The sequence below is a fragment of the Cupriavidus sp. FW305-F7 genome (genome assembly GCF_058782875.1).
Window position 1 is genome coordinate 54,344 of record NZ_JBYSYC010000011.1, and the last position, 113,171, is coordinate 167,514.

Consider the following 113,171-nt stretch of genomic DNA (forward strand, 5'->3'; position numbering starts at 1 on the left):
CAGGGCCTGTGGGCGGTGGCCGACGGCATGGGCGGCCATGCCGTGGGGGACTTCGCCAGCCAGGCCGTGGTCCAGGCGCTGGCCACGTTGCCGCCGCACCCCCGACTGGAAGACCGGGTCGACGCCACGCGCGCGGCGCTGCAGGGCGTGAACCTGGCACTGGTCGATGAAGCGGCGCGCCTGGGCGTGCGCTGCATCGGCAGCACGGTGGTGGTGCTGCTGGCGGGCGATCGCCGATGCGCCTGCGTGTGGGCCGGCGACAGCCGCCTGTACCGGCTGCGTGGCGGCCAGTTCGCCCGCCTCACGCGCGACCATAACCAGGTCGAGCGCCTACTGGCGCGCGGGCTGATCACCCCGGAAGAGGCGCGCCACCATCCCGCGCAGAACACCATCACACGCGCCGTAGGCGCGGCCCCGACGCTGGCGCCGGAGCAACTGCTGACCGAGGTGGCCGATGGCGACGTCTACCTGCTGTGCAGCGATGGCCTGAGCAACGAGGTCGACGATGACGACATCGCGGCGGTGCTAGCACAGCAGGATGTTGCGCAGGCCGCGCCGACGCTGGTGCAGATGGCGCTTGATGCCGGCGGCCGCGACAACGTGTCGGTGGTGGTGCTGCGTGCGGCGGACCCCTACGGCTCAGACAAGACGCTGGTCAATCCCGAACTGGACGCCTGAAGGCACGACCCCCAGCAGCCTCGGCCCCCCTGCCCCTTGCTACCCCTTGCCGCCTTCGGCCTGCCGGCTGGCGCGGAAGTCCTTCGAGTGGATGCCGTGCTTCTTCAGCAGCATCTGCAGGTGCGAGCGGTTCATGTCGAAGCGCCGCGCCAGTTCGGCGACGGTGCCGCCGACTTCCTGCAAGCCCCGCTCGAGGAAGGCCCGCTCGGCCTCGTCGCTGGCGGCGCGCTTGGCCTCGCTCAGCGACGTCGCCATGGTGATGTCCGCGGCTGCCGTGCCCGCGCCGACCACCGCCAGCGCGGCGGGTTTCGGCCGGATATCCTGCGGCAGATGGGCCAGGTCGGCGGTGTCGCCGGCCAGGCAGCTCAGCCGGTACAGCAGGTTGCGCAGCTCGCGGATATTGCCCGGGTAGTCGTAGTGCAGCAGGAAGTCGCGCAGCCGCGGCGTCAGCTTGAGCGGCCGGCGCTTGAGCATGCCGGCGGCCTCGTCACTGAAGTACGACACCAGCAGCGGGATCTCGTCGCGCCGCTCGCGCAGCGACGGCAGGCTGACGTGGATCACGCTCAGGCGGTAGAACAGGTCCTCGCGGAAGGTGCCGGCCTGGCTCATGCGGCGCAGGTCCTTGTTGGTCGCCGCGACGATGCGCGTATCGACCGAGATCGCCTCGTCCGAACCCACGCGCTGGATCTCGTGCGCTTCCAGCACGCGCAGCAGCTTGACCTGGCCGGTCAGCGGCAGCTCGCCGATCTCGTCCAGGAAGATGGTGCCGGTATGCGCGCTCTCGAACTTGCCGCGGCGGTCGTTGCTGGCGCCGGTGAAGGCGCCCTTCTTGTGGCCGAACAGCTCGGATTCGAGCAGGCTGTCGGGGATGGCGCCGCAATTGACTGAGATAAACGGCTTGTCAGTGCGTGAGCCGTTGGCATGGATCACCTTGGCCATCAGCTCCTTGCCGGTGCCGCTCTCGCCATCGATCAGCACCGGCAGGTCGGTCGGCGCCGCCTTCTCGGCAATCTCCAGCGCCTCCAACAACTTGGGGTTGTCGCCGAAGGTGCCTTCGAAAATAAAGCTGCGCTCCATCAATGCCTGACGGCGCTCGCGCGGCATGCGCTCGACTTCCTCCTGCGGCGGGGCGGCCTCGGCCGACGCCGCCTGCACGAAGCGCTCCTTGTGCGACAGCCCCATCACCTCGTCGCGCAGCGTGGTGGCCTGCTTGAGCAGCTTCTCGATCTCCGGCCGGTCAAGCCGCGACGACCAGCGCAGCGTGGAGCGCAGGATCTCGATCTTCTCGATCAGGCCGGCGAACGACACCGGCGAGGTGGCCGAGGCGGGGGTGGCACCCTGGTTGTATAGCTTCATGCTGCGCTCAGTTGCTTCTGCACCAGTTGGAAATACATGCCCTTGCGCTCGATCAGCTCCTCATGCCGGCCCTGCTCGACGATGGCGCCTTCATACAGCACCAGGATCTTGTCGGCCTGCATGATGGTGCTGAGCCGGTGCGCGATGATGACCGCGGTGCGCCCGCGCAGGATCTCCTGCATATTGGCCAGGATGTTGCTCTCTGACTGCGTGTCGAGCGCCGAGGTGGCCTCGTCGAACACCAGCAGGCGCGGGTCGTGGTACAGCGCGCGGGCGATGCACAGGCGCTGGATCTGCCCGCCGGAAAGCCCGATGCCACGCTCGCCCACCACCTGCTCGTAGCCCAGCGGCAGCTTGCTGATAAAGGCGTGGGCGTCGGCCATGCGCGCCACCTCCTCGATACGGCGCCGGTCTGGGCTGTCGTCGCCGCAGGCGATGTTCTCGGCGATGGTGCCCGAGAACAGCAGGTTGGACTGCATCACGTAGCCCACCTGCGCGCGGTAGAACGCCGCGTCGATCACGTTCAGGTCGTAGCCGTCCACCGACATCGAGCCCTCGGTGGGCTTGTAGAAGCCCACCAGCAACTTGGCCAGCGTGGTCTTGCCGGAGCCGCTGCGCCCGACGATGGCCACCATCTCGCCCGGCCGGATGGCGAAGCTGATGTTCTCCAGCACGTAGGGCGTGTCTTCGCCGCCGTAGCGGAAGTACAGGTCCTTCATCACGATCTCGCCCTGCAGGTCGGGCAGCATCACGCGCGACAGTACGTCCTGCGGCTTCTGCTCGGGCTCCAGGTCGAGCACGTCGCCCAGGCGCTCCATCGCCACGGCGGCATCGTTGAGCTGGCCCCATAACGCCACCAGCCCCATCAGCGGCGCCAGCACGCTGCCCATGAAGGCGTTGAAGGCAATCAGCTGGCCGATGGTGAGCTCACGCTCCAGCACCAGCGTCGCGCCCACCCACAGCACTGCGATGGTGGTGGCGGCGTTGAGCAGCTGGCTCACCAGCCCCACCAGGATATGGAAGGCCTGCGCCCGGTATTGGGCGTCCAGCGCCTTGGCGTACTTGCGCTCCCAGCGCAGCCGCACCGGGCGCTCGATGCCCATGCCCTTGACGGTCTCGGCGCCGCCCAGCGTCTCCATCAGGTAGGCCTTGGCATCGGTCGACGCCGAAAACACCTCGCGCGCATAGGTCTTGACCTTCGGCGTCACCACCACCGTCAGCGCCGCGATCGGGATCACGAAGGCGATCAGCAGCAGCGTCAGCTTGACGTTGTAGAGGAACATGATGGTGAAGTAGATAAACACCATGAGCATGTTCAGCGCCGTGGTCACCGTCGATTCGGTCAGGAAGGCGCGGATGGTCTGGTTCTCCTGGAAGCGCGCGAAGATGTCGCCGGTCTTGCGCTTGGCAAAGAACGACAGCGGCAGCGCCAGCGTGTGCTTGAAGAAGTGCGACATCATGGCGAAGTCCATGTTGCGCACCATGAAGTTGGCGAGATACGCGCGGATGGTCGCCATCAGCTGCGAGAACACGCTGGAGATGATCAGCCCCACAATCAGCAGGTGCAGCAGCCCCACGTTCTGGTGCACCACCACGCCGTCCAGGATGTTCTGGATAATCAGCGGCGGCACCACCCCCAGCATCTGGATCACGAAGGTGGCCAGGAACAGGTGCGCCAGGATCTTCCGGTACGGTGCCAGGTAGCCGATAAAGCGCAGCCACGGCGAGCGCGACACCGACAGCTGGGTCATGCTCTCGCCCGGCCTGAACAGCAGGCAGGTGCCACTCCAGCCGCGTTCGAACTCCTCCGCGCTCATCTTGCGGAAGCCGATGGCCGGGTCGGCCACCCACACCCAGCGCGACGAGATCCCGTACACCACCACGTAGTGGTAGCCCTCCCAGTGCACGATAAAGGGCAGCTCGAAGCCCATCAGCGAATCCCGCGTGCACTGCACCCCGCGCGTGGTGAAGCCGAGCGATTCGCCGGCGCGTGCCAGGCTGTCCAGCGTGGCGCCATGGGTGGTCACGTTGGCCAGCTCGCGCAGCTTGCCCAGCGTCATCGGGATGCCGTAGTGCCGGCAGATCATCGCCAGACAGGCCGCGCCGCAATCCATCTCCTCGGCCTGCTCCACCAGCGCAAAGCGGCGGATCAGCTTCTCGCCCAACTCCGGTTTGGAATGCAGGTCGAGCAGCACCGGGCGCTTGCGCCGTTCGGCCAGCTTCTTCTGCCGATGCAGCTCGCGGTCCAGCACGCGGATGCGCTCTTCCAGCACCTCGCGCAGGCGCGGGTTGCGCTCCAGGATCAGCTGCACCGTCTTCTCGGGAATCACCAGCAGGCGCACGTCGGTCTCGGCGATGGCCGAGGCCAGCTGCTCCTGCCGCATCACGCAGGCGCGCTCGCCGAAGATATCGCCCTGCCCCAGCGTCGCCAGCGGGAACTCGCTGCCCTCCTCGCTGCGCACGATGCGCACCGTGCCCTGGCGCACCACATAGAGGCGGCGGTCCTCGCGCCCATCCTGCTTCAGGATCTCCTTGCCGGCCGCCACGCGCTTGACGCCGACGCTGCGCACGGCGTCTTCCAGCTCCTGCTTGTCGAGCTTGCCGCGCAAGTCGAAGAGCCGCGCGACAAAGCCGCCGGCCGAACTGATCGCGACATAGCTGGTGATAAACGCAAGCGCCGCCGGGTTGCCCGCCACCACGGGCTCGCCCACGCTGCGCGGGATCATCAGCAGCTCGGTCTTGCCCGAGGCGCGCACCGACGACTCATGGCGGTAGTCGCGCAGCAGCGCAATATCGGCAAAGACCTCGCCGGCCTTGCGCACGCCCATGCTGATTTCCTTGCCGTGCTCCTCGTTGAACACGCGCACCGAGCCGGACTTGACGACAAACAAGCCCGGCGCCGCTTCGCCGGCATTGCAGACGGTGTCGCCAAAACCGAAGGTCAGCACCTGCGCGGCTTCCGCCAGGCGTGCCAGCTCCTCCGGCGTCAGCACCGACAGGATCTCGACAGAGGCAAGAAAGGCGACCAGCGCCGATCCTGCCTCCGGCTGGTCCGGGGCAGCCGCCGCGGCGCGATCACCGGCCTGGCCGGACTCGCTAGCGGGCTTCGATGACATGTTCCTGCGCCCTGGCCATCAGCCAGTCTTCGCGCAGCAGGCGGCGCACTTCCACCGCCACCTCACTGTCCAGCGTGGCCGGGTGCTTGCTGCGCACCAGGAAGACCTCGAAGAAGGAACGGTCCGCCGCCGGGAACGGCCCCAGCAGGTCGCCCGGCTCGGCGTTGAAGACCTTGGCCTCGATATCGGTCTTGAGCGAGCCGCGCAGCACCTTGCCGATCTCGCCACCGCGCTCGCGCGTGTCGGCAATGGAATGCTCGCGCGCCATCTCGGCGAAGGCCTCCGGATCATCCTGCAGATACGAGATCAGCTCCTTGGCCTTGCCCTCGCTGTCGACCACGATATGGCTGACCTCGATGCTATCGAAGCGCGGCGAGTTGAGCGCAAAGTACGCCTGCACCGCGGCCTCGCTGCAGACCTGCTCCATCATCCGCTCCTGGTAGAGGCTGTCGGTGACAAAGGCCTCGAACTCATCCAGGCTGATGTTCAGCGCATCCAGGTAGTGGTTCATGTCGGCAGCGCGATGCAGGCCCTGCACGCGGCGGAACTGGTCCGCGCGTTCCTGGATCTCCTCGGGCGTGACCACCATGCCTTGCCGCTTCGCCGCGTGCACCGTCAGCTTGTCGCGCACGATCTGCTCGATCAGCCCTTCGAACTGCCCGGTCAGCTTGAGCAGCCGCACGAACTCCTCGACGCCGAGCACCTCGTCGTCGATACGCACAATGCCAGTCATTTTCTCGGCTCCTTTTGGCGGCCCCACGCGCTTGCGCGCCAGGCTGTCCAGATGTGCTGTGCTTGTGTTCCCCCCGACTGCCCCGGCCACGCTAGCCGGCCACCTCTCGGAACGGGTCCAGCCCCAGGTCGATCAGGCGGCGTTCGCGCACCACGATCTCCGCAGTCGCGGTCATGCCGTAACGCAACGGATACTTGTTGTCGGCCACGGCGTAGTAGTCGCGTGCCAGGCGCACGCGGCCCTCGTAGACCGGCTGCTTGTCGGGCCCGCCCGGCTTGGTGGCGGGCGAGATGAATTCCAGCGTGCCCTCGATGATCCCGTAGCGCTGGTACGGGAAGGCACTGAACTTGAGCTTGACCGGCAGCCCTTCGCGCAGGAAAGCGCGGTCACGCTCGGCGATGACGATCTTCACCACCGGGCGCGCATCCTTGGGCGCAATGCCGCCCAGCGGCGTGTTGGCCTGCACCTTGTCGCCGCGCTGGGTGGAGGTGACATCGGTGATCACGCCCGACACCGGCGCCAGGATCAGCAGGAAGTTGTCCTTGTCGATGTTCTCGAAGCGGATGCGCGCCGCCGCGTCCGCCACCAGGCGGGCGGTCTGCACCTGCAGGCGCAGCTTGTCCTCGGTGTTGGCGATCTCGCGCAGCGCCGCGTCGTACTGCACGCGCAGCCCGGCCAGGTCCTGGCCGCTGCTTTCGAGCTGTGAACTGGCCTGGGTAAGCTCGCGGCCCAGCCGCGCGTCCAGCTCTGCCAGCCGCGACTGCGCCACGCGCAGGTTGTTCTCCGCGTCCTGCGCCGCGGCGCGCTTGGCATCCACCTGCGACTGCGAAACGCCACCGCCACCCGGCAACGCCAGCAGGCGCGCGTAGCGGTCCTGCTCCTGGCGCGCGAACTCACGCGCGCGCCTGGCGTTCTCGAGGTTGCTGCGCGCTTCCTGCAACTGCGCGCGCTGCTGTTCGGCAAGCCGCGTGGTGCCTTCAGCGATACGGGTCTCGTGCTGGCGCGTAGCAACGTCGATCTGCTGCTTGAGCGCCGCCGCACGGCGTTCCATCAGCGCCTTCTTGTCGGGGAACTGCTTCCATTCGCGCTCGGAGTCTTCCAGCTTGAGCTGCGCTTCCAGCGCATTGGCCGCAGCCTCGATCGCGCCGCGCGCGTTCAGGCGCGCCAGCACGTCGTCCTTGGACACGGGTTGCCCTTCGGCCACGTAGAGGTCGGCCAGCTCGCCGTCCACCGGGGCATAGAAGCGGCGCACCTCGGATTCCGGCGCCAGCGTGCCCTGCGCCGTGACAATGACATCGGCATGCCCGACGAAGGACCACACCAGCCCGCACAGCACCAGCGCGAAAGTCGTGACGATGGTCAGCAGTCCCAGGCGCGACGGCTCGGCACTCAACAGGCCAATGCCCTCGGCGCTGTGGTCTTCCAGCGCCTCGGAGAGTGGCTTGAGGCCGCCCTGGCGGGCATCGTCCTTCATGGCTGCCCCGCTTGCTGTGGCGCCGCGGCGGCCGCGGCTGGTTCCGGCGCCTTGCCGGTGTCTTCACCGCCGATCAGTTCCAGCTTGGTCTTGAGCACGGCGGGATCGAGCACGGTGCGCAATTCGCGCAGCGCGTGCCGCTGCTGGTCGGCCTCGGCGCGGATCTCTTCCTCGATCTTGGCGAGTTGCGCCAGGTCGGCGCTTTCCCCCGCGCGCAGTTGCGTGAAGATACGCATGCCCTGGCGCGCGTCTGTCTGCGCCTGCGACAGCAACCGGGCCTGCGCGCGGAATTTGGGCGAGATGCCGGGCTCGAGCCGCTGCTCGCTGCCGATCACGCCATTGCTGCGGTATTGCTTCCATGCGGCGACGGCGCTGCCCATCAGCTCCCGCGCGCGCCGCAGGGCACTGTCGCGCACGCCGTTGACGTCGGCCTCGACCGCCTTGGCGAAATGGCCGTCTTCGTCGGCATCGAGCATGGCGTAGAAGCCCAGCAGCCGGTCCTCATAGTCCTTGCTGCCGCGCGCGGACTGCAACTCGGCGTACTGTGCCGCCACCTTCTGCTTGTGCGACAGGTCGCGCGCGAGGTCGTCGGCCCAGGGGCCGCCGCTGATCTGCTTGATCCCCGCGAGCGCCGCGGCACTGTCGCCCTGCTGCCACGCCCTGGCCGCACTGGCATACTGGCGCACCATTTCCGGCGGCGGCAGGCGCGCGGCCAGGTAGTTGAACTGCGCCTGGAACGGCGGCGTGGCGAAGCGGCTGTCGGCCAGCCGCGCCACCAGCGGCCCGGGCCGGCGCGCGCGCAGTGCCTGCATCAGCGCGGTGTAGCGGTCCAGGTCTGACTGCACGCGGTCCAGCCCGGCCAGGCGCGGATACTTCTCGCGGTACTCGGCGATGACCGGCTGCAACGCCTCCGGGCGGTCGCGGCCGAGTTCGGCAGCGATGGTGGCGTTCAGCCGGTCGATCGCCGCCAGGTAGACCGAGGCATCGTTCTGCAGGCGGCGCACATCACTGAGCGCATCGGCATAGAGATCGCGGAACGCCGGCACATCGGCCGCGATGCGCCCGAGTGCGCGCTGGTGCGCGGTAGTGTCCTGGTTCCAGTACGCCAGCAGTTGCCGGATCGGGGCCTCGTCGGTGTAGAGGCGGATCGGCGCGTCGGCGCCGCGCTGCGCGGTGAAGCGTTCGAGCCGGCCGATCCAGTCGAGCTCGGCCACCAGCGGCCGCGCATCGGCGTTGTGCGCACTGGGCTTGCGCATCCGGGCCAGCGCGGCATCGGCGCCGCTGACATCACCGGCCTTCAGCCTGGCAGCAAAATCGGGCACGTAAGCGCGCATCAGTGCCTCGGTGCCGAGGGCCTGCACCTGGGCATCGTCGGGATGACGCGCCAGGTAGTCGTCGGCGGCCTGCGCCGCGCGGGCGTGATCGCCGGCGGCAAACAAGGCCTGCACTTCGCGCTCCGCCGCACCGCGCCAGTACACGGCCGCACCCGCCACTATTGCGAGCAACAGCAACGCGCCGCCCCATCGCCCCGCGCGCCGCGTGCGTGCGGGATCGTCCAGGCCGAACAGCCTGGCGCCTTCCGCCAGCAGCAGCGCGGCACGTCCGCGCTTGCGGCGTGCCTGCGCGCCGTCGTGCGCCGCCGTGGCCGCCGCGGCCTGTGCCTCGGCCTCGGCGTTGACCTCGTCGTCCTGCTGCGCGGCATAGTCGACGCAGAAAATGTCGAGGAAGGAATCGGCCGCACCGACAAAGGTGGTGCGGTCATCCTCGTCGCGTGCGGCCGGCGGCGGGGAAGCGGCCGGCGTATCCGGTGCCGCGGCGACGGGCTGCAGCATCGAGCGCGTCGCGGTGGCATCGCCATCGCCCGTGCGCTGCACCTGCGCCTGGTAGACAAAATGGTTGCCGCCGAAGGCGATCAGGTCGCCGTCGTCCAGCGGCACGCCGTGGTCTGCCAGGCGCTTGCCGTTGACGAAGGTGCCGTTGGTGCTGCCCAGGTCTTCCACGAACGGCACGCCACCCTTGAGGTACACGTGCGCGTGGCGCCGCGACAGGTAGTTGACCTGCTGCGGATAACTGTCGCGGTAGCGCGCGAAGGCATCGTCGGCCTTGCTGATCAGGTACGGGAAGCCGTCCACGTGCAGCGGCTGCAGTCCGACATCGCCGCGTTCGGGCACCAGCGTCACCGCCACCCGCGGCGGCTCGGGCTGCGGCGCGCGCGGCGACAGCCGGACCCGGAACGACAGCGCAGGCCCGAAGGCCACCTCATCGCCATCGCTGAGCTGCGCCGGCTGGCGCGCCACCGCCGCGCCGTTCACGCGCGTGCCGTTCTTGCTGCCGAGATCCGCCACATATACCGCGCCATGCTCGGCGAAGATGCGCGCATGCCGGCGCGACAGCGGCGCGGCCAGGTCTTCCGGGTAGGCGGCAAACGGCAGTTCGCTGCGGCCGACGGCGAACAGGTCTTCGTCGATGCGGATCTCGCCCAGCTCGGGGCGCGCGACGGGCGTCAGGAATACATCGAATTCCTGTGCCAGATCCTGAGAGAACTCCCGAGCGAATCCCTGGGCCATTTTCACCGGCATTTCCATGATCAGTGCTTCGTCAGGAGCCATGTTTCCAGCGAGCCAACAGCGCGGCTGCCGCGGCGGCAGGCCAGGGGGGTGAAGCGACTAAGAACATAGTAGGCGACGGCTAAGGCTAGTCAATCGGGCGCGGGACGCGCGGTTGGCACGGGAGCGGCACATGCAGCGGGGCAAGCGGCCGAGGCTACGGTCGCGTTGCGCAACGCGTTGCTTACGCCGGCATCACATGAACACCGCCACGGAACCTCTGGCAGCACTTATTGCACTGGATTCGAGGCCGCGTTGCGCACATCGGTATCGGGCCAGCCGCCGCCAAGCGCCTTGTACAGGGTGACGGTGTCGGCCAGGATCTGTTGGTGGACCGCCAACAACTGCAGTTGCGCGGCCAGCAGCGAGCGCTCGGTCTCGAACACTTCCAGCTGCGAGACCACGCCCTCTTTCAGTTGCGCCTCGATCTGCGCGGACACGACGCGCAGTTGCTCAACCTGCTGCTGCAACTCGATGCGCTGCTTCTTGTGCGCGTCGACATTGACCAGTGCGCTCTCCACCTCTTCGAACGCGGTCATCACGGTGCGGCCATATTCGTTTTCCACCACGCCCACCTGCGCCTCGGTGGTCTTCACGCGCGCGCGCACGTTGGGATCGAGCATCGGCAGGTTGATGCTGGGCATCAGGCCGAAGGTGAAGGACTTGAGCAGGGAGTTCAGCGCAATGCTGGCGGCGCCGCCGCTGGCGGTCAGGCTGATGGTGGGCAACTGCGCCAGGCGTGCCTGGCCGACGATGTTGTAGGCCGCCAGCACGCGGTATTCAGCGGCCACCACATCCGGACGGCGCGCCAGCAGCTGCGACGGCAGCCCGGCCGGCACCGCGGGCGGCTGCACGCGGTCCTGCAGGCGCCCTGCCGGAACCTTGAGATTGCCTGCGGGCACGCCGACCAGCGTCGCCAGCGCGTTTTCGGCCACATCGCGCGAACGGCGCAGTTCAAGCAGGTCCTTGTTGAGACGGTTGATTTCCGCCTGTTGCTGCATCACGCGGATCTTGGGCACCAGGCCATTCTGGTACATCGCCTGGAAGGTGGACAGGATCTGCCCGTTCTTGGCGACGGTGCGCGCTTGCTGCTCGATCTGCTCGTCGAACTGCAGGATCTGGAAGTAAGTGGTCGATACATTGGACACCAGCGTCAGGTAGCCGGCACGCCAGTCGGCCTCGGTCGCATTGAATTCGGCGGTCTGCGCCTGCACGCCCTTCTCGACCTTGCCCCAGATATCGATGTCCCAGTTCAGCTGGGCGGCGGCGTTATAGGTCGTGACGGACTTCTGCCCCGAGGTCTTTTGGAAGTTCGCGCTGGCGCCGATACCGATCACGGGCAGCGCTCCCGCGCGGGCCTCGCCGATCTGCGCGTTGGCCACGCGGATTCGCGCCGCCAGCACCTTGATGTCGTAGTTGCCGCCCAGTGCCTGTTCGATCAGCTTGTTGAGGTAGGGATCCTTGAAACCGTGCCACCAGTTGGGCTGCACCGCTTCGGCCGGCGACACCGTGATCGAACCCTGGCGCGTCCATTCGGCCTTGGCCGGGGTTTCCGGGCGCTGGTACACCGGCGGCCGGAAGTCGGCGCAGCCTGCCAGCAGCGCCGTGCAGACAGCCAGCGCGGTCAGCCAGGCAGTACGGTGCGGCGCGGCGGTTGACTTAACCCCGGGGGAGGCAATGATGGATTCGGACACGATGGGTTCCTGCGTGCGACGGCGGCGGGCGGGATGCACTTGAGTTATCCATGGCATGCCGGGGGCCGCGAAGTCTGTCTGTATTGTGGAGCGCGCGGACGCGCGCACCAACCCCGATATGCATGAGGTCAGCGGAAGGTGTTGTCCAGTGGGTTGGTCTCGAGCATCGGGTTGGAAGAGACAACCGCAGGGAGCGTGCCAGCTCCAGTGCCATGCCCGCGCGGATCACGGAAGTGCCTGTAAACACGTGGGTTTTTCATTGCCGTCGGCGCCGGCCGCGGATGCGCGGGGAGCTGCCGTCACGGCGTACTGGCGGGGCGCAGCCAACAGATTGCGCGTCGGTGTTGGATGGCACGCGACACTTGCGGAGCCGGCGAAAAAAACGTCGGCGCACGCGCGCCGCCATCACCGCAAGGTCCAGGTCACTTCACGTAGATCGTGATCTTCTTCGAATAGACCGGCGGGTTGGTGGGAATGTGCTTGTCATCCCCCATCAGCAGCTGCAGCGTATGCTTGCCAGGCGGCAGCTCGATCATGGTCTCGGTCTCCCCCGCCCCGAAATGCAGGTGATTGCGGTCGTTGGGGATTTCCTTGTCCATCGGCGGCAGATCCGCATCGACAAGCAGGTGATGGTGCCCGGTATTGGGATACTTCACGTCCTTCGGCGCCACCCCCATATTGCGCAGCCCGAACCACACCTTGAATGGCTTGCCCGCGGGCATCGTCTGCCCGTCGTTGGGCCAGCCGATATACAGGTAGGCGTTGGGCGGCGCCGGCGTCGAGCCACCCTGCACCACCGCGGACAGCAGCAGGCTGGCGGCGAAGACAGCCGCGGCAAGTAGTCTGGACATGGTGCTCTCCCCTGTTTGCTGATCGGCCTGGTTCGGCATCTGCGGCGCGTGGCACCGCTATTTCACCGTGACCGTGATCTTCTTCGAATAGATCGGCGGCTCGAACGGCACGTGCTTGGCATCGCCCATCAGCAACTGCAGCGTGTGCTTGCCGGGCGGCAGCTCAATGCGCGCATCGGTCTCGCCCGCGCCGAAGTGCAGGTGGTTCTTGTCCGAAGGGATTTCCTTGTCCAGCGGCGGCAGCTCGGCGTCGACCAGCAGGTGGTGGTGCCCGCAGCGCGGCGACTCGACGCCCTTGGGGCAGACGCCCATATTGCGCAGGCCCATGCGCACCCAGAACTTGCCGCCGCTGATGACCGTGCCATCGTGCGGCCAGATGATGTAGGCCTCGGCATTGGGCGGCGCTGCCGTCGACAGCGAAAGCGACGGCGCACCCGCCAGTGTGGCAACCGCCAGCAGGCGGAACAGGAATCGTCTGGACATACGCGGCGCCTCCCGGAAACAGTCCGAAACCCGATCACGTTGTCCCGAAAGCCCATTCTTGTTGCTTGTTGGTCAGCGCTCGGCGATTCGTCATTCAGGTTAGGTCGCAAGCCCGGAAAAAGCGAACCCGGCGCGTCGCGGCGGCATGGCGATGTCCCGCCGGAGACACAAGCGCTGTGCTATCTTGAAGCAAGCCGGTCGACGTCTCGGCAACACCACAATGCGCCCCCGCCGCATGTGCCGGCAGCTACCGGCATGCAGCGGGATCGCCGCGGCTCCAGCGAGGTGTGAAGATGTGGCGCAATCTACCAGTCGTATGCGCGGCCATGGCCGCGATGCTCGCCGCCGCGCCGCTGCCTGCGCAGCCGGCCACCGCTGCCGCTGGCGCGGCCACGGAACCGACGCTGCTCGCCGGCATCATGCCCAAGAACACCGACGAGCAGTACGAACTGAGCTTCTGGGAATCGATCAAGAACAGCAATTACGCCGGCGACTATGAGGCCTACCTGAAGCAGTACCCCAACGGACGTTTCGCGGTGCTGGCCAGGGCGCGCCTGGAGCGGCTGGCGGCATCCGCCTCCGCACCCAAGGCCCAGGCGCCCGCGCCCGCCCCGCCGCCCCGCTCCGGCACCTCTGCCGGGGGCCAGGTCACGCGACCCCCGCCCCCCCCGGCACCCGCCGCGGCAGCGCGTCCGGCATCGCCGCCTGCCACGCCACCTGCCGCGCCACCGGCAACGGCATCCCTGCGCCCGGGCATGGCGGCGGGGGGCACGGTCAGCACCACACTGCGCACCGGCGAGATCCGCGATTGCCCGACCTGCCCGGTGCTGGTCTCCTTGCCGGCGGGCAGCTTCACCATGGGCAGCAGTGCCAGCGATCCCGCCGAGAAGCCCCCGCATCACGTCACCATCGGCCAGCCGTTTGCCATCGGCCGCTATGAGGTCACGGTCGAGCAATGGAATGCCTGCGCCGACGCCGGCGGCTGCCAGCGCGTCCCCACCATCGCCGACAGCCCGAAGACCGCGCCGGCGCGCGACGTCAGCTGGGACGACGCGCAGCAGTACGTGGCCTGGCTCAGCAAGACCACCGGCAAGACCTACCGGCTGCCCACCGAGGCGGAATGGGAATACGCAGCGCGCGGCGGCACCGCCAGTGCCTACTGGTGGGGCGACCAGATGCGCAAGGGCAATGCCAACTGCAAGGACTGCGGCGACCCGTGGAACCAGGATGCGCCGGCCGCGGTCGGGACGTTCGCGGCCAACCCGTACGGCCTGCACGACGTCAACGGCAGCGTGTGGGAATGGGTGGCCGATTGCTGGCACAGCACCTACAAGGGCGCGCCCGCCGACGGGCGCGTGTGGAACGAGAACGCCTGTGGCGCACGCGTGATCCGCGGTGGCTCCTGGCGCGAAGGGGCTAGCTACATGGTGTCGTCCACGCGCTTCAAGTACAGCCCCAGCGTGCGGCAGTCGCAGAACGGCTTTCGCGTGGCGCGCGACCTGAAGTAGCGGCTGGCGGAATTGGCAAGCCAGACAGATGGCGGCAATCAGCGCGCGCGCGTGGAGATCTGCACCAGGTCCGCGCTGATGCGGTCCCGCCCATAGGTGCGTGTCATCTGCGCCAGCGGCTTTTCCAGTGCCTTCAGGTAGTCCTTGTGCGACTCGACCTCGGCGCGCCGGCCCTCGAACAGTGGCACGGGCGTGGTCAGCAACACCACCAGCTCGGTGCCGAAGGGCCTGGCGATGATCCAGTCGCCACCGTCGCCAACCGTGGCGCTGTGGCTGGGCGGCGCCTGGTGGGCGGGCACGCGCGCGCTCGGCACCATGTGCGCCACCTTGCCGTCGGCCGCGAAGTAATCGACATAGACATAAGAGTCGCGCGCCGGCGTGCGCAGATCCAGCACCAGCGGTGACCCCTCGGTCAGCTGGGTGCCCTGGCCGCGCAGCCGCAGCGACGAAGCCGTGCCCCCTTCGCGGTAGCCCGACCAGTACGGCGCGATCAGGGTGGCCACGTCGCATTTGTCGGTGGCCAGCGGCTGGGTGTCGATCGACACGCCCTTCAGCTCCTTGACACCCGGCAACGCGCTGAGCTGCTCGCGCAGCCGCGCGGCGCCCACGCTATCGGCCAGAAAGCCGCGCACGCGCAGGGTCTGCGCCTGCTGGGTGGCGGTGAGCAGCGAGCACGGCACGCCGGCCAGCATCTTCGTGACGTCGGCCATCGACAGTACTGCCGGACGGGCAGCCGGTGCGGTCGGGGTAACCGGCGCCACGGGCACAGGTGTGGCCGGGGCCTCGACGCGCGTGTCGCCGGCCGGCGCTTCGGCCTGGCGCTGCGAATGCCACGCGTAGTAGCCGATCGCCGACACGCCCGCCAGCACGGCCAGCACGCCGCCAGCCATCAGCGGCAAGGGGCGCCGCGTGGACACCACCGGCACCGCGCTCATGCCATGCAGGAAGCGCGCGACGGTGGGTGTGCGCGTTTCGCGGTTGAGCGACAGGGCCTCGCGCAGGGTCTTCCATTGCGTGCGGCTCAACTGCGGCGGCTGCGCCGGCTTGAGCCCGGCGTCGCGCGCCTGGTTGGCCGAGAGCCGCTGGTAGGGATGCTTGCCGGTCAGCAATTCATAGGTCACGCAGGCCAGCGCAAAGATGTCGTCGCGCGGGTCGGGCTCGCAATGGTCGAACATCTCCGGGCTGGCGTAGGCCGGCGTCATGCCGCCCAGCGAGCCGGGATCGAACACGGTCCGGTCGGACTCGTCAGCCGGCGGCAGGAAGCCGCGCGCAATGCCGAAGTCGATCACCTTGACCTCGCCGTTGGCGGTCAGGAAGACGTTGGCGGGCTTGAAGTCGCAGTGCACGAAGCCGCGCTCGTGCGCGTACGCCAGCGCATTGCCCATGCCGTTGACGATCGACATGGCGCGCGCCATCGGCATGCCGGTGAAGCCCGGGGCCTTGAGCACATGGTTGAGCGACGAGCCGGACAGGTATTCCATGGTCAGGAAGACCACCGGCCCGTCGCGGTCGAAGTCATAGACGGTGACGATGTTCCGGTGCGCCAGCGTCTGCGCCTTGCGCGCCTCGCGCTGCAGTGCCATCAGCGACTTGGGGTGCCCGCTGAACTGCAGGTTCAGCACCTTGATGGCGATATAGGGCTTGCGGTCCGAGGCTTCCAGCTTGCGCAGGTCGAGCGCCTTGTAGACCGTGCCCATGCCGCCCACGCCCAGGCATTCTTCCAGCACGAAGCGGCCGTTCAGCGTATCGCCCACGCCCTTGGTATGCGCCGCCTGCGGCAGCGTGCCCGGCTCGGGCGAGGTCGCATACAGCGAGCCCGTCTGCGTGCCGGCCAGGCGCGTGGCTTCGGTGGCGCCTTCGTACTGCGTGGCGCCGCGGCGCTCGATGCGCCGCATGACTTCGGCATAGACCGCGGGCGGGAACGGGAAGCGCGTGTTTTCCTCGATGACCACGCGCGCGGCCTGGCTGGGCGTGGTGGGGTCCTGCGCCAGCGCCGTTTCGAACGACGCAACAAACTCGTCGTCGGAGAGACCGCCGTTCTGGAACTTGCGGATCAGTTCTTTGAGACTGGCCACGGGATGCCCCGACATGGTTGCTGGCACGGCGCATCCCGCGATGCGGATATGCCCTGCCTTCGAGATGGATACTAGTGCGCACCCATGGCATGCGCAAACCATGCGAGGCCGGCGTGCATCACCGCGCGCGGGCGCCCTCTGCCAATCGCGTCACCTGTAGCGCGCCACTGTCGCGGCCGCGCCAACACCAGCACGCCGCCTGTTGGCCGCGGCCCGTCACCCGCGGCAGGCGGCAGGCCCCGCAGCCGGTGCGCGCGAGCCGGCATCGAAAATAAATGCCCCGTGTTTTCAGGCAGTTGCACGTCCCCAGACGAGTCGGCAACGGCGTTGGCACACTCCCTGCGTCAGTCCCTCCCGAGGGCCGGCAATTTCGCCGCCGTCTGAGCGCACCGCGCGGCGGGCCCGCGGGCAAGAACGCGGACCGCCTCACCTATACTGAAGCGTCCCGCGGCCGCATGGCCGTGGCGCCGCTTGACCGGAGACAGCCATGGCAGTGATCGTCATCAAGGATTTGCCCGACAGCATGGATCTCGACCGACAGGCCATGACCGCCATCCTGGGCGGCGGGCGCACCGCCGGCGGCCAGGCATGGCATGGCTTGCGGCGCCAGGGCGCCGCGCGCATCGTCGACTACCCGGGCGGATTGCCGGGCAACCGCTACGTGATGCCGCGGGAACAGCCGCTCGGGCGGCTGCCGCGCAAGGCCGCCGGCAAGGATGCAGACGACTGAGCGGCAACCACAACCGCCCAAATGAAAAGCCCGCCATCGCTGGCGGGCTTTGGATGCGGACGGGCCCGGACCACCTGGGTCACGCGGTCAGCAGTTCGGTCATTCTGTTCCAGGCAGGCTTCCCATGATTCCGCCCATGAAGCATGACGCGGACGCCCATCCGGACCACCCGGATAGTCGCAGGAAGACTGGCGCGTGGAGTCAATGACCGCAGTGCTCGCCGCGAACAGCGGCGCAATGCCGCTGTAGGAGGTCAAGCGGGAGCGTTTTTCGTCCGCCCCGTGCGGGCATCCTGTGAGCTCGCGCCTCCAGTATAGGCGGGGGTTTCAGCCTTGCAACCCGGCCGGGGCCGGGGCGGCGCGGGCCTGCCGGGAAGGTGACTGGCGCCTGACATATCCGGTTACGTTTTCGCAGTGCAACAAAAATTCCGTACTCTGCTATAATCCGCGCCGTGAGTTTCGCAACTGTGAGATCCGCCAAACGCCCGGCTTCCTGCCGCGGCGAATCCGCTGCCCTCCCAAGCTCTGTTTCCTCGCTGCCGGACGCCTAGTCATCACTTCATGGCCCCAGCCGCCCAGCAGAACGCACCGCTCACCTGACGTCGCCTCGTCTCCGATCCTGTTGAACAGCCTGAAACCTGAGCTGTTTGCCTGCCAGGGATACGGCCGGACCGCCTAGCGGGACCAGCCACCACCCTGCCTGCCGCCGTACTGCCAGCTGTGTCTGTCGTAACGGCCTCACCGATTGGCGCCGAAGCCTTTTTAAGACTTTGCACTGCGCCCACCCCATTTTGCTTTGCCGGGGTGCCATGCATTTATTTGACCATTCCGACATGACCCAGCACGACATTCGTGCGGAGCAAGCTATTGCCTCCGCGACCGACGCTTCGATCACTTCCGACGCTGCCCAGAGCCCGCTCGACAAGCTCGACGCCCTGCTCAACCCCAGCCCGGCAGTTGAAGAGGCCCCGGCCGTGGAAAGCGGTTTCGCCACACTTGGCCTCGATGCGGCCATCCTGCGCGCCCTCTCCGAACTGAATTACAACACGCCCACGCCGGTACAGGCCCAGGCCATCCCGGCCTTCCTGGCCGGCCGCGACCTGCTGGTCTCGAGCCAGACCGGCTCGGGCAAGACCGCCGCGTTCATGCTGCCCGCGATCCAGCGCATCAGCGAAATGCCGGCACCGCAGCGCGCGACCGAGCCCGCCAAGCGCATGAAGGGCAAGCGCCCGCGCCCGTCGCCGGCCCAGCCCGCACTGCTGGTGCTGACCCCGACGCGCGAACTGGCGCTGCAGGTGACCGAAGCCGCCGCCAAGTACGGCCGCAACCTGCGCCGCATCGTCTGCGCCAGCATCCTGGGCGGCATGCCCTACCCTAAGCAGCTGGCCGCGCTGGCCAAGATGCCTGACATCCTGGTGGCCACGCCGGGCCGCCTGCTCGACCATATCGACGCTGGCCGCATCGACCTGTCGGCCCTGCAGATGCTGGTGTTCGACGAAGCCGACCGCATGCTGGACATGGGCTTTGCCGACGACATCGACGCCATCGTCAATGCCACGCCGGCTTCGCGCCAGACGCTGATGTTCTCGGCCACGCTGGATGCGCGCATTGCCCAACTGGCCTCGCGCCAGCTGCGCGACCCGCAACGCATCGAGATCGCCGCGGCCCGCGCCGACCAGAGCCATATCGAGCAGCGCCTGCACTTCACCGACGACATGTCGCACAAGGAACGCCTGCTGGACCACCTGCTGCGCGACGCGACGCTCAAGCAAGCCATCGTCTTCACCGCGACCAAGCGCGATGCCGATTCGCTGGCCGAGCGCCTGTCCGACACCGGCTTCTCGGCCGGCGCACTGCACGGCGACATGACCCAGGGCGCGCGCAACCGCACCCTGACCGCGCTGCGCCGCGGCAACCTGCGCGTGCTGGTGGCCACCGACGTGGCCGCGCGCGGCATCGACGTGCCCGATATCACCCACGTGGTCAACTTCGACCTGCCCAAGCAGGCCGAGGACTACGTGCACCGCATCGGCCGTACCGGCCGTGCGGGCCGCTCGGGCACCGCCATCAACCTGGTGAACCACAACGACATGTTCCAGTGGAAGCGCATCGAGCGCTTCACCAACCAGCGCATCGACGCTTCGGTGATCGAAGGCCTGGAGCCGCGCCGTTCGCCCAAGCCGCGTTCCAACTTCGGCGGCAAGCCGGGCGGCGGCCGCGGTGACTTCCGCGGCAATGGCGGCGGCTACCGTGGCGGCGAACGCAGCTTCGGCGACCGCAAGTTCGGCGGCGGCGAGAACCGCACCGGCTTCGGCGAGCGCAAGTTCAGCGGCGAGAGCCGTGGCTTCGGCAACCGCCCGGAAGGCGCGCGCCCGTTCGGTGACGACAACCGCGGCGGCTTCGGCAATCGTGAAGGCGGCTACCGTGGCCAGGGCCAGGGCGGCCAGGGCGCTGGCTACCGCGGCGCCAGCGACGGTGCGCGTGGCTTCGGCAACCGCGAAGGCGGCCGCAGCTTCGGCGACGACAACCGCGGTGGTTTCGGCAACCGCGACGGCGCCGCCCCCCGCAGCTTTGGCGACAATAACCGTGGTGGCTTCGGCGACCGCACCGGCGGCGGCTATCGTGGCAACACCGGTGCCAGCACCGGTGGCAACGGCGAAGGCCGCAGCTTCGGTAACCGTGACGGCAACCGTGACGGCAATCGCAGCTTTGGCGGCGGTTTCGGCGGCAATGGCGGCGGCAACGGCAACCGCAACAGCCGCTCGCGCTACGAGCGTTGATGCGGTGGTGCGCTAAGCGCACCTGCCAGGCAGAAGAAAGGGCACCATCGGGTGCCCTTTTTTTGTTGTCGCCTACAGCCCGCTACAGCGCGCAGGTGCGAAAGCCGATGAAGGAAAGATCATCCTCCGGCAACCGCGCCCACCTTGCCCGCACATGGCGCAGCCGCGCGGGGCTGGCGAACGACACACCGCGCACCGCCTGGTGCGTGCCAAAGCGCCCCACCACCTCGCTGTCGGACGTCGCGGCGGCAAATCCCGCGTACGGCTCATAGGGCGTGGCAGTCCACTCGCGCAGCGCCCCCCACTGCAGGCCGCGGTTCTGCGTCGCGGCGAGTTCCCATTCCGATTCCGCCGGCAGGCGCCGCCCCGCCCACACGCACCACGCCTGCGCCTCGTACAGCGTGACGTGGCGCACCGCCTCGTCCGGATTGAGCGTGCGCAGCGTGCCGAAGCGCTCCACCATCCAGGCGCGCGATTCCGGATGGCGCGACCAGTAGCGCGGTGCCGAGCGTTCCTGCGTCATCAGCCACTGGCGCCCCGCTGCCGACCACCACGCCGGGTGCTCATAGCCGCCGTCCTCGACGAACTCGAGGAATTGCGCGTTGCTGACCGGTGCCATGTCCATTTCAAACGCGGGGACATAGGTGGGCTGCGGCGGCAGTTCATCCGGCCAGGCAAAGCCGTCGGGATCGCTCCAGCCGAGGGTGAAGCGACCGCCCGGGAAATGCAGGGTGCCGCCATGCCCCGCAGGCTGCACCGGACCGGCGCCGATGGCCTCCGTGGGCGCCATGCCCAGCGCCTGCAACAGCGCGGCCACGCCTTCGCCCTGGGCATCCTCATGCAGCAGCGCGCGGCGGTACGGGTACAGGGTCAGGTCGTTGTCGTCGGGCAGCAGCGCAATCCGGCGCAGCACGCCGTCGAGCACGTCGGCGGCATAGCGCTTGACCACTGCGACGTCGGGCAGCGTGATCTCCCAGCGCTCGTCGGGGCCGATGCGGTCCGAGTCGAACCACTCGTCGGCGCCGTCCAGCAGCGATTGTTCGGTCGCCACCGGCACCGGCACGCCGCCGCGGTCCACCTGGCGCACGCCGCGCAGGCACCACCACTCCGCATGCCAGGCCACGTGCCCGAGCGTCCACAACGGCGGATCGGCATCGTACTGATGCGGCACGTCCCAGGCGCGGCGCGTCTGCCCGAACGGTGCCAGCCACGCCAGCGTGCGGTTGCGCGCATCGACCAGCGCCTGCGCCAGCCCTTCGCGCGGCAGCCGGCGCGGGTCGGACCAGGTCGCCTTGCCGCCGGTGAAGTAGAGATCGGGAAGCATGGGAAAGCCGCTCATCGGGAAAGTCCGTGCAGGGAGTGAACAGTGGACAGGCAGTGACCGAAGCAGGCAACTGCTGGCCTGGCGCTCGCACGCCAGGCCGGCTGCGGCCATTATGACACTACCTGCCATCCCTGCCGGACGGTGCCCGCGCGGGCGGATCAGCCGCGCGCGTGGAACACGGCGAACCAGCCGCTCGGGTCGGTCCAGTACACCGGGTCGTCAAACCCGGCGGCTTCCAGCAAGAGCGTGAAGTCCTCCGGGCGGTATTTGTAGGAGTCCTCGGTATGGATCCGTTCGCCGGCGGCAAACTCGCGCGCGCCGCCCTGCCACTGCACGCGCACGTCGCGGCACGCCTGCAGATGCATCTGGATGCGCGATGCCGCGCGGTCGAAGCTCGCCACATGGCGCCAGTCGTCCAGCGAGAAATCCGTGCCGACGATGCGGTTCACGTTGCGCAGCACGTTGCGGTTGAACGCGGCGGTGACGCCCAGCGCATCGTCATAGGCCGACACCAGCGTGGCTTCGTCCTTGTGCAGGTCGACCCCGATCAGCACGCCGTCGCCGCGCCCGGCGGCGCCGCGCATGCGCTGCAGCAATGCCAGGGCCTCGACCGGGGCGAAATTGCCGATGCTCGAGCCCGGATAGAAGAACAGCCGCCTGCCGCGCCTGACGTTGGCGGGCAGATCGAACGGCGCGCACAGGTCGGCGCCCAGGCCCAGCATCGGGATCTCGGGATGCTGCTGCTGCAGCGACGACAGCGTCGCGCGCAGGAACTCCACCGAGATATCCAGCGCCACGTACTGCGCCGGGCGCAGGCTGCCGAAGAGCCTGGCAGCCTTTTCGCAATTGCCCGCTCCCAGGTCCACCAGCACGCAGCCGCTGCCGGCACGCGCGGCGATGGCCGGCGCCGCGCCGGCAAAGATTGCGGCCTCGGTGCGGGTCGGATAGTACTCAGGCAGGTCGGTGATGGCCTCGAACAGGCGCGAGCCCAGCACGTCGTAGAAGAACTTGGGGCTGATGGCGGCCTGCCCGGCGCGCAGCCCGGCCAGCACCTGCTCGCGCAGCGCGCCGCTGTCCTCGCGGTACTGCTGCACGAACTCCGGCTGGGGCGGCGGCCAGTGCGCGCGGCCATTGGCCAGCGCGACCAGGGCGGGCGGTGCGGCCGCATGGCCGTTGTGGTGGTTCAGGGGGGGGAGAGGTGTCTGCGGGGCTTTGTTCTGGAAGGGGGTATTCGGCGGATTCGGGACAGCCGGCATGTCGTTTCCTTGTGTGGTCGCGAATGGTCACTGCTTCACTGCGTATTCCCCAAGGCCGCGCTGTGCATGTCGTGCGCGCCGGTCTCCGCAACACCTCCCTGTGCCGTCCGGGACGCGTCGGGCGAAGCCGAACTTAAAGAATAGGCCCATCCGGGGGATCGCGCACCGCCCGATCCTCCTATGCGCCGCATGCAACACATCAAGAACCTTGAGTCAGTATCTTTCCTGATGAGCCATATCCGTTGCAGTTCGTTTATAATGCGGCCGAACGCGACCCCAACGGGTCGTGTCCCTCAAAGGGGAGTAGCTCCGGGGCCCATGCCCTTAGCACAATCGTCATTCCGGGACCTGTGTCCCCGGTTGTGCTGACCAACGGTGCGCATACCGCGCCTATGGTCGAGCAAGACCTTTGCAACCTGGTTTTCATGGTTTGCAAAGGCGGCCCCAACCCTCCCGTGCTCCAGGAATCCAGGCGAACCCAATACGCGCCCCGCGCGGATTCGTACCCTGAGGAGAGTTCATGGAGTGGTTTACCGATCTGTTCACGATGCAGTTCCTGACGGCACTGCTGTCCATCGTCGTCATTGACCTGGTGCTGGCTGGCGACAATGCCATCGTGATCGCCCTGGCGGCGCGCAACCTGCCCCCCCACCTGCAGAAAAAGGCCATCATCTGGGGTACCGTCGGTGCCGTGGTGGTGCGCTCGGCCATGACGATCGGCGTGGTCTGGCTGCTGAAGATTCCGGGGCTGATGCTGGTTGGCGGCCTGGCGCTGGTGTGGATTGCCTACAAGCTGCTGTCCGATGAAGGCGACGGCGAAGGGCACGGCTCGGGCGCCTCGACCCTGTGGGGCGCAATGAAGACCATCATCATCGCCGACGCGGTGATGGGCGTGGACAACGTGCTGGCCGTGGCCGGTGCCGCGCACGGCAGCTTCCTGCTGGTGGTGCTGGGCCTGCTGATCAGCATCCCCATCGTGGTATGGGGCTCGAGCCTGGTGCTCAAGCTGATGAGCCGCTTCCCGGTCATCATCTACCTGGGCGCGGGCGTGCTGGCGTTCACCGCGGTCAAGATGATCGTGCACGAGCCGATGATCAAGGCGTTCTTCGAAGCCAACCCGGTGGTCAACTGGGGCCTGTACGTGCTGATCGTCGGCGGCGTGCTGGGCGCCGGCTACCTGGTGCAGAAGCGCCGCGTGCAGCAACCGGCCAGCAGCCACTAAGGCGGCAAGCCGTGCCAGGCATGGCCGGGGCGCCCGCTCCTGCCATGCCGGTGAAGGGCCATCCTGAGGGATGGCCCTTTTGCTTTAAAATGCCAGCTTTGCGGGACCAGCGCCCGCGTCACTTCCGATCCCGCCCCGCGCCGATGAAACAGTACCTCGACTTCATGCGCCATGTGTACGAGCATGGCACCGACAAGGCCGACCGCACCGGCACCGGCACGCGCTCGGTGTTCGGCTACCAGATGCGCTTCGACCTGCGCGCAGGCTTCCCGGTGGTGACCACCAAGAAGCTGCACCTGAAGTCCATCATCCTGGAGCTGCTGTGGTTCCTGCAGGGCTCGACCAACGTGCGCTGGCTGCAGGAGCACGGCGTCACCATCTGGGACGAGTGGGCCGACGAGAACGGCGAACTGGGTCCGGTCTACGGCTCGCAGTGGCGCTCGTGGCCGGCCCCGGACGGCCGCCATATCGACCAGATCTCCGACCTGGTGGCGCAGATCCGCGCCAACCCGGATTCGCGCCGCCTGATCGTATCGGCCTGGAACGTGGCCGACATCCCGCGCATGAAGCTGCCGCCCTGCCACGCGTTCTTCCAGTTCTACGTGGCCGATGGCCGGCTGTCGTGCCAGCTCTACCAGCGCAGCGCCGATATCTTCCTGGGCGTGCCGTTCAATATCGCCAGCTATGCGCTGCTGACCCACATGATGGCGCAGCAGACCGGGCTGGAAGTGGGCGACTTCGTCTGGACCGGCGGCGACTGCCATCTGTACAACAACCATTTTGAGCAGGTGCAGACCCAGCTGGCGCGCGAGCCGCTGGCGCTGCCGCAGCTGAAGATCCTGCGCAAGCCCGACAGCATCTTCGACTACCGCTACGAAGACTTTGAACTGGCCGGCTACCAGTCGCACGCCGCCATCAAGGCACCGGTGGCCGTATGACGCTGCTGACACTGGTCGTCGCCCGCGCCCGCAACAACACCATCGGCCGCGACAACACGCTGCCGTGGCGCTTGCCGGAAGACCTGGCGCACTTCAAGCGCACCACCATGGGCGCGCCCGTGATCATGGGCCGCAAGACCTGGGACTCGATAGGCCGCCCGCTGCCGGGGCGCCGCAATATCGTGGTCAGCCGCAACCCGGACCTGCGCATCGAGGGTGCCGAGGTGGCGGCCTCGCTGGAAGACGCCCAGCGCCTGTGCGTCGGCGCGGAGCAGATCTTCCTGATCGGCGGCGCGCAGCTCTACGCCGAGGCCATGCCGTGCGCGGACCGGCTGGTGGTGACCGAGATCGACGCGGACGTGGAAGGCGATGCCTTCTTCCCGGCGATTGACCGCACCCAATGGATTGAAACCGCGCGCGAAACGCATCATTCGGAGGCGAATGGCTTCGACTATGCCTTCGTCACGTATGAGCGGCCGCCGTCGGACGAGTCGTAAGGCGTTGCGCGGGCAATAAAAAGCAGGCCGGCCGGCCTGCTTTTTCTTTGGGCGGCACGCGCCGCTCACGTGCCGGCAATCGTCATCTGCTCAAGCAGGATCGAGCCGGTTTCCTTGGTGCCGCGCACCAGCGCATCCGCGCCGATGGCGACGATCTGCTGGAACATCTCGGCCATATTGCCGGCGATGGTGATCTCCTCCACCGGGTACTGGATCACGCCGTTCTCGACCCAGTAGCCCGAGGCGCCGCGCGAATAGTCGCCGGTCACGTAGTTGACGCCCTGCCCCATCAGTTCGGTCACCAGCAGGCCGGTGCCGAGCTTGCGCAGCATCGCCGGGAAGTCGTCGCCGGGCTCGGTCAGCGAGCTGGTCAGCGTCAGGTTGTGCGAGCCGCCGGCGTTGCCGGTGGTCTGCATGCCGAGCTTGCGCGCGGAATAGGTCGACAGGAAATAGCCCTGCACCACGCCGTCGCGCACCACGTCGCGGGCACGGGTGCGCACGCCTTCCTCGTCGAACGGGGCGCTGCCCATGGCGCCGGGGGTATGCGGCTGCTCGTGGATCTGGATATGCGGCGCAAACACGGCCTGGCCCAGCGAATCGCACAGGAACGTGGATTTGCGGTACAGCGCGCCGCCCGACACCGCCTGCACGAAGGCACCCAGCAGCCCCGCGGCCAGCGGCGCCTCGAACAGCACCGGGCAGCGGCGCGTGGACAACTGGCGCGCCTGCAGCCGCGCCAGCGCGCGCTCGGCGGCGTAGCGGCCGATATCCTCGGGCGCGGCCAGCGCCAGCGGCGAACGCTTGGACGAGTACCAGTCATCGCGCTGCATGCCACTGCCGCTGCCGGCGATCGGCGCGCACGAGATGAAATGGCGCGAATACGGATAGCCGCCCGAGAAGCCGCGCGTGGTCGCCAGCACGAACTGCGAATGCTGCGCCGACACGCTGGCGCCGTCGCTGTTGCGGATGCGCGGCGACACCGCGAAGGCGGCGGCCTCGGCGCGGGTCGCGATGTCGATGGCGCGCTCGGCGTCCAGCGCCCACGGGTGGAACAGTTCCAGGTCCTGTGGCGCGCGTTCCAGCAGTTCTTCCTCGGCCAGGCCGGCGCAATCGTCTTCGGCCGTGAAGCGGGCGATGTTGTAGGCGGCCTCGGCGGTGGCGCGCAGCGCGGCCGGCGAGAAGTCCGAGGTGCTGGCATTGCCGCGGCGCTTGCCGATCATGACCGTGACCCCGACCACCTTGTCGCGGTTCTGCTCGATGGTTTCCACCTGCCCCTTGCGTACCGATACCGACAGGCCGCTGCCTTCGGAGATCTCGGTGGCGGCGTCGGTCGCCCCAAGTTCGCGTGCAACGCGCAGCACATCGGCGGCCATCTCGCTGAGCTGGGCCTGGGTGTAGGTGAAGTGCGCGGTCTGTTCTGCGATCTGGTCCATGCTGGGCGGGTGTCATCAAAAGTCCAAGCGGCAATCATAGCAAGATAAAATGCCGGGCATGACGCGAAATTCCCGTAATCCGAATGGCTCGCGCTTTCCCGGAGGCTTTGCGCCCGAACCGGAAGACGACGAACCGAAAAGCAAGTCGCAGCGCAAGCGCGACATGACCGCCCTGCAGGACCTTGGCGCCGAGCTGGAAGCGCTGGCCAAGGACCGCCTGGCTCGCGTGCCCATGCCCGAAGCGCTGGCCGACGCCATCCACCAGGCCCGCCGCATCAACAGCCACGAAGGCAAGCGCCGCCAGATGCAGTTCGTGGGCAAGATCATGCGCGGCCTCGAGGACGAAGAGGTCGAGGTGATCCGGCAAGCGCTGGAGGGCTTCAAGGGCACCAGCAAGGCCGAAACCGCCCGCATGCACCTGATCGAGCGCTGGCGCGAGCTGCTGCTGGCCGACGACGCGGCGCTGACGCGCTTCCTCGCCGAGCATCCCGGCATCGACGTGCAGGCGCTGCGCAACACCATCCGCAACGCGCGCAAGGAAAAGGAGCAAAGCAAGCCGCCGCGCTATTTCCGCGAGCTGTTCCAGGCGATCAAGACGGCGCTGGACGTGAAGGACGGCAAGGCCGGCGCCGCCGAGGACCAACCCCCTACCCCGGAGCCCGAGGCATGACCCAGACCACGCAGCCGGTAGTCCGCAACCATCCCGACGAACTCGTTGTCGGCTTCGTTTCGATCTCGGACCGCGCCTCGGCCGGTACCTACCAGGACGAAGGCATCCCGGCGCTGCGCGAGTGGTTCGGGCGCACGCTGACCACGCCCTGGCAGGCGGTGGAGCGGCTGATCCCGGACGAGCAGGCGCAGATCTCGCGCACCCTGATCGACCTGGTCGACGTGGCCGGCTGCGACCTGGTGCTGACCACCGGCGGCACCGGCCCGGCGCGCCGCGACGTGACGCCCGAGGCCACGCTGGCCGTGGGTACCAAGGAAATGCCCGGCTTTGGCGAGCAGATGCGCCAGGTCAGCCTGCATTTCGTGCCGACCGCGATCCTGTCGCGCCAGGTGGCGGTGATCCGCGAGACCGCCAGCCGCGCCGCGCTGATCGTCAACCTGCCCGGCCAGCCGCGCGCCATCCGCGAGACCCTGGAAGGCCTGCGCGATGCCGATGGCAAGGCCGTGGTGCAAGGGATCTTTGCTGCGGTGCCGTATTGCATCGACCTGATCGGCGGCCCCTATATGGAAACCGACGAAGCCGTGGTCAAGGCCTGGCGCCCGAAGAACGCCGTGCGGGCCAAGCCCGCGGCGTAATCTCACCAATCTCACCAATCGCCCGCAGGCGCCCGCCTGCGGGCTTCCCCCCTCCCCGCGCCTCAGCGCAAGCCCAGGTACAACCCCACCGGCACGAACACCACCGCGGCGATATTGCCCAGCAGCACGATCGACGCCACCTGGTCCGGCTCCTGCCGGAAATGGTCCGCCACCAGGAAGTTCAGCACCGCCGGCGGCAGCGCGGCAAACACAAAGAGCAGGCCACGCTGCAATTCGGTCAACGGCACCCACTGCGCCAGCAGCAGCGCCACCGCGATGCCCGTCAGCGGGCAGGCCACGGCGCCGACCAGGCCCATGCCCCAGTTGCGCAGGCTGACGTCCTTCATCCGCACGCCCAGCGCGAACAGCATCAGCGGCACGGTGGCGTCGCCCAGCAGCTTGACCGACTGGTAGACCGGGTCCGGCAGCGTGAACCATGGCCGCGCCAGCGCCAGCGCCACGCCCGCCACGGTGGCCAGCACCATGGGGTTGCGCGCGATCTGCGCCATCGACGCATGGCGGTTGACGATCTTCATACCGATGGTGAAGTGCATCAGGTTCGATGCCGCGAACAGCGCCACCGCCGGCGCCAGCCCCGCCGGGCCGAAGGCAAATACCGACAGCGGCAGGCCCATGTTGCCGCAGTTGTTGAACATCATCGGCGGCACAAAGGTGCGCGGATCGGCCTTCAGCAGCCGCGCCAGCGCCCACGCCAGCACGCCCGAGCCCAGCACCACCGCCACCGCGCAGCCCAGCAGCACCAGTTGGTCGGCCAGCACGAAATCCTTGCTGACGAAGGCCGATACCACCAGCAGCGGCGCGATCACGTCCAGCGTGGCGCGGTTGATGCCGGCCATGTCCGGATGGGCCTTGCGCCCGTACAGCCACCCGACCAGGATGATCAGAATGACCGGCGTGATGATGGAGACGATGCGCTCAAGCATGGGCAGGCGGGCGGGACGCGCCCCGGGGCAGCGCGCGGCGCCCGGCGGCGGCAACGTGGCCGCCCGGTGCGGGCGTCCCGTCGCTGGTGGTGGGTTGTTGTTCTGGGAGCCGCTGGCCCCGGTTATTGCGCGGGCGTGTCGGCGGCGGGCGTGTCGGCGGCCGGCGCGTCGGCGGCCGGTGCAGCGCCCGGCGCGGTGTGACGGATAAAGTGCGTGCGGTAGTAGCGCAGTTCTTCGACCGATTCCAGGATGTCGGCCAGCGCCGTATGCAGCTGGCGCTTGATAAAGCCTTTGTGGATGGCCGGCTCCCAGCGCTTGCACAGCTCCTTCAGCGTGGACACGTCCAGGTTGCGGTAGTGGAAGAACGCCTCCAGCTTGGGCATGTAGCGCGCCATGAAGCGGCGGTCCTGGCAGATCGAGTTGCCGCACATCGGCGACTTGTTGGCCGGCACCCAGCGCTTGAGGAAGGCCAGCAGTTCGGCCTCGGCCTGCTCTTCGGTCAGGGTCGATGCCTTGACCTTGTCGATCAGGCCCGAGCGGCCGTGGGTGCCCTTGTTCCAGTTGTCCATGCCGTCGAGCACGGCATCGCTCTGGTGGATCACCAGCACTGGGCCTTCGGCCAGGATATTGAGTTCGGAGTCGGTAACGACGATCGCTATTTCGATGATGCGATCGGTATCCGGCTGCAGGCCGGTCATTTCCATGTCCAGCCAGATCAGGTTATTTTCACTTTTGACGGATTTGGCGGTGGCTTGGCTTGTCATCGGGACTGCGGAAGATAGGGATTTCAGGGAAGCGACCGCGGCGGGGCCGGGCGCGAACAATTTATAATTCTCGCATATCCGTCCGGAATGGCCGTTTGCGCACCTGCGCCGGGGCGTTTTCCGGATATCCCGGACCGCCGCCCGCCCCACCCCGGGCCCGGCGGTCCAACGGACGCCCGCCGCACACAATGCCGGGCGCCCGCACCCACAACAAGGCTCTTGCCGATGTTCACGATTGTCTTTCTCGCCGCCCTGGTGCTGATGGTGCTGACCAGGCTCTGGCTGGCCGCCCGCCAGATCCGGCATGTGGCGCAGCACCGCAATGCGGTGCCGCCGCGCTTTGCCGACACCATCACCCTGGCCTCGCACCAGAAGGCCGCGGACTACACCATCGCCCGCACCCGGCTGTCGATGCTCGAGGTGCTGGCCGGGGCCGCGGTGCTGATCGGCTTCACCATGCTCGGCGGGCTGCAGTGGCTCAACCAGTCCTGGTTGGACACTTTCGGCCCGGGCTATGCCTACGGCGTGGCGCTGGTGGCCAGCGTGGCGCTGATCGGCGGGCTGGTCGACCTGCCGTTCTCGCTGTACGGCCAGTTCGGCATCGAGGAGCGCTTCGGCTTCAACAAGATGACGTTCGGCCTGTGGCTGGCCGACGTGACCAAGATGCTGGTGGTGGCGTGCGCGCTGGGCCTGCCGCTGCTGCTGGCGGTGCTGTGGCTGATGGAGCGCGCCGGCTCGCTATGGTGGGTCTGGACCTGGCTGGTGTGGATGGCCTTCAACCTGTTCCTGCTGGTGGTGTTCCCGACCTTTATCGCGCCGCTGTTCAACAAGTTCGAGCCGCTCACCGATGAATCGCTGCGCCAGCGCATCGAGGCCCTGATGAAGCGCTGCGGCTTTGCCAGCAAGGGCCTGTTCGTGATGGACGGCAGCAAGCGCAGCGCCCACGGCAATGCGTATTTCACCGGCTTCGGCGCGGCCAAGCGCATTGTCTTCTTCGATACGCTGCTGGAGCGCCTGTCGGGCGACGAGATCGAGGCGGTGCTGGCACATGAGCTGGGCCACTTCAAGCGCCGCCACGTGGCCAAGCGCATCGTCGTCACCTTTGCGCTGAGCCTGGTGTTCCTGGCGCTGCTGGGCTGGCTGGCCACGCGCAGCTGGTTCTACACCGGGCTGGGCGTGGTGCCCAACCTCGGCGTGTCCAACAACGCGCTGGCGCTGGTGCTGTTCTTCCTGGCGCTGCCGGTGTTCACCTTCCTGCTGGGGCCGCTGTCGAGCCTTTCGTCGCGCCGCCATGAGTTTGAGGCCGATGCCTTTGCCGCCGACCAGACCGATGCCGGCAACCTGGTGTCGGCGCTGGTGAAGCTGTACAAGGACAACGCCTCGACGCTGACGCCCGATCCTCTCTACAGCGCCTTCTACTACTCGCATCCGCCCGCCGCGCAGCGGATCGACCGTCTGCTGGCGCACGCATGAGCCGCGCCACGCGTCACCGCAACGCCGGCGGCGGCAGCCATGCCGGCAAGACCACCGAATCCGCGCTGATCATCGCCGCCCATGGCCGCCATTATGTGGTCGAGCTGGGCGACGGCACGCGCATGCATGCCTTCCCGCGCGGCAAGAAGAGCGACTGCGCGGTGGGCGACCATGTCAGCGTGGAACGCGCCGCCGCCGACCAGTGCGTGATCACCGCGGCCTCGCCGCGCAAGAACCTGCTGCACCGCTCCGACCAGTTCAAGTCCAAGCTGCTGGCCGCCAATATCGACCAGGTCGTGATCGTGCTGGCAACCGAGCCGGGCTTCTCCGAAGACCTGCTCGGCCGCGCGCTGGTGTCGGCCGAGGCGATGGAGATCCGGCCGCTGATCGTGCTCAACAAGACCGACCTGCCCGACCGGCTGGAAGAAGCGCGTGGGCGCCTGGCGCTGTACCGCGGGCTGGGCTACGACACGCTGGAGCTGTCGGTGCGCGCCGACCCGGCGCAGGCGCTGGCCGCGCTCAAGCCGCGCTTGGCGGGGCTGGCCAGCATCCTGATCGGGCAATCGGGCATGGGCAAGTCGTCGCTGCTGAACCTGCTGATTCCGGGCGTGGATGCGCAGACCCGCGAGATCTCGGCCAAGCTTGACTCCGGCAAGCACACCACCACCTTCACGCGGCTCTATCACCTGCCGGCCGAATGGGGCACAGTGGACGGCCGCCAGGGTGCGCTGATCGATTCGCCGGGCTTCCAGGAATTCGGCCTGTACCACCTGAGCGAGGGCATGCTCGAACGCGCCTTCCCGGAGTTCCGGCCGCTGCTGACCGAGTGCCGCTTCTACAACTGCCACCATGTCAACGAGCCCGGCTGCGGCGTGCTGGCCGCGGTCGCATCGGGAGCGATCTCCGAGCGCCGCCACCAGCTCTACATGCAGTTGCTGCACGAATCCAACCAGCAGAAGCCGTGGTAAGGTAAGCGCACCTGGGTTACCCGGTGCGCTGCCATGAAACTGCTGCTGTCCGCCACTTCCCTCGTCCATGCGGCCCATTGCCGGAACGTCCTGCGGGCGGCCGGCATCCGGGCGGAATTGCGCAATACCTGGCTGGCCGGCGCGACCGGCGAGATCCCGTTCCGGGAGAGTGCGCCACAGGTGTGGCTGGTCGATGACGAGATGGAAGCGCAGGCGTGGGCCGTGCTCAATGCCGCCGCCAACCCGGCGCCGGGGCCCAGCTGGCAATGCCGCCACTGCCTGGAATGGCACGAGGCCCAGTTCGGCGCCTGCTGGCGCTGCGGCGCGGCCCGCGACTAGCGCGCCGACCCACCGTTTTTTAAACGCCCCTCAGCCGACCCAGAGCGCCAGCGACAGCATCGCGAGCAGCAGCATCCACAGCACCACCGCGCGCCATACCAGGCCCACGGCCGACTGCAGCGTGCGCACGCCGGGCTCGGTGCCGAATTCGGGCGGCACCGGTTCCGGGCCGCCGTTGTCCTCTTCCATGCCGGGCGCGTAGTCCACGGCCGGGCCGGCCACGCTGGTGCGCAGCACCACGGTGGAATCGTCCTCGGCCAGCGGCGTGCCCAGGCGCACGCCCAGCGCCCCGCCCCCGCTGGCAAGCAGGATGCCGTTGACGGCATCATTCCACTTGCGCGCATGGTTGCGCCAGGCGTAGACCGCATCCTCGAAGTTGCCGACGATGGCAAAGCCGATCGCCGTCAGCCGCGACGGCACCCAGTCCAGCAAATAAAAGGCGCGCGCCGCAAAGCGGCCCAGCGCGGGGCTGCGCTCGGCCGAGGGCTGGTTCCAGTGGCGGCTCAGGTATTCGGCGGTGCGGTACAGCACCACCCCGCCGGGGCCGACCGGCACCAGGAACCAGAAGAACACGCCGAACACATGCCGGTGCACGGCGACGATTGCCGCTTCCAGCGTGTGCCGCACGATCTCGGAAACCGGCATCTCGACGGTGTCCAGGCCGGTCCACTCGTGCAGCAGCGTGCGCGCGGTATGGACGTCGTCGCGGTTCAGGGCCTCGTGGATGTCGGTGAAGAAGTGGCTGAACTGGCGAAAGCCCAACGTCATGTACAGCACCAGCACATTCCAGGCGAGCGTCAGCGCCACGCTGATCGAGGCCAGCAGGTAGTGCACCACGATCACCGCCAGGGTCAGCGGCACGACCACGGTCAGCCAGGCCAGCGCGGCGTCGCGCGGCCGGCCGGTGTCGAAGGCGTGTTCCGCACGGTCGCCGAGTGCGCGCACGATCTCGTGGATCGGGTTGTTGCGGCCCAGGGCGCGGAATTGTTCAGCGATCAGCGCCAGGAGAATGGAAACAAAGGTCATCTTGGTACGGGGTGTTCCAAGGGCACGCCTGGCCCTTCCGGGCTTGCCGGCGATGTGCCGGCACAGGCGCAATGCATAGCGAGAAGATAGCACAGCGCTACCTGCCGAGGCCCGGCGCGCGGTGCAAAAAACAAAAGCCCGCCGGAAGGCGGGCTCTTGCATGCGGCAATGAACGATGCTCAGGGCAGGTCGAACACCAGTACTTCGGCGCCATCGCCGCCAGACAGCGCGACCTCGCCCACGGCTTCCAGCTTCGCTGCGTCGCCGGCTTCAAGCGCCTTGCCGTTGACCGTCACCCGCCCGCGCGCCACGTGGACATAGGCGCGGCGGCCCGGCGCCAGCGCCAGCGTGGCCGCCTCGTCGCCATCGAACAGGCCGGCGTACAGGCGCACGTCCTGGTGCACCACCACCGAGCCCTCGGCGCCGTCGGCGCTGGCCACCAGGCGCAGCCTGCCGCGTTTGTCGGCTGCGTCGAAATGCTTTTCCTCGTAGCCGGGGTCGATACCGGTCTCGGCCGGCATGATCCAGATCTGCAGAAAGTGGGTGGTGTCATTCGCGGCGTGGTTGTACTCCGAATGACGCACGCCGGTGCCGGCGCTCATGCGCTGCACATCGCCAGGACGGATCACGCTGCCGTTGCCCATGCTGTCCTTGTGGGCCAGTTCACCCTCCAGCACGTAGCTGATGATTTCCATGTCGCGGTGGCCGTGGGTGCCAAAGCCCATACCCGGCGCGACGCGGTCCTCGTTGATCACGCGCAGTGGCCCGAACTGCACATACTTCGGGTCATAGTAGTCGGCGAACGAGAACGAATGAAAAGACTTCAGCCAGCCATGATCGGCGTAACCACGCTCTGCAGACTTTCTGATTTCAATCATTTTGATGGCCCTCCTTGAGCCTGTTTGCCCGCGAGCACTGGCTTGATAACCGTGTCGCGGCATACGTTTTCGCTTTTGATGCTAGGAAGTTTAGGGCTTGAGGCGTATATTTACGGGGATCGTCTTAGAAGCAGTCATTCAGAATTTCTGAACATGGCCCTCTCACTAGAATCCCTCGAAGTCCTGGACGCCATTGAACGCAAGGGCAGCTTTGCAGCCGCCGCCCACGAGATGGGCAAGGTCCCTTCCGCGCTGACCTACGTGGTGCGCAAGCTGGAAGAAGACCTGGACGTGCTGCTGTTTGACCGACGCCGCCACCGTGCCGAGCTGACGCCGGCCGGCCGCGCCCTGCTCGATGAGGGCCGCCACCTGCTCCATGCCGCCGATGACCTGGCACGGCGCGTCAAGCGCCTGGCCACCGGCTGGGAGGCCACCCTCACCATCGTGGTCGACGACCTGATCAACTTCCGCGCGCTGCTGCCGGTGATCCACGACTTCTATGCCGAGAACACCGCCACCCGGCTGCGCTTTTCCAAGGAAGTGCTGGGCGGCGCCTGGGATGCGCTGGTCAGCAACCGCGCCGACCTGGTGATCGGCGGCGCCTACGATGCGCCCAGCACGCAGGGCTTCCAGATCCGGCCGCTGGGCTCGATGCCGTTCGTGTTTGCGGTGGCGGCGCACCATCCGCTAGCCACCGAGGAAGGCCCGCTCACCACCATCCAGATCGCCAGGCACCGCATCGTCGCGGTGGGCGACACCTCGCGCAACCTGCCAGCACGCACCCACGGCGTCCTGGCCGGCCAGGACGTACTGGTGGTGCCCACCATGCGCGACAAGCTGGAAGCGCAGATCCGCGGGCTGGGCTGCGGCTGGCTGCCGGCGCCGATGGCGCAACCCCATATCGAAAGCGGCGTGCTGCAGGCGCGCGAGACCGTCGAGGTGCGCGCGCCCGGCAACTTCAAGGTAGCCTGGCGCACCAGCAACCGCGGCAAGGCGCTGCAGTGGTGGGCCAGCAAGCTGGAAGACCCGCGCCTGGCGCAGGCGCTGCTGCAGCAACCCGACTTCGCCGGCTGAGGGCAGGCCTCATGGTAGTGACGGCAGTACCGACGGTTGCCGGGGCAGCCGGCTATCGCGGCCGCTTCGCCCCCTCGCCCACCGGGCCACTGCATATGGGCTCGCTGGTCACCGCGCTGGCCAGCTGGCTGGATGCGCGGGCGCACGGCGGCCAGTGGCTGGTGCGCATCGAGGACATCGACATGCCGCGCTGCGTGCGCGGCGCGGACGACGACATCCTGCTCACACTGGAACGCCTGGGCATGACGTCGGACGAGCCGCCGGTATGGCAGAGCCGGCGTGAACCGTTCTATGCCGATGCGCTGCGCCGCCTAGACGCCGCCGGGCAACTCTACCCCTGCGGCTGTTCGCGCAAGGAGATCGCCGATTCGCTGGTGCACGTGCGCGAGCGGCACCAGACCCTGGGCTATCCCGGCACTTGCCGCCACGGCCTGAACGGCAAGCTGCCGCGCGCCTGGCGCGTGCGCGTGCCGGACGGCCCAGCCGCCACCCTGTGCTTCGACGACCGCTGGCAGGGCCGCCAGTGCCAGGACCTGGAAACCGAACTGGGCGACTTCGTGCTGCGCCGCGCGGACGGGCTGTGGGCGTATCAACTGGCGGTAGTGGTGGATGACGGCCTGCAGGGCATCACGCATATCGTGCGCGGCGCCGACCTGCTCGACTCCACGCCGCGCCAGATCCACCTGCAGCACCTGCTGGGCCTGCCCACGCCGGCCTACCTGCACGTGCCGGTGGTGGCCAACCAGACCGGCGAGAAGCTGAGCAAGCAAAGCGGTGCGCAGGCAATCGACACCACCGCACCGCTGGACGCGCTGCGCGAAGCCGGCACCCACCTGGGGTTGTCGAACCACGCGGAGAGTGTGAACGACTGGCTTGCGCGTGCCACCGACGGGTGGCGCCAACTGCTGGCCAGGCTGCCGCAGCCCCTGCGCGGCTAGCGTCCCTCAAAAAGCAAATGGCCCGCGCAAGCGGGCCATTTTCAGCTACGGCAGGATCAGATCAGGACTTGCGCGGCACGCCACCCAGCAGGGCAGCCACCGGCCGCTTGGGCGCCTGGCGGCCGCGGCTCAGCGCAGCGGCCACTTCATCGGCCGCCTTGGCCTGGGCGACACTGGCGGCGCTGGGCTCGTACGGGCGCGAGAAGAACGGATCATCCGAGGCACGGAACACCTGGCGGTTGGCGCTGTGCTCGTGGCGGCGCGGACGCTCTTCGCCCTCGCCGTTGCCGCGCGCGCGGCGCACGTCACTACGCTCGCGGCGGCGCTCGGTGTCGCCCTGGCGGGCGCGCTCGCCGGTCGGGTCGAAGCCTTCCAGCTTGCCGCGCGGGATGCTGCGCTTGATCAGCTTCTCGATATCTGACAGCAAGCGCTCGTCATTGCCCGGCACGTAGATCGACAGCGCATCGCCGCTGGCGCCGGCACGGCCGGTACGGCCGATGCGGTGCACATAGTCTTCGGCGCTGTACGGCACGTCGAAATTGACCACGCACGGCATGTCGGGGATATCGAGCCCGCGCGCGGCCACGTCGGTGGCGACCAGCGCGTCGATGGTGCCGCTCTTGAAGCCTTCCAGCGTCTGCATGCGCTCGGTCTGGGTCTTGTCGCCGTGGATGGCGGCGGCGTTGATGCCCTCGCGCTCCAGGTGGCGCGCCAAGCGCGAGCAGCCGATCTTGCTGTTGACGAAGACGATGCACTGGCGCGACAGCCCCTGCTCGGCGCGCTGCTTGAGCAGGTGCACGACCGCTGCCTGCTTGTGGCCGTCTTCGACCAGGTACACCATCTGGCGCACGTTCTCGTTGGTCGAGTTGCTGCGCGCCACTTCAATGGTGACCGGGTGCTTCAGGTAGCTGGAGGCCAGCCGCTTGATTTCCGGCGAGAACGTGGCCGAGAACAGCAGCGTCTGGCGATGCGCCGGCAGCAGGTTGATGATGCGCTGCAGGTCCGGCAGGAAGCCCATGTCGAGCATGCGGTCGGCTTCGTCCAGCACCAGCATCTGCACCTGCGACAGGTTGACCGACTTCTGCTGCACGTGGTCCAGCAGGCGGCCGGGCGTGGCAACGAGGATTTCCACGCCGCGGCGCAGCGCATCGGTCTGCGGGTTCATGTCCACGCCGCCAAACACCACGGTACTGCGCAGGTCGGTGTGCTTGGCGTAGCGCGCGACGTTGTCGTAGACCTGGTCGGCCAGCTCGCGTGTGGGCGTCAGCATCAGCGCGCGCACCGGGTGGCGTGCCGGCGAGGCGCTAGCATTGGCCAGCGGCAGCAGGCGCTGGATGATCGGCAGCGCGAAGCCCGCGGTCTTGCCGGTGCCGGTCTGCGCGGCGCCCATCATGTCCTTGCCTATCAGCACGACCGGGATGGCCTGTGCCTGGATCGGGGTGGGCGTGGTGTAGCCCTGCTCGGACAAGGCGCGCAGGATGCGCGCGTCCAGGCCGAAGCTGTCGAATGTCTGCACGGCGGTCTGCCCCGCGGTAGTGGCTTCTGGTGCGTTCGTAGTGGTCATGGGTATCGGTGTCTGGCGGGAGGCGAACCCGGCACAAACGGATACGCGTCTGGAACTCATCTCGCCCTGACTCTCGCCTGGCGCCGGGAGGGTTCCGGCACGGCCATGCTGGCTGCAGCATTTGGCCAAGAGAATCAAAGACTTAAATTTTAGCACCTCTGCCAGCACAGTGGGCATTCTGGCAGCGCCGTGCGCCTGGCGCGACAGTAGGCGGCGCAGGCTGGCGGGATTTCAAGAAACTGTCATATCCGCCACGCAAGATGCCGGCGGCGCGGTGGCCACGGCCGGACCGCGCACCCCCATCTCACCGAGACCTACATGGACTTCGAGCTTTTCCGCCAGACCTGCCAGCAGTTCCTGCGCACCTCCAGCCAGTTCCTTGGCCTGGCCGCGGCCGCCTGCCAGCCGGCACTGCAATTGCCGGCCCTGCCGGCCAGCCAGCCCCAAGGGCAGCAGCCCGCCTGAACTTCAGCGGGGCCACCGAAGCGGCATCCGAATCACTCAGTCGCCGCGGATGCCGTTGTCCTGGATCACCTTGCCCCACTTGCTGTAGTCGGCCTTCATGCGCGCGGCCAGCTGCTCGGGCGGCATATAAGCGGCCACCGTGCCGGCGCCCAGTATTTTCTGCTGCACGGCCGGATCGGCCAGCGCCTAGCTCGGCCGACAGCGTGGCCACCACCTCCCTGGGCGTGCCGGCCGCAAATGACAGGATTACAGGTGCAGGGGCCCGGCCTGGAACAGGCGCGCATCCATTTCGCGCAGGTCCGGCGCCACGGCCACGGGCGTTGCGCACTGGTCCAGCACATCGCGCTGCAGGTCCACGCTCGGGGCGATCTCGACCAGCGTGAGGCGGGCTTCTCCGCCTGCGCCAGCGCGCATCTCGAACACCGCGCGCTCGGTGATGTACAGCACCGGGATGCCGAGCGACGCCACATAGGGCCCGTTGAAGCTCAGGTGCGACACCTCCGGCACGATCTTCTTCACGCGGCCTTCGCGCACGATCTGCAGGCGGCCTTCGCCGGCGCGGACTTCCAGCCCGCCCGCCGTAAGCGTGCCCATGAACACCACCGCGCGCGCGCTCTGCGTGATGTTGATAAAGCCGCCGACGCCGGCAATCGATGCGCCCTCGCCTTCGCCGAACTTGCTGACGTTGACGTTGCCGTGACCATCCAGCTCGGCCAGGCCGAGGATGGCCAGGTCGATGCCGCCGCCCTCGTAGAAATCGAACTGCGCGGGCTGGTCCACCACCGCCTCCGGGTAGGCCGAGGCACCGAAACTGAGGCCATCCGCGGGCGTGCCGCCGATGGGGCCGGCCTCGACGGTCAGCGTGAAGCCGTCCAGCCCGGCCTGGTGCGCCAGCATGCCGACCGCTGCCGGCATGCCCACGCCCAGGTTGACCACGCGCGGCGCACGGCGCGCCAGCTCCATCACCGCACGGCGCTGCACGATGGTGCGCGCGTCGAGCGGGCCGGCAGCCACCGGCGTCGCTTCCGCTTCGACCACTGCTGCCTCGCCCTGCCACGGCGTCACGTAGGCCGGGTTGTAGGACTCGGCAAACGTCATCTGATGGTTGGCGGGGTTGTCGCAGACCACCACGTAATCGACCAGGATGCCGGGCACGTGGATGGCCTGCAGGATCTCATGGTGGTCGACCAGGCTTTCCACCTGCGCGATCACGATGCCGCCCGAGTTATGGGCCGCCTGCGCCATCGCGAGCAGCTCATGGTGGAAGGCTTCGCGATGCGTGCTGAGGTTGCCGCGGGTGTCGGCAGCGGTGCAGCGGATCAGCGCGCAGTGGATCGGGAAGCTCGGGTAGAACAGGTATTCTTCGCCGCGGAAGTCGACCGCATCGACCCAGCATGCCTTGCCCCCGGCAATGGCCTGGCGCGCGCGCTCGTTGACGGCGCCGCCGTGGTAGCGCGCATCCTGCGCGGTGCGCGGGTCGACGAAGGTGTGCAGGCCGATCTTGGTCATCACGCCGGGCTTGCCGCCGGCGATGGCGCGGTACAGGTGCGTCAGCACGCCCTGCGGCAGGTTGTAGCCCTCGCACTGCTCCGCCATGGCCAGCGTGGCCAGCCGCGTGGCCGAGCGCCAGTGGCCGCCGACGATGCTGGCGGTCATGCCGGCATTGCCGAAGTGGTTCACGCCGCGCGCGCCGCGGTCGCCCTGCCCCGCCGAATACACCAGCGTCAGGTCGCGCGGCAGCCCGCTCTGCAGGAAGCGCTGTTCCAGCGCCTCGGTCACGGCCTCGGCATGGCCGGCGCCGACAAAGCCCGCGCTGGCCACGGTCCAGCCGTCCTGCACGAGTGCCGCCGCTTCGCGTGCGGTGATCACCTTCATCGCTGTCTCCGGTTTCGTTATGCCGTCCCGCTTCGGTGGCGAGACGTTTTTCGGTGCATTTCGTTTTTACGAAGCCGCCGTCGGCCCCCATGTAGAAAAGCCCCGCGTGCCGGGGAGGCAGCGGGGCTCAAATGGTAGCGGGGCAATCTGCTCGATCACCCGCGCCTTGATCTTGGCGCATCGCGCTACGGCGGGCATCCCCCAAATGTGGGCCATTGCCATGCCGCGTTGCCGGCAGGCCGCAAACGCGCCCTGCAAAGCCTGTCAATCATGGCCCTGTCACATTCCTGAAGGAATCCGGGTTTTCGCCGAGCGGGTTTTCGCCAGCTTCCGGCCAGCGGGCGAATACGGTCTACTGGACTCACATCGACGGCTTGGCACCGCAAACGCCGGATCGCCACAGCCGATGGTGCCTCAGAACAAGTCCAATGACCGGGAGACAGACCATGGTGACGAAGAAAGAAGACGCTTTCGTACTGAAGAACCTTCTCGCCCTCGCAGCAGTGGAAACCCTGGGCGGCGCGATTGCCCTGGGCATGGTCTTCCACCTGATCTGATCTGGCTTGCCTGCGCGCCGGCGCTGCCACGCCGGCGCCCTGCCCGCTCACTCGTCGACAATCACCTCGAAGCCGCCAAAGATCATCCGCTGGCCGTCGAACGGCATCGGATCCATGCCTTCCTTCAGGCGCGGGTCTGCCATCGCCGCCTTCATGCCGGTGTCGCGCTTCTCCCGTGACGGCCACAGGATCCACGCGAACACCACCGCTTCATCCTCCTTGCGCTGCACCGCCATGGTAAAGGACGTGACCTTGCCTTCCGGCACATCGTCACCCCAGCATTCCACCACCTTCAGCGCGCCGTGCTCCTTGAACACCGCGGCTGCCTTCTGCGCCACCTGGCGATAGGTCTCGCGAGTGGCCTGGGGAACGGCCAGTACGAATCCGTCGATATAGGACATGGGCTTCACTCCTGGTCAGATTGAATCGGGCGAATCGGATCAAACGCGCGATTGCGTCTGACTACCATAGTCCATCGCCACGCCCTCAGCGGGTGGTCCGCTGCCCACGCCGGTCGACCTCGAACACCATGTTTTCCCGGAAGCGCTGCCGCAGCCACTGCTCGTCCCGGCCCTGCGGCCGGCCCGACTTCGCCCAGATCAGGTCGACGCTGACCAGCCAGTCCGTGTACGGATAGGCCACCAGGTCCAGTTCCACCAGTTCGCCGCGCTCCAGCGCCTCTCGCACCAGTTGCCGCGGCAGCGTCGCCCAGCCCAGCCCGCTTTTCACCATCTCGACCAGCGCCAGGTAGCTTTCGGCGCGCCACACCCGCGCCGCGCGAAGGTATTCGCTGGTGGGCAGCTTGTCGGCATGCGCGCTGAAGGCCAGGCGCCGATAGGCATGCAGGTCGGCAAACGAGACCTGCTCGCGCCCGGCCAGCGGGTGTCCCGGGTGCACCACGTGCACCATGATCAGCTTGCCCAACTGCACGAAGGCCAGTTCCGGCGCGTAGTGCGGCTGCGCGAAAGCAATGCCGAGCTCGGCCTCGCCCTGCAGCACCAGTTCGCTGACATCGCCGTAGACCGGGTTGCGGATGGTCAGGTCGACATACGGAAACTCCCGCTCGAATTCGGCCAGCACCGGCATCACCGCGTGGTACGGGATCTCGATCGCCAGCGTCAGCCCGGGCGGGTTGGCATCGGCCAGGCTGGCGGCATGGGCCTGCAGTGACAGGCAGCGCTCCAGCACCGCTTCGGCCTCGGTCAGCAGCTTGCGGCCGGCCTCGGTCAGCGCCGGATTGCGGCTGCTGCGGTCGAACAGCGGCACGCCCAGGTCGATCTCCAGGTTGGCCACCGCCGCGCTGATCGTGGACTGGGTCTTGCCCAGGCGCCGCGCGGCGGCGGAAAAGGAGCCTGTCTCAACCACCAGGGCGAATACCTGCAACTGGTCCAGCGAAAAGCGCATGGTCACCCTCCCACTACCCATCGACTGAATCGATAGGTATTGATTTGTTGTACCGATGAAATTGTGGAGATGATGCCGCAACGGCCGAGGAATCACTAACCCACGCAAACCCGGCCGGCGCTGCCCGATCCGCCCTGCCAGAGGCGGAAGCGGCTTCCATCGAAAAAGGAGACAAGCCCATGAAGACCCCCACGCCGGTACACCCGGTCGATGAAATCCTGCCGCTGCGCCAACTGGCGAGCTTTGGCCTGCAGCACGTGCTGGTGATGTACGCCGGCGCGGTCGCGGTGCCGCTGATCCTAGGCAGCGCGCTCGGGCTGTCCGCGGCGCAGGTGGTGACGCTGATCAACGCCAACCTGCTGACCTCGGGCATCGCCACCATGATCCAGTGCCTGGGCTGCTGGAAGTTCGGCGCGCGGCTGCCGATGATCCAGGGCTGCTCGTTTATCGCGCTGGCACCGATGATCATGATCGGCAAGCAATACGGGCTGACCACGGTGTTCGGCGCGGTGATCGCCGCCGGCGCTGCCACGATTGCGCTGGCGCCGGTGTTCAGCCGCATGCTGCGCTTCTTCCCGCCGGTGGTGATCGGCAGCCTGATCACCATCATCGGCATCTCGCTGATGCCGGCCGCGGCCATCTGGCTCGGCGGCGGCAACCCGGGCGCGGCGGATTTCGGCAGCATGCCGAACCTGCTGCTGGGCGCGGCCACCATCGCCATCACGCTGTTCATCTACGCGCGCTTTCGCGGCTTTGTCGGCAACCTCGCGGTGCTGCTGGGGCTGGTGGCCGGCACGGCCGTCGCCATGGCGTTCGGGCTGACCGACTTTGCCCATGTCGGCAACGCGGCGTGGTTCGAGGTGAGCCCGCCCTTCGCCTTCGGCATGCCGCAGTTCGGCGTGGCGCCAACGCTGGTGATGATCCTGGCGATGCTGGTGATCATGGCCGAGACCACCGGCAACTGCCTGGCCATCGGCCAGATCGTCGGCAAGCCCTCCAGCCAGGAAACGCTGGGCAATGCCTTCCGCGCCGACGGCTTGTCGACCATGCTGGGCGGCATCTTCAACAGCTTTCCCTACAACGCCTTCACGCAGAACACCGGCCTGATCGCGCTGTCCAGCGTCAAGAGTCGCTACGTGGTCGCTGCCGCCGGCGCGATCATGGTGCTGATGGGCCTGTTCCCCAAGCTCGGCGCGCTGATCGCCTCGGTGCCGCGGCCGGTGCTGGGCGGCTGCGCCATCGTGATGTTCGGCATGACCACGGTGGCCGGCATCCAGGAACTGTCGCGCGTGAAATTCGACGGCACCCGCAACGCCATCATCGTTGCGGTGTCCGTCAGCGTGGGCGTGCTGCCGATGTCCTTCCCCGCCCTGTTCGAGCATGCCGGCGGCTCGCTCAAGCTGGTGCTGGAAAGCGGCATCTTCCTCGGCGGCATCACCGCCATCCTGCTCAACGTGCTGCTCAACGGCAGCGACGCGCAGGCCGGCACGGAAGCGCCGCTGCTGCCAGCGCAAGCCGAAGAGTCGACCCTTTCCTGATTTCTTTTCCCCAACCGGAGACCCCAAGCATGACCCGAATCACAGACCCGTCCGGCGCCGAACTGTCGCCGCTCGACCTGGAGATGCTGCGCCAGTCGATCGCGCTGTCCGATGCATCCAGGGCGCGCGGCCGCCATCCGTTCGCCGCGCTGGTGGCCGACCAGGCCGGCAATATCATCGCCAGCGCCGGCAACAATTCGATGCCGCCGGAAGGCGACCCGACCCAGCACGCGGAACTGGTCGCCGCCGCGCAGGCCGCCCGTGCGCTGCCGCCGGAACAACTGGCCAACTGCACCCTCTACACCAGCGCGGAGCCGTGCTGCATGTGCGCCGGCGCGATCTACTGGACCGGCATCGGGCGCGTGGTCTATGCGCTGTCAGAGCACAAGCTGCTGGGCCTGACCGGCGACCATCCGGAGAACCCGACCTTCTCGCTGCCCTGCCGCGAAGTGTTCGCGCGCGGGCAGCGCCAGGTGGAGGTGGTCGGGCCGGTGCTGGAGGACGAAGCCGCGGCACCGCACGCAGGCTTCTGGAAGTAGCCATCCTGCCCGCCGTCCGCCAACCCGGCGGACGGCACGGACCGGCGTTGGACATTTTGTCATCGACACGTCACCCCGCCTTCCTACACTCGCCTGCTCCGGCTCCCAGCAGCCGCCACACCCACCCAGCCAGGCGAACCCGATGCTCCCCTGCAAGCTCCCAAGAACCCTGGCCGCGACCCTGATCGCGGCGGCATTGCTCACCGCATGTGGTGGCGATGACGGCGGCGGCAACCTGTCGCCGACTGCGACGGCCACGCCGAACGCACAACCGGAACAGCCCGGCAAGAAGCCAGACAAGCGGCCCGACCCGGTGATCCGCTGCGCCCCCTGACAACGCAAGTCCCGACGCAATCCGACAAGACCATGGTCTCTCGCCGCAACTTCCTGCAAGCCGCAGCCGGCACCGGCTTCGCCGCCGCCGCGCTGGCCGCGTTCCCGCCCAGCATCCGCAAGGCCCTGGCCATCCCGGCCAACAATGCCACCGGCACCATCAAGGATGTCGAGCATGTGGTGATCCTGATGCAGGAGAACCGTTCCTTCGACCACTACTTCGGCACGCTCAAGGGCGTGCGCGGGTTCGGCGACCGCTTCACCATCCCGCTGCCCAATGCGCGCAAGGTATGGCAGCAACAGCGCTCCAACGGCGCCGTGCTGACCCCGTATCACCTGGATGGCACCAACAACAACGCGCAGCGCGCGGCCGGCACGCCGCATGCCTGGGTGGACAGCCAGCAGGCCTGGGACCACGGCCGCATGGCCAACTGGCCGACGTACAAGACCAATACGTCGATGGGCTACTTCAAGGAGAAAGAGGTCCCGTTCCAGTTCGCGCTGGCCAATGCCTTTACGCTGTGCGACGCATACCATTGCTCGATGCATACGGGCACGGACGCGAACCGTTCGTTCCACCTGACCGGCACCAACGGCCCGACCGCCGCCAACGTCGCCTTCGTCAACAATGAGTGGGATGCGATCGACGGCCTGCCCGCCTCGGCCAACACCGGCTATACCTGGACGACCTACGCCGAGCGGCTGGAAGCGGCCGGCATCAGCTGGATCTGCTACCAGAACATGCCGGACGAATGGGGCGACAACATGCTGGGCGCGTTCCAGCAGTTCCGCAAGGCCAACCTGGCGTCGGGCTTTCCGGTATCCAGCGGCGGCGCGCCGGGCGCGCCCTATGCCAACACCGGCCAGCCGCTGCCGTACCACGCCTACGATGCGGCCACCGACAACGCCGCCAACCCGCTGTACAAGGGCGTGGCCAACACCCTGCCCGGCACCAAGCCCGAGGAATACCTCGACGCCTTTCGCCGCGACATCAAGGAAGGCAGGCTGCCGCAGGTTTCCTGGATCAACGCGCCGTCGATCTACTGCGAGCATCCCGGCCCGTCCAGCCCGGTCCAGGGCGCGTGGTTCCTGCAGGAAGTGCTGGACGCGCTGACCGCCGTGCCCGAAGTCTGGAGCAAGACCGTGCTGCTGGTCAACTTCGACGAGAACGACGGCTACTTCGACCACGTCCCCTCCCCCTCCGCGCCTTCGGTGAACCCCGACAGGACGCTGGCCGGCAAGGCGACGCTGAGCGATGCCGAGATGCAGGCCGAATACTTCAACCATCCGGCGCCGCCGGGCAGCAGGACCCAGCCCGCTGCGGACGGCCGCGTGTACGGGCCAGGGCCGCGCGTGCCGCTTTACGCGATCTCGCCGTGGAGCCGCGGCGGCTGGGTCAATTCCCAGGTGTTCGACCACACCTCCGTGCTGCGCTTCCTGGAAGCGCGGTTCGGCGTGACCGAACCCAACATCAGCCCGTTCCGCCGCGCCGTCTGCGGCGACCTGACCAGCGCATTCAACTTCAAGACGCCCAACTCGGAAGCCCTGCCCACGCTGGGCGGCCGCACCACGCGCAGCGACGCCGACCAGCTGCGCAAGGCCCAGCAGGCCCTGCCCGCGGTACCGCTGCCGGTCGACATGCAATTGCCGCTGCAGGCCACCGGCACGCGCCCGTCACGCGCGCTGCCGTATGAGCTGCACACCAGCGCGCGCTGCAGCGCCGTGGGGCAGGTCGAACTGGTGTTCGCCAACACCGGCACGCAAGCGGCGGTGTTCCACGTCTACGACCGCTACCAGCTGGGACGCATTCCGCGCCGTTATGTCGTGGAAGCCGGCAAGTCCCTGACCGATACCTGGAACGTGTTCCAGGACAACGCCGGGCAATACGACCTGTGGGTGCTGGGCCCCAACGGCTTTCACCGCCATTTCCGCGGCGATACCAACCGCATCGGCGATACCGGCATCGCACCGGAGATCCGCGTCTGCTACGACATTGCCAATGGCGATGTCTACGTCGACCTGATCAACGCCGGCCGCAGGGCCTGCCACTTCAACATCCAGGCGCTCGCGTACCGAACCGATGGCCCGTGGCCGGTCACCGTCGGCGCCAACGGCGACAAATCCGTGTATTGGTCGCTGGAGGAAAGCGGTCAGTGGTATGACTTTGCGGTGACGTGCGACAGCGACCCGGCCTTCTATCGACGCTTTGCGGGACGGGTGGAGACCGGCAGGCATACGGTGAGCGATCCGGCGATGGGGTTGGTGACGCAGGATTGAGCGGTAGTTCGAGGTAAAAAAAAGGGACTGCAGGTATCAACCTGCAGTCCCTTTTCACATTGGTGGGCCTCCCGTGAGTCGAACACGGCACCAACGGATTATGAGTCCGCTGCTCTAACCAGGCATGAGCTAGAGGCCCTTGGAAGCGTTTAGTTGCCTTCCAGGAAGCTCTTCAGCTTGTCCGAGCGGCTCGGGTGGCGCAGCTTGCGCAGTGCCTTGGCCTCGATCTGGCGGATCCGTTCACGCGTGACGTCGAACTGCTTGCCGACCTCCTCCAGCGTGTGGTCGGTGCTCATTTCGATGCCGAAGCGCATGCGCAGCACCTTGGCTTCGCGCGGCGTGAGCGAGTCCAGCACGTCCTTGACGACGTCGCGCATGGAACCGTGCAGCGCCGCTTCGGCCGGGGCCAGCGTGTTGGTGTCCTCGATGAAGTCGCCCAGATGGGAGTCGTCGTCGTCACCGATCGGCGTTTCCATGGAGATCGGCTCTTTGGCGATCTTCATGATCTTGCGGATCTTGTCTTCCGGCATCTCCATCTTCTCGGCCAGCGTTGCCGGATCCGGCTCATTGCCGGTTTCCTGCAGGATCTGGCGCGAGATGCGGTTCATCTTGTTGATCGTCTCGATCATGTGCACCGGGATGCGGATGGTGCGTGCCTGGTCGGCGATCGAGCGCGTGATGGCCTGGCGGATCCACCACGTGGCGTAGGTCGAGAACTTGTAGCCGCGGCGGTATTCGAACTTGTCCACCGCCTTCATCAGGCCGATGTTGCCTTCCTGGATCAGGTCGAGGAACTGCAGGCCGCGGTTGGTGTACTTCTTGGCGATCGAGATCACCAGGCGCAGGTTGGCCTCGGTCATCTCGCGCTTGGCTTCGCGGGCACGACGCTCGCCTTCGGCCATCTTGCGGTTGACGCCCTTCAGTTCCTTCAGCGGCAGCACCACGCGCGACTGCAGGTCGATCAGCTTCTGCTGCAGCTCATGCACGGCCGGCACATTGCGCTCGACGATGGTGCTGTAGGGCTTGCCGTCGGCGACGATGGTGTGGACCCACTCGAGGTTGGTCTCGTTGCCCGGGAAGCGGGCGACGAACTCCGCGCGCGGCATGCCGCACTTGTCCACGATGGTGTTCAGGATGGCACGCTCGAGCTTGCGCACTTCGTCCACCTGGCCGCGCAGCGTGTCGCACAGGCGCTCGACATTGCGGGCGGTAAAGCGGATCCCCATCAGCTCGGCCTGGATGGCTTCCTGCGCCTTGACGTAGGGCTTGGAGTTGTAGCCTTCCTTCTCGAACGCGCGGCGCATCTTGTCGAACTGCTCGGCGATCACGCGGAATTTCTCCAGCGCGTTCTGCTTCAGCTCTTCCAGCTGGCGCGCGGAGGCACCGGCACCGGCGCCGCCTTCATCGTCCTCATCCTCGTCGGCGTCTTCCTCGTCGTCGGACTCGAGGTCCTCTTCAGCGGCAGGCGCAGCGGCGGCGGCCGGAGACTCGGCCACTTCCTCGGCGTTCGGGTCGATCAGGCCGTCGACGAATTCGTCGATCTTGATCTCGTCGTTGGCCACGCGCTCGGCATGGGCCAGGATCTCGGAGATGGTGACCGGGCAAGCCGAAATCGCCATCACCATGTCCTTCAGGCCGGCCTCGATGCGCTTGGCGATCTCGATTTCGCCTTCACGCGTGAGCAACTCGACCGTGCCCATTTCGCGCATGTACATGCGCACCGGGTCGGTGGTGCGGCCGAACTCGGAGTCCACCGTGGACAGGGCCGCTTCGGCCTCTTCCTCGGCTTCTTCCTCGCTGGTGGCGGACGGGGCATTGTCGTTGAGCAGCAGCGTCTCGGCATCCGGCGCCTGTTCGTAGACAGCGATGCCGATGTCGTTCAGCGTGGCGACCAGCGTGTCGATCGTTTCCGAATCGACCATGTCGTCCGGCAGGTGATCGTTGATTTCCGCGTAGGTCAGGTAGCCGCGCGACTTGCCCAGCTTGATCAGCGCCTTGAGCTTCTGACGGCGCAGTTCAAGCTCTTCCTCGGTGCCCTGCTGCGTCGAGGCGAACTCCTTGAGCAGGGCCTTTTCCTTGGCCTTGCGGTCCTTGGCCTTCTGCTTTTCGGTCTTCGGCGCCGCGGCTGGGGTTGCCGCCGGGCGCGCATCGTTCTCGTAAAACTCTTCAGTCACGTCGTCTGTTGTGCTGTCGTCGTGCTGCATCTCGGCCTTGGGCTTGCGGCCACGCTTTTTCGGCTCCGGCTTGATTGCCGGCGCAGCGGGACGCTCGGATGCAACGGATGCAGGTGTCGCGGCACGCGCCTTGGTTGCCGTAGTGGTGGTGCCGGCCTTGGCTTCCCCACTCTTGACGCCGGCGGCTGCCGCTCGCTTGCTCTCGACTTCGGTATTCTGCTGTTTCGCCACGGTGATACTCTTACCTTTCACTGGTGCAGATGCGGCGACCTTGCCGCTCGTACTGGCGCTCTTGCCGCTCTCGCGTGCCGAAGTCGAGGCCTTTGTCTTTTCGGATGTGCGAGTCCTGGTGGGAGTCGTCACGGCGGGCGCTTGCGCGCTACGCACGGACTTTGATGGCGCAGACCGGGCTGGTGTCTTGACTGACGCGGTCGATGTCTTCGCCGCCGTTGTTTTCACAGACGCCTTGCCGCTCCCTGATTGGGGAGCTTTAGAGGTAACCCTTTCGGTTGCTTTGGCCTTTGCCATTGGCACGCTCACTTTCACCAGAACTGGAGAGAAAGATTTCGCAATCCAAACCGGCTATTGTAGCACGCCACGCATAGCCGGCTCCCTGTCAGGTGAGGTTTTCACCTGAAAAATCAAGGCTTAAGCTCGGCAGGGCCGGGCCCAGTCCCTTATCCAACGCTTGCTGCTGTCTCCTGGTTGATGACCAGGGCACCCGCAGGCACCTCAGCCAAGTTGGCGCCGCCGGTGGATTTCCCCCACCAGCCAGCGCATGCGCTGCTTGGCCGCTTCATCGGCCGTGCCCGCCACCACCTCCGCCTGCAGGCCGTCGAGTTCGCGCCGCAGCGGCTCGGCCAGCAGCTTGGTAATGGCCGCATCGAAATCCTGTATTGCGGGTGCTTCTTCGATCTCTTCTCGCAGCACCGCGGTACGTGCCACGGCATACACCTCGGCATAGGGCGACTGGGCCAGGTGCTCGCTGAAGGCCGCAAAATTGACCTCGCCCTGCACGCTGTCGCACGCCTCCACTAGGTGCGCCAGCACTTCACTGTCGCTGCTCTCGCCGCCCAGCAGCAGCGCGCGCGCATCCTCGTCAAGCCTTGCCGACAGCGCCGGATAGCACATCAGCAGCTGGATCACCCGCTGTTCCAGCCCGGTCGGGGCCTGGCGGCGGGTGCGCGGGCGCGGCTGGGCGAAGCGGCCGACGCGGGCCGGGTCGCTGCGCAGGCCGCAGATGGCTTCGATCTCCGCGGGTGTCGTCCCCGTGGCATCGGCAAGTTCGCGCACAATCTGTAGCCTCAGGCCGCCGGCGGGCATGGCCTGCAGCAGCGGCTTGGCCTCGTACTGGGCCCGGGCGCGGCCCTCCGGCTGGCGCAGGTCCAGCTCCTCGGTGACCGACTGCAGCAGGAAGCGCGACAGCGGCATGGCATTGCGCACCTGGTTGGCAAAGGCCTCGGTGCCCTCTTCGCGCACATAGCTGTCCGGATCGTGCTCGGACGGCAGGAACAGGAAGCGGATGGTCTTGTTGTCCGCCACGTGCGGCAAGCAGGCCTCCAGCGCGCGCCGGGCCGCGCGGCGCCCGGCAGAGTCGCCGTCGAACGAAAACACCACGGCGTCGGTCTGGCGCAGCAGCTTCTGCACATGCACAGGGGTGCACGCCGTGCCCAGGGTGGCAACGGCATTGGCAAAACCGAGCTGGGCCAGCGCCACGACGTCCATATAACCTTCGACCACCAGCACGTAGCCAGTTTCCCGGATCGCGTGACGGGCCTCGAACAACCCGTACAACTCCGTGCCCTTGCTGAACAGCGGGGTCTCGGGCGAGTTCAGGTACTTGGGCTCGCCCTGCCCCATCACGCGGCCGCCGAAGCCGATCACGGCCCCTTTGGTGTTGCGGATAGGGAACATGATGCGGTCGCGGAAGCGGTCGTAGCGGCGCGGCTTGCCGTCCGCATCGCGCTTCTCGCTTTCGATCAGCAGGCCGCACTCGACCAGCGGCGCCGACACGTTGTCATCACGATAGCTGCCGAACACGGCCTCAAGGCCCTGCCAGTCATCCGGCGCATAGCCCAGGCCGAAGTTCGCGGCGATCTCGCCGGTGAGGCCGCGGCCCTTCAGGTACTGGATCGCCTGCGGCGCGCCGCGCAGCTGGCGGCGGTAGAAATCGGTGGCGCGGGTCATTGCGTCGGACAGCGCCACCGAACGGGCCTGCTGTTCCGCGCGCTGCCCGGGCGGCAGCCGGTCGCGCTCTTCCGGCACGCTCATGCCAACCGACTGGGCCAGTTCGCGCACCGCTTCCGGATAGGACTGGCCGGAAAATTCCATCAGAAAGCCGATGGCCGAGCCGTGGGCGCCACATCCGAAGCAGTGGTAGAACTGCTTAGTCGGCGACACCGTGAATGACGGTGATTTCTCGTTATGGAAGGGGCACAGCCCCATGAAGTTGGCGCCGCCCTTCTTCAGCTGCACATACTTGCCCACCACATCGACAATGTCGACACGGTTGAGCAGGTCCTGAATAAAGGATTGCGGAATCACCCGACTGACCGTCCTGAGGCATGGCCGTCCCGCGGCGGGCGGCATCTTTTAGGAATGCGTGACCGGTGCGGCGCCCGGCTGCTATCGGAATATTGTAGTGCAGCGTGATAAGGCCGCCCGGACTGCGTGACATCTCCGTGCAACTGCACCGAACCACGCGGATCCGGTGCTTATCCTGCTCGCAACCGATTAAATCAGTATTTACTTTGCTGCGAGTGCAGCCTTGACCAGGGCCGATACGGCGGTCATGTCGGCACGGCCAGCCAGCTTGCCCTTGAGCACGCCCATGACCTTGCCCATGTCCTGCGGACCGGCGGCGCCAGTGGCGGCAACGGCCTGCTGGACTTCGGCGGCGACCTCCTCGTCCGACAGCGCGGCGGGCATGTAGGCCTTCAGCACCTCGACTTCCGCCGACTCCTTGTCTGCCAGGTCATTGCGGCCCGCTTGCTGGAACTGCGAGATCGAATCCTTGCGCTGCTTGATCAGTTTCTCGACCACGGCCAGCACGGCGGTATCGTCCAGCTCCACGCGCTCATCGACTTCGCGCTGCTTGATGGCGGCCAGCAACAGGCGGATGGTGCCGAGGCGCTCCGTTTCGCGGGCGCGCATGGCGGCCTTCATGTCTTCGCTGATACGGGCTTTGAGGGACATCGTGATCTTCCAGAAAGTGGGTGGGCACTCACAGGTGGCGGCGGCGACCGCCCGCTGCAAGGCCCAGAACGCAAAAACCCGCCGAAGCGTATGCCACAGCGGGTCGGATGCAAGCGGGAGCGCCGGGTCAGTACAGCTTCTTCGGCAGCATCTGGCTGCGGTTGCGCTTGTAATGGCGCTTTTCCGCGGCTGCCTTCTTGCGCTTGCGCGCGGCGGTGGGCTTTTCGTAAAACTCGCGCGCCCGCAGTTCCGGGAGCAGCCCGTTCTTCTCTATGGTGCGCTTGAAACGGCGCATGGCAACTTCAAAAGGCTCGTTTTCCTTGAGATGGATCGTGGTCATTTGGCCAGAAAATAAAGAATTTTCGGGATAAGCGGCTCTACGAAGTTCTGGATTGTAGCATCAACAATCCAACGGGGAAGTGGCGTGCAGCGGACACTTAGCGAGTGCCGCTTACTACCCTTCCAGCTATCACCAGACTATCCTTGGGCTACCGATTGCCCTGCCGAAGCAGTGCGCGATGCCTCTGCCGCGGCCTGCCCCGCCGCCACTGCGGAGGCCCAGGCCCACTGGAAGTTGTAGCCACCCAGCCAGCCGGTCACGTCCACCACCTCGCCGATGAAATACAGGCCCGGCACCTCGCGGGCCATCATGGTGGTGGATGACAGCGCCCGCGTGTCGACCCCGCCCAGCGTGACCTCGGCCTTGCGGTAGCCCTCGGTGCCAGACGGCACGATGCGCCAGCCGTTGAGCGTCGCGCCCAGCTTGCGCAGGGCCTTGTCGGTCACATCATGCAGCGGCATGGCTGTATCCACGCCCGAGGCCGCGCACCAGGCATCGGCCAGCCGCGCCGGCAGCCGTTGCGCCAGCAGGTTGCCCAGGTGCTTGCGGCTGCCGGCCTTCTGCTCCAGCAGCCAGGCGGCGGCATCCTCGCCATCAAACAGGTCGATGGCGATCGGCGTGCCGGGGCGCCAGTAGCTGGAGATCTGCAGCACGGCGGGGCCGGACAGGCCGCGGTGCGTCCACAGCAGGTCTTCGCGGAAGGCCCCGGCCGCCTTGCCGTTGCCGGTGGCGACATCCACTTCCAGCGACACGCCGGCCAGCGGCGCGAACGGCGCCCAGTCCTTGCCATCGAAGGTCAGCGGTACCAGCGCCGGCCGGGTTTCGACGATGCCCAGCCCGAACTGCCGCGCGATGCGGTAGCCAAAGTCGGTGGCGCCGATCTTGGGGATCGACAGCCCGCCGGTGGCCACCACCAACGCCCCGGCCCGCACCGTGCCGGTGGCGGTGAGCAACAGGAAATCGTCGCCCTCGCGCCGGATCTCGGCCACGGTGCAGCCGGTCTGCCAGCGCACATGGCCGGTGTCGCATTCGGCGCGCAGCATGGCGATCACGTCTTCGGCGCTGTCGTTGCAGAACAGCTGGCCGCGATGCTTCTCGTGCCAGTCGATGCCGTAGCGGCGCATCAGGCCAAGGAAATCCTGCGGCGTGTAGCGCGCCAGCGCAGAGCGGCAGAAGTGCGGATTGGACGACAGGTAGTTGGCGGGCCCGGCCTGCAGGTTGGTGAAATTGCAGCGCCCGCCGCCCGAAATGCGGATCTTCTCGGCCAGCTTAGTGGCATGGTCGATCAGCACCACGCGCGCGCCGTTCTGGCCGGCCACGGCGGCACACATCATGCCGGCCGCGCCCGCACCCAGCACGGCCACGTCATACCGGCCCGTCCGGGCCGATGTTGCCCCGCTCATCGCACGCCTCGCGCATCCATGTGTATTGCCACCGCCAGAGAAAGGGCAGATTGTAGCGAAAAGCACGCCGCGCGCCGCTGTGCTACCCTGCGCGCTTCCTGCAACCTGTTGTTTCGACAGCCGTTTCCCTGACCGGAGACGGCCCTATGCGCTTCCCATGCTTGTCCTCGGCATCGAATCCTCCTGCGACGAAACCGGCCTCGCCCTCTATGACACCGGGACCGGCCTGCTCGCGCATGCGCTGCACTCGCAGATCGCCATGCACCGCGACTACGGCGGCGTGGTGCCGGAACTGGCGTCGCGCGACCATATCCGCCGCGTGCTGCCGCTGCTGGAGCAGGTGCTGGCCGATGCCGGCCGCACCCGCCAGGACATCGACGCCATCGCCTTCACCCAGGGCCCCGGCCTGGCCGGCGCACTGCTGGTGGGCGCCTCGGTGGCCAATGCCTTGGGCTTCGCGCTGAACGTGCCGATGGTGGGCGTGCATCACCTGGAAGGCCACCTGCTGTCGCCGCTGCTGACGCGCGAGCCGCCGCCCTTCCCGTTCGTGGCGCTGCTGGTGTCGGGCGGGCATACGCAACTGATGGAAGTGCGCGGCATCGGCGACTACACGCTGTTGGGCGAAACCCTGGACGACGCCGCCGGCGAAGCCTTCGACAAGACCGCCAAGCTGCTGGGGCTGGGCTATCCGGGCGGCCCGGAAGTGTCGCGGCTGGCCGAATTCGGCATCCCCGGCGCCTTTGCGCTGCCGCGGCCGATGCTGCATTCGGGCAACCTGGATTTCTCCTTCGCCGGGCTGAAGACCGCGGTGCTGACGCAAACCCGCAAGCTCGCCAACACCTGCGAACAGGACCGCGCCAACCTGGCGCGCGCCTTTGTCGATGCCATTGTCGACGTGCTGGCCGCCAAGTCGATGGCGGCGCTCAAGCAGACCGGGCACAAGCGGCTGGTGGTGGCGGGAGGCGTGGGTGCCAACCGGCAGTTGCGCGAGCGGCTGGACCAGATGGGCAAGCAGCGCAAGATCGACGTGTATTACCCGGACCTGGCGTTCTGCACCGACAACGGCGCGATGATCGCGTTTGCCGGCGCGATGCGGCTGCAGGCCGCGCCCGAACTGGCGCGGCACGAGTATGGCTACGGCGTGACGCCGCGCTGGGACCTGGCGGATATCCGCCTGCCTTCGGCGGCCTGAACCGGACCAAAAAAAAAAGAGCCACCGCATGCGGTGGCTCTTTCCATTGCAGCGACAACGCGGTCAGTCGACGCGCTTGTCCCGCTCGATCACGGCATACGCGCTGTGGTTGTGGATCGACTCAAAGTTCTCCGCCTCCAGCACATACGCCACGATGCGGTCATCCGCATTCAGCCGCATGGCGATATCGCGTACCAGGTCCTCGACGAACTTGGGATTTTCATAGGCGCGCTCGGTGACGAACTTCTCGTCGGGGCGCTTGAGCAGGCCCCACAGCTCGCACGAGGCCTCTTCCTCGGCCATGCGGACCAGCGCTTCCACCGGCAGCTCGCCGGCCAGCTCCACGTCCATGGTGATATGCGAACGCTGGTTGTGCGCGCCGTACTGCGAGATCTTCTTCGAGCACGGGCACAGGCTGGTCACCGGCACCAGCGCCTTCAGGAACACGCGCGTGGCGCCGTTGCGCACTTCGCCGGTCAGCGTGACCTCGTAGTCCAGCAGCGACTCCACGCCCGACACCGGCGCGATCTTGCTGATGAAGTACGGGAAGGTGACCTCGATGCGGCCAGCCTCGGCCTCCAGCTTCTCCAGCATCTTGTCCAGCATCAGCCGGAAGCTGGCCAGCTCCAGCGGTGCGCGCTCTTCTTCCAGCAGCGCGACGAAGCGCGACATATGCGTGCCCTTCTGGTCCGCCGGCAGGTGCACGTCGAGATTGAAGGTGCCCACGGTCGGCACGATGCCGGTCGGGGTCTTCAGGGTCACGGGGTAACGCACGCCCTTGACGCCGACACGCTGGATGGGGATCTGGCGGGTGTCGGGGCTCGACTGGACGTCGGGCATGATGAAGGCGGGGTTGATGTCATTCATCTACGGTTTCCTCCAGGGTCGCGCCCAAGTGGGGCGGCACGAGCCCTTACGGTCGCGGCATTTTCGCAGTCCATCCATGCCGCGCAACGAGTGTGAAACCACGGGATCCGGCAAATGGCACGCCGGCCCGCAGCTGCGAACACAAAAAAGGGGAGTTTAAGGGAATTCGGACGCACTCGTGGTGCGAGGGCCGAATCCCCTTCGGGACAGCAGGTGATCAGGCCACGCGCGAGGCGACCGTGACCTTGGGCTGGTCCAGCCCGAAGCGCTCGCGCACCGAGCGCTCGATGCCGGCCGCGTCCAGGCCGCATTGCTGCAGCAGGTAGGCCGGGTCGCCGTGGTCGACGAAGCGGTCGGGCAGGCCCAGCGTCAGCACCGGCTTGTCGATGCCGGCCTCGGCCAGCGCTTCGAGCACGGCGCTACCGGCGCCGCCCATCACGCTGCCCTCTTCCACCGTCACAAGGTAGTCGTTCTCCGCGGCCAGGCGCTTGACCAGTTCCACGTCGAGCGGCTTGACGAAGCGCATGTCGGCGACCGCGGCGTCCAGTGCCTCGGCGGCACCCAGGGCCGGGTGCACCATCGAGCCGAACGCCAGGAAGCCCACGCGATGCCCCGCGCGCGCACCGCCCTCGCGGCGCATCACGCCCTTGCCGACCGGCACGGTGGTGAGCTCGGCGGCAATGGCGGCGCCCGGGCCGGAGCCGCGCGGATAGCGCACGGCGCTCGGGCAGGTCTGGTGGAATGCCGTGCTCAGCAGCTGACGGCACTCGTTCTCGTCGGACGGCGTCATCACCATCATGTTGGGGATGCAGCGCAGGTAGGCGATATCGTAGGCGCCCGCGTGCGTGGCGCCGTCGGCGCCGACCAGGCCGGCGCGGTCCAGCGCGAACACCACCGGCAGGTTCTGCAGCGCCACGTCGTGGATCAGCTGGTCATAGCCGCGCTGCAGGAAGGTCGAGTAGATCGCCACCACCGGCTTCAGGCCTTCGCAGGCCAGGCCACCGGCAAAGGTCACGGCGTGCTGCTCGGCGATGCCCACGTCGTAGTAGCGGTCCGGGAAGCGCTTCTCGAACTCGACCATGCCCGAGCCCTCGCGCATCGCCGGGGTAATGCCGACCAGGCGCTTGTCGGCCGCGGCCATGTCGCACAGCCAGTCGCCGAACACCTGCGTGTAGGTCTTGCGCGCCGGCTTGGCCGCGGGGCGGATGCCCTCGGCCGGATTGAACTTGCCCGGGCCGTGGTACAGGATCGGGTCGGCCTCGGCCAGCTTGTAGCCCTGGCCCTTCTTGGTCACCACGTGCAGGAACTGCGGGCCGGCACCCTCGAGCGCGCGCTGGCGGATATTCAGCAGCGTCGGCACCAGCGAGTTCAGGTCATGGCCGTCGATCGGCCCGATGTAGTTGAAGCCGAATTCCTCGAACAGCGTGGCCGGCACCATCATGCCCTTGGCATGTTCCTCGAAGCGCTTGGCGAACTCCAGCACCGGTGGTGCCACCGACAGGACTTTCTCGATGCCCTTCTTGGTGGCCGCGTAGAACTGGCCGCTCAAGAGCCGCGCCAGGTGGCGGTTGAGCGCGCCCACCGGCGGCGAGATCGACATGTCGTTGTCGTTGAGCACCACCACCAGCGGCAGGTCCTTGTAGACGCCGGCGTTGTTCAGCGCCTCGAAAGCCATGCCCGCGGTCATGGCGCCGTCGCCGATCACCGCCACCGAGACGCGCTTCTCGCCCAGCGTGCGCGCGCCCAGCGCCATGCCCAGCGCGGCCGAGATCGAGGTCGACGAATGCGCCGTGCCGAAGGTGTCGTATTCGCTCTCGCTGCGGCGCGGGAAGCCCGAGATGCCGCCCCACTGGCGCAGCGTGCCCATGCGCTCGCGGCGCCCGGTCAGGATCTTGTGCGGATAGCTCTGGTGGCCCACGTCCCACACCAGCCGGTCGTCCGGGGTGTTGAAGACGTAGTGCAGCGCGATGGTCAGCTCTACCGTGCCCAGGTTGGACGACAGGTGGCCGCCGGTCTGTGAGACCGACTCCAGCACATAGGCGCGCAGTTCGTCCGCCAGGGTCTGGAGCTCGCGCCGGTCGAGCTTGCGCAGGTCTGCGGGGGCGTCAATCTTGTTGAGAAGTGCGTAGGTCATGATGTCCGTTCGGCCGGCTCTCTGTTTAATGTGTGCGCAGCACGATCAGGTCCGCCAGGTCCCGCAGGCGGTCCGCGCGCTCGCCAAAGCCGGCCAGCGCCTCGTGTGCCTCTGCGCGCAGCGTCCCGGCCAGTGCGCGAGCCGGGTCAAGTCCCATCAGCGATACATAGGTCGGCTTGTCATGGGCGGCGTCCTTGCCGGCGGTCTTGCCCAGCGTGGCGGTATCGGCAGTGACGTCCAGAATATCGTCAACCACCTGGAACGCCAATCCCACTGCCGCCGCATAGCGGTCCAGCGCAGCCAGTCCCTGGGCATCGATTTCACCACATAGTGCGCCCATGCGCACACTGGCGCGCAACAGCGCGCCGGTTTTCATGCGGTGCATGGCCTCGAGCGCCTCGCGCGTCATGGCCCGGCCCACGTTCTGCAGGTCGATCGCCTGGCCGCCGGCCATGCCGGTCGAGCCCGACGCCAGCGCCAGTTCGGCCACGAGCCGCAGCCGCGCCGCGGGCGCGATCGCCCCGGCACCGGCCAGCACGATAAAGGCCTGGGTCTGCAGCGCGTCGCCAACCAGCAAGGCGGTGGCCTCGTCATAGGCCTTGTGCACGGTGGGCCGGCCGCGGCGCAGGTCGTCGTCATCCATGCAGGGCATGTCGTCGTGCACCAGCGAATAGGCGTGGATCATCTCCACCGCGCAGGCCGCCGCGTCGCAGGCGGCCGGGGCCGCCCCGCTGACCTCGCCGGCGGCATGCACCAGCAGCGGCCGCACGCGCTTGCCGCCGCTCAGTGCAGCATAGCGCATGGCCTCGTGCAGCGTATGCGGCACTGTGTTGCCATCGGGCAACGCTGCCTGCAGCGCGGCTTCGGTCCGGGCGCCCTGCGCCTGCATCCATTGGGCGAAGTCGGTCATTCGTCGTCCGCCCCCGACGCGCCGCCATTGCCACCGTTTGCACCGCTGCCTTCGCCGGCCAGCGGCTTGAGCACGTCGCCCTCCAGCACCTTGACCTGCTGCTCAACGCGCTCCAGCTTTTGCTGGCAGTAGCGCACCAGTTCGGCGCCCCGGCGGTAGGCCGCCAGCGATGCCTCGAGCGGCAGTTCGCCGCTCTCCATGCTGGCCACCAGGGTCTCGAGCTCGGCCATTGCCGCTTCGTAGGAAGCGGGCGGCGCCGAGGCCGCGGTGGTGTCGTCGGTCTGGACCGGAGCGGTCATCGTTTTTGGCATGTCTGGCCCTGGAAATATGGAATCCGGTCGAATCATAAGGAAACCCGGATGGGGAAGCCCGGATTTTACGCCAAAGCCGGCCCTTGCCCCATCCTTGCGGAGCCGCGGGGCAACCTCCGATGAGTGCCTTTGGGGCATATGTGACTTGTGCGCTCGGGTCGTCTTTCCGAATGCGCCCGGTACGGCACCCAGATGACGACCCGGGTCGACTTTTTCGCTAAAAAGGCAAAAAAATCAGGCCCTTAACTTTTTGGCTCGGGTACAATCCCCCGTTCGCCGCCAGGGGTGCATGGGAGTCTCTCCCGACCTGGCGACTGTCTTTCCCAAATCGATTCAATTTTCGATGGTTGGGTTGTTCACTGCTTTCACCTGTTCATCTGGGAGTGGGGATAATGTCCAATCTCAGCACCGCGCTCAAGCTGGCGCCGGCTGATACGCAACTGCCCGTCGGCGTCTATTTCGACGAAGCGCTGCATCAACAAGAACTCGAACTGCTGTTCAGGAATGGCCCGGGCTATATCGGCCACGAGCTGATGGTTCCGGAAGTCGGCGACTACCACACGCTCAGGGCCGAGGACGAAGGCCGCATGCTGGTACGCAACGCCGCGGGCATCGAACTGATGTCCAACGTCTGCCGCCACCGCCAGGCCATCATGCTCAACGGCCGCGGCAATGCGCAGAACATCGTCTGCCCCCTGCACCGCTGGACCTACGACCTGAAGGGCGAGCTGCTCGGCGCGCCGCATTTCGACAAGCAACCCTGCCTGCACCTGAAGCGCTCGCCGCTGCAGAACTGGAACGGCCTGCTGTTCGACGGCAAGCGCGACGTGCGCGCCGACCTGGCCAGGCTGGGCGTGGCGCAGGACCTGAACTTCGACGGCTACATGCTGGACCACGTCGAGGTGCACGAGTGCGACTACAACTGGAAGACCTTTATCGAGGTCTATCTGGAGGACTACCACGTCGTGCCGTTCCACCCGGGGCTGGGCAGCTTCGTCTCATGCGACGACCTCAAATGGGAGTTCGGCGAGTGGCACAGCGTGCAGACCGTGGGCCTGCATGCCGGCCTGAAGCGCCCCGGCAGCCCGACGTACCAGAAGTGGCACGACGCGGTGCTGCGCTTCAACGACGGCGTGCTGCCCAAGCACGGCGCGATCTGGCTGACCTACTACCCCAACATCATGGTGGAGTGGTACCCGAACGTGCTGGTGATCTCGACGCTGCACCCGGTCGGCCCGCGCAAGACGCGCAATGTGGTGGAGTTCTACTACCCCGAGGAAATCGCGCTGTTCGAGCGCGAGTTCGTCGAGGCCGAGCGCGCCGCCTACATGGAAACCTGCATCGAGGACGACGAGATCGCCGAGCGCATGGATGCCGGCCGGCTCGCGCTGCTCAAGCGCGGCACCAGCGAGGTCGGCCCGTACCAGTCGCCGATGGAAGACGGCATGCAGCATTTCCATGAGTGGTATCGCCGCGCCATGGCTTACGCTGGCTAGTGCAATAACCGCACAACGCACGCAGGAACGGACCGCCACGGCGGTCCGTTTTGCTTTGGGACACGAAGTGCACTGCTAGAATCATTGTCCGGTGCCGGCCGCGCATACCGCCGCGCCAGACCGCTTTCGCGACGCGAGGCCAGCCACGAAGCCCCGCGCGCGCGCCGGATGTCTCTCCTTCCCGCTTCGCTTCACCACGCCCTCGCCATGCAATCGCTCTGGATGCTGTTCGCCGCCTTCGCCTTCTCGTTGATGGGGGTTGGCGTCAAGCTGGCATCCGATCTCTACACCACCGGCGAGATCGTCTTCTACCGCGGTCTGATCAGCGTGGTCATCATGTGGGTGCTGCTGTCCTCGCGCGGGGTCCCGGTGCGCACGCCCTACATGCTGTCGCACATCAAGCGCAGCGTGTTCGGCGTGACCGCGCTGATGCTGTGGTTCACCTCGATCTCGCTGCTGCCGCTGGCCACCGCGATGACGCTGAACTACATGTCGCCGGTATGGATCGCGCTGATCCTGGGCGCCGGCGCGGCGCTGGCCGGCACCGGCGGCAATGCCGACCGGCGCCTGGTGCTGGCGATCCTGCTGTCCTTTGCCGGCGTGATCTGCCTGTTGCAGCCTTCAGTCGGCAAGGACCAGCTGACCGGCGGCCTGGTCGGACTGATCTCGGGCATGTTCACGGCGCTGGCCTATGTCGAGGTGCGCCAGCTCGGCCAGCTGGGCGAGCCCGAGGGCCGCATCGTGTTCTATTTCTCGCTGGTCGGGATGATCGCCGGACTCGCGTGGATGCTGCTGGGCGGCACCAGCCCGCACACCTGGTACGGCGCCGGCCTGCTGCTGGCCATCGGCATCCTGGCCACGCTGGGCCAGACCGCGATGACGCGCGCCTACAAGCGCGGCAACACGCTGCTGACCGCCAACCTGCAATACGCCGGCATCGTCTTCTCCAGCGTGTGGGGCATGCTGATCTGGTCTGACCGCCTGAACTGGCTGTCTTGGCTGGGCATGGGGCTGATCATCGCCAGCGGCATCGCCACCACGCTGATGCGCGCGCGCCAGGGCACCGATGCCAAGCCCACGCCGGCCACGCCGGTCAAGTCGCCGGAGGCGGAAGTCCATCCCGAGGTGTAGCATCTCCTAAGCCCATTTCCATCGATCGCAACAGGATTCCCATGCAGAAACCGCTGATTTCCGTCACCGCACTGCAATCGCTGCTGGCCACGCCCGGCGGCTGCGTCGTGATCGACTGCAGCTTCGATCTGGCCGACCCGGCGGCCGGCCGCGAGGCCTATCGTACCGGCCACCTGCCCGACGCCTTCTACCTGCACCTGGACAACGAGCTGTCCGGCCCCAAGACCGGCAGCAACGGCCGCCACCCCCTGCCCGACGCCGACGACCTGGCGGCGCGCCTGCAGGCGCTGGGCGTGGACAACGACACCCCGGTAGTGGCCTACGATGCGCAGGGCGGCATGTTCGCCGCGCGGCTGTGGTGGCTGCTGCGCTGGCTCGGCCACGATGCCGTGGCCGTGCTCGACGGCGGCAAGGACGCCTGGGTCAAGGCCGGCCTGCCGCTGGAACACGATGCCGCGCAAGAGCCGGAGTTCCCCGGCAAGTTCCAACGCCGCAAGTCGCTGGTGCCGACCGTCGACGCCGCCGCGCTGGCGGACAACCTCGAACGCGCCACGCTGCTGGTGGTGGATGCGCGCGCCCCCGACCGCTTCCGCGGCGAGAACGAGACGCTGGACCCGGTTGGCGGCCATATCCCCGGCGCAGTCAATCGCTTCTTCAAAGACAACCTGGGGACGGACGGCCGCTTCAAGCCAGCCGAGACCCTGCGCGCGGAATTCGGCGCAGTGCTGGGCGCGCGCGCCCCGGCGCAGGCAGTGATGCAGTGCGGCTCGGGCGTCACGGCCTGCCACAACCTGCTGGCGCTGGAAGCGGCCGGCCTGGGCGGCGCGGCGCTGTATCCGGGATCATGGAGCGAATGGTGCGCCGACCCGGCGCGCCCGGTCGCTACCGGGGCCGCCTGAGATCAGCGTGACGAGGCAATGGGCGCGGCGGGCGCGATATGGCCGTGCCCGCCGTGGCTGTGACTCTCGTGCACGCCGTTGGTGATGAAGACGATCGCCGAGATGCCCGCAGCCACCAGCACCACCTGGATCGCCGACTCGCGCCAGCGCGGCTTGCGCTGCATCTGGGGCATCAGGTCGCTGACCGCGATATAGAGGAAGCTGCTGGCGGCAATCACCAGCACGTACGGGATCCAGCCGCTCAGCTGGTCGAGCAGGAAATACCCGACCACACCGCCGGCGATGGCCGCCAGGCTCGACAGCAGGTTGAAGGCGAAGGCACGCGCCTTGGAGAAACCGGCGTTGAGCAGCACGATGAAGTCGCCCACTTCCTGCGGGATCTCGTGCGCCGCGATCGCCAGCGCGGTGACCACGCCGATATGCGGATCGGCCAGGAAGGCCGCCGCGATCACGATGCCGTCGGCAAAATTGTGGAAGGTGTCGCCGACCAGGATGGTCAGGCCGCTGCGGCCCGCTTCCTCGCGGTCATGGCCGTGATGGTGGTGGTGCCCGTCGCCCTCGTGGTGGTGCGAGTGGCGCAGCAGCGAGATCTTTTCCAGCAGGAAGAAACCCAGCAGCCCCGCCAGCAGCGTGCCGAACAGCGCGCGCGGGTCGGCGCCGGACTCGAATGCCTCGGGCAGCGAATGCAGCAGCGCGGTGGCCAGCAGCACGCCCACCGAAAAGCTCACCATGCGCTCGACCACGCGGGACGCCACGGTCAGCGACAGCAGCGCCGCCCCGAAAATGCTGCCCACCCCCGAGATCGTGGCGGCGAGCAGGATATACAAAAGCGTCGAATGGATGATGGGCTCCCGGGGTGGCGGTACCGGGCGGCCCCGCCGTTCCGCCCGCATCGCGCCGGGCGGCTAACGCAACAATGTTGCAATAACTCAAAGGCCGCATTGTACGTATCCGCCGGGACTTTGCAATCCTGCTGTCGGGCGAGAGGCGCCTCGCGGCGCCCGGACGGCCGGCTCAGGCCACGCCGTGCTGCCTGAACCAGTCCAGGCACTTCTGCCAGCCATCCCTGGCGTCGGCTTCACGGTAGCTGGGCCGGTAGTCGGCATGGAAGGCATGGCCGGATTCGGGGTAGACGATAAAGCGCGAGGCCTTGGCGTCCGGGTCGGACGACGCCGCCAGCGCGGACTTCATCCTCTCCACTTGCTCCAGAGGGATGCCGGTGTCCTTGCCGCCATACAGGCCGAGTACCGGGGCATGGAGCTGGCCGACCAGGTCAATGGGATTCTTCGGCTTGAGCGGGGTCGGCTCGGGCGCCAGCTGGCCATACCAGGCCACGCCGGCCTTCAGGCGCTTGCTGTGCGCGGCATAGAGCCAGGTCATGCGCCCGCCCCAGCAGAAGCCGGTGATGGCGAGGCGCGACACATCGCCGCCGTTGGCACCGGCCCAGGCCACCGCGGCGTCCAGGTCGCCCATCACCTGCGCATCAGGCACCTTGGCGATCACCTCGCGCTGCAACTCCTGGATGGTGCCGAAGCTCTGCGGATCGCCCTGGCGCGCGAACAGTTCCGGCCCGATCGCCAGGTAGCCCAGCTTGGCAAAGCGCCGGCACACGTCGGCGATATGCTCGTGCACGCCGAAGATCTCGCTGACCACCAGCACCACCGGCAGGTTCTTCTTGCCTTCGGGCTGGGCGCGGTAGGCCGGCATGCTGAAGCCGCCTGAGGGGATGGTGACCTCGCCGGCGCTCAGGCCGGCAAAGTCGGTCTTGATGGCCTGCTGGGCCATCACCGGCAGCGCGGCCGCCGCAAAGGCGGAACCCAGCGCCATCTTGACAAACCCGCGGCGGTCGAACGTCTGGCCGGGGACGAGGCTATCCACTTCCGGTTTGAGCATGCGTGTCTCCAGGATCGTTGGTGGCTGGGCCGGGATGCGGCGCCAGCGCCAGATTTTAAGCAGACATGGAGAAAACATGGGGCGGCTTTGCAGCCACCCCCGCACGCCAGCCGCCCGCGCGGCATGGTGCAGCGCGGAAAGCCCCGCCCGGGCGCGCGTCAGTGCAGCTTGACGCGCGGGCTGGTCTTGCGGCGCAGCCAGTGCGAGATGGTATCCAGTGCCATGCCCACGGCGCCGTGCAGCGCCATCACATGCATCCGGTAGAGCGACGTGTACATGACGCGCGCCATCAGCCCTTCGATGAACATCGAGCCGCCGATCAGCCCGCCCATCAGGCTGCCCACCGCGCTGAAATGCCCCAGCGACACCAGCGAGCCGAGGTCCTGGAAGGCGAACGATGGCAGCGGGCGCCCGTCCAGCCGGGCACGCAGCGCGTTGTAGAGGAAGGTGGCCTGCTGGTGCGCGGCCTGTGCGCGCGGCGGCACCGCGGTCTGCTTCTCGGGCCACGGGCAGCTGGCGCAGTCGCCGAAGGCGAAGATGTCCGGGTCGCCCTCGCTCTGCAGCGTCGGGCCGACCACGATCTGGCCCTGGCGGCTGACCGGCAGTCCCAGCGCGGCCAGCACCGGCGGCGCGGTGATGCCCGCCGCCCACACCGTCAGGTCGGCATCGATATGCTTGCCGCTGGCGGTCAGCACCGCCTGCGGCGTGACCTCGGTCACGCGCTCGCTGGTCAGGACATCGACGTCGAGCTTCTTCAGCAGCTTGGCGGTCTCGACCGAGACCCGCTCGGACAGCGCCGGCAGGATGCGCGGGCCGGCCTCGATCACGTGGATATGCACATCGCGGCGCGGGTCAAGCTGGTGCAGGCCGTAGGCGCTGAGCACGTGCGCGGTGTTGCGCAGCTCGGCCGACAGCTCCACGCCGGTGGCGCCCGCGCCGATGATGGCCACGTCCACGCGCGGCCGGCCGTCCTCGCCCACGCGCCCGCGCCCGTTCTGGGCCCGCACGCAGGCCGCGATCAGCCGCTTGCGGAAGCGCTCGGCCTGCGCCACGACGTCCAGTGCGATGGCATTCTCGGCCGCGCCGGGCACGCCGAAGAAATGCGTGACGCAGCCGATCGCCAGCACCAGCGTGTCATAGGGCAGCTCGCGCGCCGGCAGCAGTTCGGCGCCGTCCTCGTCGAAGCTGGCCGACACCGAGATGGTCTTGCGGGTGCGGTCGATGCCGGTCAGCTCGCCCAGCTGGAACTCGAAGTGATGCCAGCGCGCCTGCGCCGCGTATTCCAGCTGGTGCGTGTTGGGGTCCATGCTGCCGGCTGCCACTTCATGCAGCAGCGGCTTCCAGATGTGGGTGGGCAGGCGGTCCACCAGCACCACCTGCGCTTTCCCCTCGCGGCCGAGCTTGTCGCCCAGCTTCGTTACCAGTTCCAGCCCCCCTGCTCCCCCACCGACGACAACAATGCGGGGCGTCCTTGTTTCTGTCATGGTCTACCTGATGCGTTTTTGTGAATTCTTGCCTGAGGCGTTTGCCACAGTCTGCTGCATTGCAGCATACCTGGCAAGCCGGTAAGCCTGACTCAGCAGTCGCTTCATTCGATACCACAACGCATGGGCGGCGCAGGCTGGCTGACAGGCCGCCTCATCAGTGCGCTTCTTCCCAGTTGGCGCCGCTGCCCACTTCGGCCACCAGCGGCACGCGCAGCTGCGCCACCGAGCACATCAGCTCCGGCAGCCGCACCTTGACCAGCTCCAGTTCGTGCTCCGGCACCTCCAGCACCAGTTCATCGTGCACCTGCATGATCTGTCGCGTCTGCAGCCCGTCGCGCTCCAGCCAGGCCTGCACCGCGATCATCGACAGCTTGATCAGGTCGGCAGCGGTGCCCTGCATCGGCGCGTTGATGGCGGCGCGCTCGGCGGCCTGGCGGCGCGGGCCGCTGCCGCCGTTGATGTCGGGCAGCCACAGCCGGCGGCCGAACACGGTCTCGACATAGCCCTGCTCGCGCGCGGTCTGCCGGGTCTCTTCCATGTAGTGGGCCACGCCGGGATAGCGCATGAAATAGCGGTCGATATAGTTCTTGGCGGCCTCGCGCTCGATGCCCAGGTTGCCGGCCAGGCCGAACGCGCTCATGCCGTAGATCAGGCCGAAGTTGATCACCTTGGCGTAGCGGCGCTGCTCGCTGCTGACGGCCTCGCGCTCGACACCGAAGATCTCGCCGGCGGTGGCGCGGTGGATGTCCTCGCCGTTGGCAAACGCGCGCAGCAGGTTCTCGTCGCCCGAGATATGGGCCATGATGCGCAGTTCGATCTGGGAATAGTCGGCCGAGACGATCACGCTGCCCGGCTCGGCGATAAAGGCTTCGCGGATGCGGCGGCCTTCCTCGGTGCGCACCGGGATGTTCTGCAGGTTGGGCTCGGTCGACGCCAGCCGGCCGGTCACCGCGGTGGCCTGGCCGTAGCTGGTGTGCACACGGCCGGTCTGCGGGTTGACCATCTTGGGCAGCTTGTCGGTATAGGTGGACTTGAGCTTGGCCAGGCCGCGGTAGTCCAGCAGCAGCTTGGGCAGCGGGTAGTCCTCGGCCAGCTTCTGCAACACCTCTTCGTCGGTCGAGGGCGCACCGCTGGCGGTCTTCTTCACCACCGGCAGCTTCATCTGGCTGAACAGGATCTCGCCGATCTGCTTGGGCGAGCCCAGGTTGAACGGCTGGCCCGCGGCTTCGTACGCGGACTGCTCCAGCGCCAGCATGCGCTGGCCCAGCTCGGCGCTCTGCGCGGCCAGGCGTTCGGCATCGATCAGCACGCCGTTGCGCTCGACCTTCTGCAGCACCACCGAGACCGGCATCTCGATCTCTTCATACACGCGGCGCAGGCCCGCCGCGGCTTCCACCTGCGGGAACATCTTGCGGTGCAGGCGCAGCGTCACGTCAGCGTCTTCGGCGGCGTATTCGGTGGCGCGCGCCAGGTCGATCTGGTCGAAGCCGATCTGGCTGGCGCCCTTGCCGCACACCTCTTCATAGGTGATGGTCTTCAGGCTCAGCAGGCGCTCGGCCAGGCTGTCCATGCCATGGTTGCGGTGCGAGGCCAGCACGTAGCTCTGCAGCATGGTGTCGTGCGCCACGCCGCGCAGCTTCACGCCATGGTTGGCAAAGACATGGACGTCGTACTTGAGGTTCTGGCCCAGCTTCGGGCGGCTGGCATCTTCCAGCCATGCGCGCATGCGCTCCAGCACGAACTCGCGCGACAGCTGACCGTGGTCGGGCAGCCCGGCCACGTCCGGGCCACGGTGCGCCACCGGGATATAGCAGGCCTCGCCCGCCACGACCGACAGCGAGATGCCGACCAGCTGTGCCTGCATCGGGTCCAGCGAGGTGGTCTCGGTGTCGATCGCCACCAGCGGCGCGGCCTCGATGCGCCGCATCCAGTCTTCCAGCTGGGCTTCGGTGCTGACCGTCTGGTAGCGGATCTCGGTCGGCGCGGCCTCGTCCGCTGCCGGTGCCTCGGCTTCGCCGGCCGTGGCCGGTGCATCGAACAGGCCGCCTTGCGCGGGGGCGGCGGCCGCGCGGGCGCGGGCCTGGGCGCGGGCATCGGGCAGGCTTTCACCGGTCGCTTCGCGCAGCCAGGTCTTGAAGCCGTAGCGCGAGAAAAACGCCACCAGCTTGTCCTTGTCCTCGCCGATTTCGCGCAGCGCGTGGAAGTCCGCCACCGCGGCGGAGAGGTCGCAGTCGGTCTTGACCGTGACCAGCTGGCGCGCCATCGGCAGCCAGTCCAGCGTATTGCGCAGGTTCTCGCCCACCACGCCCTTGATGCCGGGAGCGGCGGCCATCACGCCGTCGAGCGAGCCATGCTCGGCCAGCCATTTGACCGCGGTCTTGGGGCCCACCTTGGGCACGCCCGGCACGTTGTCCACCGCATCACCGATCAGCGACAGGTAGTCGATGATGCGCTCGGGCGGCACGCCGAACTTGGCCACCACGCCAGGGGGATCGAGCACCTCGCCGCTCATGGTGTTGACCAGCGTGACCTGGTCGTTGACCAGCTGCGCCAGGTCCTTGTCGCCGGTGGACACCACCGTGCGCACGCCCTGCTCCGTGGCCTGGCGCGACAGCGTGCCGATCACGTCGTCGGCCTCCACGCCGTCCACCACCACGATCGGCCAGCCCATGGCGCGCACGGCCTCATGGATCGGCTCGATCTGGCGCGCCAGGTCTTCCGGCATCGACGGGCGATGTTCCTTGTAGGCCGGATACATGTCGTCGCGGAAGGTCTTGCCCTTTGCATCGAACACGCAGGCGCTATACTCTGCCGGGTAGTCGTTGCGCAACTTGCGCAGCATGTTGATCATGCCGTAGATTGCCCCTGTGGGCAGACCCTCCCCATTCCTCAGGTCCGGCAGAGCGTGATAAGCGCGATACAGATAGCTCGATCCGTCGACGAGCAAGAGTGTTTTTGGACTATCCGACATTCCCATGGACTCAAAATTGACTGGTGCCGCTGCAGGCGGTGCCTCGACCGCCCCCCTTGCTGACCCGGATGTTTCCGACATTTCCGGCGATACCGTGCAACCCCCGCCGGAGGCTGCTTCCGAGCACGCCGCGGCCATCGCCGCGGCGGCCGATGCTGCTGCCGCGGGCCATCCGCCCGAAGTTGCTGCTGAAAAGGCCGCTGCTGCGGCCGCGCGCGCCAATCCGCGCAAGATGATCCCCAGCCTGCGTGCGCTGGCCGACGAAGACCGCGCTACCGCAAAGAAGGCGCGCGCCTCGTGGCAAATGTTCACGATTATGGCAGAGTTCATCGAGGCCACCGAGTACCTCTCCGAGATCCGCCCGGCCGTGTCGATCTACGGCAGCGCGCGCCTGCGCGAGGATTCGCCGTACTACCAGCGCACCATCGAGATCGCCCGGCTGTTTTCGGACGCCGGCTTTGCCGTGATCTCGGGCGGCGGCCCGGGCATCATGGAAGCGGCCAACAAGGGCGCGCACGCCGGCAAGTCCGCCAGCGTCGGCCTGAACATCGAACTGCCGCACGAGCAGCAGGGCAATCCGTACCAGGACATTGCCATGCGCTTTCGCCACTTCTTCACGCGCAAGGTCACCTTCGTCAAGAATTCGGACGCCTTCATCGTGATGCCGGGCGGCTTCGGCACGCTCGACGAACTGGCCGAGGTGCTGACGCTGGTGCAGACCGGCAAGTCGCGCTCGGTGCCGGTGGTCATGTTCGGCAGCCGCTTCTGGAAGGGCCTGCTGGACTGGTTCCGCTTCACGCTGCTGCCGATGGGCCTGATCGCCGAGCACGACCTGGACCTGATGAAGATCGTCGACGAGCCGCACGAAGTGCTGGAAGCGGTCTACGACTACTACGAGCAGCGCGGCGGCGACAAGCCGATCCCGCCCAAGGAAGAGATGTTCTACCTCTAAGGCATGGGACGCCAGGCGCGCGGCGCCAAGCCACGTACCCGGCACCCGGCGCCCGTTGCGCAGGTGCCCCCCGGGGCACGGCGGCGGCCTGCGCACGGCAGGAATTGCTAGAATGGAACCTGTCCGTCTGCCAAGCCCGGCGCCGCCGGGTTGCAGTCCAACCGCCGCATGCCGCGGCGCTGCGCGCAAGCTGCGCCGCAGCCCCGCACAGGAGCACCTGATGACCTCCCCCTCCACCGCCCGCTCGGTCCGGCCCACGCGGTCTTCCGCCGTGGCCGGCGAGCCTGAATCGCCTGCCAGGCGGTCCGTGTCCAGCCTCGCCGCCGTGGCGGCGGCCGCGCTGGCGCTGGCTTCCGGCTGGGCCGTCGCGCAGGAAAGCAATGCGCTGACGCAGCAGGAACTGAACCAGATCAACAACCAGCCGATCGCCCCGGCGGCCAAGTCGCAACTGAACCAGCCGCGCCAGCCGAGCTTCCAGCTCAATGAACGCGATGGCACCCAAGTGCGCGAGTACCGCGACAAGGGACGGGCCACCGATATCCAGGTCAAATCGGGTTTCGGCACCAAGTACGAGATGAGCAAGCCGGAAGACAGCTCGCCCAAGATCCGCGAGCACGATGTCAACCGCGTGCCTTCGGTCAACCTGAAGTTCTGACCTCGCTTGCCCACGGCCTGGCGTAAGCCCCAGGCCGCGCCGGCCCTCCGGCAGTGTCATGCCGCGGCGGCGGCCCGGACTTTGTCCGAAACTGGTGCCCGCCGCTTTCCGATTCGCTTCACACAACGAGTATGGCCGTATTCACCACGGTCTCGCAGGACGAGATCGCCCACTGGCTGCTGGATTTCAACCTTGGCGAAGTGCGCGAGCTGCGCGGCATCGCCTCGGGCATCGAGAACAGCAATTTCTTCCTCACCATGGAGCACGATGGCCAGACGCGCCAGTACGTGCTGACCATTTTCGAGCGGCTCACGTTCGCGCAGCTGCCCTACTACCTGCACCTGATGGCGCACCTGGCCGAGCGCGGCATCCGCGTGCCCGCGCCGATCCCGGCGCGCGACGGCGAGATCCTGCGCCCGCTCAAGGGCAAGCCTGCCACCATCGTCACGCGCCTGCCCGGGGCGTCGCAGCTGGCGCCCGACGCGCAGCACTGCGCTGAAGTGGGCGACATGCTGGCACGCATGCACCTGGCCGGCCAGGACTATGCGCGCCAGCAGCCCAACCTGCGCAGCCTGCCCTGGTGGCAACAGACCGAGCCTGAGATCCTGCCCTTCCTGGATGCCGGCCAGCGCGGGCTGCTGCAGCAGGAGATCGCCCACCAGGCCGCCTTCTTCGCCAGCGCGGACTACGCCGGCCTGGGCGCAGGCCCGTGCCACTGCGACCTGTTCCGCGACAACGCGCTGTTCGAGGAAGACGGCAGCGGACGCCACCGCCTGGGCGGCTTTTTCGACTTCTACTTCGCCGGCAACGACAAGTGGCTGTTCGATGTGGCGGTCACCGTCAACGACTGGTGCATCGACCTGGCCAGCGGCGAACTCGACCCCGCGCGCACGCAGGCCCTGCTGCGGGCTTATCATGCCGTGAGGCCGCTGACCGCCACCGAGGCCGCGCACTGGCAGGACATGCTGCGCGCGGGTGCGCTGCGCTTCTGGGTGTCGCGACTGTGGGACTTCTACCTGCCGCGCGAGGCCGACATGCTGCAACCGCACGACCCAACCCATTTCGAACGCATCCTGCGCCGGCGCATCGGCGCGGACCCTGCAAGCGCCCCGCTCCCCTGGATCTGATCCGTATGCAACTACTGGAAGTCCCTGCCAAGGAAGGTTACACCTGGTTCCGCCAGGGCATCTGGCTGTTCCGCAAGAACCCGCTGACCTTCCTGATGCTGCTGTTCGTCTACCTGATCGCCGCGCAGCTGGCCATCGTGGTGCCGCTGATCGGCATCATCGCGCTGCTGGTGGTCACCCCCGGCCTGTCGGTCGGCGTGATGACCGCATGCCGCGACGTGATCCAGAACAAGCGGGTGATGCCCACCGTGCTGCTGGCGGGTTTCCGCGCCAACGGCAAGGAAGCCACGCGCAACCTGCTGGTACTGGGCGGCATCTACGCCGGGCTGGTGTTCGTGCTGGGGCTGATCGCCGGCTCGGTGGTCGACATGAGCGCGCTGGTGCCGATCGTGCTGAAGGAAGAAGCGCCGACCGCCGAAGCGGTGCGCCAGCTCTACTACGCCATGCTGATCGGCGCGCTGCTGTACACGCCGATCGCGATGATGTTCTGGTTCGCGCCGCTGCTGGCGGCCTGGCACGGCGTGTCGCCGGTCAAGGCGCTGTTCTTCAGCTGGACCGCGTGCTGGCGCAACCGCGGCGCGTTCTTCACCTACGCGGTGCTGTTCGCGATGCTGCTGGTGGCGATCCCGTTCTTCCTGGAGGCGGTGTTCAGCGCCTTCGGCGCGGAGACGGTGCTGTCGTTCCTGGTCACGCCGTATTCGCTGCTGATGCTGGCGATCCTGTACTGCTCGTTCTATGCGACGTACCGGGGCTGCTTCAACGTGACGCCGCCGGGGGTGGACCCGGCCGCGCCGGCAGCGCCGGGCGCTTGAACAGGCAAAAAAACCGGCAGCGTGCCGGTTTTTTTGCCTCAATCGATCAAGGCCCGCGCTTGCCTCTCGCGTCACGGGCTATTCGCAGAACGTCTTCACCATCTCGTCCGCTGCCAGGCGCAAGTCCGGCACGAATCCCATCAGCTGGTCCATCGTCATGCGCGCCATTGGCACCTGCACGGCAATCGCCGCGCAGGCGCGGGTCCGGTTGCGCATCACCGGCACCGCGACCGCGATCATGCCTTCCAGGTTTTCCTGATTGTTGACCCCCAGGCGCCGCTGCCGCGTCTCGGCCAGTTCCGCGTGCAAGGCCTCGGCATTGGTGATGGTGTGCGCCGAGTGCGCGCGCAGCGGCAGGCTGGCAACCAGGCGCTGGCGCTGCGCGCTCGGCAGGAACGCCAGCAGCAGCTTGCCGCTGGCGGTGCAGTGCAGCGGCACCCGCGAGCCCGGCTGCAGGTGCATGCGCAGCGGCCATTGCGTTTCCACGCGGTCCAGGTAGACCACGTCGTCACCGGACAGCATGGTCAGGTTGCAGGTCTCACCAATCTTGTCGACCAGTTGCTGCAGGATCGCATGGCGCGCCGCCGCCGGACCTGCCTGCATCAGCACATTGACGGCCAGCTGCCGCACGCGCGATGAGCACTCGTAGTGGCGGTTGCCAGCCGTGCGCGACACCAGCCACGTGCTTTCCAGCTGCTTGAGGATGCGGTGGACGGTCTGCTTCGGCAACTCGATCGCCTGCACGATGGCCGCCAGCGACAGGGGTCCGTCGGCCGCGGACAGGATCTCGAGAATGCGGAAGGCGCGCACCGCGGCGGCATTCGAGTGATTGCTCATGGATCAAATTTAAAGGATTCCGGGACGCATGGCCGTCCCGAAAATTGAATTCTGGATCGCACCCCAGCTGCGCGCTCGCGAAAGCGCACAAATTGGGACGGCCTGTCTGCCCCGCTTCACTAGATTCGATCCAGGGCCGCCGATGGTGCCGCGAAGTGCACGACAAAGCGCGGCGGCCCTAACCGTCCAAACCGCGGAGTCGAATCCATGAGTGTGCAAATACTGCATCGCCGGCAGTCCAACAATTCCGATTTGCCCCTACCGACGGCATCCCTGCCCACGCAGCCAGCGCAAGCCGCGGCCGAAGCCGTCGCTGCGGTCGTGGCCCGGGCCAGGCAGGCGCAGCGCGAGTTCGCGCGTGCCGACCAGGCCACCGTCGACACGGCAGTCGCCGCTGCGGCGTGGGCCATCATGGAGCCCGCGCGCAACCGCCAGCTGGCCGAGCGTGCCGTCGCCGACACCGGCCTGGGCAATGTCGACGACAAGATTCGCAAGAACCACCGCAAGACCCTGGGCCTGTTGCGCGACCTGCATGGCCGCAAGACGGTGGGCGTGATCGCACAGGATGCGGCAGCCGGCATCACCGAGATCGCGCGGCCCGTGGGCGTGGTGGCGGCCATCACCCCATCGACCAATCCCGCGGCCACGCCGGCCAACAAGATCATCAACGCGCTCAAGTGCGGCAACAGCGTGATCGTGGCGCCGTCGCCGAAGGGGCAGGACACCTGCGCGCTGCTGCTGTCGTTCATCCACGCCGAGTTTGCCCGCGCCGGCCTGCCCGCCGACCTGGTCCAGATGCTGCCCGCGCCGGTCTCGAAGGCCGCGACGGCAGAGCTCATGCGGCAGGCTGACCTGGTGGTCGCGACCGGCTCGCAGGCCAACGTGCGCATGGCCTACACGTGCGGCACGCCGGCTTTCGGCGTGGGCGCCGGCAATGTGGCATCGATCATCGACGCCAGCGCCGCGCTGGATGACGCGGCCGCCAAGGTGGTGCGCTCCAAGACCTTCGACAACGCCACCAGTTGCTCGTCGGAGAACAGCCTGGTCGTGCTCGACGCCGTCTACACGCCCATGCTCGACGCCCTGGCGGCGGTCGGCGGCGTGCTGCTCACGGCTTCGGAGAAAGCGCGGCTGCAGGCGCTGATGTGGCGCGACGGCAAGCTCGCCGGCACCTTCACGGGACAGAGCGCGGCCCGCATTGCCGAACTCGCCGGGCTGGAACGCGTGCGCGCGCTGCGGCCCGCGATGCTGCTGGTGGAAGAAGCCGGCGTCGGCAGCGACTACCCCTTCTCCGGCGAAAAGCTCTCGCCCGTGCTGACGCTCTACCGCGCCGCCGACTTCGCGGCGGCGGTCGAGCGCGTGGCGAGCCTGTACGCCTATATGGGCGCCGGGCATTCGGTCAGCCTGCATTCGTCCAACCCGCGTCATGCGCTGCAGCTCGGGCAGGAACTGCCGGTGGCGCGCGTGATCGTGAACCAGGCGCATTGCTTCGCCACCGGCGGGAATTTCGACAACGGCCTGCCGTTCTCGCTGTCGATGGGCTGCGGCACCTGGGGCGGCAACAACTTCTCGGACAACCTCGGCTGGCGCCAATTCCTGAACATCACCCGCATCGCCGTGCCCATCGCCGAGCACGTGCCCGATGAAGCGGACCTGCTGGGCGATTACTTCGCGAGGGTCGGCAAATGAACGCGCGCACGGAACCCGAAGTGTTCGACACGCTTGCCGCGCTGATGGCCGTGCGTGCCGCGCAGTGGCCCGACAAGCCCTACCTGTTGTCCCCGGACAGTGGCCATGCGCTCACGTTCGGCGCGCTGGCGGCCGACGCCGGCATGCTCGGCCGCCGCTATGCGGCAGCCGGCCTGGGCAGCGGGCAGACGGTGTCGGTGTATCTGCCCAACGGCGAGCAGACCGCGCGGCTCCTGCTCGGCACCATGGCTAGCGGGCTGGTCGTCAACCCGATCAACCTGCTGTGCCAGCCAGCGCAGCTGCGCTACATCCTTGCGCATTCGGATACCCGGCTGGTCTTCACCTGGCCCGACGGAGAAGCCGCCATCCGCGAGGCCCTGCGCGAGACCGGGCTGGACGTGCCGGTGATCGTCACCGCGCCCGACGCCAACAGCCTGCCGGCACTGCCCGCCACGCATGACGCTGCGTCGCCACTGCCCCCACCCCAGCCGGACGCGCCCGCGCTGCTCATGTACACGTCCGGCACCACCGGCACGCCCAAAGGCGTGCTGCTGACGCAGCGCAACCTGATGGCCAATGGCGCCAACGTCAGCCGCGAGCACTGCCTCGGGCCGGCCGACCGGGTGCTGGCGACGCTGCCGCTGTACCACATCAATGGCCTGGTCGTGACCGCGATCGCGCCGCTGGTGCATAGCGGCTCGGTGGTGATGCCGATGCGCTTTTCCGCCGGCGCGTTCTGGCAGGACAGCGCGCGCCACCGCTGCACCTGGCTGAACGTGGTGCCGACCATCATCGCCTACCTGCTGAACGATCCGCACGGCCAGGCCCCGGCCGGCGTGCGCTTCTGCCGCTCGGCCTCGGCGGCGCTGCCGCCCGAGCATCACCGCGCCTTCGAGGCGCGCTTCGGCATCGGCGTGATCGAGACCATGGGCATGACCGAGACTGCCGCACCGGCGTTCAGCAATCCGCTCGACCCGGGCCGGCGGCGCATCGGCAGCATCGGCCAGCCTTCTGGCACGCGCGCACGCGTGCTCGGTCGCGACGGCAAGCCGGTGCCTGACGGACAGGTCGGCGAGATCGTGCTGCAGGGCGAGAGCGTGATGGCGGGCTACTACAAGGCGCCGGACATCACGCGCGAGGCCTTTACGCACGACGGCTGGCTGCGCACGGGCGACCTCGGCTACCGCGACGCCGATGGCTATTTCTACATCACCGGGCGCGCCAAGGAACTGATCATCAAGGGCGGCGAGAACATCGCCCCGCGCGAGATCGACGAGGCGCTGCTGCGCCATCCGGCCGTGCTCGAAGCCGCGGCGGTCGGCGTGCCGGACCCGGCCTACGGGCAGGAGATCGTCGCCTACGTGGTCATGCGCGAGGCCGCGCACTGCGACGACGCGGCGCTGCGCGCGCATTGCCTGCGCGAGCTGGGCCGCTACAAGACGCCGAAGGAGTTCCGCTTTATCGCCGAGCTGCCGCGCGGCCCGTCCGGCAAGGTGCAGCGGCTGAAGCTGCTCGACCACGTCTGAACCTTCCCTCCCTTTCCACAACCCTAGCCAAGGAGCCTGCCCGACCAGAATCCACCAGACCAGGAGACACGACTCAAGACTGCAGACAGATTGCTCAAGGACGGGGCAGCGCGGCCGGCGCCGCGCCCCCGGCGCGCCGCAAGCGCATGGCTACGGACCGTGCGCCGGCCGCCGCCCCGTCAACACCACGCGCGTGCCGCGCATAGGAGGTGGTTATGAAGCAACGCATCAAGACCCGGCACATGATCCTGGGCGTCATGTGCCTGATGTATTTCATCGCCTATATCGACCGCGTCAACATCTCGGTCGCCGCCCCCCTGATCCGCGAGGAAATGGGGCTGACCACATCGCAGCTGGGGCTGGTGTTCTCGGCCTTTGCCTACCCCTATGCCGCCATGCAGATCCTCGGCGGCTGGATGGCCGACAAGTTCGGGCCCAAGAAGGTGCTGATCGTGCTGTCACTGATCTGGGGCGTGGCCACCGTGCTGACCGGCTTCGCGGGCAGCGTGCTGATGCTGGTGGTGTTGCGCTTCGTGCTGGGAATCGGCGAAGGCGGTGCATTCCCGACCGCGACGCGCGCCTTCACCTACTGGATGCCGGTGGCGGAGCGCGGTTTCGCGCAGGGCATCACCCACAGCTTCGCGCGGCTGGGCGGTGCGATCACGCCGCCGATCGTGCTGGTCATCGTGGCCGCCGCCGGCTGGCGCGAAGCCTTCATCGTGCTGGGCGCGGTCAGCCTCGGCTGGACCTTGCTGTACGCCTTCTTTTTCAAGGATTCGCCCGACAAACACCGCCGCGTGACGGCGCAGGAGCTGCAGGAAATCGGCTACCGGCGCGGCGATAGCCAGCAGGCAGCCAAGGTGGCCACGCCGTGGCGGCGCCTGTTCCGGCGCATGTGGCTGGTGACCTTCGTCGACTTCTGCTACGGCTGGTCGCTGTGGGTCTACCTGACGTGGTTGCCCTCGTACCTGAAGGAGGCGCGCGGCTTCGACCTGAAGCAGCTGGCCTTGTTCACGGCATTGCCACTGATGGCGGGCGTGGTCGGAGACACGCTCGGCGGCGTGCTGTCGGACCGCATCTACCGGCGCACCGGCAACCTGCGCCTGGCGCGCGGTTCGATCCTGTTCGTGGGGCTGGCCGGCTCGCTGATGTTCATCGTGCCGATGACCTCTACGGGCGATGCCGTCAACGCCGTGATCCTGCTGTCGCTGTCGTTCTTCTTCCTGGAGCTGACCAACGCGGTGCTGTGGAGCCTGCCGCTGGACATCGCCGGCAAGTACGCCGGCACCGCGGGCGGCATGATGAACACCGGCTTCGGCGTAGCCGGCATGGTGTCGCCGGTGGTATTCGGCTACCTGATCGAGCGGACCGGCAGCTATGACCTGCCGTTCATGATCTCGGCGGCGCTGCTCGGGGTTGGCGCGCTGGCCTCGCTGTTCATCAATCCGCTGCTGACGGTGGACAGCCCCGACGAAAAGGCTGGCGAGGTCCGCCACGCCCTGCCCTGAGCCGCCCGGGGCGCGGCATGGCGCGCAGCGAAGCCGGACCCGCTCAGTCGATCGCGTCCAGCTTCGCCACCGACAGCGCCAGCCACTTGGCGCCGTTGCGCTTGAAGTTGATATTGGCGCGTGCGTCCGTGCCTTCGCCTTCCAGCGCGGTGATCACGCCTTCGCCAAACTTGTTGTGGAACACCGACTGCCCCACCCGGAAGCCGGTGCCGGCCTCGCGCTTGGCATCGGCATAGCCATTGCCGTTGTCCATGCCGCCGGTGGGGCGCGTGCCGGTATAGGGCACGTCCTCGGGCTTGCGGAACCAGTCGCGGCCCCAGGCGCTGTCGCGCTCCTGGCGGCGCACGCCGCCGTAGCCCTGCGCCGGCGGCGTCAGCCACTTGAGCGAGGCCTCGGGCAGTTCCTCGAAGAAGCGTGAGCGCACGTGGTAGCGGGTCTGGCCGTGCAGCATGCGGCTTTGCGCGAACGACATGTAGAGCCGCTTGCGCGCACGCGTGATCGCCACGTACATCAGGCGGCGCTCTTCTTCCACGCCGTCCGGGTCCATCATGCTGTTCTCGTGCGGGAACAGGCCCTCTTCCATCCCGGTGATGAAGACCACGTCGAATTCCAGCCCCTTGGCCGCGTGCACGGTCATCATCTGCACCGCGTCCTGGCCGGCCTGGGCCTGGTTGTCGCCGGCTTCCAGCGAGGCATGGGTCAGGAACGCGACCAGCGGCGTCATCACCACCGGCAGCGCTTCCGGATCCAGCACCTGCTGGGCCTGGTCGCCGTCGGCCAGTGCCGGGGCGGCGGGGCTGCGGTCAACCGGAATCACCGCGGCCAGCGCTTCCAGGCCGTAGCCTTCCTCGACCACGAAGGCCTGCGCGGCGGTCACCAGTTCCTGCAAGTTCTCGATGCGGTCCTGGCCTTCCTTCTCGCCCTGGTAGTGGGTGATCAGGCCGCTGTGGTTGATCACGTACTCGACGGTCTCGGCCAACGTCATGCGGCGGGTATCGTCGCGCATCTTCTCGACCAGGCGCGTAAAGGCCGCCAGCTTGCTGCCGGCCGCGCCGGGCACGTAGGCCACCGCCTCGGCCAGCGCGCAGTCGTACTGGCGCGCCATGTCCTGCAGCACTTCCAGCGAGCGCGCGCCGATGCCGCGCGCCGGGAAGTTGACCACGCGGCCAAAGGCGGCATCGTTGCGCGGATTCTCCAGCAGCTGCATGTAGGCCAGCGCGTGCTTGATTTCGGCGCGCTCAAAGAAGCGCAGGCCGCCATAGACGCGGTACGCGATGCCGGCCGAGAACAGCGCATGTTCGATCACGCGCGACTGCGCGTTGCTGCGGTACAGGATGGCGATCTCGGCGCGGCTGGCGCCCTGCGCGATCTGGTCGCGGATCTCCTCGATGATCCAGGCGGCTTCCTGGCCGTCAGAGCCGCCCTGGAACACCCGCACCGGCTCGCCATGGCCGGCGTCGGTGCGCAGGTTCTTGCCCAGGCGGCGCGCGTTGTGCGAGATCAGGTGGTTGGCCGAATCCAGGATATGCCCGTGCGAGCGGTAGTTCTGCTCCAGCTTGATCAGCCGGCGCACGCGGAACTCGTGCTCGAAGTCGCGCATATTGCCGACGTTGGCGCCGCGGAACGCATAGATGCTCTGGTCGTCGTCGCCGACGGCAAAGACTGCGGCCGGGTTCAGCGTGCCGTAGCCGGCCAGCAGCTTGAGCCACTGGTACTGCAGCACGTTGGTGTCCTGGAACTCGTCGACCAGCACGTGGCGGAAGCGGTGCTGGTAGTGCTGGCGGATGGCGTCGTTGTAGCGCAGCAGCTCGTAGCAGCGCAGCAGCAGCTCGGCAAAGTCGACCACGCCCTCGCGCTGGCACTGCAGGTCGTAGGCCGCATAGAGGTCGACAAAGCGCTTGTTGAAGTCGTCGTTGGCCTCGACGTCGGCCGGGCGCAGGCCCTGCTCCTTGGCATTGTTGATGAAGTACTGCAGGTTCTTGGCCGGGTACTTCTCATCGTCGACGTTGAGCGACTTGAGCAGCCGCTTGAGCGCCGAAAGCTGGTCCTGGCTGTCCAGGATGGCAAAGGTCTGGGGCAGGCCGGCGTCGCGGAAATGCGCGCGCAGCATGCGGTTGCACAGGCCGTGGAAGGTGCCGATCCACATGCCGCGGGTGTTGATCGGCAGCATCGACGACAGCCGCGTCTGCATTTCCTTGGCGGCCTTGTTGGTAAAGGTCACCGCCAGGATGCCCGCCGGTGAGACCCGGCCGTTCTGGATCAGCCAGGCGATGCGCGTGGTCAGCACGCGGGTCTTGCCGCTGCCCGCGCCCGCCAGGATCAGCGCCGGCTCGTCAGGCAGGGTGACGGCGGCTAGTTGTTCGGCGTTCAGGTTGGCAAGCAGGTCGGACATCGGATGAGCCTTGTGGATTGACGGCAATTATACCGGCGGGCCCTGTCGCGCAAGTCACATCCGGCGGGGCCGGATGGCCAGGAAATAGGCACCAGCCTGCCACCCCCGTATAATTTAACGTTTTACTGGCGCAATGCCGGCCGCCGACGGCCGCCGCCGCGCCAGGCGCAGGCCGAAGCACCCTGCGACGACCCCCGACGCCAATATCCACATCCCAGCATGACCGCCCAAGACCAGTCCCTCGCCAAAAGCTTCGAACCCGCCGCCATCGAGGCGAAATGGGGCCCCGAGTGGGAGAAGCGCGGCATCGCCCAGCCGACCTTCGACCCTGCCCGCCCGGACTTTGCGATCCAGCTGCCGCCGCCCAATGTGACCGGCACGCTGCATATGGGCCACGCGTTCAACCAGACCATCATGGATGGCCTGGCGCGCCATGCGCGCATGAGCGGCGCCAATACGCTGTGGGTGCCGGGCACCGACCACGCCGGCATCGCCACCCAGATCGTGGTGGAGCGCCAGCTCGAGTCGCAGGGCGTGTCGCGCCATGAGCTGGGTCGCGAGAAATTCACCGAGAAGGTCTGGGCCTGGAAGGAAGAGTCGGGCTCGACCATCACCCGCCAGGTGCGGCGCATGGGCGCTTCGATCGACTGGAGCCGCGAGTACTTCACGATGTCGCCCGAGATGTCGAAGGCGGTCACCGAAGCCTTCGTGCGTCTGCACGAACAGGGCCTGATCTACCGCGGCAAGCGCCTGGTCAACTGGGACCCGGTGCTGGGCACCGCGGTGTCGGACCTGGAGGTCGACAGCGTCGAGGAAGAAGGCTCGCTGTGGCATATCCACTATCCGCTGGTCGAGGCTGACACCAAGGGCGGCCTGACCCACCTGACCGTGGCCACCACCCGCCCCGAAACCATGCTGGGCGACGTGGCCGTGATGGTCCACCCGGAAGACGAGCGCTATGCGCACCTGATCGGCAAGTTCGTGCATCTGCCGCTGACCGAGCGCCAGATCCCGGTGATTGCCGACGAATACGTCGACCGCGAGTTCGGCACCGGCGTGGTCAAGGTGACCCCGGGCCATGACTTCAACGACTATGCGGTGGGCCAGCGCCACAACCTGCCGCAGCTGTCGATCCTGACGCTGGACGCGAAGATCGTTGCCGACGCCCCCGCCGCCTACGCCGGCCTGGACCGCTTCGACGCGCGCAAGGCCATCGTCGAGGACCTGGACAAGCGCGGCCTGCTGGCCGAGGTCAAGAAGCACAAGCTGATGACCCCGCGCAGCGAGCGCACCGGCAGCGCGATCGAGCCGATGCTGACCGACCAGTGGTTCGTCGCCATGAGCAAGCCGGCGCCGGAAGGCACCTTCTACCCGGGCCGCTCGATCGCCGAGGTGGCGCTGGAAGCCGTGCAGAGCGGCGAGATCAAGCTGGTGCCGGAAAACTGGATCAGCACCTACAACCAGTGGCTGGGAAATATCCAGGACTGGTGCATCTCGCGCCAGCTGTGGTGGGGCCACCAGATCCCGGCGTGGTACGACGATGCCGGCAACTGCTTTGTCGGCCGCACCGAAGACGAAGCGCTGGCCAAGGCAAGGGCCGCCGGCAGCACCGGCAGCCTGCGCCGCGAGGAAGACGTGCTCGACACCTGGTTCTCGTCGGCGCTGGTGCCGTTCTCCTCGCTGGGCTGGCCGGGAGAAACGCCCGAGATGCATCACTTCCTGCCGTCGTCGGTGCTGGTGACCGGCTACGACATCATCTTCTTCTGGGTGGCGCGCATGGTCATGATGACCAAGCACTTCATCGGCAAGGTGCCCTTCCATACCGTCTACGTGCACGGCCTGGTGCGCGATTCGGAAGGCAAGAAGATGAGCAAGTCCGAGGGCAACACGCTGGACCCGGTGGACCTGATCGACGGCATCGACCTCGACACGCTGCTGCAGAAGCGCACCACCGGCCTGCGCCGCCCCAAGGACGCGCCCAAGATCGAGAAGAAGACGAAAAAGGAATTCCCCGAGGGCATTCCCGCCTTCGGCGCCGACGCGCTGCGCTTCACCTTCGCGTCGCTGGCCACGCTGGGCCGCAACGTCAACTTCGATACCGGCCGCTGCGAGGGCTACCGCAACTTCTGCAACAAGCTGTGGAACGCGACCCGCTTCGTGCTGATGAACACCGAGGGCCATGACTGCGGCATGGGCCCGTGCAACCACGACTGCGGCCCGGACGGCTATCTGGATTTCTCGCAGGCCGACCGCTGGATCGTGTCGCTGCTGCAGCGCGTGGAAGCCGAGGTCGAGAAGGGCTTTGCCGAATACCGCTTCGACAATATCGCCAACGCGATCTACAAGTTCGTCTGGGACGAATACTGCGACTGGTACCTGGAGCTGGCCAAGGTGCAGATCCAGAACGGCACCGAGGCCCAACAGCGCGCCACGCGGCGCACTCTGCTGCGCGTGCTCGAGACCGTGCTGCGCCTGGCGCATCCGATCATCCCGTTCATCACCGAAGAGCTGTGGCAGAAGGTGGCCCCGCTGGCCGGCCGCGCCAAGGGTGATGGCTCCGAAACCATTGCGCTGCAGCCCTACCCGCTGCCGGCGGTCGCCAAGATCGACGAGCAAGCCGAGCAATGGGTTGCGCGCCTGAAGGAAGTGATCGATGCCTGCCGCAACCTGCGCGGCGAGATGAACATCTCGCCGGCCCAGCGCATCCCGCTCTATGCCGAGGGCGACAGCGCCTTCCTGAAGGCGGCTAGCGCACATATCCAGGCACTGGCGAAACTTTCCGAGGTGCGCGTCTTCGAAGATGAAGCTGCCCTGCAGGCTGAAGGCGCCGGCGCGCCGGTCGCCATTGCCGGGGGCAACCACCTGCTGCTGAAGATCGAGATCGATGCCGCCGCCGAGCGCGTGCGCCTGTCGAAGGAAGTCGAGCGAATCGGTGGCGAAATCGGCAAGTGCCGCGCCAAGCTGTCCAACGAGAGCTTTGTCGCCAAGGCACCGCCTGCCGTGGTGGCGCAAGAGACGCAGCGCCTGGCTGATTTCGAGCAGACGCTGGCCAAGCTGCAGGGCCAGCTGCAGCGGCTGCCGGCCTGACGGCACGGCGGCCGCATTCACGCCCCTGCCTGCCGGGGGTTCTGTCCGGCTTCGTCAGACAGAACCGGACAGACGGCGCCCGCAATGGCTGGCAGGGTTATGGACTGGAATCTGAGAGGTACACCTGATATGGAAAATCGCGTCACCAAGGCTGTGTTCCCGGTTGCGGGCCTGGGCACTCGCTTCCTGCCGGCCACCAAGGCCAGCCCCAAGGAAATGCTTCCGGTGGTGGACAAGCCGCTGATCCAGTACGCCGTGGAAGAAGCCATGGCCGCCGGCATTACCGAGATGATCTTTGTCACCGGCCGCTCCAAGCGCGCCATCGAGGACCATTTCGACAAGGCCTACGAGCTGGAAGTGGAGCTTGAGGCCAAGAACAAGCAGGCGCTGCTGGACGTGGTGCGCTCGATCAAGCCCGCCAACGTGGAGTGCTTCTATGTGCGCCAGCCCGAAGCGCTGGGCCTGGGCCATGCGGTGCTGTGCGCGGCCAAGCTGGTCGGCGACACCCCCTTCGCGGTGATGCTGGCCGATGACCTGATCGACGGCAACCCGCCGGTGATGAAGCAGATGGTGGATACCTTCAACCACTACAACTGCTCGGTGCTGGGCGTCGAGGAGATCACGCCGGAGCAAAGCCGCTCCTACGGCGTGATCGACGGCCGCGAGTGGGATGCGGACGTGATCAAGGTCTCGGGCATCATCGAGAAGCCGGCACCGGAAGATGCCCCGTCCAACCTGGGCGTGGTTGGCCGCTACATCCTGACCCCGCGCATCTTCGAACACCTGCGTGACCTGAAGCCGGGCGCCGGCGGCGAGCTGCAGCTGACCGACGCGATCCAGTCGCTGCTGGGTCAGGAGCAGGTGCTGGCCTACCGCTACCAGGGCCGCCGCTATGACTGCGGCAGCAAGCTGGGCTACTTGAAGGCGACCGTTGAATTTGCCTTGAAGCACCCGGAAGTCGGGGCTGACTTCAGCGCCTACCTGGAATCGCGCGAGCACCTGACCGGCATCGGCAGCTGATCGCGCTGGCCCTGCAAACAAGGAAAAAGCCGCTTTCGAGCGGCTTTTTCCTTGTGCAGTCCCGCCAGGTGCGGGAGCCGTATGCCGGTCAGCGGCGGCGCATGTAGAACACAAACACCTTGTCCACTTCCGAGTGCGACAGCAGCTCATTGCCGGTCTGCTTGGCAAAGGCCTGGAAATCGCGCGTGGCGCCGGGATCGGTGGCCAGCACCTTGAGCACGTCGCCGCTGGCCATGTCGGCCAGGGCCTTCTTGGTGCGCAGGATCGGCAGCGGGCAGTTCAGGCCGCGCGCATCCACTTCTTTCTGGAACTCCATTCGTCTCTTCCTTCGATTCTGGGGGCTGGGCGGCTGGCCGGAGGCCAGCCTCACCACCGGTATTGTAGCGAACCCCCGACCAGGCTGAAGTCGTGCGGGCGGCGCGGGTCGGGAATGTCGGCGCCGGTCTGGCGGTCGAAGAAGCGCACCGGATAGCCGCGCGCGGCCAGCCAGTCGGCCACCGCGAAGCCGGTGCCGGCCGACCAGACGCGCACATCCTCCGGCGCCACCAGCTTGTAGTCGGCCAGCTCCTCGGACAGCGCCACGGTGCCGGTCGCCTTGACGTGGTAGGCGATGATCAGCTCGTTCTTGCGCATGAACTCGTAGACGCCGATCAGCGACACCGACTCGGTATCGAGGTTGGTCTCTTCCTTCAGTTCGCGCGCCACGCCCAGCTCGGGCGGCTCGTCGCGCTCCAGGAAGCCCGTCACCAGCGCGAACATGGTCTCCGGCCAGGCGGCATTGCGCGCCAGCAGCAGCTTGTCCTGATACTCCACCACCGCCGCCAGCACCGGCAGCGGGTTGTTCCAGTGCACGAAGCCACAGTCCTGCTGCACGCAGGCGTGGCGTTCGCGCCCGGACAGCGGCAGCACCTCCAGCGGCGCGCCGCACTGCGGGCAGAATCGGTATTGCATTTGGGGGCTCCTGAAGGGGTCTCGTCGTTATAGGTATGGGATGCCGGTCAGGCGCCGCACGCCGTGCGCATATCGGTGGCCAGCGCCTCAACCGTCTGCGGCTGCAGGTCCCATGAACACATGAAACGGCAGCCGCCAGCGCCGATAAAGGTATAGAAGCGCCAGCCCCTGGCGCGCAGCGCCTCGATCGCGGGCAGCGGCAGCTCGGCGAAAACGGCGTTGGACTGCGTCGGGAACATGATGCGAACGCCCGGAATATCGCTGATGCGCTGCTGCAGCAACTGCGCCATCGCATTGGCATGGCGCGCGTTGGCGAGCCATACGTCGTTCTCGAGCAAACCCAGCCACGGCGCGGAGATAAAGCGCATCTTCGACGCCAGCTGCCCGGCCTGCTTGACGCGGTAGGCAAAGTCCTCGGCCAGGCGGCGGTCGAAGAACACCACCGCCTCACCCACCGGCAGGCCGTTCTTGGTGCCGCCGAAGCACAGCACGTCGACGCCGGCGCGCCAGGTGATCTCGGACGGATGCACGCCCAGCGACGCCACCGCATTGGCAAAGCGCGCGCCATCCATATGCACGCGCAGCTGGCGGCGCTTGGCGATGGCGGCGATCGCGCGCACCTCTTCCACGCTGTAGACGGTGCCAACTTCAGTCGACTGCGTCAGCGACACCACCTTGGGCTTGGGGTAATGGATATCGGAGCGGCGCGTGACCAGCGCCTCGACCGCGTCCGGCGTGAGCTTCCCGTCGGCGCCGGGCGCGGTCAGCAGCTTGGAGCCGTTGGAGAAGAACTCCGGGCCGCCGCATTCATCGGTCTCGATATGCGCCAGCTCGTGGCAGATCACCGAGTGGTACGACTGGCACAGCGCCGACAGCGCCAGCGAGTTGGCCGCTGTGCCGTTGAACACGAAGAATACTTCGCAATCGGTCTGGAACAGCTCGCGGATACGGTCGCAGACCTTCTGCGTCCAGGTATCGTCGCCATAGGCCTGTTCGTGGCCGCTCGCGTTGGCTTCCAGGAAATACTTGAGCGATTCGGGGCAGAAGCCGGCGTAGTTGTCAGAGGCGAAGTGCTGCATGGTGTTCAGTGTGGGGCTGCGTGGAACCTTACTTCACTTCTTGTCGGCCCAAAGCTCGCCGCCGGTGGCCCAGTTCTCGCGCTTGATGTCGGTGATGATGATGTCGACGGCCGAGGCCGAGCAGCCCAGGGTTTCGCAGCTGACGCGGGTCACTTCCTCGACAAACTTGCGCTTCTGCTCGATGGTACGGCCCTCAAACATTTCGACGTGGAAAGTCGGCATGCAATGCTCCTTTGATGAATGTGGTTGAGTCGCGGCGGGAAACCAGTCCCGCTCAGTCCCGGTATGAAGGATCGATTCTATCCAGTTTGCGCAGCAGCGCGGGCCACTCCATCACGCCTTCGACGGCGCCGTTGTCGTAGAGCTGCTCAGAGGTCTTGTCCGCCACGGCCGCGCCGGGCTGCACCAGCGCACCGCCCGCCTGCGCGGCAATCTGGACCTCGCAGGCCTTGATCAGCGTCGCCATCAGCACATAGGCCTCGGCCACGGTGCGGCCCACCGTCAGCGTGCCGTGGTTGCGCAACAGCATGGCCGGATGCGCACCCAGCGATGCGGTCAGCCGCGCGCCTTCGGCCGGGGTGAAGGCCAGGCCCTCGTAGTCGTGATAGGCCATGCGGCCGTGGAAGCGCATCGCATGTTGCGACAGCGGCAACAGCCCGGCGGCCTGTGCCGATACGGCAATGCCGGCGGTGTTATGCAGGTGCATCACGCACATCGCGTCGGCGCGTGCCGCATGCACCGCGGCGTGCAGCGCAAAGCCGGTCACATTGACCGGATGCACGGTCTCGCCGACGACCTCGCCGCGGCCATTGATCTTGACCAGGTCGCTGGCGCGGATCTCGTCGAAGGCAAAACCGAAGGGATTGATCAGGAAGTGGCCGGGCTCGCCCGGCACCGTGGCGGAGATATGGGTGTAGATCAGGTCATCCCAGCCCTCGCGCGCGGCCAGGCGGTAGGCGGCGGCAAGGTCGACGCGCACGCGCTGTTCTTCGGCGGAAACGGGCTGGATGGGGGCACCCGCGGCACGCGCGGGCTGCAAGGCAAAAGACATGGGGTCGCTCCTGCGCCGCCCGGTCTCGCGTGCCGGGTACGGCCCCGGCCTTCTGTGCCGCGCCACGGGCTGCGCGCTGGGCGCGGCAGCCGCTCGCGTGGCGCGCCTGGCGGCAAAGGCAATACTTTAGCGCACCTTGCCGATCAGCTCCGGGCGGTCCCCGCCGGCCAGGCGCGGCGCATCCAGGCGAACACCAGCGCGCCGAGCAGCAGCGCCGCCGCCGCGCACGCCAGTGAACTGGCGAAGCCCCCGGTGCGTGCCACCAGCGCGGTCGCCAGCGGCGGCCCGGCGATCTGGCCCAAGCCGTAGGATGCCGTCATCAGGCCCATCAGCCGCGCCGCGTGCGGCCCCCACAGGCGCCGCGCCTCGCGCATCGCAAAGGCCACCAGCGCGGTGAACGGCAGCCCCGCCAGCAGGCTGCTCAGGGCAAAGCCGGCCACGGTGGGGAACACCACCGCGATCGCCACGCCCAGCGCCTGCATGCCGTACAGCAGCGTCAGCAGCTTGCGGTTGTCGTGCGCCATGCCGACCCGCGTGGCCAGGAACGCGCCCACCGCCACGCCCGCGCCGAAGATTGGCCAGAACAGGTCGGCCCAGACCGTGCCGGGCAGCGCCTCGCGCGCAATCACCGGCAGGAAGGTCGCGGTGATGATGTAGCCGAAGCCGGCCAGGCCGTAGGCAAAGGTCAGCGCCCAGGTCTGGGCATCGAGCCGCGCGGCGGCGGTATCGGCTGCCGCCTGGGACGGTGCAGCCGCTGCCGCCACCGCAGGCTCCGCGACGAAGATCCGCCAGACCGCCGCCACCAGCACCACCGCCAGCGCCGTGAAGGCGAGCCAGCCGTAGTCCGCGTTCCAGCCCGCGCCCACCATGCCGGATGCACCGAGCCCGGTGACGACAATGCCCAGCCCCGGCCCGCAGAAAATCAGCCCGGCGAGTTCCGGCTTGCCCAGTTCGGCCAGCCGCTGCAGGCACCAGCCCGAGGTGTAGACCAGCACCACTGCGCTGGCCACGCCTGCGGCGGCGCGCCACAGCGACCAGGCCGGCATGCCGCCCGGCAGGGCCATGCCCAGCGTCAGCAGCACCGTTGCGACCAGGCCCCAGCGCACCATGCGCACCGCGTCGGGCCGGATGAACATGCACACGGCGGCGCCGGCGAAGTAGCCAATGTAGTTGACCGTGGCCAGCCAGCCGCCCTGATGCAGCGTGACGGTGCCGTCATGCAGCATCATCGGCAGCAGCGGCGTGAAGGCAAAGCGGCCGATGCCCATCACCACCGCCAGCGACACCAAGCCGGCCATGGCTACCGCCACCGCGCCGGCTTCGCGCCGTGCCGACGCCCGGGTGGCCAGGCGCGCAGCGGCGGGGTGTTCAGGGTCGAGGCTGTGGGGGTTCGGCATGGCTGGGGCTGGCGGGGGCAGCGGTTGCATTGCGATGCCTGTATGCTACGCTGGCTTTATCATCCCCAAAAATGAATTATCAAGATGCCATGCATCTTGATAAGAGATGGATAGCCTCAGGAGTCCCGCATGGACCTTGCCGCCCTCGAAATCTTCCGCGCCGTCGTCGAAGCCGGCGGCATCACCCGTGCGGCCGAGCGGCTGCACCGGGTGCAGTCCAATGTCACCACGCGCATCCGCCAGCTGGAGCAATCGCTTGGGGTCGACCTGTTCGTGCGCGACGGCCGGCGCATGGTGCTGACGCCATCTGGGCAGACCCTGTTCGACTATGCCTGCCGCATCCTCAGCATGACCGAAGAGGCACGCCAGGCCGTGCTGCCGGCGCGGCCGCACGGCCGGCTGCGCATTGCCTCGATGGAGAGCACCGCCGCCAGCCGCCTGCCCAATGTGCTGGCCGCGTACCACCAGGCCTGGCCCGACGTGCAGCTGGAGCTGGTGACGCTGGCCACGCGCCAGGCGCTGGATGCGCTGGCACGCTTCGAGGTGGAATGCGCCTTTGTCGCCGAGCCACTGACCGACCCGGGGCTGAGCGCGGTCCCGGTGTTCGAGGAAGAGCTGGTGGTGATCACGCGCGATCGCCATCGCCCGGTACACACCGCGGCCGACCTGGAGGTGCCGACGCTGCTGGCGTTCGAGCCCGGCTGCAACTACCGCGCCCGGCTGGAGAACTGGTATGTGATCGGCGATGCGCCGACGCCGCGCGTGCTGCAACTGAGCTCGTACCATGCCATCGTCGCCTGCGTGGCAGCCGGCATCGGTGCGGCGATCGTGCCCCGCTCGGTGCTGGGGCTGTACCGCGACCTGCCCGCCATCCGCCAGCACAGCCTGGGCGCGGCCGGCCGCGTGCGCACGCTGCTGGCCTGGCATCCGTCCATGGCCAGCGCGGCCCTGCATGCGCTGATCGACACCCTCACCACCGAATCACCCGGCCCCTCGGCCAGGCCCGACCTGGCGGCGGCCTGAGCGCCTGGCGCGGGGGCCCGAGGCAGCCCGCGTGCAAGATGTGCCCGGTGGCCTACACTTGAAGTGGCGCCATCACGGCACCTCGCGTGCCCCGCCCCCCTCATGAAACCTGCCACCGCGCTGCTGCGGGTCCTTCGGCCGATGTCCGGCCGGCTGCTGGCCGGCCTGGCCATGGTGTGCGCCGCGCTCGCCGCCCTCGCCGGTCCAGGCGCCCGTGCGGGACCGCCCTCCGGCGCCTCGGCGCCCGCCGCCACGGTCACGACCACGGCAACCGCGCCGGTCTACGTGATTCCGCTCAAGGGTGCGGTCAGCCCCGCCAGCGCCAGCTTTATCCTGCGCAGCATGGAACGCGCGCGCGCGGGCGGCGCTCAGCTGGTGGTGCTGGAAATGGACACCCCGGGCGGGCTGGACGCGTCGATGCGCGAGATCATCCAGGCCATCCTGGCCTCGCCGGTGCCGGTGGCCAGCTATGTCTATCCCGGCGGCGCGCGCGCGGCCAGCGCCGGCACCTACATCCTCTACGCCAGCCATATCGCGGCGATGGCGCCGGGCACCAACCTGGGCGCGGCCACCCCGGTGCAGGTCGGCATTGGCGGGCCGCAGAAGCCCGAGGCCCTGCCTGGCGCCAAGCCCGCCTCGGCCCCCGCCAGCGAGCCCGCAGCGGGCGACACCATGGCGCGCAAGCAGATGCACGACGCCTCGGCCTATATCCGCGGCCTGGCGCAGCTGCGCGGACGCAACGCTGAATGGGCTGAGCGCGCCGTGCGCGAGTCGGTCAGCCTGTCCGCTGACGAGGCCCTGGCCCAGCGCGTGGTCGACCTGGTCGCCCCCGACCTGCCCGCGCTGTTGCGCCAGGTTGAAGGCCGCACGATCACCGCTGCCGGCGGCAAGGCCAGCGTGCTGCGCACTGCCAATGCGCCGGTGGTGACGCTGGAACCCGACTGGCGCAACCGCTTCCTGGCCGTGATCACCGAGCCCAGCGTGGCGCTGCTGCTGATGATGATCGGCATCTACGGCCTGATCTTCGAGTTCTCCACGCCGGGCATGGTGGTGCCCGGCGTGGCCGGTGCGATCTGCCTGCTGGTGGCGCTGTTCGCGCTGCATATGCTGCCCGTGAACTACGCCGGGCTGGCGCTGGTGGCGCTGGGCATCGGCTGCATGGTGGCGGAGCTGTTCCTGCCGACTTTCGGCGCATTGGGCGTGGGCGGCATCATCGCCTTCGCCTTTGGCGCGGTGATGCTGATCGAAACCGACGTGCCGGGCTTCGGCGTGCCGCTGCCGATGGTGGCGGCCATGTCGGCATTGTCCGCGATCTTTGTGTTTGGCATGTCGGCGATGCTGGTGCGCGCGCGCAAGCGCCCGGTGGTCAGCGGCGCCGAGGCGCTGGTCGGCATGCGGGGCGAAGTGCTGGACGACCTGCGCGAAGAAGGCTGGGCCTCGGTGCGCGGCGAGACCTGGCGCGTGCACAGCGCCAGCCCTTTGCCGCGCGGCACGCCGGTGGTTGTCACCGCGCGCAACGGCCTGGTGCTTGAAGTCATCGCGGCCGGCAACGCCCCCCTTGCTCCGCCCCCCCCATCCCAACCGACGCCAGACAAGGGAGCCTGACCATGGCCTACGGATTCAGCTTCGGCGGTGTGATCTTCCTGCTGGCACTGCTGGTGATCACCTCGTTCCGCGTGCTGCGCGAATACGAACGCGGCGTGGTGTTCATGCTCGGACGCTTCTGGCGAGTCAAGGGCCCGGGCCTGGTGCTGCTGATCCCCGCCGTGCAGCAGATGGTCAGGGTGGATCTGCGCACGGTGGTAATGGACGTGCCGCCGCAGGACGTGATTTCGCGCGACAACGTCTCGGTGAAGGTCAATGCGGTGGTGTACTTCCGCGTGGTCGATCCGGAGCGCGCCATCATCCAGGTGGCGAACTTCCTGGAAGCCACCAGCCAACTGGCGCAGACCACGCTGCGCTCGGTGCTGGGCAAGCACGAACTGGACGAGATGCTGGCGGAGCGCGAGAAGCTGAATCTGGACATCCAGCAGGCGCTGGACGCCCAGACCGACGGCTGGGGCATCAAGGTCTCGAACGTCGAGATCAAGCATGTCGACCTGAACGAAACCATGATCCGCGCGATTGCGCGGCAGGCCGAGGCCGAACGCGAGCGGCGCGCCAAGGTGATCCATGCCGAGGGCGAACTGCAGGCTTCGGTGAAGCTGCTTGAAGCGGCCCAGATGCTGGCGCGCGAACCGCAGGCCATGCAACTGCGCTACCTGCAGACGCTGACACAGATTGCCGGGGACAAGAGCTCTACCATCGTCTTCCCGCTGCCGATCGACATTCTCAACCGGCTCGCCGGCAAGCCGCCCGGCGACGAGCGCCCATAGAAAATGGCGCCGAAGCGCCATTAGCAGTTGCCGGGCCTGAGAGGGTCGCCCCCCTCAGCCAGTCAGATCTTGCCCGCCACCCACTCGCTGACACCTGCCAGCGCCTGCGGCAGCTTGGCCGGCTCGGTGCCGCCAGCCTGTGCCATGTCGGGACGGCCACCACCCTTGCCGCCCACCTGCTGGGCGACAAAGTTGACCAGCTCGCCAGCCTTGACCTTGCCCGTGGCATCGGCCGTGACGCCAGCGATCAGGCTGACCTTGCCGTCGGACACCGCACCCAGCACAATGGCCGCGCTCTGCAGCTTGTCCTTGAGCTTGTCCATGGTCTCGCGCAGGGTCTTGACGTCGGCGCCGTCCAGTTGCGCGGCCAGCACCTTCAGGCCCTTGATGTCGACCGCCTGCGCGGCCAGCTCGTCGCCCTGCGAGGCGGCCAGCTTGCTCTTCAGGCGTTCCAGCTCCTTCTCCAGCGCGCGCACCTGGTCCTGCACCTGGCCGATGCGCGGCACCAGCTCGGACGGCTGGGCCTTCAGCACGGCGGCGGCTTCGTTCAGCCTGGCATCCAGGCCCTGCAGGTAGTGCAGCGCGTTGTCGCCGGTAATGGCTTCGACGCGGCGGATGCCGGCGGCAACGCCGCCTTCCACCACGATCTTGAACAGGCCGATATCGCCGGTGCGGTGCACGTGGGTGCCGCCGCACAGTTCCTTCGAGGTGCCGATCGACAGCACGCGCACGTCGTCGGCATACTTCTCGCCGAACAGTGCCATCGCGCCGCTCTTGACCGCGTCGTCGAACGGCATGATCTCGGCGTGCGTGTCGTCGTTGCGCAGGATCTCGGCGTTGACAATCTCTTCCACGCGGCGGATCTGCTCGTCGGTCAGCGCCGCGTTGTGTGAGAAGTCGAAGCGGGTCTTGTCCGCATCCACCAGCGAGCCCTTCTGCTGCACGTGGCTGCCCAGCACTTCACGCAGGGCCTTGTGCATCAGGTGGGTGGCCGAGTGGTTGCGCACGGTGCGCGCACGGCGCTGCGCGTCGACCTGGGCCGACACGGCGTCGCCCACCTTGAGCGCGCCGCTTTGCAGCGTGCCCTGGTGGCCAAACACGTCGGCCTGGATCTTGGTCGTGTCAGCCACGGTGAAGACAGCATTGCCTGCCTTCAGCACGCCCTGGTCACCGGCCTGGCCGCCGGATTCGGCGTAGAACGGGGTGTTGTCGAGCACTACCACGCCAGTCTGGCCCGGCTGCATGGCGTCGACCGCGGCGCCGTCCACATATAGCGCGGTGACCTTGGCCTGCGGCAGTTCCAGCTTCTCGTAGCCGTGGAACACGGTCTTGTCGCCGGTGTACTCCAGGCCGGCGGCCATCTTGAACTTGCCGGCGGCGCGCGCCTGCTCGCGCTGGCGGTTCATGGCCGCGTCGAAGGCGGCCTCGTCCACGCCGATTTCCTGCTCGCGGCACACGTCCTGCGTCAGGTCCAGCGGGAAGCCGAAGGTGTCGTGCAGCTTGAATGCGAGTTCGCCGTCCAGCGTCTTGCCACCCTTGAGCTTCAGGTCGGCCAGCGCGGCGTCCAGGATCGACATGCCGTTCTCGATGGTCTCGAAGAAGCGCTCTTCCTCGGCCTTCAGCACTTCGGTCACGCGCGACTGCGCCTCGGCCAGCTCGGGATAGGCCTGGCCCATCTGCTCGACCAGATCGGCCACCATCTTGTGGAAGAACGGGGTCTTCTGGCCCAGCTTGTAGCCGTGGCGGATGGCGCGGCGGATGATCCGGCGCAGCACGTAGCCGCGGCCTTCGTTGCCGGGGATCACGCCATCGACGATCAGGAACGAGCACGCGCGGATATGGTCGGCAATGACCTTGAGCGAGTTCTGGTTCAGGTTGTCGATATGCGTTTCACGCGCGGCGGCCTTGATCAGTGCCTGGAACAGGTCGATCTCATAGTTGCTGTGCACGTGCTGCAGCACCGCGGCAATGCGCTCCAGGCCCATGCCGGTGTCCACGCACGGCTTGGGCAGTGGCGTCATGTTGCCCTGCTCGTCACGGTTGAACTGCATGAACACCAGGTTCCAGACCTCGATGTAGCGGTCGCCGTCTTCCTCGGGCGATCCGGGGGGGCCGCCCCACACGTCCGGGCCGTGGTCGTAGAAGATCTCCGAGCACGGGCCGCACGGGCCGGTGTCGGCCATCTGCCAGAAATTGTCCGACGCGTAGCGCGCGCCTTTGTTGTCGCCGATGCGCACGATGCGCTCGGCCGGCACGCCCACTTCCTTGGCCCAGATGTCGTAGGCCTCGTCGTCTTCCGCGTAGACCGTCACCCACAGCTTTTCAGCCGGCAGCTGGTAGGTCTTGGTCAGCAGTTCCCACGCGTACAGGATGGCATCGCGCTTGAAGTAGTCGCCAAACGAGAAGTTGCCCAGCATCTCGAAGAACGTATGGTGGCGCGCGGTGTAGCCCACGTTCTCCAGGTCATTGTGCTTGCCGCCGGCGCGCACCGAGCGCTGCGCCGACGTGGCGCGGGTGTACGGGCGCTTGTCGGTGCCCAGGAACACGTCCTTGAACTGCACCATGCCGGAGTTGGTGAACAGCAGCGTCGGGTCGTTCGCCGGCACCAGGCTGGACGAGCGGACCACGGTATGGCCCTTCGATTCGAAGAACTGCAGGAACTTGCTGCGAATGTCTGAGACTTTCATGGGATGGCGGACGCTTGCCCTGGCGTGGCCGGGCGCGACGAATCAGTATGGGATTTGCAAACCGTTGATTATACGGGCAAGGCAGCCTGCCGGGCACGCCAGGCATGGCGCCGCGGAGCCGGCCGGCTATCGCCCAAATCCCATCGCCGAAAGAGCCCCCTAAAGCACTCAAAGCCGCACCGGCGATTTGCCGGTGGTACAGTGCAGCCAACCCGCGCCGGCCTCTGTTTGCAGGGGCGCGCCGACCTCGCGCTGTTCCGACCGATCCCCCGCCTTACCCACTGCACTGACTACCGCCATGGGAGCTTTAAGCCATCTCCGCGTCCTCGACCTGACCCGCGTTCTCGCCGGGCCGTGGTGCGCCCAGAACCTTGCCGATTTCGGCGCCGACGTGATCAAGATCGAGCGCCCCGGCGCCGGCGACGACACCCGCACCTGGGGCCCGCCCTGGCTCAAGGACGAGGACGGCCGCGACACCGCCGAAGCCGCCTACTACCTGGCCGCCAACCGCAACAAGCGCTCGGTGACCTGTGACATCAGCACGCCGGAAGGCCAGCAGATCGTGCGCGAGCTGGCGGCGCAGAGCGATGTGGTGCTGGAGAACTACAAGGTCGGCCAGCTCAGGAAGTACGGCCTGGACTACGAGACGCTCAGGCAGGTCAAACCCGACCTGATCTACTGCTCGGTCACCGGCTTCGGCCAGACCGGCCCGTACGCCGCACGCCCCGGCTACGACTTCATCATCCAGGGCATGGGCGGCTTCATGAGCCTGACCGGCGAGCGCGACGACCTGCCTGGCGGCGGCCCGCAGAAGGCCGGCGTGGCCATTTCCGACCTGATGACCGGCCAGTACGCCACCATCGCCGTGCTGGCGGCGCTGGCGCACCGCGACCGCACCGGCGAGGGCCAGTACATCGACATGGCGCTGCTGGACGTGCAGGTGGCGATGCTGGCCAACATGAACACCAACTACCTGGCCAGCGGCGAGGCGCCGCGCCGCTGGGGCAATGCGCACCCCAATATCGTCCCCTACCAGACCTTCCAGGCCGCCGATGGCTGGATCATCGTGGCGGTGGGCAACGACGGGCAGTTCCGCAAGTTCGTCACCGACGGCGGCAAGCCCGAGCTGGCCGACGACCCGCGCTTTGCCACCAACCCGCAGCGCGTGGCCAACCGCGACGTGCTGGTGCCAATCCTGGCCGAGATGGTGCGCCCGCGCACCCGCGCCCAATGGATCCGCGACCTGGAGGCCGCCGGCGTGCCGTGCGGCCCGATCAACACCCTCGACGACGTGTTCGAGGACGACCAGGTCAAGGCGCGCGGCCTGCGCGTGGACCTGCCCCACCCCAGCGCCGGCGAGGTCAAGCTGGTGGGCAGCCCGATCAAGATGAGCGCCACGCCGCCGCAGGCGCTGCGCCACCCGCCGCTTCTGGGCGAGCACACCGACACGGTGCTGGCCGACACGCTGGGCTACAGCCCTGAGCAGATCGAAGCACTGCGTGCAAAGGGTGTGCTGTAAGATTCTCCTCCTGCCGGCGGCCAGCCCTGGTGTCCTGGCCTGCCGCCGGTGCCTTCCCGAAGCAGTTCAGTCCCCACTGAAGCAAAGGCAAAGGAGAATCCATGCTGACCGACGCCATACTGGCTTTCCTGCATTTCCTTGCGATCTTCGTCCTGATCACCCTGATGGCTGCCGAGGCGGTGGTGTTGCGCCCGGAAATCACGCCGGCCGCGGTGCGGCGCCTGTCGCTGTACGACCTGTTCTATTTCCTGTCGGCGATGGTGGTGCTGGGCACCGGCCTGCTGCGCCTGTTCTACGGCGCCAAGGGCGTTGACTTCTACCTGCACAACCCGTGGTTCCACGCCAAGGTGGGTGTGTTCGTGCTGATCGCGCTGTGCTCGCTGCCGCCGACCTTTGCCATCGCGCGCTGGCGCAAGCAGGCGCGCCGGCTGCTGGATTACGTGCCGCCGCCGTCCGAGCTGAAGGCCGCCCGCCGCTGGGTGATGATCGAAGCCCACCTGCTGATCCTGCTGCCGCTGTGCGCGGTCATGATGGCGCGGGGCATCGGCGCCAGATAAATATTCCAATCCCCCTGAAGTCCGAGACATGCTGAAGAAACTGCTTGCCGCCGCGCTGACCGCGGCCCTGCTGCCCGCCGCCGCCGTGGCGGCCACCAATGCCTACCCGACCAAGCCGGTCCGCTTCGTGGTGCCCTACCCCGCCGGCGGCCCGCTCGACACCGTCGCGCGCGCCATCGGCGAGAAGCTGCGCGACAGCCTGGGCCAGCCGGTGGTGGTCGAGAACAAGCCCGGCGCGGGCGGCAACCTGGGCGCGGACTACGTCGCCAAGCAGCCGGCCGACGGCTACACCATCGTCATGGGCGCGGTGGCCACGCACGCCATCAACCCGACGCTGTTCAGCAAGATGCCGTACGACCCCGTCAAGGACTTCGCGCCGATCACGCTGGTGGCCGACGTGCCTAACGTGCTGGTGATGCACCCGGGCAAGGCCGCCGAGCTGCACATCAACAACCTGCGCGACCTGGTCGCGTACGCGCGCAAGAACCCGGGCAAGCTGGACTACGCCTCGGGCGGCAACGGCAGCGCCGGCCACCTGTCGGGCGAGCTGTTCAAGAGCATGGCGAAGATCAGCATGGTCCATATCCCGTACAACGGCGCGTCGCCGGCGCAGCTGTCGGTGCTGTCGGGCCAGACCGACCTGATCTTCGACAACCTGGCTTCGGCCTCGGCCAATATCAAGGCGGGCAAGCTGAAGGCCTTTGCGGTCACCACTGCCAGCCGCGCCGCGGCCTTCCCGGAACTGCCGACCATTGCGGAAGCCGGCAAGGGGCTGGGCCTGGAAGGCTTCGACATCTCAACGTGGTTCGGCGTGTTCGCGCCGGCCAACACCCCGCGCGAGATCGTCGAGCGGCTTAACCATGAGATCGTGGCAATCTTGAAGACCGACGAGATGAAGGCACGCCTGGCCCGCATCGGCGCACAGCCGGCACCGACCACACCCGAGCAGTTCGCGGCGCTGATCCAGCGCGAACTGAAGAAATACGCGCAGATCGTGAAGGTGTCCGGGGCGAAGGTGGACTAGCGAAAAAGGCGGCCATGGCCGCCTTTCTTGTTCCTACTCCGCTTCGGCGCCCTCGCCACTGCGCGCGCCGCCATCCTTTTTCCGCCGCGGCCATAGCCGCCCGCCCGAATCCCCCTCCAGCCGCGGCAGCAACAGCCCCACCTGCAGGATTTGCGCGCCCTCCATGCGCGTCACCGTCAGCGGCAGGCCGGCGATCTCGACGCTGTCGCCCTCCACCGGCGGCGAGGTGAACGCTCGTAGCATGGCAGCCTCCAGCGTCAGCGGCGCTTCTTGCGGCGTCAGCGCGCGCGTGCCGTACAGCACCGCCACATCGCGCAGCAGCGCATCGCCCGACAACAGGAAATCATGCGAGGCCTGCTCCCAGGTGGGCGCGCGGCCCAGCGCCTGGAACAGCGCCGACAGCATCGGCAGGGTCGTCACCGGCGCCAGCACCGAGACGCTGTCGCCGGCGCGCAGCACGGTCTGGTCCAGCGCCGCCAGCGCATCGTCGCGCGCCACCGTCAGCAGCCGGCAGCGCGGCGGCAGCTCCAGCTGGTCGGCGCGCACGTTCTCCACCGGCGCATTGGGCCCCACCTCGAACTGCATCACCTCCAGGATCGGCGCGCGCGTGCCGCGCAGGCGCGAACGCGCCAGCGGCTCGGGGTAGCCGGGGCGCCGCACCCGCGCCAGGCGCGCGGCCACCGACACCGTGGTGCCCTGGAACAGCAGGCTGGCCAGCACCACGGCAAAGGCGATGCGGAACAGCAGCCCCGCTTGCGGCACCTCGCGCAGCAGCGGAAACAGCGCCAGTACGATCGGCACCGCGCCGCGCAGGCCCATCCAGGCGATAAAGCCGGTCTCGCGCGCATTGAAGCGGAACGGCAGCAGCGCCAGCCACACCGCCACCGGCCGCGCCACCAGCATCAGGAAGGCCGCCACGGCCACGGCCGGGCCGGCCACCTCCCAGATCCGGTGCGGCGCCACCAGCAGGCCCAGCAGCAGGAACATGGCCGACTGCGCCAGCCAGGCCATGCCGTCCATGGCGCGCATGGTGTCCGACGTCACCGCGCGCTCGCGGTTGCCGATCAGCATGCCGGTCAGGTACACCGCCAGGAAACCGCTGCCGCCGGCGCTCTGCACGAGCGCGAACACCATCGCGCCGCCCGAGCACAGCAGGATCGCCTGCAGCCCTTCGGCCACGCGGATGCGCTCCAGCACGCGGGCCAGGCAATAGCCGAGCGCCAGGCCGAGCAGCCCGCCCACGCCGAACTGCACCAGCAGCCGCGTGACCAGGCCCAGCGGCGTCAGACCGTCAGGCGCGGTCAGCCATTCGATCAGTGTCAGGGTCAGGAAGATCGCCATCGGGTCGTTGATGCCCGACTCGATCTCGAGCACGCTCGCCACCCGGTCCTTCAGCCGGATGCCGCTGCTATTGAGCATCGAGAACACCGCGGCCGCGTCGGTCGAGCCGACGATGGCACCAAGCAGCAGCCCGAGCCGCCAGTCGATGCCCAGCAGCCACGCGGCGAACACGCCGACCAGCGCTGCCGTCACCAGCACCCCCACGGTCGCCAGCGACAGCGAAGGCTTCAGCGCCACCCTGAAGGTAGCAAAGCGCGTGCGCAGCCCGCCATCGAGCAGGATCACCGCCAGCGCCAGGTTGCCGACCAGGAAGCTGAGCCAGGTGTCGGAGAAGCGGATGCCGCCCGGGCCGTCCACGCCGGCCAGCATGCCCACGGCCAGGAAGACCAGCAGGAACGGCACGCCCAGGCGTGCCGAAAAGGCGCCCAGCACGATGCCCAGCGACATCACGACGGCGCCGATCAGGATGACGTGGTCGATGCTCTCCAAACCGCTCCTTGCGTTGCATTGTGGTCCCGTTGCGGAACCTTTCAGCCAGTCTTCGGCCGTGCGGCGGAAGAACGCCCCGGATGATAGCGCAGCGGCCCCGCCACAGCCGGGCGCTTTGGCCGCCAGGCCGCCTCCAGCCTGGCTCGGCAGTGCTTTTAAGCGCTAATTCACTAGGGGATACCCTCAGCATGACCCTGTTTGCAGACATCTGAAAGGTAGCTGAAAGGTCGTCCCCTTAACTTCCACCCTGCCCGCGGGAGGGCCCCGCCCACGGCCTGCATTCATGCAGTGCAGCAAGGGACCCGCCACAGATTTCATGTGTCTTATCGAGGAGATTCACTTTGCGCATACGTAGCCAAAAGGACTTCGCCTCCGGCCTGCTGTTTATTCTGGTCGGATTCGGCTTTTCCTGGGTCGCACGCGGCTATTCCATGGGAACCGCCGCAAAAATGGGACCGGGATACTTCCCGTTCTGGCTTGGCATTGTGCTCGCCCTGCTGGGCGCGCTGGTGCTGTGGGGTTCGCTGTCTTCCAAGATGGAAGAAGACAACCTCGCCCGCTGGGACATCAAGACGCTGCTGTGGATCCTCGGTTCGGTGGTGCTGTTCGGCCTGCTGCTCAAGCCGCTGGGCATGGTGCTGTCGGTGCTGGTGCTGGTGCTGGTGTCGTCGATGGCCAGCCACGAGTTCAGCTGGAAGGGCGCCATCCTCAACTCGATCATCCTGGTGCTGATCAGCCTGGGCGCGTTCGTGTACGGCATCAACCTGCAGATGCCGGTGTGGCCGGCTTTCCTGGCAAGCTAAGGAGGCCGCCAACATGGAACTACTCGCCAACCTGGGTCTGGGCTTTTCCACCGCCCTGACCTTCCAGAACCTCGCGTACGCCTTCCTGGGCTGCGTGCTGGGTACCCTGATCGGCGTGCTGCCGGGCCTGGGGCCGCTGGCCACCATCGCCATGCTGCTGCCGGTGACCTACACGCTGCCGCCGGTGGCCGCGCTGATCATGCTGGCCGGTATCTACTACGGCGCCCAGTACGGCGGCTCGACCACCGCCATCCTGGTGAACCTGCCTGGTGAATCGTCCTCGGTGGTGACAACCATCGATGGTTACCAGATGGCAAGACGAGGGCGAGCGGGGGTGGCGCTAGCGACAGCGGGCCTAGGCTCGTTCTTCGCCGGCTGCGTGGCCACCCTGATCCTCGCCGCCTTTGCCGCGCCGCTGTCGGAACTGGCCTTCAAGTTCGGCCCCGCCGAATACTTCTCGCTGATGGTGCTGGGCCTGATCGGCGCCGTGGTGCTGGCTTCGGGTTCGCTGGTCAAGGCCATCGCCATGATCGTGCTGGGCCTGCTGCTGGGCCTGGTCGGTACCGACGTGAACTCGGGCGCCGCGCGCTTCTCGTTCGACGTGCCTGAACTGACCGACGGCCTGAACTTCGTCTCGGTGGCAATGGGTGTGTTCGGCTTCGCGGAAATCATCGCGAACCTGGAGCAGAAGGAACATCGCGAAACCTTCACCGACCACATCACCAACCTGTTCCCGACCAAGGAAGACTTCAAGCGCATGATCCCGGCCGTGCTGCGCGGCACGATACTGGGTTCGGCACTGGGTATCCTGCCCGGCGGCGGTGCGGCGCTCGCTTCGTTTGCAGCCTACTCGCTGGAAAAGAAGACCTCGAAGTACTCGCATGAATTCGGCAAGGGTGCGATCGAAGGCGTGGCGGGTCCGGAATCGGCCAACAACGCCGCGGCACAGACTTCGTTCATCCCGCTGCTGACGCTGGGCATTCCGCCCAATGCCGTGATGGCGCTGATGGTCGGTGCGATGACCATCCACAACATCCAGCCCGGTCCGCAGGTGATGACCAGCAACCCGGCGCTGTTCTGGGGCCTGATCGCTTCGATGTGGATCGGCAACTTCATGCTGATCGTGCTGAACCTGCCGCTGATCGGCATCTGGGTAAAGCTGCTGAAGGTGCCTTACCGCTACCTGTACCCGGCCATCCTGACGTTCTGCTGCATCGGCGTGTACTCGGTCCAGAACACCACCTTCGACGTGTTCCAGACCGCGGCCTTCGGCGTGATCGGCTACCTGTTCATCAAGCTCAAGTGCGAACCCGCGCCGCTGCTGCTCGGCTTCGTGCTGGGGCCGATGATGGAAGAGAACTTCCGCCGTTCGCTGCTGCTGTCGCGCGGTGACTTCAGCGTGTTCGTGACCCGTCCGCTGTCGCTTGGTCTGCTGATCGCGGCTGCGGTGCTGGTGCTGGTCGTGGCAATGCCGTCGATCAAGTCCAAGCGCGAGGAAGCGTTCCAGGAAGAATAAGCAGGGAATATCGTCAGCCCCAGGGCTGGCGGCACAACACACTAAGGGCACCGCAAGGTGCCCTTTTTTTGTGCTTGCCGACTACGTTATGGCTGGTTCCGCCCCACCGCCACCCGCCCCCCGACAACCTATATTGATAGGACTCGGACAACGGTCGCGCTGCGCGCGTCGGAGGTTGAAATCATGACCATGTCTACCACGCTGGCGAGATGCCTGAGCAAGAAGCAGAGCCAGTTCGACACCGTTCGGCACCCCTACAGCCTCAGCAGCATGGCCACTGCGCAGGCCGCACACATTCCCGGAGACCGATTGGCCAAGACCGTCCTGCTGGAAGACGGCAGCGGCTACGTCGCAGTCGTGATTCCTTCGACTCACCACCTGAAACTGTCGGAGATCTGCGAGCAGACCGGCCGCAAGCTGTCGCTGGCGCATGAGGATGGCGTGCGCGAAGTGTTCCGCGACTGCGACCACGGCGCGATCCCGCCGGTTGGCATGGCGTACGGCACGCAGACCTGGCTCGACGACAGCCTGCTGACGCACCCCGACGTCTACTTCGAGGCGGGCGACCACCAGGAACTGGTGCACATGAGCACCGGGCAGTTCCTCGACCTGATGGCCGACGCGCGGCGCGGGCATTTTGCGCACAGGATGATGTAGACCGGGCATGCCTTGGCAGGCCACGCGGCCGGCGCTTGCCGGCCGCTTTTCTTTGCGTTGGCGATCGCTTCGCCAAGCCGCTCACGCGCGGATGGCAAAAAGCTGCCGCCGCCGGCCACGCTGACCGGCGAAGAATCTTCGCTCACCTCGCGGACCCGGCCCCGTCAGGGCAATGACAGCCCTGACGGGACCCGGCGACCGCTCAAGCGACGTCGAACCGGTCGAGGTTCATCACCTTGACCCAAGCGGCGACGAAGTCCCGGACAAACTTCTCCTGCGCGTCCTCGCTTGCGTAGACCTCGCAAAGCGCCCGCAACTGGGCATGCGAACCGAACACCAGATCGACCCGGGTACCGGTCCACTTCTTCGCACCGGTCTTGCGGTCAAGCCCCTCGAACACGTCGCGGGCTTCCGACAGCGGCTTCCATTCCGTGCACATGTCGAGCAGGTTGCGGAAGAAGTCGTTGGTCAGCGTTTCCGGCCGGTCGGTGAAGACGCCATGCGCATCCTGCCCGGTATGGACGTTCAGCACGCGCAGCCCGCCGATCAGCACCGTCATCTCGGGCGCGGTCAGGGTCAGCAATTGCGCCTTGTCGATCAGCAGCGCCTCCGCCGGGATGCTGTACTTCTGCTTGAGGAAGTTGCGGAAGCCGTCTGCCTTCGGCTCGAGCGCACCGACCGATTGCACGTCGGTCTGTTCCTGCGAGGCGTCCATGCGGCCCGGCGTGAATGGTACGGTCACGCGATGGCCGGCCTTCTGCGCCGCCTGCTCGATCCCGGCACCGCCGGCCAGCACGATCAGGTCGGCGAGCGAAATTTTCTTGCCGCCGGACTGCGCACCATTGAACTCAGCCTGGATCCCTTCGAGCACCTTCAGCACCTTGGCCAGCTTCTCGGGTTCGTTGGCTGCCCAGTCCTTCTGCGGCGCCAGGCGGATGCGCGCCCCATTGGCGCCACCACGCTTGTCCGAACCGCGGAAGCTGGAGGCCGAGGCCCAGGCGGTCTGCACCAGTTGCGAGACCGGCAGCCCCGACGCCAAGATCTTCTGCTTGAGCGCGGCGATGTCCTGCTCGTTGACCAGCGGATGGTCAACCGCCGGGATGGGATCCTGCCAGATCAGCTCTTCGGCCGGCACTTCCGGGCCGAGGTAGCGGGCGCGTGGGCCCATGTCGCGGTGGGTCAGCTTGAACCAGGCGCGGGCAAAGGCATCGGCGAGCTGGTCAGGATTCTCCAGGAAGCGCCGCGAGATCTTCTCGTAAACCGGGTCCAGACGCAGCGAAAGATCCGTGGTCAGCATCGTTGGCCGCAGCTTCTTCGACGGATCGTAAGCGTGCGGAATGGTTTCCCCGCCATCCTTGGCCACCCACTGGTTGGCACCGGCGGGACTCTTGGTCAGCTCCCATTCGTGGCCGAACAGATTCTCCAGATAGCTGTTGCCCCACTTTGTCGGCGTATTGCTCCAGGTCACCTCCAGCCCACTGGTGATGGTGTCGACGCCCTTGCCGGTGCCAAAGGTGCTTGACCATCCCAGGCCCTGGTTTTCAAGGTCGGCGCCCTCGGGCTCGGCCCCGATGTTGTCCCCGGCGGGACCGGCACCGTGCGTCTTGCCGAAGGCATGCCCGCCGGCAATCAGCGCGACGGTCTCCTCGTCGTCCATGGCCATGCGCGCAAAGGTTTCGCGGATATCGTGCGCCGCGGCGAGCGGGTCAGGGTTGCCTTCCGGGCCTTCCGGGTTCACATAGATCAGGCCCATCTGCACGGCGGCCAGCGGGTTCTCCAGGTTGCGTTCCTGGTCGGTGCGGCTGGCCTCGGCGCCATGCATTTCCTCGTCGGCGACGATCACGCCCTCGTCGTCGTACTTGCCGGCGGCACCCTTGCCGTAGCGAAAGTCACCGCCCAGCCAGGTCTTTTCATTGCCCCAGTACACATCCAGGTCCGGCTCCCAGGTGTCTTCGCGGCCACCGCCGAAGCCGAAGGTCTTGAAGCCCATGGTCTCGAGCGCGACGTTGCCGCTCAAGATCATCAGGTCGGCCCAGGAGATCTTCTGGCCGTACTTCTGCTTGATCGGCCATAGCAGGCGGCGCGCCTTGTCCAGGCTGACGTTGTCCGGCCAGCTGTTGATCGGCGCGAAACGCTGCTGGCCGCGCCCACCGCCGCCACGGCCATCGCCAATGCGGTACGTGCCGGCACTATGCCAGGCCATGCGGATGAGCAGCGGGCCGTAGTGGCCGAAGTCCGCCGGCCACCAGTCCTGCGATTCAGTCATCAGCGCCGCCAGGTCCTTCTTCACCGCCGCCAGGTCGAGGCTCTTGAAGGCTTGCGCATAGTTGAAGTCCGCCCCCAGCGGGTTGGACTTGCTGGAATGCTGGCTGAGCAGGTCCAGGCGCAGTTGCTTTGGCCACCAGTCGCGATTGGTCGTACCGCCGCCAGCGGTATGGGTGACGGGACACTTTGCTTCGTTTGACATGCGTTCTCTCCTTGTGGGACGTACTGAACACACCTGCAGCGATGGCGCGGGGGGTCGTTGTTGCATCAGCGATCCCGCTCCGGCGGATCTTGCGGATCCACGCCGGGAATCTCCTTCAAAAGCATGCCGGCTGATGACTGCCGGTGCGCTGGGCATGCTCCGACGCGGTAGCGTCGGGCGCCGCCCCATGGCAATGCGGCCGCGGCAGCGGCAGTCCGCAACCCAAATATATGCACAGCTGAGCGCCAGGAGAATGCGTTTCTGACTATCCTCCCGATAGATCCCGGTTATGGCGTGGACGCAACCCGCACTAGGCGCCGAACAGCTCGCTGCAGGCCGCCCGTACCGCCGCGGTCACCTGCCCGCGCCCGTGGTCGCGCCGTTCCAGCATGCCGATGTGACGCATCACCGGCTCGCCGTTGACCAGCAGCGGCAGGATGCGCAGCGCCTCGTCGTCGCGCCAGCGCGCGCGGCGCAGCAGCGGCACCACGGTCACGCCGACTTCCTGCCGCACCAGCTCCACCAGCGCCTCGATCGCGTTCAGTTCAAGGAACTCGTTGACCTTCAGGTGCGCGCGGCGCAGCGCGCGCTCGACCAGCACGCCGGTGCGCTGGCTGCGGTCGAAGCGCAGGTAGGGATTGGTGGCAAGCGCCTCGCGCGCATCGCGGCCCGGGCTGCCGCGTGCCGCGATCGCCACCAGCGGCTCCTGGTACAGCGGCGTCCAGCGCAGCGTGCCGGGCACGCGCGCGGCGCCCTCGACCAGGATGGCGGCATCCAGCTCGCCGGCCTCGACCTGCGCCGCCAGCTCGATCGACTTGGCGCCGACCAGGCGCACGTCGAGCGCAGGATAAGTGCGCTTCATATGCGCCACCGCATGTGACAGCCCGCCCATCACCGACACCACCGCACCCACCGCCACCGCGCCCGCCATGGCCTGGTCCGAGGCCAGCGGCAACCGCATCTCGTCATACAGCGCCAGCATGCGCCGCGCCTGCGGCAGCAGCGCGCGGCCATCGGCATTGAGCACGGCCACGCGGCCGTTGCGGTCGAACAGCTCGCGGCGCAGCTCGGTCTCCAGTGCGCGCATCTGCAGACTGACGGCGGCCTGGGTCAGTGCCACCTGGCCGGCGGCGGCGGCAAAGGAGCCGTGCTCGGCCACGGCAACGAAGGTACGGAGAAAGCGGACAGTGCTCATCGGTGCACACAAGAGAAGAGTCAGGCATATGCCGGCAAGGCGCGATTCTTAAGATTTCCTTGTGACATTGGAAAGAAATATTAGCTTTCTTTGTGACCGGCAGCACGGAATAATGAAGACCGGCTCATGAATCGGGGCCAATCGCCTGACACCGGAGACAAGTATGAAATCCTGGCTGCGCCGCTTCGGCATCGGCCTTGGCTGCGGGCTTTGCCTGGCCGCCACGCCCGCACTGGCCGACACCTATCCCAGCAAGCCGATCCGCCTGATCGTGCCCTTCCCGGCCAGCGGCGCGACCGACCTGCTGGCACGCGCCATCGCGCAGAAGGTGGGCACCAGCATGGGCCAGCAGATCGTGGTCGACAACCGCCCCGGCGCCGGCGGCGCGATCGGCTCGGACATGGCCGCCAAGGCTGCGCCCGATGGCTATACGCTGCTGATCGCCACCACCAGCACGCACTCGATCGGGCCGTATATCAACACCCGCCTGCCGTACAACACCGAGACCGACTTCACCCCGGTCAGCCAGGTGGCGATCGCCACCAACCTGCTGGTGGTGCCGAACAGCCTGCCGGCGAAGAACGTGCGAGAGCTGATCGACTACGCCAAGAAGCATCCCGGCGAACTGAACTACGCCTCCAGCGGCAACGGCACCGTGGTGCATCTGACCGCCGAGGCCTTCAAGGCGCAGGCGGGCGTGTTCATCACCCACATTCCCTACCGCGGCACCGCGCTGGCCGTGCCGGACCTGATCTCGGGCAAGGTGCAGGTGCTATTCGACAGCATCGTGTCGGGCCTGCCGCATGTGAAGGACGGCAAGCTCAAGGCACTGGCGGTGACCAGCGCCAAGCGCTCGCCGCTGGCGCCGGAAATCCCCACGGCGAGTGAGTCGGGCCTGCCCGGCTTCGAGTCCGATACCTGGTTCGGCATCTATGGCCCCAAGGGCCTGCCGGCGGATATCGTCAACCGCCTGAATGCAGAATTCAACAAGGCCATCCAGTCGCCCGAGGTCAAGGAACGCCTGGGCAAGCTGGGCGCCGAGCCGGTCGGCGGCACGCCGGCGCAGTTCGCCGCGATGGTGAAGAAGGACAGCGCGCGCTGGGGCAAGCTGATCAAGGATCGCAAGATCACGGCAGAATAAGGGCCGCTGAGCGCCCAAGCACAAGGACACAGACAAGCATGCAGAACTTCAACTGGACCAACCCCTACCCCTCCGTGCGCATCCCGCTGTTTGCGCGCAACGTGGTCTCCACCTCGCACCCGCTGGCCGCGCAGGCCGGCCTGCGCATGCTGCTCAAGGGCGGCAATGCGGTCGATGCCGCCATCGCCGCGGCCGCCGCAATCACCATCGTCGAGCCGGTGTCGTGCGGCCTGGGCAGCGATGCCTTTGCCATCCTGTGGGACGGCAAGGAACTGCACGGCCTGAACTCATCGGGCGTGGCCCCGGCGGCGTGGAGCCCGGAGTACTTCAAGAACAAATACGGCACCGATGCCAACGGCCTGGCCAACCGCCCGATCCGCGGCTGGGACTCGGTCACCGTGCCCGGCGTGGTCGCCGGTTGGGCCGCGCTGCATGAGCGCTTCGGCAAGCTGCCGTTCGCCGACCTGATGGAGCCGGCGATCGAGATCGCCGAGCGCGGCTATGCCGTGCCGCCGGTGGTGGCGCACAAGTGGGCCGCCGCGGTGCCTGAGCTGAAGGACCAGCCCGGCTATGCCGAGACCTTCATGCCCAATGGCCGCGCCCCCGCCGTGGGCGAGAAGTTCACCATGAAGGCTGCCGCCGAAACCCTGCGCAAGATCGGCGCGACCCGTGGCCGCGCCTACTACGAAGGCGAGATCGCCGAGCAGATTGCCGCCTTCAGCCAGCAGTGCGGCGGCGCCATGACGCTCGATGATCTGCGCAACTACCGCCCCGACTGGGTCAAGCCGATCAGCAAGTCCTACCGCGGCTACGAGCTGCACGAGATCCCGCCCAACGGCCAGGGCATTGCCGCGCTGATCGCGCTGGGCATCCTGGACCAGTTCGACATGTCGTCGATCCCGGTGGATTCGGTCGACTCGCAGCACCTGCAGATCGAGGCAATGAAGCTGGCCTTTGCCGACCTCTACCGCTACGTGGCCGACCCGCGCAGCATGGAGGTCACGCCGGAAGAAATGCTCGATGACGCGTACCTGAAGTCGCGCGCGAAGCTGATCGACATGCAGCGCGCCACGCATTTCAACTTTGGCATGCCCAAGGTCGGCGGCACCATCTACCTGACCGCCGCCGACGAGAACGGCATGATGATCTCGTTCATCCAGTCCAACTACATGGGCTTCGGCTCGGGCGTGGTGGTGCCGGGCACCGGCATCAGCCTGCAGAACCGCGGCGTGGGCTTCTCGATGGATCCGAAGTCGGCCAACGTGGTCGCGGGCGGCAAGCGTCCGTTCCACACCATCATCCCGGCCTTCCTGACCAAGGACGGCCAGCCGGTGATGAGCTTCGGCGTGATGGGCGGCGACATGCAGCCGCAGGGCCACCTGCAGACCGTGGTGCGCATGCTGGATTACAACCAGCAGCCGCAGGCCGCGTGCTGCGCGCCGCGCTGGAAGGTCAACCGCGACTTCACGCTGGATGTGGAAAGCACCATGGACCCGGCCACGGTCGAGGGCCTGAAGGCGCGCGGCCACCAGCTCAAGTCGGTGGACGATCCGTACATGGACTTTGGCTCGGGCCAGTTCATCTGGCGCCTGTCGGACGATGCCGAGCACGGCTATGTCGCGGCCAGCGACAGCCGGCGCGATGGCCAGGCGGTGGGGTTCTGAGCCGGCTGACTCAGTTGCCTGCGCCAGCGATACGCCCGGGTCCGCCCGGGCGTTTTTCATGGTGCGGCAGAATTGTCCGCAACTGGCCCGCCCGCGATCGGCCCAACTGTGCATGGTGTGTCCGCGCCCGCTCCGTACACTGGTGACCCACCAGCCTCCGGAGCCCCCCGCGCCATGACCACCTACGCTTTCCGCCTGCTCAACGTCTTTGCCGAATCCACCTTCGGTGGCAATCCGCTGTGCGTGTTCGAGGATGCGCGCGGCATGGACAATGCCACCATGCAGGCGCTGGCGCTGCAGTTCAACCTGTCGGAGACCACCTTTATCCTGCCGTCGGAGCGTGCCAGCGCGCGGGTGCGCATCTTCACGCCGGGCTATGAAATGCGCTTCGCCGGCCATCCGACGCTGGGCACCGCGCACGTGGTGCGCGAACTGACCGGCACCGGCGACGCGCTGACGCTGGAGTTCCCGGCGGGCGTGGTGCCGGTGACCGCGCAGGGCGATGTCTGGACCTTCACCGCCCCTCACAACGGCAAGCCGAAGACCGCGCCGGCCGGCCTGCCCGATGCCGACATGGCCAGCCTGCTCGGCCTGCAGGAACGCGATCTGCTGGTGTCGCCGATGTGGGTCGACACCGGCGCCGATCAGCTGCTGGTGGCAGTGCGCAGCACCGATGCCGTGCGCCGCGCCAATCCCGACAGCGCGCGCCTGCAGATCTGGCCGCAGAGCAGCCTGGGCCGCAAGACCGCCTACGTCTTTGCCTTCGACCCGGAACGGCCCGGCCGCGTGCTGTCGCGCTACTTTTTCACCAAGCAGGGCGGCGGCGTGGCCGAGGATCCGGGCACGGGCTCGGCCTGCGCCAACCTGGGCGGCTGGCTGCTGGCCACCGGCCACGCGCTGCCGGCCGAATACGCGATCGATCAGGGCGAGGCCGTTGGTCGCCCCTGCCGGCTGCACCTGGCCGTCAGCGCCGACGGTGCAATCCACGTGGGCGGCCGTGTGCTGGAGATCGGCCGGGGTACCGTGACCGTGTAACGGCATCTGCGCTACATTGACGGTTTCGCCCCCGCCGACCCACGCCCCGCCTGCCATGACCTCGCACGCCATCACCACGCTGGCCGACCTGGAAGCGCTCTACGCGCAACCGGCGGCCCCGTCGCTGTCCAAGGAAGTCGACTACCTGCACCCGCACTACCGCGACTTTATCGAGGCGGCACCTTTCTGCCTGCTGTCGACGGTGGGCGAGGACTGGGCCGAATGCTCGCCGCGCGGCGATGCGCCGGGCTTTGTGCAGGTGCTGGACGAACGCACGCTGCTGCTGCCTGACCGGCGCGGCAACAACCGCATCGACAGCCTGCGCAATATCGTTGCCGATCCGCGCGTCGGGCTGCTGTTCGTGATCCCCGGCATCAACGAGACCATCCGCGTCAACGGCACCGCGCAGATCAGCGTCGACCCGGCGCTGGTCGCGCGTTGCGTGGTCGACGGCAAGGCCCCGACCACGGTGCTGGTGGTCACGGTGCAGGCAGTGTTCTTCCAGTGCGCCCGCGCGCTGATCCGCTCGCGCCTGTGGGCAGCGGATGCGCAGGTGGCGCGCCAGTCGCTGCCCAGCAACGGCGAGATCCTGTCCACGCTGACCGACAACGCCATCGACGGCGCCGCCTACGACCGCGACCTGCCCGAGCGGCAGCGCACCACGCTCTACTAACCGCGCGGCAGCCACTCCGGCGCGTGCGTGCCGAGCGGCTCGGACGGCAAGGTCCAGCGCGCCGGCGTTTCCGACAGATGCGCCGCATGGCGCACCACAGTCAGCATGCCGAAGCCCGACGGCACCGCCTCCAGCAGGTCGGCCACGTCGTCGATCTTCTGCTCGGGCGCCTTGGGCCCGTCCGGCACGCGCCCCAGGCCGCGCAGCCACTGCCCCACCTGCGCCAGCGACACCCGCACATGCCAGCTGCCGCCCTCCACCGCGCGCCGGTGCAGCGCGGCCATCGCGCCGAAGGCCAGCAGGTAGCCCGCGGCGTGGTCCAGCACCTGCGCCGGCAACGGACGCGGTGTGTCGCTGCCGGCCGCCTGCGCTTCGGCATCATTGAAGCCGGTGGCGGTCTGCACCAGCGAATCGAAGCCGCGCTTGTGCGACCACGGCCCGACGTGGCCATAGGCGCTCAGCGACACATAGACGATGCCCGGACGCGCGCGCGCCGCGGCCTCCGGCCCCACCCCCAGCTCGGCCAGGCCGCCGGGGCGATAGCCCTGCACCATCACGTCGGCACCGTGCAGCAGCTTGTGCAGCGTGCGCTTGTCGTCCGGATCGCGCAGGTCCAGCTGGCAGCTGCGCTTGCCGCGGCCGGTGTCGATCACCAGCGGCGGGATCGACGGCAGGTGCGAGGCGGTGACCAGCAGCACGTCGGCGCCATGCGCGGCCAGCGTGCGGCCCGCCACCGGGCCAGCGATGATGCGGGTGAAATCGAGCACGCGCACGCCCGACAGCGGCTGCGCGTCCGGGGATGCGGGCGCCGGCAGCGGTTGCGGCGGGGCGTCGCCGATGCGCTCCAGCGTCACTGGCGGCAGGCATCGCAAGGCGGCCGCCTGCGGATGGCGGTCCCATTCCTCAAAGCTGCGCAATGCCGCAACGACCAGGCCCGCGTCGGACGCCGCGGTCTCGAAGGCTTCGGCGTCCCGCTTGTCCAGCGCGGCCTGTACGGCTGCCTTGTCATTGGCGCAGCCCAGCAAGCGCACCACGCCGTCGCGGTGGTGCGGGAAATTGGTATGCAGGCGCACCCAGCGGCCGTCGCCGCAGCGGTAGATGCCGGCCAGCTTGTCCCACAGTTCGGGCGCGGGGCCGCCGTCGACGCGCAGGTAGCGTTCGCTGCGGAATTCGGTGATGGCATGGCGCATGTCGACGCTGACGTCCTGCCAGCGGCCGGTGCGGCTGTGCCACAACGCGGCGGCCGCCAGCGCCGCGGCGCCAAGGCTGGCTTGGGCGGCGGTGCCCACGGCAAAGCTCGACGGCAGCACCGGCTCGGCGCCGTCCAGCTTCAGGTGCGCCAGCGCCTCGGCGGGCAGGCCGGCATCGCGCCACAGCGCGGCAACGACTTCAGAGGGCTCAAGCGGCACTGGCGCCGCATCGGGTTGGGCGTTCATGGGCATTCCTGCAGCGATGGACCAAAGCCGGCCACCGCGGGCCGGCACGCTTCCATGCTACTCCGACAC

93 protein-coding genes and 1 tRNA gene (1 of these 94 cut by a window edge) are annotated in these 113,171 nt (G+C 67.5%); 46 read left to right on the forward strand and 48 right to left on the reverse strand.

Features of this window, described 5'->3' with window-relative positions:
- Window positions 1-678 carry the 3' portion of a PP2C family protein-serine/threonine phosphatase gene (locus AC3WL8_RS12675; protein ID WP_013957489.1) on the forward strand. It extends 99 nt beyond the left edge of the window, so 678 of the gene's 777 nt are visible here — the last part of the coding sequence; its start codon lies off the left edge, out of view; the stop codon is at window positions 676-678.
- Between the two features lie 39 nt (window positions 679-717).
- Here the strand turns inward: AC3WL8_RS12675 and AC3WL8_RS12680 are convergent, their stop codons facing one another.
- The 8 genes from AC3WL8_RS12680 to AC3WL8_RS12715 form a co-directional block, all read right to left on the reverse strand.
- Complete coding sequence (locus AC3WL8_RS12680; RefSeq protein ID WP_013957490.1) at window positions 718-2,034, reverse strand: sigma-54 interaction domain-containing protein; 1,317 nt, start codon at window positions 2,032-2,034, stop codon at window positions 718-720.
- Window positions 2,031-5,150, reverse strand: a complete 3,120-nt coding sequence (locus AC3WL8_RS12685) for a peptidase domain-containing ABC transporter (protein ID WP_013957491.1) — start codon at window positions 5,148-5,150, stop codon at window positions 2,031-2,033. Before AC3WL8_RS12685 ends, AC3WL8_RS12680 begins: the two co-directional genes overlap by 4 nt.
- A complete protein-coding gene (locus tag AC3WL8_RS12690) occupies window positions 5,131-5,883 on the reverse strand; it encodes a peptidylprolyl isomerase (RefSeq protein WP_013957492.1) in 753 nt (250 codons plus the stop codon). Before AC3WL8_RS12690 ends, AC3WL8_RS12685 begins: the two co-directional genes overlap by 20 nt.
- A gap of 91 nt (window positions 5,884-5,974) precedes the next feature.
- Window positions 5,975-7,357 (reverse strand): beta-barrel domain-containing protein, encoded by a 1,383-nt coding sequence (locus AC3WL8_RS12695; protein WP_013957493.1) that lies wholly within the window; start codon window positions 7,355-7,357, stop codon window positions 5,975-5,977.
- Entirely contained in the window at window positions 7,354-9,966 is a 2,613-nt protein-coding gene (locus AC3WL8_RS12700) for an FHA domain-containing protein (RefSeq protein ID WP_211980008.1), read from the reverse strand. Before AC3WL8_RS12700 ends, AC3WL8_RS12695 begins: the two co-directional genes overlap by 4 nt.
- 227 nt (window positions 9,967-10,193) lie before the next feature.
- Window positions 10,194-11,714: an efflux transporter outer membrane subunit gene (locus AC3WL8_RS12705; RefSeq protein ID WP_013957495.1), complete on the reverse strand. Its 1,521-nt coding sequence runs from the start codon at window positions 11,712-11,714 to the stop codon at window positions 10,194-10,196.
- 365 nt (window positions 11,715-12,079) lie between these two features.
- The gene (locus tag AC3WL8_RS12710) at window positions 12,080-12,508 is read right to left on the reverse strand and encodes a DUF4399 domain-containing protein (protein ID WP_013957496.1); all 429 of its coding nucleotides are present in this window, start codon (window positions 12,506-12,508) and stop codon (window positions 12,080-12,082) included.
- A gap of 57 nt (window positions 12,509-12,565) precedes the next feature.
- Entirely contained in the window at window positions 12,566-12,991 is a 426-nt protein-coding gene (locus AC3WL8_RS12715; protein WP_013957497.1) for a DUF4399 domain-containing protein, read from the reverse strand.
- A 755-nt stretch (window positions 12,992-13,746) separates the two neighbouring features.
- On the opposite strand from AC3WL8_RS12715, the gene AC3WL8_RS12720 reads away from it, so the two are divergent.
- Window positions 13,747-14,499: a formylglycine-generating enzyme family protein gene (locus AC3WL8_RS12720; RefSeq protein ID WP_492378352.1), complete on the forward strand. Its 753-nt coding sequence runs from the start codon at window positions 13,747-13,749 to the stop codon at window positions 14,497-14,499.
- Between the two features lie 38 nt (window positions 14,500-14,537).
- Here the strand turns inward: AC3WL8_RS12720 and AC3WL8_RS12725 are convergent, their stop codons facing one another.
- Window positions 14,538-16,589, reverse strand: coding sequence for a serine/threonine protein kinase (locus tag AC3WL8_RS12725; RefSeq protein WP_211982298.1), 2,052 nt, complete (start codon window positions 16,587-16,589; stop codon window positions 14,538-14,540).
- 472 nt (window positions 16,590-17,061) lie between these two features.
- Here AC3WL8_RS12725 and AC3WL8_RS12730 point away from each other — a divergent pair, with 472 nt between their 5' ends.
- The gene (locus AC3WL8_RS12730) at window positions 17,062-17,304 is read left to right on the forward strand and encodes a hypothetical protein (protein WP_211980010.1); all 243 of its coding nucleotides are present in this window, start codon (window positions 17,062-17,064) and stop codon (window positions 17,302-17,304) included.
- Between the two features lie 832 nt (window positions 17,305-18,136).
- Window positions 18,137-20,083: a DEAD/DEAH box helicase gene (locus AC3WL8_RS12735; protein WP_041228040.1), complete on the forward strand. Its 1,947-nt coding sequence runs from the start codon at window positions 18,137-18,139 to the stop codon at window positions 20,081-20,083.
- Between the two features lie 82 nt (window positions 20,084-20,165).
- On the opposite strand, the gene AC3WL8_RS12740 is transcribed toward AC3WL8_RS12735, so the two are convergent.
- Window positions 20,166-21,422, reverse strand: a complete 1,257-nt coding sequence (locus tag AC3WL8_RS12740; protein ID WP_492378338.1) for an SUMF1/EgtB/PvdO family nonheme iron enzyme — start codon at window positions 21,420-21,422, stop codon at window positions 20,166-20,168.
- Window positions 21,423-21,565: 143 nt separating this feature from the next.
- Window positions 21,566-22,663 (reverse strand): L-histidine N(alpha)-methyltransferase, encoded by a 1,098-nt coding sequence (gene egtD, locus AC3WL8_RS12745; protein WP_211980012.1) that lies wholly within the window; start codon window positions 22,661-22,663, stop codon window positions 21,566-21,568.
- Between the two features lie 520 nt (window positions 22,664-23,183).
- On the opposite strand from egtD, the gene AC3WL8_RS12750 reads away from it, so the two are divergent.
- The 3 genes from AC3WL8_RS12750 to AC3WL8_RS12760 all read left to right on the forward strand — a co-directional run bounded on the left by AC3WL8_RS12750 (window position 23,184) and on the right by AC3WL8_RS12760 (window position 25,320).
- Complete coding sequence (locus AC3WL8_RS12750; protein ID WP_013957504.1) at window positions 23,184-23,885, forward strand: TerC family protein; 702 nt, start codon at window positions 23,184-23,186, stop codon at window positions 23,883-23,885.
- A 143-nt stretch (window positions 23,886-24,028) separates the two neighbouring features.
- Window positions 24,029-24,823, forward strand: coding sequence for a thymidylate synthase (locus tag AC3WL8_RS12755; RefSeq protein WP_041228042.1), 795 nt, complete (start codon window positions 24,029-24,031; stop codon window positions 24,821-24,823).
- Entirely contained in the window at window positions 24,820-25,320 is a 501-nt protein-coding gene (locus AC3WL8_RS12760) for a dihydrofolate reductase (RefSeq protein ID WP_035815758.1), read from the forward strand. The genes AC3WL8_RS12755 and AC3WL8_RS12760 overlap by 4 nt, the downstream gene beginning before the upstream one ends.
- Before the next feature lie 65 nt (window positions 25,321-25,385).
- Here the strand turns inward: AC3WL8_RS12760 and pmbA are convergent, their stop codons facing one another.
- Entirely contained in the window at window positions 25,386-26,753 is a 1,368-nt protein-coding gene (gene pmbA / locus AC3WL8_RS12765) for a metalloprotease PmbA (protein ID WP_013957507.1), read from the reverse strand.
- A 49-nt stretch (window positions 26,754-26,802) separates the two neighbouring features.
- Between pmbA and yjgA the strand changes: the two genes are divergently transcribed.
- Window positions 26,803-27,423: a ribosome biogenesis factor YjgA gene (gene yjgA, locus AC3WL8_RS12770; RefSeq protein WP_013957508.1), complete on the forward strand. Its 621-nt coding sequence runs from the start codon at window positions 26,803-26,805 to the stop codon at window positions 27,421-27,423.
- Entirely contained in the window at window positions 27,420-28,058 is a 639-nt protein-coding gene (gene mog / locus AC3WL8_RS12775; protein ID WP_211980014.1) for a molybdopterin adenylyltransferase, read from the forward strand. Before yjgA ends, mog begins: the two co-directional genes overlap by 4 nt.
- 62 nt (window positions 28,059-28,120) lie before the next feature.
- Here mog and AC3WL8_RS12780 read toward each other — a convergent pair whose 3' ends face one another.
- Both AC3WL8_RS12780 and orn read right to left on the reverse strand, forming a co-directional pair.
- Complete coding sequence (locus AC3WL8_RS12780; protein ID WP_013957510.1) at window positions 28,121-29,002, reverse strand: AEC family transporter; 882 nt, start codon at window positions 29,000-29,002, stop codon at window positions 28,121-28,123.
- Between the two features lie 122 nt (window positions 29,003-29,124).
- Window positions 29,125-29,766 (reverse strand): oligoribonuclease, encoded by a 642-nt coding sequence (gene orn, locus AC3WL8_RS12785; protein ID WP_013957511.1) that lies wholly within the window; start codon window positions 29,764-29,766, stop codon window positions 29,125-29,127.
- Window positions 29,767-29,991: 225 nt separating this feature from the next.
- Here orn and AC3WL8_RS12790 point away from each other — a divergent pair, with 225 nt between their 5' ends.
- The 3 genes from AC3WL8_RS12790 to AC3WL8_RS12800 are packed head-to-tail and all read left to right on the forward strand — an operon-like array spanning window position 29,992 to window position 32,546.
- Window positions 29,992-31,239, forward strand: a complete 1,248-nt coding sequence (locus AC3WL8_RS12790) for a M48 family metallopeptidase (RefSeq protein ID WP_013957512.1) — start codon at window positions 29,992-29,994, stop codon at window positions 31,237-31,239.
- Window positions 31,236-32,207, forward strand: a complete 972-nt coding sequence (gene rsgA, locus AC3WL8_RS12795) for a ribosome small subunit-dependent GTPase A (protein ID WP_013957513.1) — start codon at window positions 31,236-31,238, stop codon at window positions 32,205-32,207. Before AC3WL8_RS12790 ends, rsgA begins: the two co-directional genes overlap by 4 nt.
- 33 nt (window positions 32,208-32,240) lie before the next feature.
- Window positions 32,241-32,546: a putative signal transducing protein gene (locus AC3WL8_RS12800; protein WP_010813618.1), complete on the forward strand. Its 306-nt coding sequence runs from the start codon at window positions 32,241-32,243 to the stop codon at window positions 32,544-32,546.
- Window positions 32,547-32,576: 30 nt separating this feature from the next.
- Here AC3WL8_RS12800 and AC3WL8_RS12805 read toward each other — a convergent pair whose 3' ends face one another.
- Both AC3WL8_RS12805 and AC3WL8_RS12810 read right to left on the reverse strand, forming a co-directional pair.
- Window positions 32,577-33,572: a CobD/CbiB family protein gene (locus AC3WL8_RS12805; protein ID WP_013957514.1), complete on the reverse strand. Its 996-nt coding sequence runs from the start codon at window positions 33,570-33,572 to the stop codon at window positions 32,577-32,579.
- Between the two features lie 179 nt (window positions 33,573-33,751).
- Window positions 33,752-34,450, reverse strand: a complete 699-nt coding sequence (locus AC3WL8_RS12810) for a pirin family protein (protein WP_211980017.1) — start codon at window positions 34,448-34,450, stop codon at window positions 33,752-33,754.
- 153 nt (window positions 34,451-34,603) lie between these two features.
- Between AC3WL8_RS12810 and AC3WL8_RS12815 the strand changes: the two genes are divergently transcribed.
- The gene (locus AC3WL8_RS12815) at window positions 34,604-35,524 is read left to right on the forward strand and encodes a LysR family transcriptional regulator (RefSeq protein WP_018311622.1); all 921 of its coding nucleotides are present in this window, start codon (window positions 34,604-34,606) and stop codon (window positions 35,522-35,524) included.
- An 11-nt stretch (window positions 35,525-35,535) separates the two neighbouring features.
- Window positions 35,536-36,462 carry a tRNA glutamyl-Q(34) synthetase GluQRS gene (gluQRS, locus tag AC3WL8_RS12820; protein ID WP_211980018.1) on the forward strand — a complete coding sequence of 309 codons (927 nt, stop codon included), beginning with the start codon at window positions 35,536-35,538 and terminating at the stop codon, window positions 36,460-36,462.
- 61 nt (window positions 36,463-36,523) lie between these two features.
- Here the strand turns inward: gluQRS and AC3WL8_RS12825 are convergent, their stop codons facing one another.
- On the reverse strand, window positions 36,524-38,026 hold the full coding sequence (locus tag AC3WL8_RS12825) for a DEAD/DEAH box helicase (protein ID WP_176844223.1): 1,503 nt from the start codon (window positions 38,024-38,026) through the stop codon (window positions 36,524-36,526).
- Between the two features lie 318 nt (window positions 38,027-38,344).
- Here AC3WL8_RS12825 and AC3WL8_RS12830 point away from each other — a divergent pair, with 318 nt between their 5' ends.
- Entirely contained in the window at window positions 38,345-38,491 is a 147-nt protein-coding gene (locus AC3WL8_RS12830; protein ID WP_013957519.1) for a hypothetical protein, read from the forward strand.
- A gap of 36 nt (window positions 38,492-38,527) precedes the next feature.
- Here the strand turns inward: AC3WL8_RS12830 and AC3WL8_RS12835 are convergent, their stop codons facing one another.
- The 4 genes from AC3WL8_RS12835 to AC3WL8_RS12850 all read right to left on the reverse strand — a co-directional run bounded on the left by AC3WL8_RS12835 (window position 38,528) and on the right by AC3WL8_RS12850 (window position 42,327).
- Entirely contained in the window at window positions 38,528-38,659 is a 132-nt protein-coding gene (locus AC3WL8_RS12835) for a hypothetical protein (protein ID WP_256449251.1), read from the reverse strand.
- Window positions 38,660-38,737: 78 nt separating this feature from the next.
- Window positions 38,738-40,366 carry an acyl CoA:acetate/3-ketoacid CoA transferase gene (locus tag AC3WL8_RS12840; RefSeq protein ID WP_211980019.1) on the reverse strand — a complete coding sequence of 543 codons (1,629 nt, stop codon included), beginning with the start codon at window positions 40,364-40,366 and terminating at the stop codon, window positions 38,738-38,740.
- Between the two features lie 604 nt (window positions 40,367-40,970).
- Window positions 40,971-41,324 (reverse strand): DUF1428 domain-containing protein, encoded by a 354-nt coding sequence (locus AC3WL8_RS12845; protein WP_013957521.1) that lies wholly within the window; start codon window positions 41,322-41,324, stop codon window positions 40,971-40,973.
- A gap of 85 nt (window positions 41,325-41,409) precedes the next feature.
- Window positions 41,410-42,327, reverse strand: coding sequence for a LysR family transcriptional regulator (locus AC3WL8_RS12850; protein ID WP_492378339.1), 918 nt, complete (start codon window positions 42,325-42,327; stop codon window positions 41,410-41,412).
- A gap of 179 nt (window positions 42,328-42,506) precedes the next feature.
- On the opposite strand from AC3WL8_RS12850, the gene AC3WL8_RS12855 reads away from it, so the two are divergent.
- The 4 genes from AC3WL8_RS12855 to AC3WL8_RS12870 all read left to right on the forward strand — a co-directional run bounded on the left by AC3WL8_RS12855 (window position 42,507) and on the right by AC3WL8_RS12870 (window position 47,014).
- The gene (locus AC3WL8_RS12855) at window positions 42,507-43,865 is read left to right on the forward strand and encodes a nucleobase:cation symporter-2 family protein (protein ID WP_211980021.1); all 1,359 of its coding nucleotides are present in this window, start codon (window positions 42,507-42,509) and stop codon (window positions 43,863-43,865) included.
- 29 nt (window positions 43,866-43,894) lie between these two features.
- Window positions 43,895-44,404 carry a nucleoside deaminase gene (locus tag AC3WL8_RS12860; protein WP_211980022.1) on the forward strand — a complete coding sequence of 170 codons (510 nt, stop codon included), beginning with the start codon at window positions 43,895-43,897 and terminating at the stop codon, window positions 44,402-44,404.
- Window positions 44,405-44,546: 142 nt separating this feature from the next.
- Window positions 44,547-44,738, forward strand: coding sequence for a hypothetical protein (locus AC3WL8_RS12865; RefSeq protein WP_153953661.1), 192 nt, complete (start codon window positions 44,547-44,549; stop codon window positions 44,736-44,738).
- A 32-nt stretch (window positions 44,739-44,770) separates the two neighbouring features.
- The gene (locus tag AC3WL8_RS12870; RefSeq protein WP_211980023.1) at window positions 44,771-47,014 is read left to right on the forward strand and encodes a phosphocholine-specific phospholipase C; all 2,244 of its coding nucleotides are present in this window, start codon (window positions 44,771-44,773) and stop codon (window positions 47,012-47,014) included.
- Between the two features lie 60 nt (window positions 47,015-47,074).
- On the opposite strand, the gene AC3WL8_RS12875 is transcribed toward AC3WL8_RS12870, so the two are convergent.
- Window positions 47,075-47,153: transfer RNA gene (locus AC3WL8_RS12875), tRNA-Ile, on the reverse strand.
- Window positions 47,154-47,163: 10 nt separating this feature from the next.
- Window positions 47,164-49,440, reverse strand: a complete 2,277-nt coding sequence (gene rpoD / locus AC3WL8_RS12880; protein ID WP_041228047.1) for an RNA polymerase sigma factor RpoD — start codon at window positions 49,438-49,440, stop codon at window positions 47,164-47,166.
- A gap of 19 nt (window positions 49,441-49,459) precedes the next feature.
- Between rpoD and AC3WL8_RS12885 the strand changes: the two genes are divergently transcribed.
- A complete protein-coding gene (locus AC3WL8_RS12885) occupies window positions 49,460-49,825 on the forward strand; it encodes a hypothetical protein (RefSeq protein WP_035815784.1) in 366 nt (121 codons plus the stop codon).
- Between the two features lie 95 nt (window positions 49,826-49,920).
- On the opposite strand, the gene dnaG is transcribed toward AC3WL8_RS12885, so the two are convergent.
- The 4 genes from dnaG to AC3WL8_RS12905 form a co-directional block, all read right to left on the reverse strand.
- Window positions 49,921-51,732, reverse strand: a complete 1,812-nt coding sequence (gene dnaG / locus AC3WL8_RS12890; RefSeq protein WP_211980024.1) for a DNA primase — start codon at window positions 51,730-51,732, stop codon at window positions 49,921-49,923.
- Between the two features lie 201 nt (window positions 51,733-51,933).
- The gene (locus AC3WL8_RS12895; RefSeq protein ID WP_013957526.1) at window positions 51,934-52,383 is read right to left on the reverse strand and encodes a GatB/YqeY domain-containing protein; all 450 of its coding nucleotides are present in this window, start codon (window positions 52,381-52,383) and stop codon (window positions 51,934-51,936) included.
- Between the two features lie 127 nt (window positions 52,384-52,510).
- Window positions 52,511-52,723 carry a 30S ribosomal protein S21 gene (gene rpsU / locus AC3WL8_RS12900; protein ID WP_492378340.1) on the reverse strand — a complete coding sequence of 71 codons (213 nt, stop codon included), beginning with the start codon at window positions 52,721-52,723 and terminating at the stop codon, window positions 52,511-52,513.
- Window positions 52,724-52,860: 137 nt separating this feature from the next.
- A complete protein-coding gene (locus tag AC3WL8_RS12905) occupies window positions 52,861-54,126 on the reverse strand; it encodes a BaiN/RdsA family NAD(P)/FAD-dependent oxidoreductase (protein ID WP_492378341.1) in 1,266 nt (421 codons plus the stop codon).
- A gap of 157 nt (window positions 54,127-54,283) precedes the next feature.
- On the opposite strand from AC3WL8_RS12905, the gene tsaD reads away from it, so the two are divergent.
- Complete coding sequence (tsaD, locus tag AC3WL8_RS12910; RefSeq protein WP_013957529.1) at window positions 54,284-55,318, forward strand: tRNA (adenosine(37)-N6)-threonylcarbamoyltransferase complex transferase subunit TsaD; 1,035 nt, start codon at window positions 54,284-54,286, stop codon at window positions 55,316-55,318.
- A 63-nt stretch (window positions 55,319-55,381) separates the two neighbouring features.
- Here the strand turns inward: tsaD and folE2 are convergent, their stop codons facing one another.
- The 4 genes from folE2 to AC3WL8_RS12930 all read right to left on the reverse strand — a co-directional run bounded on the left by folE2 (window position 55,382) and on the right by AC3WL8_RS12930 (window position 59,540).
- The gene (folE2, locus tag AC3WL8_RS12915) at window positions 55,382-56,185 is read right to left on the reverse strand and encodes a GTP cyclohydrolase FolE2 (protein ID WP_013957530.1); all 804 of its coding nucleotides are present in this window, start codon (window positions 56,183-56,185) and stop codon (window positions 55,382-55,384) included.
- Between the two features lie 217 nt (window positions 56,186-56,402).
- Window positions 56,403-58,319, reverse strand: a complete 1,917-nt coding sequence (gene dxs / locus AC3WL8_RS12920; protein ID WP_211980025.1) for a 1-deoxy-D-xylulose-5-phosphate synthase — start codon at window positions 58,317-58,319, stop codon at window positions 56,403-56,405.
- A gap of 25 nt (window positions 58,320-58,344) precedes the next feature.
- A complete protein-coding gene (locus tag AC3WL8_RS12925; protein ID WP_211980026.1) occupies window positions 58,345-59,229 on the reverse strand; it encodes a polyprenyl synthetase family protein in 885 nt (294 codons plus the stop codon).
- Window positions 59,226-59,540 (reverse strand): exodeoxyribonuclease VII small subunit, encoded by a 315-nt coding sequence (locus tag AC3WL8_RS12930; protein WP_013957533.1) that lies wholly within the window; start codon window positions 59,538-59,540, stop codon window positions 59,226-59,228. Before AC3WL8_RS12930 ends, AC3WL8_RS12925 begins: the two co-directional genes overlap by 4 nt.
- Before the next feature lie 392 nt (window positions 59,541-59,932).
- Between AC3WL8_RS12930 and AC3WL8_RS12935 the strand changes: the two genes are divergently transcribed.
- The 3 genes from AC3WL8_RS12935 (at window position 59,933) to AC3WL8_RS12945 (ending at window position 63,066) form a co-directional block, all read left to right on the forward strand.
- Window positions 59,933-61,036: an aromatic ring-hydroxylating oxygenase subunit alpha gene (locus tag AC3WL8_RS12935; RefSeq protein ID WP_013957534.1), complete on the forward strand. Its 1,104-nt coding sequence runs from the start codon at window positions 59,933-59,935 to the stop codon at window positions 61,034-61,036.
- A gap of 207 nt (window positions 61,037-61,243) precedes the next feature.
- Window positions 61,244-62,167: a DMT family transporter gene (locus AC3WL8_RS12940; protein WP_013957535.1), complete on the forward strand. Its 924-nt coding sequence runs from the start codon at window positions 61,244-61,246 to the stop codon at window positions 62,165-62,167.
- 41 nt (window positions 62,168-62,208) lie between these two features.
- A complete protein-coding gene (locus AC3WL8_RS12945; protein WP_492378342.1) occupies window positions 62,209-63,066 on the forward strand; it encodes a sulfurtransferase in 858 nt (285 codons plus the stop codon).
- A gap of 2 nt (window positions 63,067-63,068) precedes the next feature.
- Here AC3WL8_RS12945 and AC3WL8_RS12950 read toward each other — a convergent pair whose 3' ends face one another.
- The 4 genes from AC3WL8_RS12950 to polA all read right to left on the reverse strand — a co-directional run bounded on the left by AC3WL8_RS12950 (window position 63,069) and on the right by polA (window position 69,417).
- The gene (locus AC3WL8_RS12950) at window positions 63,069-63,959 is read right to left on the reverse strand and encodes a ZIP family metal transporter (protein WP_011615804.1); all 891 of its coding nucleotides are present in this window, start codon (window positions 63,957-63,959) and stop codon (window positions 63,069-63,071) included.
- Window positions 63,960-64,080: 121 nt separating this feature from the next.
- On the reverse strand, window positions 64,081-64,959 hold the full coding sequence (locus tag AC3WL8_RS12955; protein WP_211980029.1) for a dienelactone hydrolase family protein: 879 nt from the start codon (window positions 64,957-64,959) through the stop codon (window positions 64,081-64,083).
- Window positions 64,960-65,117: 158 nt separating this feature from the next.
- Window positions 65,118-66,443, reverse strand: a complete 1,326-nt coding sequence (locus AC3WL8_RS12960; RefSeq protein ID WP_211980030.1) for an NAD(P)/FAD-dependent oxidoreductase — start codon at window positions 66,441-66,443, stop codon at window positions 65,118-65,120.
- A gap of 157 nt (window positions 66,444-66,600) precedes the next feature.
- On the reverse strand, window positions 66,601-69,417 hold the full coding sequence (gene polA, locus AC3WL8_RS12965) for a DNA polymerase I (RefSeq protein WP_211980031.1): 2,817 nt from the start codon (window positions 69,415-69,417) through the stop codon (window positions 66,601-66,603).
- Between the two features lie 4 nt (window positions 69,418-69,421).
- Here polA and AC3WL8_RS12970 point away from each other — a divergent pair, with 4 nt between their 5' ends.
- The 4 genes from AC3WL8_RS12970 (at window position 69,422) to AC3WL8_RS12985 (ending at window position 72,963) form a co-directional block, all read left to right on the forward strand.
- On the forward strand, window positions 69,422-70,369 hold the full coding sequence (locus tag AC3WL8_RS12970; RefSeq protein ID WP_228772368.1) for an LOG family protein: 948 nt from the start codon (window positions 69,422-69,424) through the stop codon (window positions 70,367-70,369).
- Between the two features lie 220 nt (window positions 70,370-70,589).
- The gene (locus AC3WL8_RS12975) at window positions 70,590-71,024 is read left to right on the forward strand and encodes a membrane protein (RefSeq protein WP_013957541.1); all 435 of its coding nucleotides are present in this window, start codon (window positions 70,590-70,592) and stop codon (window positions 71,022-71,024) included.
- 131 nt (window positions 71,025-71,155) lie between these two features.
- A complete protein-coding gene (locus tag AC3WL8_RS12980; protein ID WP_013957542.1) occupies window positions 71,156-72,151 on the forward strand; it encodes a homoserine kinase in 996 nt (331 codons plus the stop codon).
- A 5-nt stretch (window positions 72,152-72,156) separates the two neighbouring features.
- Window positions 72,157-72,963 (forward strand): BPSS1780 family membrane protein, encoded by an 807-nt coding sequence (locus tag AC3WL8_RS12985; RefSeq protein ID WP_013957543.1) that lies wholly within the window; start codon window positions 72,157-72,159, stop codon window positions 72,961-72,963.
- Window positions 72,964-73,041: 78 nt separating this feature from the next.
- On the opposite strand, the gene AC3WL8_RS12990 is transcribed toward AC3WL8_RS12985, so the two are convergent.
- Window positions 73,042-73,800, reverse strand: coding sequence for an IclR family transcriptional regulator (locus tag AC3WL8_RS12990; protein WP_013957544.1), 759 nt, complete (start codon window positions 73,798-73,800; stop codon window positions 73,042-73,044).
- A 207-nt stretch (window positions 73,801-74,007) separates the two neighbouring features.
- Here AC3WL8_RS12990 and sauS point away from each other — a divergent pair, with 207 nt between their 5' ends.
- The 3 genes from sauS (at window position 74,008) to AC3WL8_RS13005 (ending at window position 78,523) form a co-directional block, all read left to right on the forward strand.
- Window positions 74,008-75,489, forward strand: a complete 1,482-nt coding sequence (gene sauS / locus AC3WL8_RS12995) for an acylating sulfoacetaldehyde dehydrogenase (RefSeq protein WP_492378343.1) — start codon at window positions 74,008-74,010, stop codon at window positions 75,487-75,489.
- The gene (locus AC3WL8_RS13000) at window positions 75,486-77,015 is read left to right on the forward strand and encodes an acyl--CoA ligase (RefSeq protein WP_211980034.1); all 1,530 of its coding nucleotides are present in this window, start codon (window positions 75,486-75,488) and stop codon (window positions 77,013-77,015) included. Before sauS ends, AC3WL8_RS13000 begins: the two co-directional genes overlap by 4 nt.
- A 215-nt stretch (window positions 77,016-77,230) precedes the next feature.
- Window positions 77,231-78,523, forward strand: a complete 1,293-nt coding sequence (locus tag AC3WL8_RS13005) for an MFS transporter (protein ID WP_013957547.1) — start codon at window positions 77,231-77,233, stop codon at window positions 78,521-78,523.
- Window positions 78,524-78,566: 43 nt separating this feature from the next.
- Here AC3WL8_RS13005 and AC3WL8_RS13010 read toward each other — a convergent pair whose 3' ends face one another.
- Complete coding sequence (locus AC3WL8_RS13010) at window positions 78,567-80,915, reverse strand: UvrD-helicase domain-containing protein (protein WP_211980035.1); 2,349 nt, start codon at window positions 80,913-80,915, stop codon at window positions 78,567-78,569.
- A 219-nt stretch (window positions 80,916-81,134) separates the two neighbouring features.
- On the opposite strand from AC3WL8_RS13010, the gene AC3WL8_RS13015 reads away from it, so the two are divergent.
- A complete protein-coding gene (locus tag AC3WL8_RS13015) occupies window positions 81,135-84,002 on the forward strand; it encodes a valine--tRNA ligase (RefSeq protein WP_013957549.1) in 2,868 nt (955 codons plus the stop codon).
- A gap of 129 nt (window positions 84,003-84,131) precedes the next feature.
- Window positions 84,132-85,022, forward strand: coding sequence for a UTP--glucose-1-phosphate uridylyltransferase GalU (gene galU / locus AC3WL8_RS13020; protein WP_013957550.1), 891 nt, complete (start codon window positions 84,132-84,134; stop codon window positions 85,020-85,022).
- An 88-nt stretch (window positions 85,023-85,110) separates the two neighbouring features.
- On the opposite strand, the gene AC3WL8_RS13025 is transcribed toward galU, so the two are convergent.
- From AC3WL8_RS13025 to AC3WL8_RS13050, 6 genes are all read right to left on the reverse strand, one after another.
- Window positions 85,111-85,338 (reverse strand): sulfurtransferase TusA family protein, encoded by a 228-nt coding sequence (locus AC3WL8_RS13025; RefSeq protein WP_010813669.1) that lies wholly within the window; start codon window positions 85,336-85,338, stop codon window positions 85,111-85,113.
- Between the two features lie 50 nt (window positions 85,339-85,388).
- The gene (locus AC3WL8_RS13030) at window positions 85,389-85,973 is read right to left on the reverse strand and encodes an NUDIX domain-containing protein (protein ID WP_013957551.1); all 585 of its coding nucleotides are present in this window, start codon (window positions 85,971-85,973) and stop codon (window positions 85,389-85,391) included.
- A 47-nt stretch (window positions 85,974-86,020) separates the two neighbouring features.
- On the reverse strand, window positions 86,021-87,052 hold the full coding sequence (locus tag AC3WL8_RS13035) for a threonine aldolase family protein (protein WP_013957552.1): 1,032 nt from the start codon (window positions 87,050-87,052) through the stop codon (window positions 86,021-86,023).
- Between the two features lie 33 nt (window positions 87,053-87,085).
- Window positions 87,086-87,274 (reverse strand): 4-oxalocrotonate tautomerase, encoded by a 189-nt coding sequence (locus AC3WL8_RS13040; RefSeq protein ID WP_010813672.1) that lies wholly within the window; start codon window positions 87,272-87,274, stop codon window positions 87,086-87,088.
- A gap of 52 nt (window positions 87,275-87,326) precedes the next feature.
- On the reverse strand, window positions 87,327-88,103 hold the full coding sequence (locus AC3WL8_RS13045; RefSeq protein ID WP_211980036.1) for a class II aldolase/adducin family protein: 777 nt from the start codon (window positions 88,101-88,103) through the stop codon (window positions 87,327-87,329).
- Window positions 88,104-88,246: 143 nt separating this feature from the next.
- Window positions 88,247-89,500, reverse strand: coding sequence for a YbfB/YjiJ family MFS transporter (locus tag AC3WL8_RS13050; RefSeq protein ID WP_013957554.1), 1,254 nt, complete (start codon window positions 89,498-89,500; stop codon window positions 88,247-88,249).
- 129 nt (window positions 89,501-89,629) lie between these two features.
- Here AC3WL8_RS13050 and AC3WL8_RS13055 point away from each other — a divergent pair, with 129 nt between their 5' ends.
- The 3 genes from AC3WL8_RS13055 to AC3WL8_RS13065 all read left to right on the forward strand — a co-directional run bounded on the left by AC3WL8_RS13055 (window position 89,630) and on the right by AC3WL8_RS13065 (window position 92,898).
- Window positions 89,630-90,523, forward strand: a complete 894-nt coding sequence (locus tag AC3WL8_RS13055; RefSeq protein WP_211980038.1) for a LysR family transcriptional regulator — start codon at window positions 89,630-89,632, stop codon at window positions 90,521-90,523.
- Window positions 90,524-90,625: 102 nt separating this feature from the next.
- Window positions 90,626-92,128 carry an NfeD family protein gene (locus tag AC3WL8_RS13060; protein ID WP_492378344.1) on the forward strand — a complete coding sequence of 501 codons (1,503 nt, stop codon included), beginning with the start codon at window positions 90,626-90,628 and terminating at the stop codon, window positions 92,126-92,128.
- Window positions 92,129-92,130: 2 nt separating this feature from the next.
- Complete coding sequence (locus AC3WL8_RS13065; RefSeq protein ID WP_013957557.1) at window positions 92,131-92,898, forward strand: slipin family protein; 768 nt, start codon at window positions 92,131-92,133, stop codon at window positions 92,896-92,898.
- Window positions 92,899-92,960: 62 nt separating this feature from the next.
- Here the strand turns inward: AC3WL8_RS13065 and alaS are convergent, their stop codons facing one another.
- A complete protein-coding gene (gene alaS / locus AC3WL8_RS13070; RefSeq protein WP_013957558.1) occupies window positions 92,961-95,585 on the reverse strand; it encodes an alanine--tRNA ligase in 2,625 nt (874 codons plus the stop codon).
- Window positions 95,586-95,883: 298 nt separating this feature from the next.
- On the opposite strand from alaS, the gene AC3WL8_RS13075 reads away from it, so the two are divergent.
- From AC3WL8_RS13075 to AC3WL8_RS13085, 3 genes are all read left to right on the forward strand, one after another.
- Entirely contained in the window at window positions 95,884-97,104 is a 1,221-nt protein-coding gene (locus AC3WL8_RS13075) for a CaiB/BaiF CoA transferase family protein (RefSeq protein WP_013957559.1), read from the forward strand.
- A 101-nt stretch (window positions 97,105-97,205) separates the two neighbouring features.
- The gene (locus tag AC3WL8_RS13080) at window positions 97,206-97,661 is read left to right on the forward strand and encodes a DUF2214 family protein (RefSeq protein ID WP_211980040.1); all 456 of its coding nucleotides are present in this window, start codon (window positions 97,206-97,208) and stop codon (window positions 97,659-97,661) included.
- A gap of 28 nt (window positions 97,662-97,689) precedes the next feature.
- Complete coding sequence (locus tag AC3WL8_RS13085) at window positions 97,690-98,685, forward strand: tripartite tricarboxylate transporter substrate binding protein (protein WP_013957561.1); 996 nt, start codon at window positions 97,690-97,692, stop codon at window positions 98,683-98,685.
- Window positions 98,686-98,718: 33 nt separating this feature from the next.
- Here the strand turns inward: AC3WL8_RS13085 and AC3WL8_RS13090 are convergent, their stop codons facing one another.
- Entirely contained in the window at window positions 98,719-100,515 is a 1,797-nt protein-coding gene (locus AC3WL8_RS13090; protein ID WP_013957562.1) for a potassium/proton antiporter, read from the reverse strand.
- Between the two features lie 341 nt (window positions 100,516-100,856).
- On the opposite strand from AC3WL8_RS13090, the gene AC3WL8_RS13095 reads away from it, so the two are divergent.
- The 3 genes from AC3WL8_RS13095 to AC3WL8_RS13105 all read left to right on the forward strand — a co-directional run bounded on the left by AC3WL8_RS13095 (window position 100,857) and on the right by AC3WL8_RS13105 (window position 103,491).
- Window positions 100,857-101,318, forward strand: a complete 462-nt coding sequence (locus tag AC3WL8_RS13095) for a tripartite tricarboxylate transporter TctB family protein (RefSeq protein WP_013957563.1) — start codon at window positions 100,857-100,859, stop codon at window positions 101,316-101,318.
- Between the two features lie 13 nt (window positions 101,319-101,331).
- Window positions 101,332-102,834 (forward strand): tripartite tricarboxylate transporter permease, encoded by a 1,503-nt coding sequence (locus AC3WL8_RS13100; protein WP_013957564.1) that lies wholly within the window; start codon window positions 101,332-101,334, stop codon window positions 102,832-102,834.
- Between the two features lie 183 nt (window positions 102,835-103,017).
- On the forward strand, window positions 103,018-103,491 hold the full coding sequence (locus AC3WL8_RS13105) for an aminoacyl-tRNA deacylase (RefSeq protein WP_013957565.1): 474 nt from the start codon (window positions 103,018-103,020) through the stop codon (window positions 103,489-103,491).
- Between the two features lie 202 nt (window positions 103,492-103,693).
- Here AC3WL8_RS13105 and katG read toward each other — a convergent pair whose 3' ends face one another.
- Complete coding sequence (gene katG, locus AC3WL8_RS13110) at window positions 103,694-105,958, reverse strand: catalase/peroxidase HPI (protein ID WP_492378345.1); 2,265 nt, start codon at window positions 105,956-105,958, stop codon at window positions 103,694-103,696.
- A gap of 310 nt (window positions 105,959-106,268) precedes the next feature.
- On the reverse strand, window positions 106,269-107,153 hold the full coding sequence (locus AC3WL8_RS13115; RefSeq protein ID WP_013957567.1) for a LysR substrate-binding domain-containing protein: 885 nt from the start codon (window positions 107,151-107,153) through the stop codon (window positions 106,269-106,271).
- A 163-nt stretch (window positions 107,154-107,316) separates the two neighbouring features.
- Between AC3WL8_RS13115 and AC3WL8_RS13120 the strand changes: the two genes are divergently transcribed.
- From AC3WL8_RS13120 to AC3WL8_RS13135, 4 genes are all read left to right on the forward strand, one after another.
- Window positions 107,317-108,294, forward strand: a complete 978-nt coding sequence (locus AC3WL8_RS13120; protein ID WP_013957568.1) for a Bug family tripartite tricarboxylate transporter substrate binding protein — start codon at window positions 107,317-107,319, stop codon at window positions 108,292-108,294.
- A 38-nt stretch (window positions 108,295-108,332) separates the two neighbouring features.
- Entirely contained in the window at window positions 108,333-109,958 is a 1,626-nt protein-coding gene (ggt, locus tag AC3WL8_RS13125; protein ID WP_013957569.1) for a gamma-glutamyltransferase, read from the forward strand.
- A gap of 174 nt (window positions 109,959-110,132) precedes the next feature.
- Window positions 110,133-110,993 carry a PhzF family phenazine biosynthesis protein gene (locus AC3WL8_RS13130; protein ID WP_013957570.1) on the forward strand — a complete coding sequence of 287 codons (861 nt, stop codon included), beginning with the start codon at window positions 110,133-110,135 and terminating at the stop codon, window positions 110,991-110,993.
- A gap of 55 nt (window positions 110,994-111,048) precedes the next feature.
- A complete protein-coding gene (locus tag AC3WL8_RS13135; RefSeq protein ID WP_153953679.1) occupies window positions 111,049-111,666 on the forward strand; it encodes a pyridoxamine 5'-phosphate oxidase family protein in 618 nt (205 codons plus the stop codon).
- On the opposite strand, the gene AC3WL8_RS13140 is transcribed toward AC3WL8_RS13135, so the two are convergent.
- On the reverse strand, window positions 111,663-113,102 hold the full coding sequence (locus tag AC3WL8_RS13140; RefSeq protein ID WP_492378346.1) for a CoA transferase: 1,440 nt from the start codon (window positions 113,100-113,102) through the stop codon (window positions 111,663-111,665). The genes AC3WL8_RS13135 and AC3WL8_RS13140 overlap by 4 nt on opposite strands.
- Window positions 113,103-113,171 lie beyond the last annotated feature (69 nt).

What these genes read in the sequence shown, in the direction of transcription:
- AC3WL8_RS12760 (WP_035815758.1), top strand. Translation starts at nt 24,820, where the DNA reads ATGACGCTGCTGACACTGGTCGTCGCCCGCGCCCGCAACAACACCATC.
- AC3WL8_RS13075 (WP_013957559.1), top strand. Translation starts at nt 95,884, where the DNA reads ATGGGAGCTTTAAGCCATCTCCGCGTCCTCGACCTGACCCGCGTTCTC.
- AC3WL8_RS12800 (WP_010813618.1), top strand. Translation starts at nt 32,241, where the DNA reads ATGAAACTGCTGCTGTCCGCCACTTCCCTCGTCCATGCGGCCCATTGC.
- AC3WL8_RS13080 (WP_211980040.1), top strand. Translation starts at nt 97,206, where the DNA reads ATGCTGACCGACGCCATACTGGCTTTCCTGCATTTCCTTGCGATCTTC.
- AC3WL8_RS12685 (WP_013957491.1), bottom strand. Translation starts at nt 5,150, where the DNA reads ATGTCATCGAAGCCCGCTAGCGAGTCCGGCCAGGCCGGTGATCGCGCC.
- AC3WL8_RS12855 (WP_211980021.1), top strand. Translation starts at nt 42,507, where the DNA reads ATGAAGACCCCCACGCCGGTACACCCGGTCGATGAAATCCTGCCGCTG.
- AC3WL8_RS13115 (WP_013957567.1), bottom strand. Translation starts at nt 107,153, where the DNA reads ATGAGCACTGTCCGCTTTCTCCGTACCTTCGTTGCCGTGGCCGAGCAC.
- AC3WL8_RS12940 (WP_013957535.1), top strand. Translation starts at nt 61,244, where the DNA reads ATGCAATCGCTCTGGATGCTGTTCGCCGCCTTCGCCTTCTCGTTGATG.
- AC3WL8_RS12990 (WP_013957544.1), bottom strand. Translation starts at nt 73,800, where the DNA reads ATGAGCAATCACTCGAATGCCGCCGCGGTGCGCGCCTTCCGCATTCTC.
- AC3WL8_RS12905 (WP_492378341.1), bottom strand. Translation starts at nt 54,126, where the DNA reads ATGAGCGGGGCAACATCGGCCCGGACGGGCCGGTATGACGTGGCCGTG.
- AC3WL8_RS12830 (WP_013957519.1), top strand. Translation starts at nt 38,345, where the DNA reads ATGGACTTCGAGCTTTTCCGCCAGACCTGCCAGCAGTTCCTGCGCACC.
- galU (WP_013957550.1), top strand. Translation starts at nt 84,132, where the DNA reads ATGGAAAATCGCGTCACCAAGGCTGTGTTCCCGGTTGCGGGCCTGGGC.
- AC3WL8_RS12955 (WP_211980029.1), bottom strand. Translation starts at nt 64,959, where the DNA reads ATGCTCAAACCGGAAGTGGATAGCCTCGTCCCCGGCCAGACGTTCGAC.
- AC3WL8_RS12740 (WP_492378338.1), bottom strand. Translation starts at nt 21,422, where the DNA reads ATGAGCGGCTTTCCCATGCTTCCCGATCTCTACTTCACCGGCGGCAAG.
- orn (WP_013957511.1), bottom strand. Translation starts at nt 29,766, where the DNA reads ATGACAAGCCAAGCCACCGCCAAATCCGTCAAAAGTGAAAATAACCTG.
- AC3WL8_RS13060 (WP_492378344.1), top strand. Translation starts at nt 90,626, where the DNA reads ATGAAACCTGCCACCGCGCTGCTGCGGGTCCTTCGGCCGATGTCCGGC.
- AC3WL8_RS13035 (WP_013957552.1), bottom strand. Translation starts at nt 87,052, where the DNA reads ATGCAGCACTTCGCCTCTGACAACTACGCCGGCTTCTGCCCCGAATCG.
- AC3WL8_RS13010 (WP_211980035.1), bottom strand. Translation starts at nt 80,915, where the DNA reads ATGTCCGACCTGCTTGCCAACCTGAACGCCGAACAACTAGCCGCCGTC.
- mog (WP_211980014.1), top strand. Translation starts at nt 27,420, where the DNA reads ATGACCCAGACCACGCAGCCGGTAGTCCGCAACCATCCCGACGAACTC.
- AC3WL8_RS12695 (WP_013957493.1), bottom strand. Translation starts at nt 7,357, where the DNA reads ATGAAGGACGATGCCCGCCAGGGCGGCCTCAAGCCACTCTCCGAGGCG.
- polA (WP_211980031.1), bottom strand. Translation starts at nt 69,417, where the DNA reads ATGTCGGATAGTCCAAAAACACTCTTGCTCGTCGACGGATCGAGCTAT.
- AC3WL8_RS12790 (WP_013957512.1), top strand. Translation starts at nt 29,992, where the DNA reads ATGTTCACGATTGTCTTTCTCGCCGCCCTGGTGCTGATGGTGCTGACC.
- AC3WL8_RS12860 (WP_211980022.1), top strand. Translation starts at nt 43,895, where the DNA reads ATGACCCGAATCACAGACCCGTCCGGCGCCGAACTGTCGCCGCTCGAC.
- AC3WL8_RS12715 (WP_013957497.1), bottom strand. Translation starts at nt 12,991, where the DNA reads ATGTCCAGACGATTCCTGTTCCGCCTGCTGGCGGTTGCCACACTGGCG.
- AC3WL8_RS13140 (WP_492378346.1), bottom strand. Translation starts at nt 113,102, where the DNA reads ATGAACGCCCAACCCGATGCGGCGCCAGTGCCGCTTGAGCCCTCTGAA.
- AC3WL8_RS13085 (WP_013957561.1), top strand. Translation starts at nt 97,690, where the DNA reads ATGCTGAAGAAACTGCTTGCCGCCGCGCTGACCGCGGCCCTGCTGCCC.
- AC3WL8_RS13005 (WP_013957547.1), top strand. Translation starts at nt 77,231, where the DNA reads ATGAAGCAACGCATCAAGACCCGGCACATGATCCTGGGCGTCATGTGC.
- katG (WP_492378345.1), bottom strand. Translation starts at nt 105,958, where the DNA reads ATGTCAAACGAAGCAAAGTGTCCCGTCACCCATACCGCTGGCGGCGGT.
- AC3WL8_RS12970 (WP_228772368.1), top strand. Translation starts at nt 69,422, where the DNA reads ATGGACTCAAAATTGACTGGTGCCGCTGCAGGCGGTGCCTCGACCGCC.
- AC3WL8_RS12925 (WP_211980026.1), bottom strand. Translation starts at nt 59,229, where the DNA reads ATGACCGACTTCGCCCAATGGATGCAGGCGCAGGGCGCCCGGACCGAA.
- AC3WL8_RS12840 (WP_211980019.1), bottom strand. Translation starts at nt 40,366, where the DNA reads ATGAAGGTGATCACCGCACGCGAAGCGGCGGCACTCGTGCAGGACGGC.
- AC3WL8_RS12825 (WP_176844223.1), bottom strand. Translation starts at nt 38,026, where the DNA reads ATGACCACTACGAACGCACCAGAAGCCACTACCGCGGGGCAGACCGCC.
- AC3WL8_RS12985 (WP_013957543.1), top strand. Translation starts at nt 72,157, where the DNA reads ATGCAACTACTGGAAGTCCCTGCCAAGGAAGGTTACACCTGGTTCCGC.
- AC3WL8_RS12735 (WP_041228040.1), top strand. Translation starts at nt 18,137, where the DNA reads ATGACCCAGCACGACATTCGTGCGGAGCAAGCTATTGCCTCCGCGACC.
- AC3WL8_RS12805 (WP_013957514.1), bottom strand. Translation starts at nt 33,572, where the DNA reads ATGACCTTTGTTTCCATTCTCCTGGCGCTGATCGCTGAACAATTCCGC.
- AC3WL8_RS12850 (WP_492378339.1), bottom strand. Translation starts at nt 42,327, where the DNA reads ATGCGCTTTTCGCTGGACCAGTTGCAGGTATTCGCCCTGGTGGTTGAG.
- AC3WL8_RS13025 (WP_010813669.1), bottom strand. Translation starts at nt 85,338, where the DNA reads ATGGAGTTCCAGAAAGAAGTGGATGCGCGCGGCCTGAACTGCCCGCTG.
- AC3WL8_RS13015 (WP_013957549.1), top strand. Translation starts at nt 81,135, where the DNA reads ATGACCGCCCAAGACCAGTCCCTCGCCAAAAGCTTCGAACCCGCCGCC.
- AC3WL8_RS12930 (WP_013957533.1), bottom strand. Translation starts at nt 59,540, where the DNA reads ATGCCAAAAACGATGACCGCTCCGGTCCAGACCGACGACACCACCGCG.
- sauS (WP_492378343.1), top strand. Translation starts at nt 74,008, where the DNA reads ATGAGTGTGCAAATACTGCATCGCCGGCAGTCCAACAATTCCGATTTG.
- AC3WL8_RS13000 (WP_211980034.1), top strand. Translation starts at nt 75,486, where the DNA reads ATGAACGCGCGCACGGAACCCGAAGTGTTCGACACGCTTGCCGCGCTG.
- AC3WL8_RS12975 (WP_013957541.1), top strand. Translation starts at nt 70,590, where the DNA reads ATGACCTCCCCCTCCACCGCCCGCTCGGTCCGGCCCACGCGGTCTTCC.
- AC3WL8_RS12690 (WP_013957492.1), bottom strand. Translation starts at nt 5,883, where the DNA reads ATGACTGGCATTGTGCGTATCGACGACGAGGTGCTCGGCGTCGAGGAG.
- AC3WL8_RS12845 (WP_013957521.1), bottom strand. Translation starts at nt 41,324, where the DNA reads ATGTCCTATATCGACGGATTCGTACTGGCCGTTCCCCAGGCCACTCGC.
- AC3WL8_RS12700 (WP_211980008.1), bottom strand. Translation starts at nt 9,966, where the DNA reads ATGGCTCCTGACGAAGCACTGATCATGGAAATGCCGGTGAAAATGGCC.
- AC3WL8_RS12960 (WP_211980030.1), bottom strand. Translation starts at nt 66,443, where the DNA reads ATGACAGAAACAAGGACGCCCCGCATTGTTGTCGTCGGTGGGGGAGCA.
- AC3WL8_RS12705 (WP_013957495.1), bottom strand. Translation starts at nt 11,714, where the DNA reads ATGCCATGGATAACTCAAGTGCATCCCGCCCGCCGCCGTCGCACGCAG.
- yjgA (WP_013957508.1), top strand. Translation starts at nt 26,803, where the DNA reads ATGCCGGGCATGACGCGAAATTCCCGTAATCCGAATGGCTCGCGCTTT.
- AC3WL8_RS12895 (WP_013957526.1), bottom strand. Translation starts at nt 52,383, where the DNA reads ATGTCCCTCAAAGCCCGTATCAGCGAAGACATGAAGGCCGCCATGCGC.
- AC3WL8_RS12810 (WP_211980017.1), bottom strand. Translation starts at nt 34,450, where the DNA reads ATGATTGAAATCAGAAAGTCTGCAGAGCGTGGTTACGCCGATCATGGC.
- AC3WL8_RS13130 (WP_013957570.1), top strand. Translation starts at nt 110,133, where the DNA reads ATGACCACCTACGCTTTCCGCCTGCTCAACGTCTTTGCCGAATCCACC.
- folE2 (WP_013957530.1), bottom strand. Translation starts at nt 56,185, where the DNA reads ATGAATGACATCAACCCCGCCTTCATCATGCCCGACGTCCAGTCGAGC.
- AC3WL8_RS13105 (WP_013957565.1), top strand. Translation starts at nt 103,018, where the DNA reads ATGACCATGTCTACCACGCTGGCGAGATGCCTGAGCAAGAAGCAGAGC.
- AC3WL8_RS12710 (WP_013957496.1), bottom strand. Translation starts at nt 12,508, where the DNA reads ATGTCCAGACTACTTGCCGCGGCTGTCTTCGCCGCCAGCCTGCTGCTG.
- AC3WL8_RS12945 (WP_492378342.1), top strand. Translation starts at nt 62,209, where the DNA reads ATGCAGAAACCGCTGATTTCCGTCACCGCACTGCAATCGCTGCTGGCC.
- pmbA (WP_013957507.1), bottom strand. Translation starts at nt 26,753, where the DNA reads ATGGACCAGATCGCAGAACAGACCGCGCACTTCACCTACACCCAGGCC.
- alaS (WP_013957558.1), bottom strand. Translation starts at nt 95,585, where the DNA reads ATGAAAGTCTCAGACATTCGCAGCAAGTTCCTGCAGTTCTTCGAATCG.
- AC3WL8_RS12865 (WP_153953661.1), top strand. Translation starts at nt 44,547, where the DNA reads ATGCTCCCCTGCAAGCTCCCAAGAACCCTGGCCGCGACCCTGATCGCG.
- AC3WL8_RS13030 (WP_013957551.1), bottom strand. Translation starts at nt 85,973, where the DNA reads ATGCAATACCGATTCTGCCCGCAGTGCGGCGCGCCGCTGGAGGTGCTG.
- AC3WL8_RS12980 (WP_013957542.1), top strand. Translation starts at nt 71,156, where the DNA reads ATGGCCGTATTCACCACGGTCTCGCAGGACGAGATCGCCCACTGGCTG.
- AC3WL8_RS12780 (WP_013957510.1), bottom strand. Translation starts at nt 29,002, where the DNA reads ATGCTTGAGCGCATCGTCTCCATCATCACGCCGGTCATTCTGATCATC.
- AC3WL8_RS12680 (WP_013957490.1), bottom strand. Translation starts at nt 2,034, where the DNA reads ATGAAGCTATACAACCAGGGTGCCACCCCCGCCTCGGCCACCTCGCCG.
- AC3WL8_RS12950 (WP_011615804.1), bottom strand. Translation starts at nt 63,959, where the DNA reads ATGCGGGCGGAACGGCGGGGCCGCCCGGTACCGCCACCCCGGGAGCCC.
- AC3WL8_RS13100 (WP_013957564.1), top strand. Translation starts at nt 101,332, where the DNA reads ATGGAACTACTCGCCAACCTGGGTCTGGGCTTTTCCACCGCCCTGACC.
- AC3WL8_RS12935 (WP_013957534.1), top strand. Translation starts at nt 59,933, where the DNA reads ATGTCCAATCTCAGCACCGCGCTCAAGCTGGCGCCGGCTGATACGCAA.
- AC3WL8_RS12815 (WP_018311622.1), top strand. Translation starts at nt 34,604, where the DNA reads ATGGCCCTCTCACTAGAATCCCTCGAAGTCCTGGACGCCATTGAACGC.
- AC3WL8_RS12750 (WP_013957504.1), top strand. Translation starts at nt 23,184, where the DNA reads ATGGAGTGGTTTACCGATCTGTTCACGATGCAGTTCCTGACGGCACTG.
- AC3WL8_RS12755 (WP_041228042.1), top strand. Translation starts at nt 24,029, where the DNA reads ATGAAACAGTACCTCGACTTCATGCGCCATGTGTACGAGCATGGCACC.
- AC3WL8_RS13045 (WP_211980036.1), bottom strand. Translation starts at nt 88,103, where the DNA reads ATGTCTTTTGCCTTGCAGCCCGCGCGTGCCGCGGGTGCCCCCATCCAG.
- tsaD (WP_013957529.1), top strand. Translation starts at nt 54,284, where the DNA reads ATGCTTGTCCTCGGCATCGAATCCTCCTGCGACGAAACCGGCCTCGCC.
- rpsU (WP_492378340.1), bottom strand. Translation starts at nt 52,723, where the DNA reads ATGACCACGATCCATCTCAAGGAAAACGAGCCTTTTGAAGTTGCCATG.
- rsgA (WP_013957513.1), top strand. Translation starts at nt 31,236, where the DNA reads ATGAGCCGCGCCACGCGTCACCGCAACGCCGGCGGCGGCAGCCATGCC.
- AC3WL8_RS13055 (WP_211980038.1), top strand. Translation starts at nt 89,630, where the DNA reads ATGGACCTTGCCGCCCTCGAAATCTTCCGCGCCGTCGTCGAAGCCGGC.
- AC3WL8_RS12870 (WP_211980023.1), top strand. Translation starts at nt 44,771, where the DNA reads ATGGTCTCTCGCCGCAACTTCCTGCAAGCCGCAGCCGGCACCGGCTTC.
- AC3WL8_RS13135 (WP_153953679.1), top strand. Translation starts at nt 111,049, where the DNA reads ATGACCTCGCACGCCATCACCACGCTGGCCGACCTGGAAGCGCTCTAC.
- AC3WL8_RS13050 (WP_013957554.1), bottom strand. Translation starts at nt 89,500, where the DNA reads ATGCCGAACCCCCACAGCCTCGACCCTGAACACCCCGCCGCTGCGCGC.
- AC3WL8_RS13065 (WP_013957557.1), top strand. Translation starts at nt 92,131, where the DNA reads ATGGCCTACGGATTCAGCTTCGGCGGTGTGATCTTCCTGCTGGCACTG.
- dxs (WP_211980025.1), bottom strand. Translation starts at nt 58,319, where the DNA reads ATGACCTACGCACTTCTCAACAAGATTGACGCCCCCGCAGACCTGCGC.
- AC3WL8_RS12730 (WP_211980010.1), top strand. Translation starts at nt 17,062, where the DNA reads ATGGCAGTGATCGTCATCAAGGATTTGCCCGACAGCATGGATCTCGAC.
- AC3WL8_RS12720 (WP_492378352.1), top strand. Translation starts at nt 13,747, where the DNA reads ATGGCGGCGGGGGGCACGGTCAGCACCACACTGCGCACCGGCGAGATC.
- ggt (WP_013957569.1), top strand. Translation starts at nt 108,333, where the DNA reads ATGCAGAACTTCAACTGGACCAACCCCTACCCCTCCGTGCGCATCCCG.
- egtD (WP_211980012.1), bottom strand. Translation starts at nt 22,663, where the DNA reads ATGCCGGCTGTCCCGAATCCGCCGAATACCCCCTTCCAGAACAAAGCC.
- gluQRS (WP_211980018.1), top strand. Translation starts at nt 35,536, where the DNA reads ATGGTAGTGACGGCAGTACCGACGGTTGCCGGGGCAGCCGGCTATCGC.
- AC3WL8_RS13040 (WP_010813672.1), bottom strand. Translation starts at nt 87,274, where the DNA reads ATGCCGACTTTCCACGTCGAAATGTTTGAGGGCCGTACCATCGAGCAG.
- AC3WL8_RS12725 (WP_211982298.1), bottom strand. Translation starts at nt 16,589, where the DNA reads ATGTCGGGGCATCCCGTGGCCAGTCTCAAAGAACTGATCCGCAAGTTC.
- AC3WL8_RS13120 (WP_013957568.1), top strand. Translation starts at nt 107,317, where the DNA reads ATGAAATCCTGGCTGCGCCGCTTCGGCATCGGCCTTGGCTGCGGGCTT.